Here is an 88,322-nt window from a genome sequence, read left to right as displayed (position 1 = left end):
GCACAGCAATGTGTGTAGCTGACGAATACTAATCGGTCGAGGGCTTATCCTAAAAGGCTTATATGGTCCATACAACCTATAGGCAACAGCTAAAGCATTCATTCAAAACGTTCATATTCAGTTTTCAAGGTGTAAGCATTCATGCTTACTAACAAAAACCTGAGCGCTTTATGCTTCAAGGTTTTTTTTGTGTTTTCAAACAAGCAGCGGTTGTATAATGAGTAGTGTATTTAAGCGCGGTTGTTTTTTTCGCTAAGCAGCCGTTTCAACAGCCTTGCCATGGCTGTTCTTCCATGACGAGTTGCGTAGTCTAGAGCGGTATCTCCGACGCGGTCAGGCAACTCGATCTCTGCGCCGCATTGGATGAGTACATATACGATTCGCATATTCTCATGAAGTGCGGCGGCAATGAGCGGCGTGATCCCCATCTCATTGGAATAGTTGACGTCAGCTCCTTGAAGCAATAACACTCTCACTCTGGAATAGTCATTATGAAGAACGGCTGTAAATAAAGCCTCGTCTACTTCTGCATCTCGTTGTTCGTTGCTTGCCCCTTGCATCATCATTGCCCTCTGTTCCTATGGATCTCGCTTACGAGTTGATCGACTTGCCGACACAGCTCGACAATCTCGTTATCCTGCCATAGCTCTTTATTAGCCGATAATAGAATTAGACGATTTCGGAGCTGCTCAAGCCGTTGTTCCAAAGGAATGTCCATTAAGCCACCTCATCCACTTATTGTTGCGATTAACGTAATAGTACCATTTTAGCGCAATGTAATATGCTCTGATAAATGCCATAAGTTCCATTTGCTAGAACTATTTTCGCTAGTCGAGAAGGGTTTGTGAAACTAGGCTATTCGTTGCTACAATAGAGCTAGACCTATTAACCGAAATCGATTGATAAATTGAGAGTCGGCGAAAGGCAGAAATAACGCAGGAGGACTAGCCTGATGGCAAAAAGCGAATTGGGACTTTATCTTAGAAGCGTTAGTCTGCTTCGTGATCTCATACCTGCCTTCGACAAGTATCCGTTCAATCTCAGCGCGATCCGAGAATTGGAACGACTCGACTTTCATCCAAAGGTGACTTACATCGTCGGCGAGAACGGGATGGGCAAGTCTACCTTGATGGAGGCGATCGCGATTGCACTCGGATTCAACCCGGAGGGCGGAACGATTAATTTCTCTTTCTCCACGGAAGCGACACATTCCGAGCTGCATGAATATATAAGACCGGTGAGAGGCGCATTGAGACCGAGAGACGGATTTTTCTTCCGGGCAGAGAGCTATTACAATCTGGCGACCAATATTGACGAGATGGACCGTCAGCCTGGATTTGGCGGCCGTGTCATTGACTCATATGGGGGCAAATCGCTCCATCAGCAGTCGCATGGCGAGTCGTTTTTTGCAGCGTTTCTTAACCGTTTCGGCGGGAACGGCCTTTATATCATGGACGAGCCGGAGGCTGCTTTATCGCCGCTTAGGCAGATGGCAATGCTCTCGCGCATGCATGAGCTTGTACAGCAGCGCTCCCAATTCATCATTTCGACCCACTCGCCGATTCTAATGGCCTATCCGGACTCCTATGTCTACAGCTTAAGTCCAGAGGGGATAAAGCTTACGACAATGGAGGAGACGGAGCACTACCTGATCATGAAGCAGTTTCTCAATCATAAAGAGAAGATGTTAAGAGAGTTGTTCGACGAAGAGGATTGAATTAGCAAAAGGAGAGAGACGAGATGGCATTGGAAATTGAACGTAAATTTTTACTGCAAGAAACGGTAGAAAGCTTGGTCCAGCAAGGTGAATTTCAAGTCGTTACCGAGCAGCGGATTGAACAAACCTATTTGGCGCTCGATGTGAATCAGGAGCTGCGCGTCCGTAAAATCACGGATGTGGTGACGGGAGAGCTTAGCTTCACGCATACGTTCAAGCAAGGCAACGGGCTTGCGCGCGAGGAGATTGAATACAGCATTACGGAATCGATCTATGAGCAAGTCGTTAACGCTTTTCAAGCTGTGCCGCTTACCAAAAACCGCGTTACCGCGGAATGGAACGGTATGATTGTTGAGATTGACATCTATGATCAGCTTAAGCTTACCGTGCTGGAGATCGAGTTCGAATCCGAGAGCGAAGCGCGTGCGTTCGAAGCGCCTCAGTGGTTCGGCAAGGACATCAGCGAGGAACGGCAATACAGCAATAAGACGGTATGGCGACAGTTGCAAAAGAAATAAATTCATTTAGGACACGGAGGAATCGTACCCTATGCTGCAATCGCTGTTAGCTATCCAAGCTTACCGCCACGGTGAAGCGGTCAGTCAGGATCAATATCCTTGGCTCTATTATCTCACGTCTGCGGAAGAAAGAATCGTTAATGTGGAGCGCATACGCTCGCTTGAGCAGTTAAAGAATGCTAATCCAGTGCTGGATTATGTGGAGAGAAGCTTGCGCATTCTCGATGCGAAGCCGTTATCGTATTGGATGAAGGACACGCTGGAGCAGGTGCTTGCATGGTCGGAGACGGCCAAAGGCGGCACAATCAAGGATCGTATTCTATGGCAGTCGGAAGGCATTCATATTTTTGTCCATAATAGCGGATCAGCCCAGTTGTATGAACGTTCCTTGAACGAAGGGGAGCCTAGCGGAAGTGCAGCGATTGTTGCCTCGCTTATCGAGGCGCATGGGCTGATCGGGCAACAAATTCGGGGCGAGATTCCGCAGTCCGAGGGATCTGTTCTGCTCGAGATCGTGAATAAGGGGCATCTGACGGCAGTGGAATTGGAGCAGATGCTGCTCCAGCTTAACCATTGTGTTATCGGTGCGGTAGCGCCCGAGCTATGGGATGCCGTGAGCGATGAAGTAGCCGAGCGAATTCATGAGCTGTTGATTGAGCGAACACCTAGGCTGGAGCAGATGGAAGAGAGATTGCGAAGAATGCGCACGGTGTCGATTAAGCGGGGCGAAGCGTTCAATGATCTATATGCTAAGCTCGATCAAGCTCATGGATTGCAGGAGCTTCTAGCGCCGCTAAACGAGAAGACGTTCTGGTACGCGGAGCCCGCGATGCAGGACTTCTCATTGGAGCACTTCCTGAAGGCGATCGCAATCGTCGGCCGTCATGAAGGACTCGGTGATGTGCGGCATATTAGCTTCGAGCGGCTGATGAATGTCATGTATTACGACTATCGCGGCGAGAAGAAAATTAACGTCTACAAGCAGAGAATTATCGAGAAGTATATGAATGAGCTCACGTGGAACGCGATTCGAGCGGGTCAGCTGACTCAGAGCAATCCGCATCTAAAGCATAAGCTGAATCAGAACGAAGAGCTTCTGGATACGTTGTTTGTCGAATTCGAATTTTCGGCTGCAGCGGAGAAGCTGATCGCCTTCTGTGTGGAGGCCGAGAAATCGCCGTTGTATGAGCGAGCGGTATTGCTGCTGTACGATCTGTTCGAGCTGCGCAGGGACAAGTACGACCGTTTCCACAACGAAGAGGTGTACTTAGCCGACATGAACCAAACGGCGGATTACAAAAAAATTATACTCGACTACGTCGTCGGCGATCGCGTCATTGATATCGGCCCAGGCGGAGGCGTGTTGCTTGATTTAATTGAGGAACGACTGCCTGACAAAAAAGCGATTGGCATTGATATTTCCACCAATGTTGTAGAAGCGCTGAACCGCAAGAAGCAGCTTGGAGGCCACCGCTGGGAAGTGATGCAGGGCGATGCGCTGAATCTGAAGGATTACGTAGAGCCGGGCAGCATAGATAGCGTTATTTTCTCATCTATCATTCATGAGCTGTACTCCTACGTCCCTTATAACGGTAGCAAGTTCAATTATGATACGATCGCGGCAGCACTGCGCAGCGCATATGATGTCCTCTCGGAAGGCGGCCGGATCATTATTCGCGACGGCATTATGACTGATCCTCCTGAGCTGACGAGAAGGCTCCGCTTTCTGCAACCAGATGCGGTGCCACGCCTGGAGCGTTACAGCAAAGACTTCGCAGGCCGCAAAATCGTATTTGAGAAACTCGGCGACAATGAGGTGCGCATGCCGGTTAACGATGCGATGGAGTTTCTATATACGTACACATGGGGCGAAGAAGCTTATGTGCATGAGGTACAGGAGCAGTTCGGCTATTTCACGCCGAACGGCTATCATGATTTCATTCGCCTGACGTTAGGTAGCAGCGCTAGAATAGTGACGAGCAGCCATTACTTGCAAGCGGGCTATACCGAGGCGCTGGCTGACAAGGTAGAGCTGTATGGCGAAGATGGCGCGCGTGTACCGCTGCCGGACAGTACCTGCTTCATCGTTATCGAGAAGCGAACGGGTAAGGAGTAGACAAGTGTGATGAGAAAACTCGTGTTTTTTGTAGGCGGTGCGGGGGCAGGCAAGACAACGTTGGCGAAGGGGCTGGCGTCGAGACGCGGTGCGGCTCTATTCGATATGGACACGATGCTGCGTCCCGCTGCGGTTGCTCTGATGACGCAGGCAGGATTAGACCCGGACGACCGGGATTCGGCGGCCTACAAGGCTCTCTGCCGTGATCTCGGCTATCGGATTACGATGGACGCAGCGCTGGAGAATGTAGCGATCGGGAACGATGCGCTCGTCATTGGTCCTTTTACGAAGGAGACGGACGATCCAAAGTGGATTGAGACGGAGCTCGCGAGGATCGGAGCAACGCTAAGCGATGTCGAGGTCTCGGTTGTGTTCGTCCAGCTTAAGGACGATCGACAGCATTATGAGCGAATCGCAAGGCGAGGCTTGCCGCTCGATCAATACAAGCTTATGCACTGGCAAACGTTCAGCCAAACGTCGCTCGCATCGCGGGAGCTGAAATGGAGCATTCCTGCAAGTTCCGTGCTTTATTTCGACAACTCGGGTGAGCTTAACGAGCAGACGATAGACCTGGTGGAGCAATTCGTCTATGGTGCGAAGTAGCCGTATTTGAAACAAACAAGGATGACCCTGAGGGTCATCCTTGTTTGCTTGCAGCAACGAGACTGGCGTAAAGCTCTCGCGTCTTGGCAGGGTCATTTTCGTTATAGATGATGTAGGTGTAAGGCAGTTTGATCATGATGTAAGGCGGTTTGTTTTTGTAAATGTACAGCTTAGTCTTGCCGAGAGAGTCTAACGTGAAGCTGCCTCTTGCATAAGCAGCGGTTGCCATGCCGTTCGTGCGAAAGCCCGAAGGAACGGTGTCTTCAAGCGTAATCGCGACCACATCATTCAGCGGGAAATCGAAATCGTAAGGCGAATAATCAATTGCAATACGTCCGCTATTCTCAATGCTCAGTACAGGTCCTGTATAGTCCGACTTAATGGCAAAAGCGCTAAGTGGGAGGATGATGGCCAAAGAAACGATAATCGTTCCGTATTGAATTCTTCTGCCTGTCCTAGTAGCCATATTGATTGTTGTTCCGATACCGACTCGTTTCGGCACCATGACCGACGGGTCGTTCGGATTATAATAGGTGGAGCCGTTCTGCCAATATTGATCGTCGTCGATAAGGACGCTTTGACCATCCGTATGGGCAATGTCATATGTAAGCATGGCGAGCTTGTTATGAACGAACAGAATTCCGGCCACTGGGACCAGGGAAACGAGCAAAACGCCGATGAGCCAAAATACAAAGGTCGAAGAGCTGCCCTCGGATAATATCAGGTAGCCCGTAATTGCGCAACCGCTCTCGAAGATCGCCATGGACAACCATAAAATAGACCAATACCGTCTGCCGGATGAATGGATTGCCTCGTTAACGATCTTGTTCTCGCTATACAATTTTGGCTTCATTCTCGTAAATGCGGCCGAGAGAGCGAATAAGATGGATGTTATGGCCAGAGACGCTACTCCCGTCATGCGCAGCAGCATGTCCGATTGTTGGAATGACAGGATGATGAACCCTAATGCGACAGCTATAGGTATGGCGAACCAGTAAGCAGATAATAGTGCCGCTTTTGTTAAACTGCTAATTTTTTCGTCGATCCGAACCGTACGCGGCTCGCCTATGAACCATTTGTTCTCCCTCTTCAGCATAGCGGCTCCGTGATGGACGCGGATAAAGGGCAGCCTCGATGTGTACAGAAAGACGGCTAGCCACATTAGCGTGTAAATAAGCGACAAGGAGAAGAAACTGGTAAGACCGAACAATGGAATTACTGCAAGCAAGGCAATCGTAAAGTATACAGTATACGATTGGTTGTACAAAGTTTTCAGATCGAGCAACTGCTTGTCGTCTAGTGCTTCCTGGGGAAGCGTAATCCCGAATAGGATGCTGCCATTCGGTTTATTTTGGCCAAAATAGATGAGGAGCACGATGATGTAAGTGATAAGGATCGGGATGAAAAGTATGTATTTATCCAAATATGCAAGCCTCCTGGTTATGGTTACGATGAGTTGTAGCATTTAAGCAGCCGCAAGCTTTACTCCTATTATACGAACATTTATACTTCTAGGTGCACGGTTTTTTAAGATTAAAAGTTTTTAACCACAATTAAAACGCAGTAAGGATGGGAATTAGATGGTTAGATTCGGAGTTATCGGAACGAATTGGATTACGGAACGGTTTATCGACGGAGCGCGCGAGGTTGATTCATTTCAATTAACGGCGGTTTATTCACGTACGGCGGAGCGTGCGGAGGAGTTCGCTGCCAAGCACGAAATTCCAAATACATATACAGATATAGCTGCCATGGCGGCAAGCGGAGAGATCGACGCGGTGTATATTGCGAGTCCGAACTCGTACCACGCACAGTATGCGATTGAATGTATGAAGCATGGCATTCATGTATTGTGCGAGAAGCCGATCGCTTCCAACGCGAAGGAGCTGGGCGCGATGATTACGGCGGCGAAAGAGAACGGCGTGCTGCTGATGGAGGCGCTGAAGTCAACATTCATGCCGGGTACGGCAGCGGTTAGGGAGCATTTGTCCAAAATCGGAACGGTGCGCCGTTTCTTTGCGAGCTATTGCCAGTACTCCTCCAGATACGATGCTTATAAGGCGGGCACGGTGCTTAATGCGTTTAATCCTGCATTTTCGAATGGCGCTATCATGGATATCGGCATCTATTGCATCTATCAAGTCGTAGCGCTGTTCGGCAAGCCTGATGAGGTGAAGGCGACAGGTGTTATGTTAGAATCGGGTGTTGATGGCGAGGGAAGCCTGCTCCTGAAGTATGCGGACATGGATGCGGTTATTATGTATTCGAAAATAACACAATCCTCGCTTCCTTCCGAGATTCAGGGAGAGAACGGCAGCATTCTTATCGATAAGATCAGCGAACCGGAGAAGGTCGTCATCCAGTACCGCGACGGCAGAGAGGAAGACCTGTCGCAGCCGACCTCCGGAAATTCGATGTATTACGAGGCGAAGGAATTTATCGAGTTGGTCGAAGCCGGTAAGACGGAATCGGCGATTAATTCGCTCGCAACTTCTATGCTGGCCATGGAAGTCATGGATGAGGCGAGAAAGCAGCTGGGGCTTGTGTTCCCGGCCGATTCAAAGGCTTAAATATAAGTCACTGCATGGTTGAGACTGCTCTTAGGAGCAGTCTTTTTTGCATCAATCGGTGAGCTCGGTCGATGGATGGCGTCCTGCGGAAAAAGAATAGTTTCGCGGTAACCTAACGTGTGCGAACAAGTTTATTTTAAAAATAGTTTGACAAAACCCAAATGTTGGCTTTATTATGATGAGAATCAAATGAAGGGAGGCCGACCATTATGTTCAGCTACAATCTACCTGTCGAAACACAGCATCAATTACAGCTTAATAGCTTGTCCATATCGTCGGCCTCATCGGGGCCCTCGACTGCTTTCTAATATTTCGCGCTTATTGAAATTTGTTGCGAAGTAGCAGAAGCATAGGCGTATTGAAGCCGTGGACGATGAGTATCGTCTGCGGCTTTTTTGCGTTCATTTCCGTCACAGAGAGGGTTAGAGAAGTTATGAAAGAAATGTATTATCAGCAGGTAAGCCTGCCAGCGGGACAGGTGCATGTGTATGCCGGACCCGAATTGTTCGCCGCGCTTGATTACAAAGTGTTCGAAATGGCGAACAACAATTTGCAAATTCCGAATCAATTTTATATGAGCTATACACCGGACGTTCACGTCGGAGTAGGAACGTGTATCGGAACGACTGCCGTATGGCAAGCGGAGAACGGGTATGTGTCGCCGTCTATTGTCGGCAGCGATATTGGCTGCGGCATGCGGGTGCATCTAACGAATATGCACAAGGATGAATTACGAGATATTAAGCTGCGGCGCAAGCTGGTGAAGGCGATTGATAAATATTTGCCTTCTGAAGAGCACGCAAGGGGCCACTTCTCCGATATTCGGCTGGAGCATGTGCTGAAGAAGGGATTGCATGGACTGCCGAAGAAATATGTCCCTGACGCATATACGCCGCGCAAAGCAAGCTCGCTCACCCATGTCGAGAGCAGCAAGTTCAGCTTCGATGAGGAAGCGCTGAATCGGTTTCCCGAGGTCGTGTGGCATCGCTCTCACCGTCAGTTAGGGACGCTTGGAGGAGGCAATCACTTCGCGGAGATTCAAGCGATTGAGATTGCGGAGGAGAACCGCGATATTGCGCAGAGCTGGGGCCTATTCGACGGCCAGGTTGCCGTCATGATCCATTCCGGCTCGAGGGCTTGGGGCGGATCGGTCAGCCAGTACTGCAGCAATGACATTGCGAAGATGATGCGGGCCGAAGGCATAGGCACGGCCGATCCGAATCTCGTATACGCCCCGCTGTCCCACCCGCTTGGCGAGATGTATGTGAATCTGCTTTATTCCTCGTTGAATTACGCCGTCGTCAATCGCCATCTCATAGCCTATGCCATTCGCGAGGCAGGCAAGGAAGTGTTCGGCTCGAAGTTCGAGATGAGCACGCTATACGATCTCATGCACAATTACGCATGGGAGGAGCAGCATGACGGAGCAAATTATTTCGTTCATCGCAAAGGCGCGACTCGAGCACTGCCGGCAGGACATCCTGACAATCCGCAGCCTTATGCGGCTACGGGCCATCCGGCGCTCATTCCAGGTTCGATGGGAACATCCTCGTATATTATGGTTGGCAGCGAGGGCGGCAAAAATAATTTTCATTCCATCTGCCACGGAGCGGGACGCATTCGGTCGCGCAGCGCGACAAAGCGGCTCATCACTGTAGATGAGTTCGCATCGGCCATGCGTGTCGGCGAGGAAGATGAGGTTGTCGTTAATCAGCGCTCGCTCGAGTCACTTATCGATGAGTCCCCTCAAGCTTATAAGGATGTCGATCAGATTATTGAGAGCGTCGTAGGCGCGGGGCTCGCCAGCGTAGTCGCGAAGTGCAAGCCGCTCGCAACGGTGAAGGGCGTATAGGATAGAACGAACGATTATTAATAGAAGAGAGAAGAGGAAGTGACCCTAATGACCGAAGTCCGTTATGAAATTTTGCAGCAGTTAGGCGACATAGAGCGGGAGGAAAATGTTCGAATCTTATATGCATGCGAATCGGGAAGCCGGGCTTGGGGCTTCCCTTCCAAAGACAGCGATTACGATGTGAGATTCATCTATGTAAGGCCGGTTGAATGGTATTTGTCTATATTCAGCGGCAGAGATGTCATCGAACGGCCGATCAGCGACATGCTGGACATTAGCGGTTGGGACTTGAAGAAGGCGCTTGGTTTATTCCGCAAGTCCAACCCGCCGCTGCTCGAGTGGCTTCAGTCGCCGATACCGTATTTCGAGAATAGCACGGTAGCGAATCGGATTCGAGAGATCTCGCCGTTATCTTTTTCGCCGAAATCCTGTATGCATCACTATCTGAATATGGCTAGAGGCAACTATCGAGAGTATTTGCAGGGTGAGCAGGTCAGAATCAAAAAGTATTTTTACGTGCTGAGGCCGCTCCTGGCTTGCGAATGGATCGATACCGAAGGAACGATGCCGCCGATGGAATTCGAACATCTCGTCAGGACGTATATGGCAGAGGGAAGCGAGCTTCGTACAGTCGTGGAGGAGATGCTTGCGCGCAAGAAGGCCGGAGACGAGCTCGATTACGAGCCGCAGCTCAAAGTGATCAACGCGTACATAGAGAGCAAGCTTGCCTACTTCGAGAAAACGGCTTCTGCTCATAAAGCGCCGGAGACGCTGCAAGGCGATAAGCTCGATGATCTGTTCCGACAGGTATTGAAGGAAGTATGGAACTAGAGCCAACAAGGATAGTGGATGATACACAGGAGGAGAAATAAGAGATGGCAATCGTACAACTGAGCTCGAGCAATCCTGATCTGTCGTTCGTGATTAAGAAAAATCCGAATGCGGGCATGATGCTTCGAGCTGTAAGGAAAGGAATCGCCTACGGCTGGTACAGCGAGCCATCGACGTTCCATGTTTACTTCAAGGATGCGGATAATGAGGTTTCGTTCAAAAAACACGCAAAGGACGACTTCGAATACTTGAACGTATCCCGTTACAATACACCGCTGTTCCCGCTTGCGGCGATCAATGAGTTTTTCTCGGCGCCGCTGAAGGCGCAGGATACGCGGGATGTAGAAGGTTATGAGCATACGCTTCATATTAATATGATTCATATTCATCTTGTGCGTTATATTGAGTTTTTCAATAAACATATGCAAGGCTTCAAGTTCGAAATGGAGCATCTTGCTCACAAGAGCTATTCACTTACGATCAAAACGGGGAAAAGCCTGCATCAGCTGATGCATGTCGCCAGCGTGCTTTGCTTGTTTCTAGCGTTGTTCGGCGAGGAGTATCTCGATCTTTCAGATGACTTGATCGTGAAGTATATGAAGAGCGTCCAGCTGATCGACGCGCCGTTCTACATTCGCAGCCTATTCGCCCGGAACTTCCTTTCGACAAGAGAGCGATTCAAGAAGTATAAAGCCGAGCTGGAGAAATCGGATCGTTATGCGATCAGCTTCGAATTCGGCGGTACGGCGCAGCAACGGCGAAGCTTCATCGGCGGCGTGCTGCCGTTCAATAAAGCGATCGTGGACGTCGGCTGCGGCGAAGGCTTCTACGCGATTCCATTCGCGGCGAAGATCGAAGACAGTTATTACGCGATCGATATTAACGAGCCATTGCTGGAAATCGTGCAGCGTAAGGCGCAAGCCAAAGACATTGACAATATCGCGACGTACCCGTCGATTGACCATTTTGTCGGACAATACAATGGGGAGCGAGTCGATGTCGTCATGACCGAGGTGATCGAGCATATGAGCGAAGAAGAAGCTGCCGCGCTCATTGTACAAATATGCGGGAGCGTGGACTTCGATCATTTTGTGCTGACGACGCCTAACGCGGATTTCAATACGTATTACGAGCTGGAGGACTTCCGGCATGACGATCATAAATGGGAAATGGGACGCACCCAGTTCGAGCAGTGGTTGCATCGTATTATAGCACCGCTAAGTGTAACCTGCGAGTTCGTTGCGATTGGCGACGGCGTGAATGGTGTGCGGACGACGCAAGGCGCGATTTTGAGGAAGAGGGGGGAATAGGAACAGTGGAAATAACGACGAAGGTTCATACGATATTTATGTTGATCGGATCGACGGAATGCGGTAAAACGACGTTTGCGAAGCATGTTCTTATTCCTCAGCTCGGCTTCGAGGATGCAGCGCGCGGCGTGAAGGCGAACGTTCAATATTTGTCCTCCGACGGCATTCGGCAGGAGTTGCTTGGCTATGAATACGATAAGTACGACCAAGTGATGCTTGAGGCAAGCGCTCAAGCGTTCCAGCTATTGTACGAGCGGCTGCGTATGGTGACTTCATTCCCGGTGAACGCGGACTTCGTTGTTGTCGATACGACTGGACTTGCTGAAGACTTTAGGGAAAAGGTTCGGGAAATCGCGAAAGCGAATCATTATAACCTAGAGGTTATCCTGTTCGACTACAAGAAGCGGGAAGATTATTACGCCTCAGAGCGTTCGAAGAAGCTGATTACAGCCCATATTAATCGGCTGCGCAAAGAAGTGCTCGGTTCGCTGGCAAGGGAGCAATACGGCAAGATTCATAAAGTGAGGGCGAATGACTTCTTGTCGCCGGTCGATGGCGGTGTTAATCCGGAGTATAAGGTTAACATCACGAATAAGGATGAATTGATTTCGTGCTCGTTACCGCAAGATGGCAAATACATCGTCGTTGGCGACGTGCATGAATGTGTCGATGAGTTGAAAGAACTGCTCGTTAGCTTTGGTTTCGAGCTGGATGGTAATAGGCTTATTCATACGGACAAGACTCGAAATACGAAAGTGCTGCTTGCAGGCGATTGGATTGATAAGGGCGGTCGAACGGGAGAGATTATCGAGTTTCTCTATGACAATCAAGACAACTTCCTGTTCGTGATGGGCAACCATGAGAATTTCGTCAGCAAGTATATGAAAGGCGATATCAAGGGAGTGGAGCAGGAGCTCTTGGATCACTTTTTCGATTCGACGAAGACGCTCTCGAAGGATAAGCCGCTGCTCGCCAAGTTCGACCATCTGGTCTCATTGTCGAAGTCGTTCTATCGACTGATCGGTACGCGTACGCCATCGTTTTATGTGACGCATGCGCCTTGCGAGAACAAGTATATTGGTAAGCTGGATAGCGATTCGGAGCGCCATCAACGCAACTTCCGCATTGACCGCGACAAGCCGCTCGAAGAGCAACTGCCATTCTTGAAGCGGGATGCGGTAGGCAACCATCCGTATCATCTGTTCGGCCATATTGCGGCGCAGCAGTCGTTCCGTATCAAAAATAAGATTCATATCGATACTGGCGTTGTGCAGGGCAACGCGCTAACAGGAGTCATATTGGCGCATAAACTTTTCTTCAAGACGCAGAAGGCCGGGGCGGTCATTTCGGATGAGCCATTGCCGCTTTTGTTCAAGGAGGAACGCAAAGTATCGCTGCAGGAGCTTAGCGACGAGGATTCGCGCAGGCTGCAATACATTTCGAACAATAAGATTAACTTTGTATCGGGAACAATGTCGCCTGCGGATAAGGACGAAGCTGCCGGAGAGCTGGAGTCTCTTGCGCGCGGACTGGATTATTTTGCGAATCGCGGCATTCATAAGGTCGTGCTGCAGCCGAAGTATATGGGCTCTAGATGCAATGTGTATTTGCACAGAGAGCTTGAGCAGTGCTTCGCTGTCAGCCGCAATGGATACAAGATTAATGCGGTCGATATGGCACCGGTGTATGAGGTTTTACTTGGCAAGCTCGGATCCTATATGGAGAAAAATGAGATCGAACTGCTGTTGCTTGACGGAGAGCTGCTTCCTTGGCTGGTGCTTGGCGACGGTCTCATTCAGCGTCAGTTCAAGCCGATAGGCAAGGCGCTTGAGACGGAGCTTGCTCATCTCGCCGGGAGCGGTTTCGACGAAGCATTGGGTAAGCTGCTTCAGGCTTATGAAGAAAGCGGCTTCGAGAAGGATCAGCATCATTTGGCGAAGAACGTGCTTAGCGAGAAGTATGGAGCAAACATCTACCAATCTTATAAGCATGTTGCCGATCTGAGAGGAAAGCATGTTCCGCTCCACGAGCATATTGACGCTTATGAAACGTACAAGAAGCAGCTTGAACTGTATGCCGAGGCGGGCGAGCTATCGTATAAACCGTTTGCGCTGCTTAAGGTCGTTTACCAGAACGGCGAAGAGCTGCTGCCGGATTGGCCGACTTCGGAGATGTACCGGTTCTTATCGGATGACGAATTCGTTGTGCTTGATTTGTCGGAGGCGGGGAGTTATGAGGCAGCAGAGCGCTACTTCTCCAAGCTGACGGTAGAGCAACATATGGAGGGGGTCGTCATCAAACCGGAGGAGCGGGAGGAGCGGACGCTGCCTTATATGAAGGTTCGGAATAAAGAGTACTTGTCGATCATTTACGGATACGATTATCGTTTTCCGCATAAGTACGGCAAGCTAATGAAGCAGAAGAACATTCAGCTTAAGGCGAGGACGTCGCTCAATGAGCATCGCCTCGGCAATCGGATGCTCGCGATACCGTTCGCCGATATTAACACGGCGAATGAGAGCTATAGAGCGGCGGCAGCTGAGCTGCTGTTCGAGACAGCCAAGGAGAAGGAAATCGATCCGAGGCTGTAACGATGAGAAAGCATAAAGCATTTTGCATCTCGGCTGGTCCGGGTGCAGGATGCTTTTTTTCTACGCCGGCACAATCAACCCTCGGTTGCTGATACTAACGGACACCAGAGACCCTTATGGGTTTGATTTGCGCTTTTAACTGTACTAACGGACAAATAAGCCTCTTACAGGTGTGTTTGGCAGCGGAATCGCTTCGATTGGCGCAATTAGCGTTTGTCGTGTCCGTTACGATGCAGCGGCGGTCGAATAATGGCAATTAGGGTCATTTATGTCCGTTAGCCGACTGCTCCTAATTGAGTCGCCGTAGTTTTTTTGCGTGTAACAAAGCAATATTCGCATCGCTCTCTAATTATTGGGTAATAGTAGTTAGGAAGGAAAAGGAGGGATCAAGGTGAAGCTAACGCATGAACAGCGAATACAGCTGCATGGCTTCAATAACCTGACGAAGTCGCTCAGCTTCAATATGTACGATATCTGTTATACGAGGTCGAAAGAGGAGCGAGAGTCTTACATCGCCTATATCGACGAGCAATACAATTCGGATCGGCTGACGAAAATATTGAATGACGTGTCCGATATTATCGGCGCTCATGTGCTCAATACCGCAAAGCAGGATTATGTGCCTCAGGGAGCAAGCGTAACGCTGCTTGTATCGGAAGGGCCGATTGTCGAGGTGCCGACGGAGTCGTTCGAGGAGTCGCCGGGTCCGCTTCCGAATTCGGTTGTCATGCAGCTCGATAAGAGCCATATTACGGTCCATACGTACCCTGAATACCATCCGGACGAAGGAATCAGCACGTTTCGAGCAGATATCGACGTATCGACCTGCGGTGAAATCTCGCCTCTCAAGGCGCTCAACTACTTGATCCATTCGTTCGATACGGACATTATGACGATCGATTACCGTGTGCGGGGATTCACGAGAGATATCTACGGAGATAAGCTGTTCATTGATCACGATATCAATTCGATCCAAAATTATATTCCGAAGGAAGAAGCCTCCCTGTACGATATGATCGACGTCAATATTTATCAGGAGAACGTATTTCATACGAAGTGCAAGCTGAAGCAATTCGATCTGAACAATTATTTGTTCGGCTACACGAAGGACGAGCTGACGCAAATGGAGCAAGAGGAGATTACGAGCCGCTTGAAGTCCGAGATGGACGAAATCTTTTATGGGAAAAATATAAGGAGCTGATCACAGATGACGAATGCATCCAATAATAAAACGCCTGTGTTTCCGCCGCAAAATCAAAATCGACAGCCGGGCATCGAATCGGAAATGAATCCGCTGCCGATCTATGAATGGGAAGGGTATAAGGCAGCGGGCAAACTGAAGGGGAAGGTCGCAATCATTACGGGCGGCGACAGCGGAATCGGCCGTGCGGTTTCGGTTGCCTACGCGAAGGAAGGCGCCGACGTCTGTATCGTGTATCTGAACGAGCATGACGATGCGAAGACGACGAAAGCAGCTGTTGAACGGGAGGGTGTGAAATGCCATCTGCTGGCTGGCGATGTTGGGGACGAATCGTTCTGTAAGAATGTCGTGAAGCAAACGATCGAGACGCTCGGCAGACTGGACATTGTCGTTAACAATGCAGCTGAGCAGCATGTCAGAAAGAAGCTGGAGGACATTACGGCCGAGCAGCTTCAAGCAACGTTCCGCACGAACGTGTTCAGCATGTTCTATCTGACGATCGCGGCGATGCCGCATCTGAAAGCGTCGGCCTCTATTATTAATACAGCTTCGATTACAGCATATAAAGGCAATCCGACGTTGATCGATTACTCCTCAACCAAAGGAGCAATTGTATCGTTCACCCGTGCGCTCGCCGCCAACCTCGCCGCTCAGGGCATCCGCGTCAACGGCGTTGCGCCGGGTCCGATCTGGACACCGCTTATTCCGGCTTCGTTCGACCCGCAGTCCGTGTCGACCTTCGGCTCGGACACGCCTATGGGACGCGCCGGCCAACCGTATGAGCTGGCAGCGGCGTACGTCTACCTGGCATGCGATGATTCCAGCTATGTGACCGGTCAGATGCTTCATATTAACGGCGGGGAGATTGTGAATGGTTAAATGATTATCTGAGGGAGCATGGCTTACAGAAAGCCATGCTCCTTGGCGTAATTACCCCAATGCGGCCGTCTGCCATCGACGTCGACGATGCCGAATTCATCGGACATGGTCCAGCTCGGGAATACAAGCCCGGAACGCGACATCAGATCGGTACTTGATGCCAGCGCAGCAATGCCCTTCCCGATATAATAAGGCGTCTCCGATTGGGCGAAATGGACGGCGTTAGGATCATCGCTATGGTGGAGGGCATCCTGCCAGTTGTCTTCGGTTACATTGAAGTGCTCAAGCATTTCCTCGGAACGAAGGAAGCCGGGCGTAATGGCTATTGCAGCGACACCGTGAGGCTTAAGCTCCTCTGCCATCGCTTCTGCAAGATGGATGGGCGAGATTTTCGCTAAGCTGTAGAACAGATTGCCGCGGTAACGGTAGTCAATACCATCGGTAACTTCAATAATGAGTCCTTGCCCGCGGGCAACCATGAGCGGCGCGCCGTAATAGCTCGTGATGAGATGGGACTTTACCGCACGCTCTTGCATGAGCAGCCCGTTCGCCAGCGACTGCTCCCAGAACGGCTTGCCCCATTCACTCAGCTTCTCGCCGCCCCAAATATTGTTGACGAGAATATCGAGCTGTCCCTCGCGCTCTTCCTTGATCCGTTCGAAAAGCGCTTGTACTTCCGAAGGATTCGTATGATCGACACGGACAGGAACGCCGATACCGCCGCCCGCAGTGACGAGCTCGGCCGTCTCCTCGATCGTCTCCGATCTGTTTAAATCCGATGGATTTCCTCGCATGCTTCTTCCTGTGCAATAAACCGTTGCCCCTGCTGCTCCAAGACCTGCGGCAATCCCGCGCCCGGCACCGCGCGTCGCGCCTGCAACGACTGCAATTTTTCCTTCTAGTGGCTTCATTCGGATGCTCCTCTATACATGTATTTGATCTACTGTTATTGTAGTTTAACAAACCATACATGACAGCATACTGTCATATATGTTGTTAAGCGCAAGCATGGCTTGAACGAGCAATGGTCATTTCGTTATGGTATGATTAATGGATAAAACTCGTCGTCTCTTCAGGAGACGATTGTATAAAGGAGAGATGCCAGCTATGGCTATAGCATTCGAACAGTACTTACAAAAATATGCGCAATTGATCGTCAAAACAGGCGTTAACGTGCAGCAAGGACAAGAGGTCTTCATTACCGGAGCTGTCGAGCAGGCATCCTTCGTTCGACTCGTAGCTGCCGCGGCCTACGAAGCGGGCGCGGGCAACGTACATGTGGAGTGGACGGACGACGCTTTGTCGAGACTCAAATACGAGAAAGCAGACGATAAAGTATTCACGGAGTATCCGCAATGGGAGACGGATAAACGTAATTCATTCGTCGAACGCGGAGCGGTGTTCGTCTCCATCGTGTCATCCAGTCCGGACCTGTTGAAAGGAATCGACCCAACAAGGATCGGCAATTTCCAAAAGGCTGCAGGGCAAGGCCTGCGCGAGTTCCGCAGAGCAACCCAAGCTGACAAAGTGAGTTGGACAGTTGTTGCTGCGGCGGGCAAGGAGTGGGCTGCGAAGGTGTTCCCCAACGCTGGCGGGCAAGAAGCGGTCGAGCTGCTGTGGAACGCGATATTCGACTCCGTTCGGCTGCATGCGGAGGATCCGGTGCAAGCATGGGAAGAGCATCATGAAACGTTGTCGGCGAAGAGCGACAAGCTGAATGATTATCGTTTCCACAAGCTTCACTATACGGCGCCAGGCACGGATCTTACGATCGAGCTGGCCGAAAAGCATATTTGGGTTGCTGCAGGCAGCACGAACGTGCAAGGCGTGCCGTTCATGGCGAACATGCCGACGGAAGAAGTGTTCACGGTACCTTTGAAAGAAGGCGTGAATGGTTATGTGTCGAGCACAAAGCCGCTTAGCTACGGAGGCAACATTATCGACCGTTTCAAAGTGACGTTCGAGAATGGGCGCATTGTCGGAACGGAAGCGGAAGAAGGCCAAGAATTTTTGGAAAAGCTTGTAGAAATCGACGAAGGCTCTCATTACTTGGGCGAAGTGGCACTTGTGCCGCATCAATCGCCGATCTCGGAATCGAATATATTGTTCTACAACACGTTATTCGACGAGAATGCATCGAATCACTTGGCGATTGGCAGCGGCTATGCCTTCAACATCGAAGGAGGCAAAACGATGTCTCCCGAGGAACTGATCGATAATGGCGTCAATAGCAGCATTACGCATAATGATTTCATGATCGGTTCTGCCGAAATGGATATCGACGGCATTCAGAAGGACGGCACGGTCGTCCCGATCTTCCGCAAAGGAAATTGGGCATTTTAATCAAGAACCAGGATTAGCCATATAGATGAGAGGCAGCTGCGCAACAGGCTTTGGCCGGTGCAACCGCTTCTCTTTTTTTATTTCGCATTCATGATTATTAAGAGGGGAAATGTGGAAAAACATACAAGAGTCGCACAAATGGGGGTCATTCTATATGACAAATGTCATATAGGTCTCTTGACGTTTATGACTACAGGTCATGACGATTTTTCTTTACAATGAATATTGAGGATGCCGGACGATTGAAAATACTTCATGTATCTTCCATGCGTTATATTGAGGAGTGAGTTTGCATGACAGAGCAGAAACAAGCGAACTTGAAAAAAGAAGTCGCACCTTACGAAAAAACCGAATTGAAATCGAGCATTAGACAGCTCATTAACACGATAGTGCCATTAGTATTACTTTGGTACGCTGCTTATTATAGTTTGTCCATCTCTATCCTTCTTACGCTTGCAATCGGAATCGTCGCTTCCGGCTTTGTTATAAGGACGTTCATCATATTCCATGACTGCTGTCATCAGTCGTTCTTCAAGAGCCGTCGAGCCAACGATATTATCGGTACGATAACAGGCGTCTTAACGCTCGTTCCTTATCAGCAATGGAAAAACTCGCATGCGATTCACCATGCGACGAGCAGCAATCTCGACAAACGCGGAGTGGGCGATCTGTGGATTCTGACCGTGGACGAATACGCTGCAGCGTCAAAATGGACGAAGCTGGCTTACCGTTTATACCGTCATCCGCTTGTCATGTTTGGATTAGGTCCGATTGGCGTGTTTATGGTGCAATACCGCTTCAACCGTAAAGGCGCCAAACGCAAGGAACGTTTGAATACGTATTTGACGAATATACTTATCGTAGCGCTATACGCGCTGTTAATCTGGGCTATTGGATGGAAAGCTTTCTTGCTGGTACAAGGTCCGATCTTCTACTTGTCCGGCGTACTCGGTATTTGGCTGTTCTACGTACAGCATCAATTCGAGGATTCTTACTTCGAGCATAATGATGAATGGAGTTACGTGAAAGCAGCTGTGGACGGAAGCTCTTACTACAAGCTGCCGAAGGTGCTGCAATGGATGACCGGCAATATTGGCTATCATCATGTGCATCATTTGAGCCCGAAAGTGCCTAACTATTACTTGGAGGAAGCGCATAACGCAACGCCTCCGCTGCATAAAGCAACGACGATTACGATCAAGGAAAGTCTCGAATCGCTGAAGTTCCGTCTATGGGATGAAACGGGGGGCAAGTTCGTCAGCTTCAGAGAGGTGAGAAGCCGTCTGAAACAGTCGAGCAGGGCTCAAAAAGCTGCCAAAAGAAGCTCGACAAGACCTAGCTTGCAAGGCAAGTAAGCAGTGATTGCCGATACGCCGGTATATGCTACAATACTAGCATGTAGACTACCCGGGGGCTGGCATGAGGAAAGCCTCTCTGGCTATAGGAGAATGAAGCATGATGCAGAAGTGGTATCAAATCTTTCATAAAAGCACAGGATTAAGCCCGTACGTCTGGGTCGTCCTGTGCATTCTTCCTTTTTACTTCATATTTCGTTCTTCGACGACGTACGAGATCGTCTATGGGATCTTGATGATCATCTTATTCTTCGTATGTTATGTGCTTTCCTTTGTATCAAAGGGATGGAAGCTTTACTTCTGGACGAGTATGCAGATTGTGATCTCGATTGCGATGACGCTGCTGTTCAGTTATGTGTACTTCTCGATTTTCCTGGCGCTCTTTATCGGTAACGTGCAGAACCGAATCGGATTCTTCACCTTGTATGCCGTACATTTGGTTACGACGTTTGCTACGATTAACTACGGTTTCGTATCGTCGAATCCGCTGTTCATCTCGCAGTTCCCGTTTGTATTGGTCTGCTTGATTGTCGTTATCCTGCTGCCTGTCAATACCTACAACCGGATCAAACAAGACCGCTTGCAAGGACAGCTAGAGGATGCCAATAAGCGGATATCCGATCTCATAACGTTGCAGGAGCGTCAGCGGATCGCTCGCGATCTGCATGATACGCTCGGACAGAAGCTGTCGCTGATTGGACTTAAGAGCGACTTGGCGGGTAAGCTGCTCACGAAAAATCCGGCTAAAGCGCAAGCGGAGATCAACGATGTGAGACAGACGGCCCGCACAGCGCTTAAGGAAGTCAGGGAGCTTGTGACGCAAATGCGCGGGACGAGAGTTGAGGATGAAATGTTCCGTGTGATGCAAATATTAAAGGCGGCAGAGATTGAGTTCCGCCTCGAAGGCGAAGTAAAGCTGACCGATGCGTCGCTGCTTATAGAGAACGTGCTGAGCATGTGCTTGAAAGAAGCGGTTACGAATGTGGTGAAGCACAGCAGGGCTACGGAATGTTTGGTTGCGATTGAGCCTAGGCGGGGAGAGCTGGTCATTCGTGTATATGATAACGGGATCGGGATTGCGAATACCGCGAATGCGATGAGGGGTAACGGCCTGCAAGGCATGAAGGAGAGACTGGAGTTCGTCAACGGGAGCCTGGAGATCCAATCCGTCGAAGGAGCTGGAACAACCTTGCTTATGAAGGTGCCTATCCCTATCATACAGCCTGCAAAGGAGGCGGAAGCGTGATTTCAATTGTTATTGCGGAGGATCAGCGGATGCTGCTAGGGGCGCTTGCTTCATTGCTTGATCTGGAGGATGATATGAAAGTCGTCGGTACGGCGGGCAATGGAGAGGAAGCGATAGCGCTAGTCCAGCGTCATAAACCGGATATCTGCATCATGGATATTGAAATGCCGGTGAAGAGTGGCCTGGAAGCCGCCGAAGAGCTGAAGGGTCTGGGCTGTAAAGTGATGATCTTAACGACGTTCGCGAGGGCGGGTTATTTCGAACGCGCGCTGAAGGCTGGCGTTAGCGCCTACATGCTCAAGGACAGCCCGAGCGAGGAGTTGGCTGGATCGATTCGCAGCGTCATGGCGGGCCGTCGCATCTATGCAACCGAGCTTGTAGACGAGGCTTACGGCGGCCAAGACAATAATCCGCTTACCGAGCGCGAGAAGGAAGTGCTAGGACTCGTCGCGGACGGCAAGAACACGAAGGAAATTGCGAGCGAGCTGTTCATCACGACAGGAACGGTCCGCAACTATATATCGGTTATCCTTGATAAGCTTGGGGTTAACAACCGGATTGAGGCGATCACCCGCTTCAAGGAGAAGGGCTGGTTTAAGTAAAAGCATAGGGTAAGTCGATGGCAGGACTGGAGCAAAAGCTCTGGTTCTGCTATTTTTTTATCATTCAGATACGTTTCTTACAAATTTATATAATTCTACTAATCGTTATAGTATAATTCTTGTAATTAATAATAGGTTGCCTAACTATAATCTAGCTTCAAAAGGATGGGATAATGGATGAGATTTTTTAAAGTTAGGCGTCAAATTGCTCTTATATTGAGCTTCTTGCTTGTATTCGGCAATGCGCTCCTGTATGTGCCTGCAATGAACAAGGCCAATGCGGCGGTTGTTGATCCCGATACAATGGAGCAATTTCAAGTTCTTGATGCGCCGGAAGAAGTCCCTAGTCAAGTCGTTGGTTTGCCGGGCGGCAAGACAGGGGTTGCTTATTATGTAGGAGACGCTTCCACGAGGCAAGATTATTATCGAGTCGTGGATGCAGAAGGTCAGGAAGTTTTTGATTTGAACATAACTGATATGTTGCCTGCAGACAGAAAAATTAGTGACACGAATCTATTAGCATTATCAAACGGTAATTCGGTTTTTACTTGGGATGGCATTGCAACGGGCTGCGGAGAACACTTCCAGTTTGTTATTATTGACTCTACCGGCGACGTCGTGAAAGAGCCAACCAATATCACTGAGGATCCTGATGCTTCCTATAACTGCACTACGACTGTGACGGAACTTACTAACGGAAACATCCTATTCACCTGGCAACATGAGTCGGATGATTATATGCTCCGTATTTTCACCTCTGATGGACAAGCGGTGACAAACGCTGTTTCAATCGATAAAACAGGTTCGAGACAAGATGTAGTCGGATACTCTGGATCTTTCTTCCATGGTGTAGCAGCGAACGGTAACGGCACGTTCATGATTACATATTATACGAATAGTAGCGAGTACTATTATGGCGTCATCTACAATGACGACGGCACGCAAAAAACAGTGAACGGATTCAATCACTTTAAAATCAGTGATAGTAAGAGAAATATGGGCATTTCGTTTTCTACAGTAGCGGCGTTAAAAAATAATAACTATGTCGTTCTATCCGAAACTGAGGATGGTGTTCATCTCAAAATATTCAATGACCAAGGAGCAGCGATTGGCAGCGAGTTGACGAGCGGAACTTCACTGAATACACCTCCAAATGTAGGAATTCACGGTTTGCTGTCCCTCAAAGAAGGCGGCTTTATTATCGCGGATGTTCCTGAAGTGGCAGCAGCTGGGAATAAAATTATTAAAGTGAAAGAGTTCGGGAATAATGGGGTTCAGGTTGCCGATTGGACATCTATAGATAATGTAAGCATGGAAGATTCCTATTGGATGTATGCGATAGATACGATAATGTTCAAAGGGTTCGAATCGGGTTTTGGCTTTTTGAATGACGTTACGGGAATGTTGACGCTGCACGGAATGCCGGAATCCAAGCCTGTATCGAACGCAGATACGTATACGACGTCCGAAGATACGGCGCTTACGGTATCCGCGCCTGGGGTGCTGAGCAACGATACGGATCCCGAAGGCGATCCGTTGACAGCGGTGCTGGCATCGAACACGTCTCACGGCACATTGGCGTTTAACACGAACGGCTCGTTCACGTATACACCGGAAGCTAACTATAGCGGTACCGACAGCTTTTCGTACCGGGCAAGCGATGGCAACGGCACATCCGACATCGCTGCTATAGTAAGCCTAATCGTAACGGCTGTGAATGATGCGCCGACAATCGGCACGAACGCCGGTCTAACGGTGGCCGAGGGTGGAACGGCCTTAATTGGCAATGAGCGACTGGAAGCGTTGGACGTGGATACAGCGGGGGGAAGTCTAACGTATACGCTCAAAACGGCGCCGTCTAACGGCGTGCTGAGGAAAAACGGGACCCCGCTTGCGGTGAACGGCATTTTCACTCAGGCGGACATTAACAGCGGTCTAATCAGTTATATGCATAGCGGCAGCGAAACGACGAGCGACGGCTTTACGGTCGATGTAAGCGACGGGCAATATGGGGTTACCAACATTGCATTCGCGATTACGATTACGGCGGTGAACGATGCGCCGATAGCGGTAGCAGATGCCCATACGCTCAACGAGGATCAAACGTTGACGGTGACAACAGCAAACAGCATTCTCCTTAACGATACGGATAATGAAGGAAATACGTTGACAGCCGTGCTGGTAAGCGGTGTATCACATGGCTCGCTGACACTTAATGCGGATGGTACGTTCACCTATACGGCGGTAGCGAATTACGTTGGAAGCGACAGCTTTACGTACATGGCTAATGACGGTACATCCAATTCCAACGTGGCAACGGTAACGTTGACAGTGTCGGCTGTGAACGATGCGCCGGCAATCGGAACGAACGCCGGTCTAACGGTAGCGGAGAATGGGACAGGCGTGATTGGTACGATGCAGTTGGAAGCGCTCGACGTTGATACAGCGGCGGCGAATCTAACGTATACGCTCAAAGCGGCGCCGTCTAACGGCGTACTGAGGAAGAACGGTATCGAGCTTGCGGTCAGCGGTACCTTCACTCAAGTGGACATTAACAGCGGTCTGATCGATTATGTGCATGACGGCAGCGAAACGACGAGCGACGGTTTTACGGTTGATGTAAGCGATGGACAGTATGGGGTTACCAACATTGCATTCGCGATTACGGTTACGGCAGTGAATGACGCGCCAGTAGCAGTGTCAGATGTCTATTCGCTTAATGAGGATCAGCCGTTAACTGTGACAGCGGCCAATAGCGTTCTTGCCAACGATTTGGATATTGATGGAGATTCATTGACGGCGGTACTGGTAAGCGACGTAACACATGGCACGCTGACATTTAATCAGGATGGGTCGTTTACGTATACGCCGGCTGCCAACTACGCAGGAGGCGACAGCTTTACGTACAGGGCTAGTGACGCTACAACAAATTCTAATGCGGTAACGGTATCGTTGACAGTGGCGGCCGTGAACGATGCGCCAACTATCGGCACGAATGCCGGTCTAACGGTAGAGGAGAGCGGAACAGTCGTAATTAATCCGGCGCAGTTAGAAGCGCTGGACGTTGATACAGCAGCGGCGAATCTAACGTATAGGCTGAGTGCGGCGCCGACTAATGGCGTTCTAAGGAAGAACGGTATCGCGCTTGCCTTGAACGGTACGTTCACCCAGGAGGATATGAATAGCGGTCTTATCAATTATGTGCATGACGGCAGCGAGACAACGAGCGACAGCGTTACGGTTGGATTAAGTGACGGCGAGTACATGGTGAACGGCATTGTCATTGCGATTGTCGTAACACCGGTTAACGACGCTCCGGTTGCGCAGAACAAAGCTTTTACGACGAAAAACAATAAACAGCTTACGATTGCTGCCGACAAAGGACTGCTCGTCGCGGCTACGGACGGCGAGCATTCAACGCTAACCGCTAGTAAAATAAGCGATCCTGCGAACGGAACAGTAACGGTGAATGCCGACGGATCGTTCAGGTATACGCCAGTCAAAGGGTATGTCGGAATCGACAGCTTTACTTATGTGTTAAATGATGGCGAGCTGAACTCTGATCCGGCAATAGTTACAATCACGGTCAAGAGAGAGACGCCGCCGCAACAACCGAAGAAAGAATGGATCAACATAAACGACGGCACGAAGACACCGCTGGACGATCCCTCGTTGATCGAGGTGACAATCGAACGCGAGACTGACGCGGACGGTGTCGTAAGAGATCAGGTTAATTTGAAGGAAGAAGAAGCCAAACAAGCCGTTACCAAAGGCGGCAAAAAAGTTATCCTCTATATTCCGGATCCGGAGGATAAAGTGAGCGAAACGAAGGTGAATATTGCGAAGAAAGTGCATCGCATAATAGCCGATGGCGGAGCGGAGCTCCAAATTTGGACGGAAAACGTTCGCCTGCACTTATCCGCGTTAACCATGCAGATGTTCGAGGGCGATATGTACTTCCACTTCGTTCCCGTGAAGGACGAGGCCGCGCGTGAAGCTGCCGAGCGGAATGTAAAGCAAAATAGCCTAATTCGAACCGCGTCGATGGGCAAGGACGTCCGAATCATCGGAAGGCCGATGGAGATTGATACGAATCTGGAGAACCGTCCCGTTATGCTCGTCCTTCCTCTTCGTGAAGGTGTTCCTGCAGATGCAGCCGAGCGCGAGCGATTCTTGGACAGTCTTGTCATCTTCATTGAACATGATGACGGTACGAAGGAATTGATACAAGGAAACATAGTAGAATACGATGATAATGGAACGATTGGAATCGCCTTTGCCATTGATCGATTCAGCACGTTCACGCTCGTGTCCATGGAAGGATGGAGCGCGTACTTGGCGGACCAAGAAGGCAAGACGTACCATGAGGCATACATGAAGGGCTATGGGGATGGAACGTTCAGGCCGAATGGAGATGTTACGCGTGCGGAAGTAGCAGCGCTGCTGTACAGGCTGATGAAGCTAGACTCTGGAGCGGGATCGGCTAACGTCTTTACGGATGTGCCAGCCACGCACTGGGCAGTGAAAGAGATTAATGCGGTAGCGGCAGCTGGCATTATGACCGGATACGAAGGCGGCACGTTCCATCCGGGCAGCGTTATGACGCGGGCGGAGATGGCTGCCGTCCTAGCGAAGTGGAAGCAGCTTGAGCTTGTCGAAGCGGGCGAGGGCGAGGCGAGCCTTACGGATATTAAAGGCCATTGGGCGCAAGCCTATATCGAGGCCGTTCAAGAAGAAGGCTGGATGAACGGTTATCCGGGCGGCGTCTTCAAGCCGAATAATGAGTTGACGAGAGCAGAAGCAACGGCCATTATGAATCGTGTAACTGGCAGAGGGCCTTTGGAAGGAATAGACCAATCGCCGTGGAAGGATGTCTCGTCCTCCCATTGGGCTTACGGACATATTTTGGAAGCAAGCGTTGATCATATGTTCGTCGTAACGAACGAGGGTGAAGTGTTCCGCAAAGTTGGTTTGGAGTTATAAGAGGGAAGTAAGTTAACAACAGTGAATAACGTTCACCTGTACATTTGGTATGGGTGGGCGTTTTTTTATTCATACCTTACCTGCGACGAATAGACCATTTCCCAATTGGAAAAAATACCTTGACACTGAATTCAAATATGTCATAATGATAATATCAAATCGAAATTATCGAATTCAATATCATTTGAAGCAGGTGAGTCCAATGTCCGAGCAAATTGAGAACGAATCAAACTATTCATCGAACCATTACCGTACGCCAGACGGCGCGCCTGCGGATATTGTAATATTCACCATTACATCGACCGAAAGAAATATTGGTAAGAAGACGCTGCCGCTTAGAGAACTGCAAGTGCTGTTGATTGAGAGGAAGCGCTGGCCGTTCGAAGGCCAGTGGGCTCTCCCGGGCGGGTTCGCCAAGGAGACGGAGACGATCGAGGCGTGCGCGGAGCGCGAGCTTGCGGAGGAAACGGGCGTATCGGGGCTTCATATCGAATATTTCAATGTATACAGCAAGCCGGGACGCGATCCCAGAGGCTGGATTATCTCGCACGCCTTCTTCGCGCTCGTCCATGAATCGCTGCTTGAAGAGCGCCGCGCAGCGGACGATGCCTCGGATGTCAGGCTGTTCACGGTGGAGGAGGCGCTAGCGATGGATCTGGCATTCGATCATAACGAAGTGCTTAGAGACGCGCTTGACCGAATCCGTCACAGCATGCTGACAACGACGATTGCGAAGCAATTTTTGCCGGAAGAGTTCACGATCAGCGAGTTGTACCAAGTGATTCAGACGGTCGTGCCGGAGTTCGAAGAGCAAAATTTTATCCGCAAAATAACGTCGACGCAGAGCCGCAAAGGGCTCATAGAAGAAGCGAGAGATCATGCGGGGCAGCAGAAGATGTCCAATCGCTACTCTCAGCGTTCAGCACAGCTTTACCGATTTACCGATTATGTGCCTCAGTTGTCTATTTACAGCTAGGCATTCTTTTTTAAAGGTTCATATTGTCGTTTTGAAACTATTAGAACAGGGACGGTGTTGTAGATGAAAGCATTGATCGTTATCGATTACACGATTGATTTTGTCGTAGGGAAGCTGCCTTGCGGCGAGCCGGGTATCGCGATTGAGGGGCGAATTGCAGAGCTGACGAAGCAATTTGCGGAGCAAGGGGAATACGTCGTTATGGCCGTTGATCTTCATGAGGAGAATGACAGCTGCCATCCCGAGCACAAGCTGTTTCCTCCTCATAATATTCGCGATACGGAAGGACGCCGTCTATACGGCAAGCTAGATGAAGTGTATGAACATCATAAAGCTAACATCTATTGGATGGACAAAACGCGGTACAGCGCTTTTGCCGGGACTGATCTGGAGCTTAAGCTGCGGGAGAGAGGCATTACGGAGCTGCATTTGGTTGGGGTCTGCACCGACATTTGCGTCCTGCATACCGCTGTCGACGCCTATAACAAAGGTTTCGAGATTTACGTCCATGAGGATGCGATGGCCAGCTTTAATGAAGCAGGACATGAGTGGGCGCTGGGGCATTTCCGCCATACACTTGGCGCTGCAGTAGAGAAAAAAGGAGAGTGAGCCAATATGAACGGACCTAACTTAACGCTTCATACCGATAAATATCAGATTAATATGATGTATGCGCACTGGCTGCACGGAACGGCGGATGAGAAGGCGGTTTTCGAGGCTTACTTCCGGAAGCTGCCCTTTGGCAACGGCTATGCGGTATTCGCCGGACTAGAGCGGATTGTCCGCTATATCGAGGATCTGCGCTTCGGCGACGAAGAAATCGATTATTTGCGCACGCAAGAGGAGAACTATCAGGAGGCGTTTCTGGAAGAACTGCGGAGCTTCCGGTTCACGGGCAATCTATACGCCGTCCCCGAAGGGACTGTTGTATTCGCAGGGGTGCCGCTCCTATGCGTAGAGGCGCGGATGTTCGAAGCACAGCTGATCGAGACGGCGATGCTGAATTTCTTAAACTATCAGACGCTTATTGCGACGAAAGCTGCGCGCGTGAAGCAAGCTGCTCAGGATGACGTGCTGCTGGAGTTCGGTACGCGCAGAGCGCAGGAAGCGGACGCAGCCGTATGGGGAGCGAGGGCGGCGTACATTGGAGGGTTCCATGCGACGTCGAATATGCGTGCGGGCATGATGTTCGGCATTCCGGCCAAAGGGACGCATGCCCATGCATGGGTGCAGGGCCATGATACGGAAGAGGAGGCGTTCCGTAAATATGCGGAGGCGCTGCCGGATCAAGTGACGCTGCTCGTCGACACATACAATACGCTCACAAGCGGCGTTCCGAACGCGATCAAAGTGGCGAAGCTTCTTGAGAGTCAGGGCAAGCGGATGCAGGCGATCCGATTGGACAGCGGAGATCTCGCTTACTTGTCGCAGACAGCCCGCAAGATGCTTGATGAGGCAGATCTTCCTTACGTGAAGATTGTCGCGTCGAACGATCTGGATGAAAATATTATTTTCAACCTGAAGGCGCAAGGCGCGCGGATCGACACTTGGGGTGTAGGCACGAAGCTTATCACGGCAGCCGATCAGCCGGCGCTCGGCGGCGTCTATAAGCTGGTCGCCAGGGAGAAAGACGGCGAATATGTTCCCGTTATCAAAATATCGGGCAACCCCGAGAAAGTAACGAATCCCGGTTACAAGGAAGTATATCGCATTGTGAACACCCGCACGGGTAAGGCGGAAGCGGACTACGTCACGCTTAAGGGAGAGAAGGCGGCGGCAGACGGCAAGCGGATCAAGTTGTTCGATCCGGTGCATCCGTACATTCACAAATATGTCGATGAGTATGAGGCGATCTCGTTGTTGAAGACGATATTTGCGGCAGGCGAGCTCGTATATGAGCTTCCGAAGCTTAATCATATACAGGAATATCATGCGGAGCAGCTTACGCTGTTCTGGCCGCAATATTTGCGCAAGCTTAATCCTGAAGCTTATCGAATCAGCTTAAGCGAGGCGGCCTACAAGCTGAAGATGGATTTGATCGAGCAGCATCACGGATAACGGACAACGGATAAGCATTGTGCAGCTAAGGAAACGGGGGAGAGGAAGATGAATAAGACGTGGACGATGGTCGCTGCGCTAATCATTATGCTTGGAATCGCTTATTTCACATCGACTACCACGCTTGAAGTTGTGGCGACGACAACAGGGCTGCTCAGCGTCTGGTTAACGGCTAGAGAGAAGATTTGGGCATGGCCAATCGGTCTAGTGAACGTCGCTTGCTTCTTCTATATGTTCTATGAAGTGAAGCTGTACGCGGATATGGCGCTGCAGGTGTTCTTCTTCATTTTAAGCATCTATGGCTGGGTCATTTGGCTGACGAAACGGAACGGTGCGAAGGTAAGGCCGACAAGGCGAATTACGCCGCGGCTGGCGGGGATCTTGTTAGTCGCGCTGTTCGCGGGAACAGGGATATGGGGGTATGCGCTCTCGACGTACACGGACGCATCGATTCCATATCCAGACGCCTTCATCGCGATGTTAAGTTTAATTGCCCAAATGCTGCTATCGTACAAAATATTGGAGAACTGGTACTGTTGGATCGTCGTTGACGTGCTGTCGGTAGGCATGTATTTGTATAAAGACTTGAATATGCTCGCCTTCCTATACGCGATCTTCTTATGCATCGCTATATCGGGACTTATCACTTGGAAAAAACAGCAGGGGGTGGCGACATGGGAGAACGAGAGCGCCGCATTGGATTGACGCTTGGCAAGTATGCGCCGTTTCACAAGGGCCATCAATATGTTGTTGAAACGGCGTTGCGCGAGATGGATGAAGTGATCGTCATCATCTACGACTGCCCGGAGACGATCGATATTTCGCTGCCGGTGCGGGCGGGATGGATCAGGACGTTATACCCGGCTGTTCGCGTGATCGAGGCGCGGGGCGGACCGAATGAAGTGGGCTACACGCCGGAAATCAAAGCGATGCACGAGCAATATGTGTTAGGGCTGCTGGAGGATCAGCGGATTACCCACTTCTACTCGAGCGAGCCGTATGGCGAGCATATGAGCGAGGCGTTGCAGGCGGCGGATCGGCGGGTTGATATGGGGCGGACGTCTTACGCGGTATCGGGCACGGCCGTACGTGAAGCGCCTTACGAGCAGCGAGCCTTCCTTGATCCGATCGTATACCGCGATATGATTAAGAAAATCGTATTGCTCGGCGCTCCGTCGACGGGGAAGACGACGCTAGCCAAGGTGCTGGCAGAGCGATACGCAACCGTATGGATGCCCGAATACGGGCGGGAATATTGGGAACAGCATCAGATGGATCGACGCTTAACGAAGGAACAGCTCGTCGAGATTGCCGAGGGGCATAGAGAGCACGAAGAAATACTGTTCAACGAAGCACGGCGTTACGCCTTCGTAGACACGAATGCAATCACGACGTACATGTTCAGCCTCTATTATCATGGCGAAGCGCATCCAAGGTTGGCCGAGTTAGCCCAGTTGGCCGTTACCCGATATGATCTCGTGTTTGTGTGCGACACGGATATCCCGTACGACGATACGTGGGATCGCTCGGGAGATGTGCAACGGATGGAATTTCATGCTGCGATAAGAGCGGATTTGGAGCAGCGCGATATCCCTTATACGCTGCTCCATGGAACGGTAGAGCAGCGTGTGCGGCAGGTGAAGGCTGTCTTATATACGGAATGACAGCCATCAATCACCTTTAGGAAGTATGCAAATAACAGGCTAATTGCAGCCGAAGCAGATGCTCCTGATCCTCGAAGGAAACGTTCAAGATATCCTCGATCTTCTTAATCCGTTGGTACAGCGTATTGATATGGATATGCAGCCGTTCCGCCGCCTGACCGGCCGAACGGTTGCTGGCCATATAAGCGATCAATGTCTCCTCTAGCCGGTTCGATTCTCCCTTATGCGAGCGGAGAGGCTCGAATATCTCCATCGTAAACCGTTCTACTTCCTCGTTGGAGTGATGAATGAATAAGCGGTTGATCCCGATATCGCTATAATGCAAGTAACCGGAGCGTCCCCGAGATTCCATATAATTCATCGCTTTATCGGCTTCGTTATAGCTTTTGGCCACGCCTGTTAGTCCTTCATGGCTAGCGCCGGAGCTGATCCGCAGCTTTGCCCCGCCGTTTCTTTCCCATTCCTGAACAAAAACATGAAGCGTATCCGCCGTGATAAGGGAGCTTCCGCCGGCTTTCTGTGAGCTTAGCAGCACGGTAACTTTGTTGCGAGAGCCGAAGACGATCGGCGCAGCGGCGCCAAGCCTGCGCTTGATGGCCGCGACGAGCCGGTGGACTTGAACGTTCACGGTCTGCATATCCGATAGAATGATTTCGAATAAGGCGACCTGCAGCCTGGCGGAATCGCCGATGCCGAGAGCCGCTCCTTTGCGTCGCAGCGTTCCCGAATCTTTTTGCAGCAGCAGCTCGTTGAATTCATCATTCGTTTTTTTGTAATAAAATTCGGATAATGACTGCTTGCGCACGAGCTCAAGCGCCAAAATCGAACTCCCCTGCTCCATGATGAGCTGATTCAACGGGGTAAGCTCTTGCAGCAGCTCAATCGCAATAAATCCAAGACAGGCGTTAGCCGCATAAATAGGATGAATATAGAGTAGCGCATTGCTTCCGGCTGCCGCATGGATAGGATGGACAATCGGCTGCTTGCTTCCCGAAGCCAGCCTCTCGAGCTCGTCCATGGAGAAACGGGAATCGAGGTTCTTGCGTATCGGGTAGCGGGTATCATCCAGCATATCGAAAAATAGGAGCGGCAGGGAGCTCATGCGTCCCAATTCGCGTACGATCGTTTCCGCGCCTTTGTTTTGGAGCGACAGCTGCATAAGCGTCCGATGGATTTCGTCCCGTTTCATCAGGAGTCTGTTTTGTTTACTTAAGCCGTCGTATAAACGGGCGTTAGTAAGCGCGATTGTCACTTGATCGGAGAAGCTCTGGAGCAGTCCCATGTCTTCTTCTGTTAGAAGGGGCTCGGCTCCATTTTGATAAACGATGAGTACGCATTCCCTTTTGCCCTCGACTTTGATCGGCACGCTGACTATCGACTTAAGCTCGGTAAATTGATTGGAGTGCATCAAATGCTCCATGTTGTCCGCGGACATCGTCATGGAGTCTTTAATAATGTCGTCCATATTTCGGTAAAGACGGGGAATTCCATCCTCGTAAGTCATGCCTATGATGCCTTCTCCGCACTTCATCCTCATATGTCGCACGCTTTCGTTGAACTGCCCGGCGAAGGCTCTCGCAGTGAGCACATCGAGCTCGTCATCGAACATCCAAAGCACACCCATGTCCGCAACGGGGATGACGGCCAGCGCATTGCTTAGTATTTGCGTAAGCAGCTCCTCAAGCTCAAGTACCGACGTCATCTGGCGGATGCTTTCCATCATTTTGTTCAAAATATGGTTTTGCCGGTCAAGCTGCCGCTCCGCATAATACGGGTATAGGCAGCGGGATAGCATGAAACATTCTTGCTCGGTCCATGCTATAGATTGGAAACAACGGACAACGATTTTGCAGTTGTGTTGGAAGGTAAACCAAACGTCGCTGCCGCTCCCGTTTGTTACGATAATGGCAGGCTGCTGAATAAGTGAAGGGGCTTCGGTTGGCGGCAGCAAAGGCTCATCGCCTTTGCTCTCAACGAACCGGAAAGGTTCACCTTTTACGCTTAACCAAATCTGATAGTTGCCCTTGTAGTCTATATATGTCATATAATCTAACATAAATTTTTCGGTCAAACTTTGTAACCCCTTTCTTTTTGAATGTCGATGTACATATATCTATATGTTTAATATAAATTATAGACCTTTATACATTGAAGGAGTAGTGCTATTTTAGGTATCTTTAATTCATGAAAGAATTCATCACATATAGACAGGTGAGAGGATGAGGCAGATGACAACGGGTACGACGGGCAAAACGAAATATGTCATATTGATTCTGTTATTCGCAGGCTGGCTGCTCGGTAATATTGATCGGTTCGTCATGAACTACGCGGTGCTCGATATCGTGAAGGACTTGGGCTTGAATCCGTCCCAGCAAGGGATGTTGCTCAGCAGTTTTTTCCTCGGCTATGCGATTATGCAAATGCCGGGCGGGGCGCTCGCCGATAAGTTCGGTTTTCGCAAAGTCATCTTGTTCTCTATTATTATTTGGTCCATCTTCACGGGCATGACTGGTCTCGCTTGGTCGCTCGCGTCGATGGTCGTCATTCGCTTCCTGTTCGGCATCGCCGAGGGCGGCTATTTTCCTTCCGGATCGAAGGCGATTGCCGCGACGTTCCCGCTGAACGAGCGCAGTCGCGCGATGTCGCTTATGTTGTCCTCTGCCACGATTGCCGGTATTTTCACGCCGATTCTTACGACGCAGGCGATGGGCACGATTGGCTGGCGTTCTTTGTTCTATATTATTGGAGGTGCCGGTCTTATTGTGGGTTTCTTATTTTATTTTTTCCTGAAGGAGCCAGCCAAAGCTTCGCCTGAAGAAGGGATGATCTCAGCTCGGCCCAAAGCGGCTAAAGCACCGCTTAAAGAGGTGCTAAAAACGCCGATGATTTGGAATTTGTTCATTGCCTACTTTAGCATTTACGCCATTAACTGGGGGCTTAGCGCTTGGATGCCGACCTATATGATGGAAGCGCGCGGACTTGACTTGAAGGCTATCGGCTTGTTATCGGCAATCCCGGCTTTCGTTGGCATTTTCGGCATGATATTCAGCGGCTATGTGCTTGATCGCCTGACGAAAGGAGCGGATAAAATAGTAGCTGCGCTATTAAGTATTGGTACGGGCATTCTCCTTTATTTGATGGCCAATGCGGCAACAACGACGTTGTTCATTGCGTATCAGAGCGTCGTTACGATATTTGCATCGTTTATCATTACGCTTATTGCCTCTCAATCACTCAAAACAATGCCTGCTTCAATCGTAGGATCGGCGAATGGCTTCATTAATACCGGAGCGCAGTTGGCGGGCTTCCTTACGCCGATGCTGATCGGATTTATGGTACAAGCTTTTGGGGGTTCTTATACGGCGGCATTCACGATGCTGATCGGCTTCGCGGTCTTGTGCGCCATTGCGTTAATTACAGCACGGGGCCGGAAGGAAGAGTCTCCCGATACAGCGCCTTCGCTCATTCAATCTTAAATTCATATATAAGAGGTGGATACAATGGAATTGACGAAACAAATCTCCGAGCTTATCGATAGCAAAAAGGACTTATTTATCCGCGTTAGCGATCAAATATGGGATAATCCCGAAACGAGCTTCCAAGAGACGCGGTCGTCGCAGATCGTGTGCGAGGCGCTGGAGGAAGAAGGATTCAAGGTACAGAAGGGCGTTGGCGGGTTGGATACGGGATTCGTCGCCGACTATGGATCAGGCAAGCCCGTTATCGCGATATTGGGAGAGTTCGATGCACTGGCGAATTTGAGTCAGAGAGCCGGTTCGGCGTCGTACGAGCCGCTCGTTCCCGGAGGCAACGGTCACGGCTGCGGACATAATCTGTTAGGAGCGGGTTCGCTTGCGGCAGCCGTCGCTGTTAAGGACTATATTAAGCTTCATGGCTTGACCGGAACCGTACGTTATTACGGTTGTCCTGCGGAGGAGACGGGCTCGGGCAAAGCGTTTATGGCGAAGGCCGGATTATTCGCCGATGTGGATAGCGCCTTTTGCTGGCATCCGGCATCTTCGAACGGGGTTATGCATATGTCGTCTCTCGCTAACGTACATGTTTATTTTCGTTTCAAAGGGCGGAGCGCTCATGCCGGAGCAACGCCGCATTTGGGCCGAAGCGCGCTGGACGCGGTAGAGCTGATGAATGTCGGCGTCAACTATTTACGCGAGCATATGATCGATCAAGCCCGTATTCATTATGCGATAACGAACAGCGGGGGCCATTCGCCGAACGTCGTGCAGGCGGAGGCAGAGGTCGTTTATTTAATCCGCGCTCCGAAGTCCGAACAGGTAAGCGAGCTCTTCGAGCGCGTGAAAAATATAGCGAAGGGCGCGGCCTTGATGACGGAAACGAGCACGGAATTCATCGTGGAAGGAGCGACATCGAATTTAATACCTAACGTGACGCTGGAGAAAGCGATGCATGGTCATTTGTCTGCGCTAGGCGTTCCCGTTTATACAGAGGAAGAAGAAAGCTTCGCTAAAGCGATTTACGCTTCGATTCCGCAAGAGGATATCAGTTTTGCCGCCAAGCAGGTTGGCAAATCGGCAGCGGCTTATTTGTCCGAGCATCCTTTATCCGCGACGATAATGCCTTACGCGGAGCATATGGTCGTAATGCCGGCATCGACGGATGTTGCCGACGTAAGCTGGAATGTACCGACGGCCCAGTGCGTTACGGCAACTTGGACGTACGGCACTCCGATCCATGCTTGGCAAACCGTGGCGCAGGGCAAAACTTCCTATGCGCACAAAGGGATGCTGCTCGCCGGCAAGACAATGGCGAGCACGGCGGTCGAAGCGCTTCTTCGTCCGGAGCTGATTACCGAGGCGAAGAAGGAGCTTGCGGCGCGACTCGACGGGGAGTCTTATGTAAGTCCGATACCTGCCGGCGTTGAGCCGCCTAAAGCCTATGCGGTTTAAAGACGTGTTCTCCATTATCGGTCCGGCGATGGTAGGTCCTTCAAGCTCGCATACGGCAGGCGCCGCTCGGATCGGCCGTTCGGCAAGGCAGTTGCTCGGAGAGCAGCCTGCCGAAGCGGAGGTTACGTTCTACGGCTCCTTCGCGGCTACTTATGCGGGACATGGGACAGATTGCGCCATCGTTGGCGGAATTCTAGACTACGCGACGGACGATCCGCGAATTCCGGACGCCATTGATTTGGCTGCAGAGGCTGGCGTGATTGTTCGGTTTGCGGAAGGGAAGGGGCTCTATCCCCATCCCAATACGGCAAGGATTAAGCTGCGTTCGGAAGCGGGCCGATCATTAGATATGGTCGGCACTTCCATCGGCGGAGGCAACATCGAGATCGTTGAAATTAACGGCTTCCATGTGAAAATGACGGGAATCTATCCGACGCTCGTCATCTTTCATTCCGATTGGCCCGGCGTGATTGCCGACATTACGCAGGCGTTGAAGCAGCAGCATTCCAATATTGGCTATATGTCGGTGGATCGCAAAAGCCGCAGCGGCGATGCGTTGACCGTATTGGAGCTCGATACGCCGATTACGACGACGATCATACGACAACTAGAGCAATGCGAAGCTGTGCATACCATTCACATTATCGACTTGAACGGTTGATTGAGGGAAGCGAGGGTCGCATAGCAGCAGAGAGGAGAGACGCGAATGAGATTTGCCCATTTGAATGAACTGGCTTTGCTTTGCGCGCAGGAGGACGTATCCATTGGAGAACTGATGCTGGCGGAGCAGGCCAAGGAATCGGGTCGAACTCCCGAAGCAGAGTTCGCTACGATGTTGGAGTATTATTCCGTCATGAAGGATGCTGTGCATCGGGGGCTGACGCAGAATACGACTTCCCGCAGCGGGTTGACCGGACTCGACGCACAGCGCGTTGCCGCTTACAACGAGCAGGCGGTGCCAAGCCTTGGAATAGCGGGGGACGCGATGGCTTATGCGCTTGCCGTCTCCGAGGTGAACGCTTCAATGGGCCGGATCATTGCGACGCCGACGGCTGGTTCTTGCGGTATTATTCCGGGCGTATTCGTAAGCTGTCAGGAACGATTCGGATGGACGGACGAGAAAATGACATACGGCTTGTTTGCTGCGGGAGCGATCGGTTACGTCATCGCGAACAATTCCTTCGTATCCGGAGCCGAGGGAGGCTGCCAGGCCGAGGTAGGCTCCGCGATAGGCATGGCTGCGGGCGCACTTGCAGAGCTCCGAGGGGGAAATGCCGCCCAGGCCGTCCATGCAGTCGGACTTGCGCTCAAAAACTCGTTAGGCCTTATTTGCGATCCGGTCGGCGGCCTCGTAGAGATTCCATGTATTGTACGCAATGGCTTCGGCGCAGTTACGGCGCTGGCTGCGGCCGATATGGCGCTGGCGGGCGTTCGCAGCGTCATTCCTTCCGACGAGGTGATCCAGGTTATGCTGGAAGTCGGATCATCCATGCCGGAGAAGCATCGTGAGACGGCGGGCGGCGGGCTAGCGCAAACACCGACAGGCAAAGATATTATGCATCGTTTGGGAAGAACCCGTAAGAAAGCGGAAAACACTTAACGGTATCATCATTGGAAGTACAGACCTCTCCTCAGCAAGCTATATTGGCTGAACAAGAGGTCTTTTTTTATTTCGCCTAATGAATATCGAATTCGGCTTCGTTTTCTTGCTGTGATATAGTATAGACATGAAAGCCAACAACTCGCTAAGGAGAATGGTTATGTCTGAAGCATTGGGAACGAAGGAACAGCCTTGGAAGCTGCAAACGCCGCCTCGCTCGTCTGATTATGAGATGTATAAGGATGAGAAGGACGGCAAGGCGATTCTCGTATGTACGGTTGGCAAGACTGTCTTGCATTATGACTATCGATGTATTGAAGACCTGCACGCGATGCTGAAACAGCATGGCGATTGGATAGAGCTGGGCAGCGCAGACGAACAGAAGCCGGCGAAGGAAGGAACTGTTGAAGCTTGGGCAAGGTCAATCGACAATCCGATAGGCGGATGGTATGGGATCAAAAAAGGCTTTCGCGGCCGGTTCGGCATGTACGTCCCGCCGTTAATGGAGCAGTTAGGACTTGCGGAAGTCGAGCATAATCCTAGAAACAATCGAATGCGAGCGATATAGGGTGTAAGAAGAGAGGAAAGCCTGGACGGTGTGCGCCGTGCGGGCTTTCCTCTCTTTTTTTAGTAAAGATTATTTTACCTTGGCCGTTGTTTGCGTAATTTTTCACGAAATTCGCCCTGCACTTCACGATTTTCGTCTTCTGCCTCGCTTGAAGAAAATGGTGAAGTCGCAAGCTCTTCTTTATTCCCTCTGGAAGCCCTCTTGATTTTGGAAAATCGATAATAACCCGAATATTTCCCGTTGAGCGAAGAATGAAAACCGATTATGGTCAGAGCAGTTAGAGAAATGTGTACGCAAGGAGGCTGCATATGGTCGTAATCAACGGTACAAAAAGTTATGTGTTTGAAGGAGACGCTCCATTCGGCAGTTGCCATGCTTCTACGGTGGTAAGGCTGGCTAGCGGCAGCTCCGTTGCTGCATGGTTCGGCGGCATCTGCGAGGGTGATCCGGATGTGAATATATGGATGTCGCGTTATATAGATGATCAATGGTCGCCGCCGGTGAAAGCAGCCGAGGAAGAGGGATTGCCTCATTGGAATCCGGTGTTGTTCGAGGCGGAGCCTGGGGAGCTAATCCTGTACTACAAAGTTGGGCATACGTTCTCGGAATGGTATACACGCTACATCGTGTCACAAGACGGAGGACTGACTTGGACGGCTCCTTCCGAGCTCGTTGCCGGCGATCGCGGGGGGCGGGGGCCTGTGCGCAATAAGCCGATCAAGCTCCAAAGCGGCGTTTGGCTCGCTCCGGCTTCGCTGGAGCAGGAGGCGTGGGAGGCGTTCGTGGACCGATCTGCGGATGGCGGGCAGACATGGAAGCCGAGCGAGACGATTGCGATGGACATTCCGCGCGAGCCGGGCAGAGGCGTCATCCAGCCTGCACTGTGGGAATCCGCGCCGGATCATGTGCATATGCTGCTTCGAAGTACGGAAGGCAGCATCTACCGCAGTGATTCAAACGATGGCGGCGTCACTTGGAGCGCCGCTTATCCGACAACCCTGCCTAACAATAACAGCGGCATTGATGTCGTACGGATGGCTGACGGCAAGCTGGCGCTTGCGCATAACCCGGTCGGCTCCAATTGGGGGCCGAGAACGCCGCTCGTCGTAAGCTTATCCGGCGACAACGGTGAGACATGGGAGCAGGCGCTCGTTATGGAAGAGGGAGAGGGCGAGTTCTCGTATCCATCCATCGCGGAAGCGGGAGCCAAGCTGTACGTTACCTATACTTGGAATCGCAAAAAGATCGCTTATTGGGAGCTGACCGTATAATGGGCATTTTCGAGGTAAGAGAAAACGTCTTTACTTATGACAATGAGCCCGTTCGACTCGTTTCGGGCGCTGTTCATTATTTCCGGATCGTGCCCGAGTATTGGCGCGACCGCTTGCTGAAGCTGAAGGCTTGCGGCTTCAATACGGTGGAAACGTACGTCCCATGGAACTTTCACGAGCCGAAGCCGGGTCAATATCGGTTCGACGGCATGGCCGACATCGAGCGTTTCCTGCGTGCAGCGGCTGAGCTGGAGTTATTCGTTATCGTCCGCCCAAGCCCTTATATTTGCGCGGAATGGGAGTTCGGCGGTCTGCCAGCCTGGCTGCTTGCAGACTCGGATATGCAGCTTCGCTGCTACTACAAGCCGTTCCTCGATCGAATCGATGCGTATTACGACGAATTGCTGCCAAGGCTTGCGAAGTATCAATGCACGCAGGGCGGCCCGATTATCGCGATGCAGATCGAGAACGAATATGGAAGCTACGGCAATGACAGCCGTTATTTGCACTATTTGAAGGAAGCGATGGTAAGCAGAGGCATCGATGTGCTGCTCTTTACGTCGGACGGACCGACTGACGCGTTACTGCAGGGCGGAAGTGTTCCCGGCGTACTGGCCACCGCGAATTTCGGTTCCAGTCCGGTGTCCTCCTTCGCGAAGCTGCGCGAATACGAAGCTGAAGGGCCGCTTATGTGCATGGAATATTGGAACGGCTGGTTCGATCATTGGGGCAAGCCGCATCATACGCGGGAGGCGGACGACGTTGCTTCCGTGTTCAGCGAGATGCTCGAGGCGGGAGCTTCTGTCAACTTCTATATGTTCCATGGAGGAACAAACTTCGGCTTTTACAACGGGGCGAATTGCCAGCTGTACAACCATTACGAGCCGACGGCGACAAGCTACGATTACGACGCGCCGCTCGATGAAACGGGGCAGCCCACGGCGAAATACGAGGCTGTGAGCGAGGTGCTTGCCCGTCATGCGGGTCAATCGTCAGATATTCTTCATGGCATGCTGCCTGCTCCGGCGGAGCGGGCTGCCTACGGGCGAGTCGAGATGCAGGAGCAGGCGAATCTGTTCGGGCAATTGAATGCTCTGTCCGAAGCGGTTCGCTCTCCGGTGCCGCTGCCGATGGAGAAGGTGGGGCAAAGCTATGGTTTCATCTGCTACACGACTCATATCACGGGGCCGAGGCCGATGGAGCAGCTTCACTTGCAGGAAGTAAGAGACCGCGCGCTTGTCTTCGTGAACGATGCTTTCATCGGCGTGATCGAGCGTGCGACGATGGAGCAGACCTTATCGATTGAAGTACCGGAAGGCGGAGCCGAGCTGCGTATTCTTGTCGAAAATATGGGCCGGGTCAATTATGGACCTTACTTGAAGGACCGCAAGGGCATTACCGAAGGGGTAAGGCTAGGCTTTCAGTTTCTGTTCGATTGGACGATACATCCGCTTCCGCTCGACGAGCTGTCACAGCTCGCTTATGGCGCGGTTGAAGAGCACAATCAGCCTTCCTTCTACCGAGCGAATCTTCCTATCGAGCAGCCTGCCGATACGTTCATTGATATGAGCGGCTGGACGAAAGGGGTCGTCTACGTGAACGGGTTCAACCTGGGACGTTATTGGAACAGAGGGCCGCAACAAACATTGTATGTACCTGCTCCGCTGCTTCGTAAGGGAGTTAATGAAATAATCGTATTCGAGCAACATGGGATGAAGGAGCCGTCTATTCGATTAACGGATAACCATGTATTGAACGGAACGAATGAGGGATAAGGGGAAATCAGGGCAATGCAAATGAAACAGTCAATTCTATTTTACGATGCATCGTTTCCATATGAAGGGGTAAGGCCGAGTGGACAGCAAGTGTCCGAACTGGCGAAGATCGGCAAGGTAATCGGTGCGGAAGGACTCGCCGAAGCGCTTGAGGAGGCGGATAGCCTCGTCTATTTGCACGGCAAATATGTGCCTAAGGAAGCTTGGTCGTCTATTCTATCTTTCTTGAAACGCGGCGGCGCGCTTGTTCATATCGGCGGAGAACCGCTGCGCATCCCTGTTTATCTAGACGGCGGACGTTGGCGTACAGAGCCCGTCCAGACGGCCTATCATCAGGCATTGAACATTCACGAGATGCTTGCGGTCGACGTTGCTAAGGTCGAGCGATATGCAGCTAACGAGGATATTCCGCTGTTCGCGGGCAAGGAGCGGCTCTTCGAAGTGCAACCGACCGTCGGCTTCGTGCTTCATGCGACGAAAGCGGACGATCAGCCTGGGCAGGGAGGCACAAGCGGCCCGATGGACGTACATATATACCCGATGCTCAAAGGGATGACGTCTGATAACCGGGAAGTATGCGCTCCAGTCGTTCTGATGGAAAACACGAAAGGTGATTTCGCGGGCGGCAGGTGGCTGTTCGTCAACCAGATCATCGAATTCGGTTTCTGGTCGCAAGGGGGCGCGGCCGCTATCCGTGATTGGAACAACTATTGTGCCAAAGGCGTTACCGAAATCTGGTTCAAAACGAATTACGGCTGCTACGAGCCGGGCGAGCGTCCGGCGTTCAAGTTGCAGCTGCAAGCGCTTGGAAGACACCCCGCACATTCGCAACCGCAATTGCAGACTCAAGCTGAGATACGGCAAACCGAACGGCAGCCTTCTGTTGTTTGGCAATTTCATATCGCTGTGGCCAAAGAAGCAGGCGGAACGATGCAGCGGGTATGGACGGGAGAAGCGGAGATTGAAGCGACGCGCGAGCCTGCGTCAATTCGGCTTCCGATTCCAATAACGGTAGAGCCCGGCTATTATGCGGCCGAATGCGTTGCCCTATCGAGCGAAGGCGAGAAACGAACTTTCCGCCAAGGGTTCTGGGGCTGGGATGCAGAGCTGCTGGAGCAAGGAGAACCGCTTGCCTGCGACCGCGATTATTTCCGCAAACAGGGCAAGCCGATGCCGATTGTAGGGATGACATACATGTCATCCGACGTTGCGCGCAAGTTTTTGTTCATGCCGAACGCGGCGGTCTGGGACAAAGACATGGCGCAGATGAAGAAGGCAGGCATCAACTATATAAGAACAGGCATATGGACAGCATGGCGGCAGGCGATGTTCGTGGACGGACATCCTTCGGAGGAGGTCATGCGGGCGATTGACGCCTTCCTGCTAACGGCCAAAAAACACGGCCTCGAGCTGACCTTTACGTTTTTTGCATTTACGCCGGAAGCATGGGAGGGCGTGAATCCTTATCTCGATCCGCGCAGCATCGAAGCGCAGAAGCGGTTCATCGCAGCAATCGTAGAGCGCCATGCCCGTTCGATGCATGTTCATTGGGATCTCATTAACGAGCCGTCGATGTTCCGGCCGGACAAGACGTTCAGCGGACCTCAAACGAGCGGCGACCGTTACGAGAAAGAGCAGTTCTCCCGCTGGTTGTCAGAGCGTCATGAAGGCGATATCCGGTTGTTGCAGGAGCGGTGGAACAGAACGCCGCTGGAGCTGCCCTCTTTTGAAGCTGCGGCTCCGCCGCGCAAGGAAGAAATCAACTTCTATACAACGCCGATTCATCCGAGCCGTAACCAAGCTTGGCTGGATTACTGCCTTTTCACAATGGAGATGCATAATAGATGGGCTCGCGAGCTTGGCGGCGTCATTAGGCGCATTCAGCCGAAGCAGCTCATTACGGTCGGTCAAGACGAAGCGCTTGCCGGCCAGCGCCCTTCTCCCTTCTTCTATGAGGCCGAGGTCGATTATACGAATATGCACTCCTGGTGGCAGATGGATGATTTGATCTGGGACGGCGTATTCGCCAAAAGCCCGAATAAGCCTTGCCTCGTGCAGGAAACCGGCCTGATGTACGTCGAGACGGCGGACGGAAAGGCGAAGCGAACCGAGACAGAATTGAGAAATATGCTGGAGCGCAAGTATGCCTATGCGTTCGCGACGGGCGCAGCAGGTGCTGTGCAATGGGTGTGGAATATCAATTTCTATATGAACAACGTCAACGAGTCGAATATCGGAGCCGTCAGAGCGGATGGCACGGAGAAGCCTGAAGCCGACATTTCATACGATTTCGGCCGCTTTATGGGGCAGATCGGCCACTTGTTCGAAGGTCGCCGCTTGGAGGAGACCGTTGTCGTCTATCCTTATTCGAACGACTTCTCCGCGCGCAGTCTTGCGCTTGAAGCGACTTCGAAGCTGACACGAACGATGGCTTATGAACTGAAGCAGCCGTTCAGGGCGATGGGCGAATATCAGCTGGAATCGCTGTCCGCCCAGCCGCCGAAGCTGATTATCGTACCAAGTCCGCATAATTTCAGCAGTGATGCCCTTAGCCTGCTTCTGAAGCATACGAAGGAGCATGGCGGAACGCTTCTATTCACGGGGCCGATGAGTCTCGACGAATATTGGCGGCCGACGGAAAGAATGATCGGGCTGCTAGGCGCAACGCAGGTTGGAAACGTGCTGCGCGAGGAGGCGCTGGAGCTGGAGGGAAGACTCATTCCCGTATCGTTCGGCCGGAACAGGCTCGCAGAGGTGTTCAAGGAAATCGGCATGATTGATGAAGGCGGGTTGTCGGCCACTGCCCTGACGACCAAGAAAGTGGGTAAAGGGACGCTGCTATGGTGTCCGCTGCCGATCGAGCTGAACGAACGTACCGAGTCGCTCGCGCAGGTGTACGATTACGCGATAGACCATGCCGGCGTGGAGGCTGAGATGCTTTGGCTGAAGGGAGGCGAGCTGCCCGGTGTGTATGGTCGCAAGCTTGCTTTCCAAGAAGGTGCGTTGTATATCTTCGTCTCGGAGTATGCGAACCGAGCGGAAGTGGAAATCACTGACCCCGTAACCTGCTGCTCGTATTCGTTCAGCTTGGAGGAGGAGAGGACCGTCATGTTCGCTGCGGATGCTAGCGGCAGGCTATTGGCCGTTTATAGACCGGAGGAAGTCCAAATCAACGTTAGCGGTGGTCATTAATTACCGAGAATGAACGGAGGAAAATCGATGGTAGAGATGGAGCGCGCGAAGCCGTCGCGGCAGCAAGCCGCATGGCAGGACTTGGAGCTCGGCATGTTTTGCCACTTTGGATTAAATACGTTTTGTGATCGTGAATGGGGAGCAGGGGATGACTCCCCTGCCGCCTTCAACCCGTCGGCATTGAATGCGCAGCAATGGGTTCGTAGTGCCAAGGATGCGGGTTTCCGTTATTTCATGCTGACGGCCAAGCATCATGACGGTTTCTGCTTATGGCCTACGAAGACGACCGATTATTCGGTCAAGTCCAGTCCGTGGCGTGACGGCAAAGGCGATGTCGTGCGGGAATGCGCGGATGCTTGCCTCGAGGCAGGCTTGCCCTTCGGCATTTATATATCGCCATGGGACCGCCACGATTCTAGATATGCGGATGTGGCTGCCTATGACGACGTTTATTGCGAGCAGTTGACAGAGCTGCTTACCGGCTATGGACCGCTCGTCGAAATATGGTTCGATGGCGCGGGCTCTGAGGGCAGAACGTATGATTGGCCCCGTATTATGGGTCTCGTGAGAAAGTACCAACCGGATGCAATGGTATTCAACATGGGAGCGCCAACGGTGCGATGGGTCGGCAACGAAGACGGCTTCGCGCCATATCCGTGCTGGAACGCGGCGGAAGCGGCGAGGGTCAGCATGTTCACGAATGATATGACAGCGTGGCTGCCGGAGACGCCGGCATGGGTGCCTGCCGAATGTCCCGTGCCGATTCGCGGCAACCATTGGTTCTGGCATCCGAACGACGAGACGCCGCTGCGCAGCCTTGAGGAGCTGGTCGATCTGTATGAGCGATCAGTCGGACATGGCGCCACACTGCTGCTAAACGTCGCACCTGATAATAGGGGACTGTTCCTGGAAGAGGAAGCGGAACGCTTGGCGGAATTCGGCAGCGAGCTGAGGCGGCGTTTCGGCAATCCGCTAGGGCAGAGTAACGGAGAGGGTCGTTCCACGGTCGTTCAGCTTCCTCCCGGCAAAGCGGTTAAGCGACTTGTCCTTATGGAAGATATCACGCAAGGCGAGCGCGTTCGAAGTTATATAGCAGAAGCATGGATTGACGGTCAATGGATACGGATTGCAAGCGGAAGCGCCATCGGTCATAAAAAAATCGATACGCTCGCCGTACCGATTCATTCGGAGAGCTATCGACTTACCGTACTGGAAAGCGAAGGCGAGCCCTTCATTAGGTCGTTCGCCGTCTACGGAGAATGAAAGGAGTTATACAGAGATGTTGGAAGTAATTGCAGAAACAGTCGCTGACGCAGTCGCGGCCGAAGCGGGCGGCGCCGATCGGATTGAGCTGGTCGCCGCGTTGTCCGAAGGCGGGCTGACGCCGAGTGTCGGTATGGCGGCAATCATTATTGAAGCCGTTCGAATCCCCGTGCATGTCATGATTCGCCCGCATAGCCGTTCATTTTGTTACGACCAAGGCGATCTGCTGGCGATGGTCAGCGATATGGATGCACTGCGCCGGGTCGGTGCCCACGGTTTTGTCCTTGGCGCTCTTGAGGCAAGCAAAGACATCGATAAGGCAGCGATGCGTCTTCTTATGAAAGCCGCCGATGGCTTACCGGTCACCTTCCATCGAGCGATCGATGATACGCCGGACCTCGAGGCAAGCTTGAAGGAGTTAACCGAGTTCAAGGAGGTTAACCGAGTTCTCTCCTCCGGCGGCAAGCCCGATGTACGGACTGCAATGAAAGAGGTCGTACAGTTGCGCGAAGCTGCTAAGCGGTACGGAATCGTATTTATGCCGGGCAGCGGCCTCGCGATCGAATCGATTATCCCGTTCGTGCGAGCGACCGGAGTTGACGAAATCCATATGGGAACCGGCGTACGGGAACGGGACGAGCAGGGACGCAGCTTTGTTTCAGCGTCCAAAGTAGCTGTCGCCAAAGCGAATCTGATTGCCGCCAAGGCGGAATAAACATAGAGGAGACCCACATCATGAGCTTACCGCAATCCGTTAGGAGCTGCCTGGAGCAGGCAGAACAGGAGCTGTCGGGCAATCCGAAGCTGCTAAAGCTGTTTAAACAATGTTTTCCGAATACGCTGGAGACGACAACACGATTGCTCGAGGACGCTACGACGTTCGTATTTACCGGCGATATTCCGGCTATGTGGCTGCGCGATTCAAGCGCACAGGTCAGACATTACTTACCGCTGGCCGGGGGAGATCAGGAATTGCAGCGTATGATCGAAGGACTCGTGCGGCGGCAAATCCTTTGCATCGGAATCGATCCGTATGCGAACGCCTTCAACGAAGAGGACAACGACAATCGATACGAGGATGACCTGACCGAGCTTAATCCATGGGTGTGGGAGCGCAAATACGAAATCGATTCCTTATGTTATCCGATCCAGCTTAGCTATTTGTATTGGAAGGAGACGGGCATTACCTCCTTGTTCGATTCAGCCTACAAGAAGACGATGAAGACGATCATCGATCTGTGGCGCACGGAGCAGCGGCATTTCGAGCAATCGCCGTACCGCTTCGCGCGTACGACGGGTCCGAAGAGCGATACGCTGCGCAACGACAGAATGGGGATGCCCGTTAACTATACGGGCATGACGTGGTCGGGCTTTAGGCCAAGCGACGATGCGTGCACGTTCGGGTATTTGATACCAGCCAATATGTTCGCTAGCGTCGTGCTCGGCTATATGGAAGAGATTGCGGAGACCGTCTATGGCGATGAGCAGTTGAAGCTCGAAGCATCGACGCTCCGCGAGGAAATCGATTTCGGCATCCAAACCTACGGGATTTACCGCCATCCGGTATTCGGCGACATCTATGCGTATGAGACCGACGGCTTCGGCAACTACAACCTGATGGACGACGCGAACGTGCCAAGCCTGCTGGCTATGCCGTATCTCGGTTATACGGACAAGGACGACCCGATTTATTTAAATACAAGAGCATTTATTCTTAGCAAGTATAATCGCTATTACTATGAAGGCGTGCATGCCAGAGGAATCGGCAGTCCTCATACGCCTGCCCGCTACATTTGGCCGATAGGCCTTTCCATGCAGGCGCTCACGTCGACCGACGATGCAGAGATTGCGGAGCTGCTGCGTATGCTTATGGATACGGATGCGGGTACGGGCTATATGCACGAAGGCTTCCATGTGGACGATCCGGAACAATTTACTCGGCCATGGTTCGCTTGGGCCAACAGCTTGTTCGCCGAGCTCGTGTATAAGCTGATGCAAGAGAACAAGTTGAAGTCGCTGTTATCCATGTAACGGGAGGGAGTTGGAGCAAGGTGGAAACCGCAGTTCGATTAGCAGAGCAGTACCGCGGGGGACATATCGAAAATATTCATTTCGGACATGTATGCGGCGTGGACGAGCATGGCAATATCGTCTATAGCGCAGGCGATCCGGAATGGATGGCTTATTTGCGCTCCGCGGCCAAGCCGTTCCAAGCGATTCCGGCTTTCGTTCATGGAACGCCTGAAGCGTTCGGGTTGACCGATAAGGAGTGTACAATCATGACGGCATCCCATCGCGCGGAGCCGTATCATGTCGAGGCGCTGGAATCGATGATGGCCAAGCTTGGCCTCGGCGAGGAGCAGTTAATCTGCTCTCCCTCGCATCCGCTTAGCCCGGCTGCGAGGGATGAGATGCTATTGGCCAGCAAGCCGAAGCGCCGTCTCTATCATAACTGCTCGGGCAAGCATATGGGCATTCTGGCTTACAGCAAGCAGAAAGGCTATCCTCTCGAAGGCTACGGCGAATCGCAGCATCCGGCGCAGGTCGATGTGCTGGACACGATAGCCGATATGGCCGATTATCCGAAGGAAAGCATCCGCGTCGGCATCGACGGCTGCGGCTTTCCCGTTCATGCGCTGCCGCTCAACCATATTGCCCGGATGTTTCTGAAGCTTGCTTGCCCGGATCTCATTGCGGATGAGGGGGCGAGCCGGGCAGCCGGGCATATCGGGAGGCTCATGAATGAGCATGCTGAGATGGTCTCGGCTCCTTGGTTTATCTGTTCGATTCTGCTGAAGGATCCGAATATCGCAGCTAAGGGCGGAGCGAAGGGCATATACGGGTTCGCCTTGCGCGACGAACGGATCGCTTTTGCCTTGAAGGTGCTCGACGGCTCAGAGGATGCCTGGCCAACGATCATCGCATCAATTCTAGAGCAGATCGGCTATCGTAATCAGGAGACGATCGATCGTTTATACGCACTCGCCCCTAAAGCTTTTCGCAATGATGGCGGTGTCATCGTAGGGGAGAATAAAGCGGTGTTTCGGCTGAACCGTAACGAATAGCAGTATTTCGGCCAACTACGAAATGGTAAACGTATAGACCGCTTCATTGCGTTCGATTCCGGGACGCTAATGAGGCGGTTTTTGGTTATTCTCGAAATATAAGAAAGTATAAAATGGGATGCTTATACTATGCTTATATTTCTCCGGAATGAAACGCGCCACGCCGCCAAAGGACGGCCTTAGCCGTTTCAACTTGAAAAAAGCAACCTAGTGGAAAATAGGTAACTTTAATAAAACCGCCTGTCTTTACAAAGCGTTAACGAAAAACGGCAATTGCAGCGAAACATGCGAATTGCGGGTATCTTCATATATGTACTATACCTAATGGTAGCAAGGCGGCAGCATGATACCGCGAGCCGAGTGAATCGCGACCATTAGGGAGGAACGGACGAATATGAGCAATGAGGAAATACTTCAAGCGGAGCAAGTTGGACAGACAGAGGAAGCTGCCGACGAGGTGCACAACGGCGTACACAATTACAGCAGCGAGGAAGAATGGGTGAAACCAAGCGATCCGCTTCTTCTCGAGAGATTGGAGTGGTTCAAGGACCAAAAGCTCGGCATTATGATGCATTGGGGCCCCTACTCGCAGCTTGGCGTTGTAGAATCATGGGCGCTTAGCGACGAGGACGGCGACTGGTCGAGAGACGGCATCGATTGGGGAGTTGACAGCGAAGAGCTGAAGCGCCAATACTTCGGCTTGAACAAAACGTTCAACCCGGTCCGTCTGCAGCCGGAGCTATGGGCTGACCTCGCGGCCGAGGGCGGCTTCAAATATTTTATACTAACGACAAAACATCATGACGGCTTCTGCATGTGGGACACGGCGACGACTGATTATAAGATAACGGGACCGGATACGCCGTTTCATACGCATAAATATGCCGATATATGCAAAAATCTTTTTGATGCTTTCCGCGACAAAGGACTAGCCATCGCCGCTTATTTCTCAAAAGCCGATTGGCATACGCCAACTTATTGGGCGCCGGACATGGAGCGGGGCAATGATATGTGGCGCGGACCGTCCTACGATCCGAAGCAGCACCCAGAGCTGTGGGAACAATTCGTTCAATTCACGCATGAGCAAATGATGGAGCTGCTATCGAAGTACGGTCGTATCGACGTGCTGTGGCTGGATGCAGGCTGGGTGCGCGACGGCGGCAGAGTGCCGCAGGATATTAGACTAGGCGAGCTTGTTGATCGCGCGCGCCAAACGCAGCCTTGGCTGCTGTCGGCGGACCGAACGGTAGGGGGTCCTTACGAAAACTATGTAACGCCGGAGCAATCCATTCCGCATAAGCCGCTCAGCGTACCTTGGGAGAGCTGCATTACGCTTGGCACTTCGTTCTCCTTCCGCTACGAGGATAAGTATAAGACGCTCAGACAGGTTGTTCGCATACTGCTCGAGGTCGTCTCCAAGGGCGGCAATCTGGCGCTCAACGTCGGACCGCAGCCGGACGGAAGGCTTCCGGAAGGCGCGATTGCGACGATTAAGGAGCTTGGCGCTTGGATGAACGTATATGGCGATTCGGTATACGGCACGAGAATATGCGCGCCTTATTACACAAGCGAATTCGCTTTTACTCAAAAAGAAGGAATCGTATACGCTTTCCGTCTTTACGAGGAAGACCGGATGGCGGTGCCTAGTGAAATCACCATTCCATATATGGAACAAGTATCGGCCATTGAGCTTATCCATACGGGAGAGAAGCTGCGCTTCGAGAGGACGGACGACGGACTTCGCGTAGCGATGCCATTGTCCGAGCAGGCGGAACAGGCTCCTGCCGCGCATGTATTCCGATTGCTTCCATAACGATAGCAGACAGAAACTGACGCCTCCACAAAAGGTGTCAGTTTTTTGAAGTATTAGGCGTATCTGCTAGCTTGTGATGGCAGATATTAATACGATCAGTCCGAATGCTTGTCCTTCCAGTACGGGATAGGGTATAACAGATAGACAAGCAAAAGGGGAAGGGGTACCCGAATTGAACAAAATGTGGTTTCGCCGTTTGTTGTTGTCGTATTTGCCGGTCTTTACGATTGTTACGATGATTTTATTCGTCGTCTTCTTCCAAACGCTGAACGAACAAAATCGCAGGGAAGCGGTCAAAGCGAATGAATTTTTGGCAGAGCAGGTCATTCACTTTACGGATAAGTCGCTTAAGGACATTGATTACCGTGTAGTCCGGGAAATTCTGAGCAATACGGACGTTAACCGTTACTTCACGAGCGGCGGCACGGATGTGTTCGCGAATATACAGGCGCTTAAGGTCATGGACGACCTGAAGTTCAACTATCCAATTATCGACTCGGTATATTTCATCCGCTTCAGCGACGGGGCCGTTCTCGGCGACGCGCCGCGATCGATCGAGGAATTGCGGGATGCGGATTTCATCAAAAACTTTTCGATGAAAAAAAGCGCCGACCAAAAATGGACGGCCAAGCGAGAGTTCCGCGCGTTCGATACGAGCGAAATCAAGCAAGTCATTACGCTCGTGAAGGAAGCGCCGTATAACAGTAGAAAAGGGTATTTTGTCGTGAACGTCAGCTTGTCGAAGTTCCAAGAGCTGATTGGCCGCATGTACAATTCGGATATCAGCTTCGTCAGCATGATCGATAGCGCGGGAAACGACGTGTTGGCCGAAGAGTCTGAGACGCGGTCCGCAAACGCAAAATCTGCCTCTAGAGACGGTTCGCAGGCGATCATGTCTACTTTCACTTCCCCTTACACCGGTTGGCAAATTAATAGCGGTATTCAAGAAACGAAAGGTTTGAAGCTTGCGCTTACGTTCTATAACATCTGGTTTGTGCTTGCTATTGCCGTTGTGGTAATCGGCATTATTTGGGTAATCTATGTAACGAAACGCAATTATAAACCTATTCAGCAGCTCGTTACGCTCATTCATACGTATTCGCTCAAGCCTCCGGGAACACATAAAGAGACTGCCGGCGAATTCGGCTTTATCCAAACGACGCTCGAAAGTCTCGTTAGCGAGACGAAGCACTTCCAGGAACAATATCGGGAAAAGCTGATCATGCAAAAGAAGTATCATTTTCGCAATGTGCTCGAAGGTACTGTGAAAATGAGCGACAAAAATTGGGATACTGAGCTTCGCAGCTATGATATTGACACACAGGACAAAACCGCCGTCGTCTATGTGATGGAAATCGACTCGTACCTTGCGTTCACCGAGATGTATAACGAACGAGACCAGTCGCTGCTGAAATTCACGTTATACAGCGTCATTCATGAAACGGCCAAAAACAACAAAGCCTCGGTTTGGGCGGAATGGACGGCTGACGATCGCATATCCCTTATTTTGTGGATACCTTCGGACCAGGAACCAATCGCGGGCAGCAAGGAAATCGTCGACGCTTGCCGCGGGTGGATCGAGGAAAATGTGAGCTTCAATATTACGATCGGGCAAGGAGAACCATCGGCGACGGTCGAGCAAATCCATCTGTCGTACGAGAAAGCTAGCTATTGCTTGCAGTTCAAGGCGGTACTTGGCGCTAATCGGCTCATAACGGCAGAGGATACCGTTAGGCCGCAGCAGGAAATTCAGGAGTATTTCAAAACCATCTATTTGCTCTCACAGTCTCTTCGTCTTGCCGAGGCTGATTGGAGGAAGCACCTAGGCGTGTTTTACGCTCAAATCAGAGAGTCGCTGCTGCCGCGCAAAGAAATCGAAAGCTTGATGCAGTTCTGCCTCCACCATCTGGAGGGCGAGCTGATGGAGCTGTCCAAGGATTATCGGAGCATCTGGCGCAACATTCACAATGAGCTGATGCGGTTAATTAAGCGATGGGATACGGTGGACGAGCTGCAGAATGAAAGTGAACGAATCTTCGAGATGCTGGTCGAGAAAGTCAATGCGCAGCGTGATTCTCACAGCAATAAAGGACTTATTATCGAAATTCGTTCCTATATCGAGCATAACTACGCGAATTCGGAGCTGTCGCTTGATTATTTGAGCAGCAAGTTCCAACTGAACGCCAAATATTTGAGCAAAATGTTCAAAGAGGAGTTCGGCGAAAATTTCGTCGACTTCCTGATCGGCTTACGGATCGATTATGCGAAGAAGATGCTGCTTGAAACGCAGAAAACGATGCAATCGATCAGCGGCGAGGTTGGTTACTATAATTACAATTCGTTCAACCGAGCGTTCAAAAACGTCGTCGGTCTCTCTCCGAGAGACTTCCGCAAGCAGCTGGGAGAAAGAAACGAAGCGAATAATGCATAATCCAATGAAGAGCCTTAATCATGCGGACACCGTGTGCTTAAGCTCTTTTTTTGCTTGCGCAGCGCGGGATGACGGGTATTCGGCGAATTATTAAGGATATGTGAAAAACGCAAAAAAGGCAGCAAGTTCGCTAAATTATTGTCATTTCCAGCCTATTATCGAAAATGGGGATGTGCGAGAAACTTACGAATTGATGGATGTTTTGTAAAGGGGATAGAATCGGAGTGTGAGCCAGGACACAAGCAACAACACATCAAGCTAAGCTTTCGTAAAATCGCTGCAAAGGAGAATGCCAAATGGAACATACACAGGCGAATGCGGTCAATAAGGCAGCATTACGGAAAAGTACACAGCACGGCAACAAGCAAACGGTGTCCAGCAAAATAATGAGACATTGGGAACTCTACTTTCTGGTTCTCTTACCGGTCGCTTACTTAATTATTTTCAAATACATCCCGATGGTCGGCGTGCAGATCGCCTTCAAGGATTTTAATGTCGTGCAAGGCATATGGGGCAGCCAGTGGGTAGGAATGAAACATTTTACGGCGTTCTTCGAATCTCCGAACTTTTGGCTAATTATTAAAAACACGCTTGGCGTCAGCTTCTACTCTCTCCTTGCAGGCTTCCCGATACCGATCTTGCTGGCGCTCGCGCTTAACGAGATCAGAACGGGGATGTTCAAGAAAACGGTGCAAATGGTCACTTACGCGCCGCATTTCATCTCGACGGTTGTCATGGTATCGATCGTCATGCTTATGCTTACGCCGCATGTCGGCGTCGTCGATCGGGTGTTTACGATGCTCGGCAAAGAAATGACGAATTTCATGGGCGTCCCGGAATATTTCAAGTCGATTTATGTATGGTCGGGCGTTTGGCAGGAAATGGGGTATGCGTCGATTATTTATATCGCGGCTTTAGCCAGCGTTGATCCTTCATTATACGAAGCGGCAAAAATGGACGGCGCCTCCAGATGGAAAAAAATTATCCATATCGATCTTCCTTCCCTTATTCCCATTACGATTACCATGCTCATTCTTAGTCTTGGCAATGTGATGGGCGTAGGCTTCGAAAAAATTTATTTGATGCAAAACCCGCTTAACTTAAGCTCTTCCGAAGTGATATCCACTTACGTGTACAAGGTCGGACTTGTCGGCGCGAACTTCAGCTTCTCTTCCGCCGTCGGCCTGTTCAACTCCATCATCAACTTGATTTTATTGATTACCGTGAACTTCGTTGCGAAACGAATTTCCGAGACAAGCCTATGGTAAGGGGAGGGGAATAATCGATGAAAAAAACAACAAAAATCAAAGAGCCGCTGGGCGATCGGCTGTTCCTGCTGGTCATCTACATCTTCCTCGGGCTTCTGACGCTTGCGGTGCTTTATCCGATGCTCTATATTATCAGCTCGTCGTTCAGTTCGCCGCGTGCGGTCGTTTCCGGTCAAGTGTGGCTGTTTCCGGTTGAATTCAGCGTTCGGGCGTACAAATCGATTTTTAACAGCTCGCAGTTGATGTATGGCTATTACAATACGATTATTTATACGGTATTCGGTACGATGATCAATTTGTTGTTTACCGTACTGCTTGCCTATCCGCTATCTGTCAAAAAGTTTTATGGACGCAACGCCATAATGATTTTACTTATGATTACGATGTTTTTCAGTGGCGGTCTCATACCGACCTACCTGCTCGTGAAGGATCTCGATATGCTCGACACGAGATGGGCGATGTGGCTCCCTGGCGCTTTGTCGATATTCCAAGTCATCGTTGCCAGAACGTTCTTTCAATCGTCCATCCCGCAGGAATTATCCGAAGCCGCGCAGATCGACGGCTGCCGCGATATAAGATTTCTTCTCAGCATCGTGCTGCCGTTATCCAAGCCGATTCTTGCCGTTATGACGCTCATGTATGCCGTGGGACATTGGAACGCTTATTTCGACGCTCTCATTTACTTAAGGTCGGAGAAGCTGTTCCCGCTGCAATATGTGCTTCGCAACCTGCTTATTCTGAATGCCGCGGATCCGGAGATGCTTGCGGGCACCGCCGCCAAAATGCGCGTGCAAGGCTTAGAGCAGGTGCTGAAATACGCGCTCATCGTCGTCGCTTCCGTTCCGGTGCTCATTATGTACCCATTCGTCCAGAGGCATTTTGTCAAAGGGGTCATGATCGGTTCATTGAAGGGCTAGGCGAATAGCACGGCTGGGCTAAGGAAATGAATGGAGAGGGGTGATGCCGTTTCAGTTGGTGCTAAGTATGAATCAAGCATTCAAGCATTCAAACAATCAAACATCCAAAAAAGCAATCATTCCGGGAGGGGTAACATTGAAAAAAACGGTATTCTCCATGCTAGCGCTCGTATTAAGTGTCTCATTGATTTTGTCGGCCTGCGGTAAGGGCAGCGACAATAAGGCAACGAATAACGCCGGAACAACAAATACAGAATCGGGTCCGGTTGAGATGACGTTTTTTGCGCCGCAGGGCAAGGCAGCTTGGGAAGATAACACTTATACGAAACATGTTGAGGAAAAATTCAATGTCAAGATCAAGTGGGATGTTGCGCCGGCAGATGCTCTTATCGACCGCCGTCAACTGCTGCTCGCGAGCGGCGATTATCCAGAAGTTTTCCTAGAAGGTAAATTCACGCACACCGACTTGCTCACATACGGCAAGCAGGGCGTATTCTTGCCGCTGAACGATTTGATCGAGAAGTATGCACCGAACATTACAGCGATGATGGAGAAGAAGCCGTACTTCAAAGAAGCGATCACCGCGACGGACGGCAACATTTATGCGCTTCCGCGTCTTAACGAATGTTACCACTGTACGTTCTCCCAGAAATTCTGGATGAACAAGGAGTGGCTCGACAAGGTTGGACTTGGCGTTCCTACGACGACAGATGAGCTGTATACCGTTCTGAAGGCATTCAAGGAGCAAGATCCGAACGGCAACGGCAAAGCCGACGAAATTCCTTTGACAGGCGCGCCGAACAAAAATGTGTGGAACGGCAACGTTGACGCCTTTTTGATGAACTCTTTCATTTATAACGATAATAGCAAGTATTTGATTCAGAACGACGGCAAAGTTGAATTCGCCGCTAATCAGGAAGCTTGGAAGCAAGGGCTTATTTATATGAACAAGCTTTATAAGGACGGTTTGATCGATCCGGCATCGTTCACGCAGAACGATCAAGCGATCGGACAGCTGGGCAACCGCGAGGGCGATGAGCTGGTTGGTTCCATCACAACGGCGCTAGTCAGCTATCTGGTTAATCCTTATGACAGCAAAGTAACGAGACACCAGCACTGGGTCATCGTTCCTCCGCTCAAAGGGCCGGACGGCGTGCAGCTTGCAGGCGCTTCGCAAGGCATCAGCGAGTTCCAATTCGCGCTTACGAACAAAGCGAGCGAAGCACAGCAAATCGCAGCAATCAAAATCATGGACTATGCCTTCAGCGAAGAAGGAGCCTTGTTGGGCGAAAATGGTACAGAAGAAGGCTTCGCATGGAAGAAAGCAGAAGCCGACGAGAAAAATATCGACGGTAAACCGGCAAAATACAGCTTCTACGGCATTCCGGAAGCCGATCCGGATCTGATCCGCAACGACAGCTGGTCATTGATGGGTCCAAGGGACTTGTCCAAAGAATTCCGCGATCTGTTCGCCGTTGGCCAGGATCCGCTTGCAGCGGAAGGTTATGAGACTCGTTTGGCGCAAGCGACGAATGAGTATGCTCCTTATTCGCCGGCCGAAATTTATCCGTCGGGCGTATTCATCCGCCCGGATGATATGGATGCGGCATCGCAATTGACGACTGCCATTCAAGATTATGTAACGTCCAATATGGCACAGTTCATTATCGGCAGCAAAAACATCGATAAAGATTGGGATTCGTACGTAAAAGGCTTCGAAGGCTTGAACTTGGCGAAATACCTTGAGATTTACGGCAATGCAATTAAGAAGGACTAGCATTTAGCAACGAAGCTGGAGCAATCAAATTCAATAGCTTTATTTTTGGCAGGAAGTGTAACCCCCTGGGTTCGCTTCCTGCTTCTATCTAAGGACATCAGAGAGGGGAAATCATAGATGGGCTATAAGGATTCATCGCTGCCGGCCGCGGATCGCGCGGCGTTGCTGCTTGCGGAAATGACATTGGATGAGAAAATTGGCCAGCTGCTGCAACCGTTCGGCTGGAAAACATATACGAAGGAAAATGGCGAGGCGGTACTGACGGAGGAATTCAGCCGTCAGGTGAGAGACGGGGGGATCGGCTCGCTGTACGGCGTGCTTCGCGCGGATCCTTGGACCGAGGTGACGCTTGAGAACGGTTTGTCTCCGGAAGAGGGAGCACGAGCAGTTAACGCCATTCAGCGTTATGTCATCGAGAACTCCAGGCTTGGCATTCCGATCTTGTTTGGCGAGGAATGCTCGCACGGCCATATGGCGATCGGAGCGACCGTCTTTCCGGTACCGCTGAATGTAGGCAGCACTTGGAACGTAGAGCTTTATCGCGAGATGTGCAAGGCGATCGCTCTGGAGACGCGAAGCCAAGGAGGGGCGGCAACTTATTCGCCCGTTCTCGACGTCGTGCGCGATCCGCGCTGGGGACGCACGGAGGAATGTTTCGCCGAGGATCCTTATTTGATTGGCGAGCTGGCCGTTGCGGCCGTGGAAGGACTGCAGGGTGAACGCTTGGATGCGCAGGACAGCGTCATTGCGACGCTTAAGCATTTCGTAGCATACGGAAGCTCCGAAGGAGGACGGAATGCGGGGCCTGTCCATATGGGAATGCGCGAGTTGCATGAATCGGATCTGCTGCCGTTCCGCAAGGCAATCGAAGCCGGCGCGCAGTCGGTAATGACTGCGTACAACGAGATAGATGGCGTGCCGTGCACCTCCAGCCCGTATTTGCTGCAAGATTTACTGCGCGAGCAGTGGGGCTTCGACGGCTTTGTCATTACCGATTGCGGAGCGATCAATATGCTCGCTTGGGGCCATGACGTCGCCGAGGACGGGGAAGCAGCAGCGGTGCTGGCGCTGAAGGCCGGCATCGATATGGAGATGTCGGGCGAGATGTTCGGCAAGCATCTGCATGCTGCTATCGATAAGGGAGCGCTGGATACGGCGGTACTGGATACGGCTGTTAAGCGCGTGCTGGAAATGAAGTTTAAGTTAGGTTTGTTCGAGAATCCGTATGTGGATCCAGCGCTAGCGGCTGAAGTGATCGGATGCGAGGCGCATGTGCAGCTGGCAAGGCAAGTGGCTGAGGAAAGCATCATTCTTTTGAAGAACGAGGCGCAGACGCTTCCGCTTAGCAAGGGGACACGGAAAATAGCGGTCATCGGTCCTAACGCGAATCATATGTACAACCAATTGGGCGATTACACGTCGCCGCAGCAGCGAAGTCAGGTCGTAACGCTGTTGGACGGCATTCGCGCCAAGCTCGGAGAGAGCGCGGACGAGCAGTTGCTGTATGCGCTCGGCAGCCGAATCAAGGGCGACTCGCGCGAAGGGTTCGAGCACGCTCTCGCATGCGCGGAGCAGGCCGATGTTATTATTATGGCGGTCGGCGGCTCCAGCGCGCGAGACTTCGGCGAAGGCACGATCGATCTGCGCACGGGAGCGTCAGTCGTAACGGAGCATGCTTGGAGCGACATGGAGTGCGGCGAAGGCATCGATCGCGCCGGCTTGTCGCTGATGGGCGTCCAGCTGGAGCTTATCCAAGAGGTGCATAAGCTGGGCAAGCCGGTTGTTGTCGTCTACATGAACGGACGGCCGATTACCGAGCCGTGGATCGACGAGCATGTCCATGCAATCGTCGAGGCATGGTATCCGGGGCAGGAAGGCGGCAACGCGCTTGCCGATATTTTATTCGGCGACGCCAATCCGTCGGGCCGTCTGACGGTATCGGTACCGAAGGACGTCGGACAGCTTCCGGTATATTACAACGCGAAGCGAAGCCGCGGCAAGCGGTACTTGGAGATGGACAACAAGGCACAATATCCGTTCGGCTACGGACTCAGCTATACAGACTTCCGCTATGACGGATTGCGCTTGTCGGAGGCTGTTATTCGGCCGGACGGCGAGACCGTTGTGTCGGTCGACGTAACGAATACCGGGCGCATGGCAGGCGCAGAGGTCGTGCAGCTGTATGTGACGGACAAAGTAAGCTCCGTAACACGCCCCGGCAAGGAACTGAAGGGCTTCCGCAAAGTGCTCCTGCAGCCGGGAGAGACGCAGACGGTAAGCTTCAAGCTGACGAGCGAGCATCTGCAGCTCATCGGAACGGATCTCCAGCCTGTTGTAGAGGACGGAGAGTTTATCGTAATGGTTGGAGCGAACAGCGAGGATTATATCAGCACTCATCTTAACGTACGAAGCGAGGTACCGGCATGTATCGAATAAATCGTTTTTTGAAGAAACTCGCAAGCCTGCAATGGCAAGAGGTCGTCGAGCTCCCGGAATGGGAGCTTCGCAAGGCTCGTTACGTATTGCCCGGCGTCTATGAGTACGATACGGAGGATTATGTCCTCCAGCCGCTCGAGCCGCTGAACAGCAAGCAAGGCATTACGTATTTTCTGCGGAAGCAGCTCGCAATTCCTGCGGCTTGGAGAGGATCTCCATTCGGTCTTATCGTAGATGGAGGCGGAGGGGGCGAAGGCATGCTCCGTCTGGACGGCGTTCCTTACCATGGCCTCGACCGAAATCATACGTTCGTCCCGCTTCATCTAGATGGTGTAGGTGAGTCTCCGCTCGTTGAGATCGAGCTGTTCGACCCGATTCCCGAGCCAGTTGACCCGCTTAATGCACAGGCGACGATCAATCCGCCGATGCCTTATTTGCGGCTTAAGCTCGCACTTGTCAACAAGCCTGTCCAAAGCTTGCTGTATAGCGCGCAGGCGTTGTTCGAATCGATCTCGTTGCTTCCCGAGAATGATCGGAAGCGGCTAAAGCTGCTGGACGCTCTGCATGAGGTTATGGATGAAGCCGAGCGGCAGTTGGATGCCGGACATGGCGGTGCGGAGTGGGCAGGCGGGCTGGAATTGAAGCTCGCCGCAGCCGCAGCCGTATTCGCATCTTCGCCGGAAACGAACGGTACGATGCATATGGTTGGCCAGTCTCATATCGATATCGCCTGGCTGTGGCCTGTTCGGGAAACCGTACGCAAAGTGAGCCGTACGTTCTCAACGATGAATACGCTTATGAAAGAATATCCGGACTTCGTCTATACGCAAAGTCAGCCGCTGCTTTATGCCTTCGCCAAAGAGCATTATCCGGAGCTGTACGAGCAGGTGAAGCAGCGGGTAGCGGAAGAGCGCTGGGAGCTCGTCGGCGGGATGTGGGTAGAGCCGGATCTGAACATTCCGAGCGGCGAATCGCTCGTTCGGCAGATTCTTCACGGACAGCTATTCTATAAGGAAGAGTTCGGACGGACATCGAACATCGAGTGGCTGCCGGATACGTTCGGCTACTGCGCTTCGCTGCCTCAATTATTGAAGCTGGCTGGCGTCGACTACTTCATGACGACAAAGCTGAAGTGGAACGATACGAACGCCTTCCCGTACGATCTGTTCCACTGGGTTGGCATCGACGGCACCTCGGTCGTCTCTTACTTGAGTCACAGTCTGAATGATCATACGAAGCCGAAGAACATCAACGACTATTGGCAATCGTTCCGTCACAAGGATAAGATGGACGAGCTCATGCTGCCGTATGGACATGGCGACGGAGGAGGCGGCGTGACGCGCGAGATGGTGGAGCTCGTCGAGCGTTCCTCGATGATGGTGGATCTGCCGGTCAGCATCTTCAGCACGGCGGCGGATTTCTTCGCCGGGGTTGAGGAACGCAAGCAATCGCTGCCGGACTGGCATGGCGATCTATATCTGGAGCTGCACCGGGGAACGTATACGACGCATGCGCGCAATAAGCGGAATAACCGCAAAGCCGAAGTACTGTATCGCGACGCGGAAATATGGGGCAGACTGGCTGAACAATCGGCTGGAATCGGCGAGGAAGAGACCGCCGCTGCCTTGGAGAAGCTGGAGCAGGGCTGGAAGCTGATCTTGCTGAACCAGTTCCATGACATTATTCCGGGCACGGCGATTCCGGAGACGTACGAGACTTCGACTTCCGAATACGGGGAAGTATTCCGACTTGGCGAAGAGGGGCTGGAGCATTCGCTTCGCTCGCTCGCTTCGGCAGTTGCATTGCAAGGCGAGGGACTGCCTTATGTGCTGTTCAACAGCTTAGGGTGGGAGCGAAATGAGGTCGTATCCGTCCAAGTCAATGAGCAATACCGCCACTATGCGGCATACGATGCGGATGGCGAGCCGCTCGTATTCGATGTTGCAGAGTCTACGGAAGAGACAGGCAAGGTCGCATTCAGCATCCAAGCGAAGATCCCTGCTTTCGGTTATACAACTGTATGGCTTCGCGAGCCTGAAACTTTGTTATCCGCGGTTGCTGACACGGCGGACCTGACATTCGGAGACACATGGGAGACCGATTATTACCGCATCGTATTCAACGAAGCGGGCGAGATTGTACGCTGGCTCGACAAGAAGGCTGGACGCGAGCTAATCGCGGCTGGGGCGAAAGCTAATGAGTTGCAATTGTTCTTCGACAAGCCGCTGAATTGGGATGCATGGGACATCGATCCACGCTTCGATTCGCAGCGCTCATCGTCGGCTCGTCTGATCGCCAGGGAAGTCGTATTGCAAGGGAAGACGCATGACGTGCTTCGCTTTAAATGGGAGCTGGGAAGCTCCACAGTGGAGCAGGATATGATCTTGTATCACGACTCGAAGCGAGTCGATTTCCGGACGAAGGTGGATTGGAAAGAGGAGCATAGGCTGCTGAAAGTCGCTTTTCCAGTCGATATTGTCGCCAGCAAGGCTACCTATGAAATTCCGTTCGGCGCGCTTGAGCGGCCGACGCATACGAATACGAGCTGGGAGCAGGCGCAATACGAGGTGTGCGGCCATCGCTGGGCCGACTTGTCCGAGGGCGGATATGGCATCAGCCTGCTGAACGATTGCAAATACGGGTACGACATCAAAGGAACGACGATGCGACTATCGCTGCTGAGATCGCCGCGCTGGCCTGATGTTACAGCCGATATTGGGGAGCATGAATTTACGTATTCGCTGCTGCCTCATGAACAAGATTGGCGATTTGCCGGGGTCGTACGCCGTGCGGCTGAGCTTAACCATCCGGTGCGCATTGCTGAGGTTGGCAATGCGGTTGCAGACAATGGTCTATTGCCGGCGAGCCGGTCAATCGTTCGCTTCGAAAGCGAGCATGTGCTGCTAGATACGATTAAGAAGGCGGAACGGGCCGACGGAACGGTATACCGTCTGTATGAATCAGCTGGCGCACGCGAGCGGGTTACGCTCGGCTTGCCGCAAGGAACGACCGAAGCGTTCGTTATTAATCTGCTCGAAGAGAAGCTGTATAAGCTGGACATTCAAGAAGGCGCCGTTCAATTGGACTTTAAGCCATTCGAGATTCTAAGCATATACGCGGAATAAGCGGGAAAGGGGAGTCCGCGAACGGTGCATTGGCGACCGTTCGCGACTCCCCTTTGTTTTATCGTCTTCGGAATGACCAGCCGAAGAGCTTCACATGAACAAGCAGCTTCGTTGACCAATGTATCAAAACATAGAGTACGAGAAATACGATGACGAGCGGGCGGAACAACAGCCAAGCAACCATCCACGTCACGAGAATCTGCCATGGCTTCATTCGCTTGATCAGCTTAAATGGCGCAAGCAGGATGCGGTACAGCCGGTAGCTCTTCTGCAGTCCCGCAATATATTCCTCGCGGATTTGCTTATCGTCGGGATCGAGATGGATCGCTTGCTTCAGCATATGCAGGTAATCCTCATGATCACCGCGCCTGTCGGCTGCCCACGCCAGCATTAAGTAGTTCATTTGCGATTCCACTTCGAGCCGCAATGAAGACCTAGCCAGTGACCTCGACACATCGTGCCTGCCAAGAAGCGCCTCCACATAGCTTAACATGGCGATATAGAGCGGATTTTCCGGAGACAGCTCCAAAGCTCCCTCGACGTGCTCCTTCGCTTCGGGAAAGCTGCCTTTCTTCAGGCTCAGGTTGGCAGAAATGAAATAATAGTGCGGCTGGTAGGGATCGATCCGCTGCGCCTCCTGAAGCGCCTCTGCCGTCGCCTTGAAGTTGCTGGAATCATAGTAGGCGTTCACGCGGACGAACCAGGCGAGCTCATTCTCGGGCTCGCGCCTAATCGCTTCGGCGGACCAATGAAGCGCCTGCGGGTAATCCTCGGCATGCGTATGGATCAGTCCGAGCAACGCGAATGCGTACGCATCCTCCGGCTCCTCGCGAATCAGTTCATGCGCCTCGTTGATGGCTTCCTTGTACCGTTTCCACTCTAGCAGCTGTTGTACTTTTCGGTATCGCAGCTCGGTTGTTTCCTTGTATATCATAACCTTAGTCCCTCGCTAAATAGAGAAGTCGTATATTACTTCAATCCCGTTGCCTTCATGTAGTCGAGCACAATCTGATAGTCTCCGTTCACATCGCTAAAGGTGGCATAGTTTTTGGCGGTGGCGAACCAATCGAGCGTCGTCGCTTTGCGCCCCTTGGCGGACTTCTTCATATCGTCCTGTGTAATAGGCTCCAGCTCGCCGGATTGCAGCATACGCTCCATAGCGGCCTCGACGGCATCCTTCACGATCTGCTCCAGATCGGCCCCGGAGAAATGTTTCGTCTCGCGGGCAATCTTGGACAGTTCCAGCGCGGATAACGGCTTGCCTGCCAGCTTCAGCTTCAAGATAGCCTCGCGCTCTTGTTCCTCGGGCGGTGGTACGAAGATAAGATGGTTGAACCTGCCCGGCCTGCGCAGCGCCGAGTCCAAATACCACGGCGTATTCGTTGCTCCGATTACGAATACTTGATCATTGAATGTGCGGAGCCCGTCGAGCTCTAGCAGCAGTTGATTGACGAGCATCCGGTCATGATGCTGGCGCATCTGGTTGCGGCTGCCGCCAAGCGCATCGAGCTCATCGATGAAAATAACGCAAGGTTTGCTCTCTCTAGCCTTCTCGAACAGGTCATGCAGGTTGTTCTCGCTTTGACCGACGTACATGCCCAATATCGCTTGCAGCTCAATATGAAGGAAATTCGCATCGATCTCCCCTGCAACCGCTCTTGCCAGAAAGGTTTTGCCGCAGCCCGGTGGTCCGTACAGCAGGAGGCTCCCACCCGCTTCACGGCCATATGCGGCGAACAGCTCCGGCTGCTTGAGCGGCAGAATAAAGTTCATCCGAATCTTCTTCTTGACCTCGTCCAATCCGGCGACATCCTCGAATGATTCATTCGGTTTCTCTGATTCTATCAAATCTTTGCCGTTCTTATCGAAATGGATTACTTTCAGCTTATTGCGCCTGCGGCCCGCAAGCTCGTCGCGATCATCATGATCTGACATAAGGCAGTCCTCCTTAACGGTACTGAGTATTGCTTCTATCATACCAAAAAAAGCTAGTAAAAGGGCAGTGCCCCCGTAGTAGGACATCAGCAACATTTTCCCTATCGGGCTCGTCAACTGTTAAAATAAGGATTATAGAATAAAGGTATTCAGCTAAGGGGGCGGTTATCATGAAATGGACTAGAAAAAGAGCATTTCGTATTACGATTATTGCTAGTGTGCAAGCGTTGATATGAGCCAATAATTAAACGGAGAAGGGAGGGCAGTCGGTGAAGATAATTATGAAAATTGGTGTGTATCTAGTTGCAGCGTATCTCATGTTTCTGCTTACCTATCAACTCTTAATTCGTATCGAGGTGGCCAATGCGGAAAGATCGGCTAAGCAGTTCTTCGATCAGCTTGTGGCAGGGGAGTTTGTCGAGGCTTCCAAACAGCTGTCCATCGTCGCATCTTCCGATCAGATAGCTTCTACGGCACAGGAAGGATGGCGGAGCCAAATACAGGATTTGAAGGATGAGGGCTTCTACGCCGTCTCATACAATGGACTTGAGGTTGATTATGATGACGGATGCGCATGCAGCGGAAGAGTCGATGTCACTTACTTGATTGATGGGAAGGAGCAGATCCACAGAGTCATATTTTCGTTAGGAGAGCATGATCGGATTAATCAGACATGCTTGTTTCTAAGGAATAGTGAGCGGGGGGAGGCCTGGGATAAGGCAAGCTGTCAAAGCTAGCGCAGAAATCCAATATAGCTCCTATTAAAAAGGCCGGAACCGCTGCAAGCGCGATTCCGGCCTTCTCTTATTCGACAGCCATCGGCATCGGCAATGTCTCCGGGCCGCCCGGATAAGCCGTATCCGGATAGGCTGACTTCGGATAGGTTAAGCTTCCGCGCTCCTTCAAGCTGTCAAGGTTGTTCGCCTTCAGCATGCTGTCCGACAACGTGTAAAGGGTGTCGCCTGCATAAAGGATGCGTTTGACCGCTTTGCTATAATCGAAGCCGTATTGACCGCTCTTGAGCAAATCCTCATCGGACAGATGCGTGATCGTTCCGCGAAGGGTGAACCCTTGCTTCAAGTCAACCTTATACACGTACGCGCCTTGATAAGTGAACTCGCCATAAGCCGGGAACTGGCCTGGCGCAAGATTTTCTTTGTTCTTAATCTCATGAAGCTGTACCGGGAAAGCCATAAGCCCTTTATCCTTGGCAAATAGCAACGCCTTATGGTCGCTCAGCAGCTCGGAGTCTGTACCGCGATCGCCAATGATTTCCTTGAACTGCTCGATAGGCTTATTGACGTTGGTAACGTCGAACATGGCGATCTTCATCCCTTGGTAGAAGGCGGTCGCTGAATCCGGACTCATACCTTCGCCGGTTGATACGAGAACGGTCTCCTTGCCGAAGCCGATCAGATGATTCTCGTCGTACGGGTGCAAATAATTGCTGTAGCCCGGTATTTTCAACTGGCCGAGCACGACAGGTTTAGCTGGATTGCGCAGGTCGATAGCGAAGAGCGGATCGACGTTGCGGAACGTCACCATATAGGCGCGATTGCCCATGAAGCGAACGGAATAGATACGCTCTCCGGGAGCGAGTCCTTCCAGCTTGCCGGCTATCGTCAAATTCTCATCCAGCACATACAGATTGTTCGTTGCCGTGTCAGCGCCGCTAGACCACATATTTCCTTTCGTGACGGCGACTCGGAAATAACCGTTATGCTCATCCATGGAATACTGGTTAAGCAAGGTGCCAGGTACTGAACCGTTACCGATATAGACAATATGGCCTTGATCCAAGCGGAACTTATAAATTTGCGTCTGCTCCGTGCCCGAATTGCCAGATTGTTGTACATACTTCGTAGTCGTGACATAGAGATGCTTCTCCGAAGCGTATACCGTCTGGCCAGCCCCAAGATAAGCCGATAGCTGCAGCTTCTGCTCGGGTTGATCCAAATCGAGCGAGCCGATGAGAAGCATGCTGCTGTCCTGCGAACCAGGGAAATAACGAATGTCTGATAACGGCAGCGACAGCTGCTTATCGGAAATCGCGGAGTCTCCGTATACAGGCTCGAAGGATTGAACGGCCTCAGGACTGACGGTATTGCCGTCATCGAGTACCGGGTAATAATAACTGAATTTATTGCTTACGACATATAGCGAGCTGCCGACTTTGCGAGAGTCGACATAGCTGCCTTCTTGTTCAATCCTTCTCACTTGCTTTGGCATGCCGGAATCATTCATCTCGTAAACGAATGTTTTGACGAGGCTGCGAGTAGGAATAGAAGGCATAATCGCTCTCTTGTCGACTAACGAAGATGAATCTGTGGTATCAATAGCCTCATTGCTCGCTTGGGCCACGGGTTCAGCTGTGTCGACAAGACCTTTATCATACAAATAGTATCCATACGTACTCTGCCCGCCTATGACGACGAGTCTCTTACCGTCCGCATATAGTTCCTGCGGAACAAAGCCATTTTCGGAAGTATAGTCAAGCTGTGTAACCAGCTTAGGCTTAGCCGGGTCGGCGATGGATATGACAAGCACCTGCGAGCCGCTGATCTGATAAATGTACCGTCCGTCAGTCTTGGCATAATCGGCCTCATCGACGCCTGCGACTTGCACGTTCGTCTGCGAATAGTCGCCGCTTCCACTTCCCTCTGCCTGAGGGGCGGCCGAGCCTCCGTCCGCCTGCGCTGAATCCTTGGAATCTTCTAGTGCTCCACCTTCCAAGTAATAAATGTTGTCGTTCGGGGAGACGGACTGCATAATCTCCTTCAGCTTCGCCGCTGTTCCGATAACCGGAAGCTCTTCGGGCTCGTTAATCGTAACGAGCTTGTTCCGAGCGTCCCACGCAACGACAGTTCCGAGCGCTTCCGATAGCGCGCGAAGCGGTACGATCGTTACCTTGCCCAGCAGACGGGGGGCAACGGCAAGCTTAACCGATTTGCCATTCGCAACCATCGTTGTCGAGCCAATCGTTAATGCTGCCGACCGTTCACCCCGCTTAAGCGTTGCTTCCTTTGCTCCGTTCTCGCTCGTCCCGTAACCAACCTTAGCTCCTAGCGACTCGGCGATCTCCCGAAGCGGGACGAGCACGCTGCCGTTCTCAATGAATGCAGCCGTCGACAAGCTTAGAGGGACTCCGTTCACTTTAATGGCAATCTCCGCCTGTGCTGCAGCTTTGCCGCTCCATAATCCTGCGCCTCCCGGCGAGATCAGTAGCAGAATGGCGAGCAACGCAGCTATTAAGCCTTTTCTTCGCATCTTTATGACCCTCCTCTTATATAGCAACCAATAGCAGCAATCAAGTAAGTCCAGTTACTTCCATAAACGAGTCAAGAGGCGCATTGGTTGCGCCTCTTGAAGCGAGTTAAGGAAATAATTTCTTATTCTTCGACTAGCAATTGGAGGTCTTGTACGGCGAGCAGAGCTTGTGTTCTTGAGGATATGCCAAGCTTGCCGTAAATACGGGAGAGGTACACCTTAACCGTTCCCTCGGAGAGAGTGAGAGCGGCGGCAATCTGCTTATTGGAGGCCCCTCTCCGAAGCAGCAGCAGAAGCTGAAGCTCGCCGCGGCTTAGCGGCTCGGACAGAGCGGATGCAGCATCCTGCTCCTGAGACTTCGCTGAGAAAGCTTCCAACAACGCGGCCATATACTCGTCCGATACCCCGGTTATGAGCGCAGGCTCCAGCTTATTCGCCGCCCGCTGCTTCGCGTAGGCGCGGATCAAGGAGGCGAGCTTGTCGCCTTCATCGAGATAGCTGCGCATATATCCGAACGGCGCTGTCATAACAAGCGCCGCATGGAGCGAGTGGAGCGCTTTGGCCCGTTGTCCGCGCTGCTCTTCGATGCACGCTGTCAGTATGGATATTTCGACAAGGCTGACTAAACAAGCCTCTCGTTCTGCCTGCGGTCTCAGCAAGCGAAGCAATCGCAGCGCGTCTAGCTCCTTGCGCTGGGCAGCAAGCACGCGGACGTAGGTCATATATTTGTAAAAGCTGCTGAATAGCGGACGATCGTTAGGCGCGACACCTAGCCCCGGCAATTCCTTCTTCGCCGATGCAAGCTTGCCTTCACTCAAGTACAGGCGGATTTTGCAAGCGATTAAGGTATGGCGCCAGTGCATATCGAAGCCCGTCCAGTTGCTGGATAACTGCAACGCTTCGTCGATCGTGTGGTGAGCGAGCTCCGGATCTTCTTCAGCCATATGGATATACGACTGCGTAATTCGATTAGGAATGAACAGGCCGAGCGTTCTCTTGGCGCGGGCTGCGCGGTCGATGGCGGGGATAAGCGCTGTTGCACGATCAAGTCGATTCCATTCGTAATAACCTTCGCATAACGACTGCATGACATAAAGGTTAATAAGCGATTCGTTCCAGTTGTGGGCTGCGAGCAGGCCGGTGAATATGTGGGCGATACTTTCCGTATCAGCGGTAAGGACGCCTTTCATGCCGAAGGAGGTGCGTCTGACGAGCGGCTCCGATAAATTGTAATTGAAATTGTAGTAGATCGAGTCCTGCGGCAGCATCAGCATCGAATCTGTCTTGGCGAAGGATAGCCACTGCTCGAACAATCCGCTCGTGAAGAGCAGATTGGACTTTACGAACAGCAAGCCGCTATGCAGCTGGCCACGGCGTTCACCAGCTTCTACGTTAGCGAATTGGCTCTCAATGCGGCCCATCATCGCTTCAGCGCGCAGTGCTTGTCCTGTTACGATCAGTATGAAAGCATTCAGCAAACCCATCTCGGGCGTACGACGCTCGGATTCGGCTGGAAAGCTGTCGAACCACCTAGCCAGCGTAGCGAACTCGCCTTTCTGCAGCATAATCGGCGCTTGCTTCTCCAGCAGTTGTTCCGTCAGCAGGAAATCGCCTGAAGCTATTGCATAATCGATTGCTTCCTCCATGAAACCTCGCGCTGCGAAGCTTGCGCTTGCATTACGGTTATGGGCGAGCCAATTGTCCATGTTAAGTTTCTTCGATTGGTTCTGAAGAAATTCCGCGAACAAGTGATGATAACGGAACCAAACGTTATTCTCATCGAGCGGAACGACAAACAGGTTGCGGGCTTTCAGCTCTTCGAGCATCTTCCTGCCGCCGAACGCTCCAGCTAAAGCGTCGCATAGCTCGGCATCCATTCGAGTCAGCATTGACGTCCTGTATAGAAACTGAGCAACGGGTTCGGGAAGACGAGCAAGCACCTCTTGGAACAAATAATTGCCAATCATACGATGCTCGCCTGAGAAGCTGTCGATAATCGATTCGATAACTGAGGCACCTTCAAGCGAGATCGATATGAGCTGCAAGGCGGTAATCCAACCTTCCGTTCGCTGATGCAGCGATTCCACATGCAGTCTTGTCAACGCTACAGCGGTGCTCGTTGCATAATAGGACTCGGACTCATCCAGCGAAAATTGCAATTGACGGGCATCGACCTCGGTATGCTCACCGCGCGACGCCCACTTGGCGACTGGGAACGGCAGTTCGCTGCGGCTGGCGAGAAGCACATGGACATGCTTAGGCAGCCGGTCGATGAAGTAGACGACGCTCGTATGTATATCCTCAAGGTGAATGAACTGGTAGTCATCCCAGACGAGCGCAAGCGGCTCATGGGCAAGGAACAGCTCATTGACAAGCACATCGATAAACATCGTTATAGACAGATTCGGCAGATGAAGCAGCAGCTGTGTTAGCCGTTCCGCTTGGTCGGCATCTGCCGCTTCAATTAATGACTGAGTCACATATCGCCAAAAACGTATCGTATCGTTGTCGTATTCATCCAGCGCGACCCAAGCTATGGAATAATCGCATTGGCTAATCCACTGGCTCAGCAGCGTCGTCTTGCCGTATCCGGCAGGGGCGCATACCGCCGTTAGCCGGTCTTGCATGCTGCGGTTCATGCCGGTAATCAGCCGTTCACGCGAGATAAGCCCGCTTTTGAGGACGGGCGGCGTTGTTTTCGTTTTTAACAGGATGTATCCAGCTGTTGGAATCATAGCTCCTCCGCAACATTCGACAGACTTCTAATTTCTTTCTATTATAAAGGACTTTTTATTTGAAAATCGATAGATGATTAACTTTTGTTAATCGTTTTTCGACTTTTTTCGAGGTATTCTTATACCCACCTAATAGAGTTGTAACGAAAGGGAAGTGGTTATTGTGAGATCATACGTAAGCAAAACAATGGTACAAAGTCTTGGGAAGCTTATGCTTGCCGCAGCAGTGGTCGGCTCAACCGTGTTAGCGGGGACGTCTGGAACGGTAAACGCCGCCGGCGGGAACAATGATTACGTATTTGAGCGGAGGGCGCCGGAGTCCAATAATTACTTTAATGGGGCGACTGACGTTGCCGTGGACGAAGAAGGTACGGTATTCGTTGCCGATTCCGGCAACGAGCAGATTCGTGTGTTTGATCCAGCGGGGCAGGAGCTTGCGCAATGGGATTGGGTTGGGGATGCGAATCCCAAGTTAGTTACGATCAGCACAGACGGGTATTTGTATGTCGTGTACGACAACAAAGTGGTGCAGAAAGTTTCTGTCGACGAGGATTACAATTTCACTATAGAGAATGAATGGGACGGCGCGGCAGAGTTCGACAGCATAAGCGGGATTGCCGTGCATGATGAAAGCGGCGACGTTCTGCTGACGGATGCTTCATTGAACCGTATTTGGGTGCTCCTTGATGAAGAGGCGGATGAGCCTAATCGAATTCAATTCACAAGCAGTTATTTCGGCTCGGATGGGGCGCAAAGCTTTGAATCGCCGAAGGATATCGTCTTTGGCAATGAGGGACAATTATACATAGCAGAGAGCAACTGCCGTATTCTCGTCATCAATATGGACGGTATGTTAGTCGACGAGTGGGAGAACGGGCAGGAAGGCAGTACAGTCGAGATCGATTCTATCAAAAATATAGCGATCGATGGAGATGCTCATCTGTATGTGACCGACGAGGATGGGGATCAGCTTATTCGTTTCGGTGAGGATTGGGAAAGCATTGCGGTCGGTTCGGAAGGAATAGCGAGCGGCCAATTTGACAGCCCAAGGGGAGTTGCCGTATCGAGCGATGGACTTGTATATGTCGTCGACAGCTATAATGCCCGTATTCAACAATTCAATGCCGAGCTAGAGTCCCTCGATAGCTGGGGAAACTTCGGCGACGAGCTTGGCAAGTTCTATTATCCAGACCATGTCGCTATCGACAAGGACGGCTTTGTTTATGTAGCCGACATTGGCAATCGGCGGGTGCAGAAGTTTGATTCCGCCCTGAACTTTGTTCAAGCCCAGGGCGGGGGGAACAATTTCTATCCTACGGGAGTTGCCGTGGATTCCGATAGCAACGTATATATCTCGGATTATAGCTATATTTATAAATACGACGCTTCTAGCGGTGAATTGCTTCCATTCTATAATTCGCTTAACGATCCAAGAGATATCGAAATAGACAGCAATAACAACGTATACGTTGCGGACAATGTAGGTCATAGAGTTCTCGTGCTGGATCCAAGCGGGAATGAGCTTCGCGAATTCGAGGGGATTGCAGTAGATTCCTATTATTTCAACCCGACTTCTATTGCCGTAGACAATGAAAGAGAGCTTGTGTATGCGTCTACCTCCAATGTTATTCAAATTTTTTCATTCGAAGGGGAACAGGTGTCGGCGGATTGGCTTGAGGGTGAATTGGGTATAGGCTCTATTGATGATATTGACGTGGACGAAGCGGGAAATGTGTATGTGGCGGATTCAAGCGTTGAATCCATACTCAAATTCAGTCCCGAAGGGTCGTTGGTGGATGTGATCTGGGAGACGGACGAAGGACCCTTCTATGGTTTGGGCAAAGTTGGCGTAGACGGCAACGGTGACGTCTACGCAACCGACTTTTATGGCAGCACGCTGAACAAGTTTGCTTTTACGGCTAACCGTCTAGTTGGATTAACATCTTCGAAAGGGTCATGGAATACGCCATTCGAATCGGGTACGCAGGCGTATTCGATTACGCTTGGCGCGGGCGACAGCAAGTTCACGTTAACGCCGCAGGCCTTTGATGAGGATGCTCAGATTACCGTTAACGGCGTTGTTGTCGATAGCGGTGAGGCCTCGGCTGCCATCTCCATCGCGGCTGGCACATCAAAAAAGATCTTGGTTGAGGTAACGTCCGAGGATGGGGTGAAGCGGGAATATAAGTTGTCCGTAAGCCGTTCAGGCTCAAGCGGCAATATTAGCGGACCTGAAGAGGCAGTGACGGAACCGGAAGCTGCTCCACCGATTAACGTTGCAGTTGACGGTCAGGAGGATGAAGCGGCGCAAGGTCTTCTGAAGGATGCTATAGTTACAGCTGGCGAAGGCGGAGTTAAAGTTGACATTAGCGAGGCGGGCGTGGAGCAACTGCTAGGCAGCGAAGACGCTCCGGATTCCATCGTATTGCGTTTCGACGCGAACAGCAATTGGATCGACCTCGGTCTTCCGCAGTCGCTGATCCAGCTGGCATTAACGAATCCCAATTCCGTTATTGAGCTGCGGACGGGCTTCGGCACAATGAAGTTTAAGCTTGCTGATCTATTGCGAGAATTGGACGGAGATGTTGCTTCGATCCGGATTCGTTTGTCCAAGGAAACCCTCGTTCCGTCAGGCACAGGTGAAAATGTACAGCCAATCGAAGCTCCAACTGTACAATTCGGACTAACGGCTATAACGAAATCAGGCCATAGTAAGCCGGTCGTGTTCAAGCGTGGTTATGTGCAACTTTTGTTGCCTGTATCGAATGCTTCCGGAAATCTAATCGGTCGTGAACATATGGGCGTAGCGCTTGATTCGAGCGGTGCGGTATCGTATCCGTTGCCAACGTTGTTCGGCGTCAATCAGACTGCTGTTATCCATCTGAAGGGCGATGCCGTGTTTACGGTGATTCATCATACCAATACATTCACGGACGCAACGGCAGCTCCTTATGCAGCGAATGCGATCGGAGCTCTTAGCAACAAATTTATCGTAAACGGTATGACGGAAGAGCTGTTCCAGCCATTGGGAGAGCTGAACCGGGCACAGTTCGCGACATTGATCTTAAGAGCGCTGGGCATACAGGAAGCTTCCTCTGCATCCAGCCAGTCGCCAAGCTTCACCGACGTAACGGCAGAGCAGTGGTATGGCAAAGCGATTGCGACGGCAAACAACCTCGGCATCATAAGCGGATTCACCGACGGTTCGTTCAGACCAAACCAAAAGGTGAACCGTCAGGAGCTCATAACCATTGTCTATAATGCGCTGAAGCTTACAGGTGCGGCAGTTGAGCTGTCGGATGAGGAAACGACGCAGCTGTTGGCCTCATTCACAGACAAGGACAACATTGCACCGTGGGCGAAAAAGGCAATAGGTTATGCGGTCAAGCACGGTATCGTGCAAGGACAGCCGAACGGCAACTTTGCTCCGACGGCAGCGGCTAACCGGGCGCAAGGCACAGTCGTGATATACAATATGCTGCAAGCAGCAGGCTTGTTGGATAAATAACAGAAGAGACAGGCAAGGACTCTAGCAGTAGATGTCCTTGCCTGCCTCTATTTTTTATTTATTGAACGAAATAACTGGAATTTCTCCTGTTATTGCGGCTCTCTCGGTCAACTTTTATCAAATAGAGGGAATTTCTTCCTATTCGAACCACTCCGAATAATGCTCTCGAACGAACGCCAGCTTTTTCTCCAAATGACCTGAACCGCCGCCCTCGTGACCGTTAAAAGGATATAGGACGATTTCTTTCTCGCTAGTAATTCGGTTATAAGTGGCAAAGTACATTAGTGCAGGACATATTTCGTCCTTCAGTGCTGCCGAGGCGAAGACGCGGCATTTAATCCGGTCCGCCATATTCATCGTGTCAAAATAGCTCAGGTTATCGAATACGAGATCGGTTTGCTCCGGGTGTCTCTTCAAATAATCGGTAACGCTCGCGAATGCGCCGTGATTGCCTTCGACGCGGCTTACGATATTGCTGTTGCTTGGCACGTCGACGAGCGCCAGAACCGGTCTATCGTCCAGCGCGCATACCGCCATGCCGAGCGCGCCGCCTTGGCTGCCGCCTTCGATGACGATCCGAGCCGGATCCACTTCCGGTTGCTGACAAGCAAAGTCGATCGCCTTCAAGCAGTCCATGTAGGCGTGACGGAAATAATATTCGTCTTTGTTATGTACGCCTTTGCAGATCACGTTCGTCATATGTCCGCTCGTATAGACGGCGCTGTCGCCCGTGCTGCCGCCTTGGTCGCGGACATCGATCGAGAGAACGGCGAAGCCCATCGTTATCCAGTGCATAAAGTTTGATGGCGTGCCGCGGCTGCCGGTGAAGCCATGATAATGAATGATGCATGGATAGTTGTCCTTACCCAAGAACGAAGGCACGATAAACCAACCGTTAATCCTCGTCTCGTCCATCCCGCAATAGGAAATATCGTACACGCTGACAAGCGGGCTCGGATAATCGATCTGCTGTTTTGCGGCTTGAAGCGGTACCGATTTTGCCTGACGGAGGGTGTCCGACCAAAATTGGTCGAAATCTTCTTTTTTCGTTAAAGCGGGAGAATAGTCGTACAATTGCCTCGATACCTCGGAAACATACCCCATACCCTATAATCCTCCTAATCACTTTCTAGTCGTTATTATAAATCGATTTACAAACTTTTCATAGAACGTTAACGCCTCTCATACATAAGGTCTGTAAAATGCTCTACTGAGCCTACGTGCGAACTAACCTAGAAAAAGAATGGAAGAGGTGCTTTACGTTTTGAACAAGTTTAGAAAAAGAATGGCAATGCTGCTGCTGGGCAGCATGACGTTTGGTTTGATCCCTGCTCCGGCAGGCGCGGTATCCGTACCGTACGATTCAATACCGAAGCTGTTGATTACAGAGGTAGTGCCTGATAGCGAAAACATATCTCCTACCATTGCAACAGACGCCTATGAATTCATTGAAGTTTATAACAATACCGATGAGAACATTGATTTTGACGGCAATTATTCCATCGTCTATCGCAATGGCGGAACAGATACACCTTGGAATGCTACGGATGCCGATGGCGATATCGTCATTCCGGCACGTCAATCAGTGGCGTTCTGGATTATGAATGCCGCGAACCCCTCGTTAACTGAGGCTAATTTTAACACTAACTATGGGACAAGCTTAGTTGAAGGAGTGTCCTTGTTCCGCTTGAACGGCGGCGGAGGGCTCCACAATTCCTCGCCTCGCGACATCTTAATCAAGGACGCAGGTGGCGCAATCATCTCGATGGCATCCTACGAGAATGATGCACAGACAGTGAAGAACAAAGGCATTCTGTACAAATATCCGATCGATGGATCGGTTCAGATGCGAATGATGAAGAATCCGGGTTCAAGAGATGCAACTCCTGGTCTCGCCGAAGCGGAGCAAGTGCCTGCCGAGCCTTCGGGGACATTCGAATCGACACTATCCATCTCTCATACACCTGCCGAAGAGACGGGGCTTGGCGACTATGCAATCACGGCTGAGCTGTCCGAATATATCGGAACCGTAACGGCATCGGTGTACTATAAGACGGACGAGCAGTCGGACTACGCGAAGCTGAACGAAACCGTAGTGAAGAAGGTTAGCGGCACAGACTACGCCTTGACAGGAAGCATTCCTCATGACGTATTCGCTGATAGCAGCGTTCTTTCCTACTATATCGAAGGACAGGACCAATCAGGCGATCCATCTGTTATTTCTGAAGTATACGAAGTAGCCGTCACTACGGAGATCGTCAATATGCCGCCGGTTATTACGCATACGCCTTCGGCAGGCGCTCAACTTGGCAGCGACTCAGCGGTATCGGTCTCGATTGCCAATCCGGAGACGGACCAAGGCCAGCAGGACGATGCAGTAACGGCTACGCTGTTCTACAAGTCGGAATCGCAGCAATATTATACGGCTGCCTCAATGACGACAGCTGGCGGCGGCGTATACAAGGCTTCTATTCCTAGGGCGGCACAAGTCGAATCCAAGCTCGTCTATTACGTGCAAGCAAAGGACAGCCTCAACACGGTTGAATCGGAGCATTACGAGCTGCCGGTCACCGGCTTCCCTGCATTTAACGCGAACAAAGTACCTCCGCTTCTCATAACGGAGCTGCTGCCGAACAGTGTGAACGTAGGAAGCGCGGACGGCTACGAGTTTATCGAGATTTACAACAATACGACGGAAGATATCAACTTCCAAGATTATAAGCTTTACTACCGGTACACCGACTCCGGCCCTTCGGCGGACGTCATCTGGCCAACGGATCGCGAGGATATTATGATTCCGGCAGAGAACTCCGTCGTGTTCTGGGTCATTAACAGCGCCAATACCGCGTTAACGGAAGCGGACTTCAACAGTCAGTTCGGCGTAAACCTTGTGGAAGGCGAGTCGCTCTTTAAAGTGAAATCCGACGGGATGGCGAACGGGTCCAGACGTGGCGTTGTCATTGGGACGAATACGCATAAGGAGGTATCGGCGGTCTATTATGACGGGGCGCTGCCTGGCGAAACGACGGACAGCAAAGGCATTTATTACGCTTACCCGAGGAACGGATCGGTCGAATCGTTCAAATATAGCGTAGGCACGAAGGCGGCTACGCCAGGTTCACTAGAAGAGCTGCAGAAGCCTGCCGAACCGATCCAATTGGGTGCGGATACGAGCGAGCCGAATATCGAAGATGTGACAGGATTAACGGAAATCGCAGAGTCCGAGTCGCTTAAGCTCGTCGCCGACGTGCAAGACGACCGTGAAGTTCGGACAGTGGCGGTGTATGTGAAAACGAACGCCGATGCAGGTTATACGAAGCATTACTTGTACGAGGATTACGATGATAAAATGTTCCACTTCACCGTAGCTTCGCCGGAAATGGTAGGCAAAGCCTACGTCGAATATTACTTCGAGGCTTCCGATGGTACCCATACGGAACAATCTGCTCCTGTGCGCGTCAGCATTACGGGCGGATCCGATCGTTCGGAGCTGCGCTTGAATGCAAAGGACGGCAAGCTCGTTTCCGGCATATTCGAGCTGAAAGCGACTTCCGAGAGCGAGGATGCGGACGCGCTGACGCTTACCGTGGACGAAGCCATCCAAGGCGACACGTACCGTGCGCTTGAGCATGACGCGTACTTTGCCTTCGAAGCGGCCGAGGTCAATTATTATTTTAAAAACGCGGTTACGATGGGTGAGGAGATCCTCTATACGTTCATGGATCCGATCAACACCTATACGACGCTTAATTATCTAATCGCCAGCGACAGGCTGAAGCTAGGCGACAATAAGATCGCTATCCGAGCTGGAACGAAGACCGGACCATTCGATAACCGTCCGGAGGAGAACAAGGACGACTTCAAGGTGCGCAATGTGCGGCTGGTTCTGTCGGACGGCACAGTCATCTATGATTCGTTGTATGCCGATAAGTCCAAGGATATCAAGATGGGCGACAGCGCGGGCAAATTCCCGGCGATCGAGTTCAACTTGACGCTTGAAGAAGACATGCTTCGCTCCAAAGCGCTCGCTTGGGATACGGCAAAGTTAACCGACGGTAAACATACGGTAGCGGTATCCGCCGGCGGGGCAAGCAGCGTATCTGCTGAAGTAACGGTCGACAACACGGCTCCTACGATTACGCCTTCGCTGCAAGACGGCGAGACGTACCGCGGCCGACTGACTATTGATGCTGTTGTGAGCGATGCACTGGCTGGCGTCAAGTCTGTAACGGCTGCTCTTGACGGAGAAGCGATCGAGCTTCCGTACGAGACATCTTCCGGCAATCTGACGAGCGGAGGGCATACGCTAACCGTCAAAGCGACAGATCAAGCAGGCAACACCAGCGAGCGTACGATTACGTTCAACGTGCCGAATGAAAATCCGGATAAGCCGGAGCTTATCGCGCCGCTGAACGGTTCCAGCCTGACGGCGAATCGCGTTAACCTGACGGTAAGGGCAACCGATCCGATGGGCGATATGCTTAAGCTGACGTTCTATAAAGGTTTTAACTTTGATGCACTGAGCAAACAGGGCTTCACGGCTTATTCTGGCGCTTCCGATACAGAGCCGCCGAAGCAGCTACAACCAGGCGGGGAGCAGCTGTTCTCAACGGAAGATTATGCGAAGATTGCGAAAGCCGATGGCGAGTATCTCGTCAACGATTCCGTTAACCAGTTCCCGTATCATCGCTTCGACATGAAGCTGGATTCGTCGGTGAAGGCGAGCGATCGCGTCGATATCGAGTGGAGCGGCAAGTCGCTGGAGGGGCGCAAAGTCAGCCTTTATGCATGGGATCAGAAGGCAGGCAAATGGGCGCTGCTGGATTATAAAATAGCTGGCGAAGAAGACTTTACGCTTAGCGCGCAAGTGAAGGCCGGCGATTACAACGCTGGCGGCGTCATTCACGCGATGGTGCAGGATGAGCTGCCGGTTACGCAGGACGAATATGATTTCTCGTTCGTATGGATGTCGGATACGCAATATTATTCCGAGAGCTATCCGGAGATTTATGAGGGCAACGTTAATTGGATCGTCGACAACCAAGACGAGATGAACATCAAATATGTCATTCATACGGGCGACATTGTTGACGATGCCGATCAGGCTTATCAATGGACGGAAGCGAACAAAAGCATGAAAGTGCTCGAGGATGCGAACATGCCTTACGGCGTTCTTGCCGGTAACCATGACGTGTCGCATCAAACCGGGGATTACAGCTACTATTGGAAGCATTACGGGGAAGACCGCTTTAAGGATGAACCGCACTACGGCGGCTCGTATCAAAATAACCGCGGCCATTACGACCTGATTTCCGCTGGCGGCGTCGATTTCATCATCGTGTATATGGGCTGGAATATCGGCGACGACGAGATTCAATGGGTCAACGATGCTGTCGCTGCGTATCCGGATCGGAAGGCGATCTTGGCCTTCCATGAATACATGCTCGTATCGAACAACCGCGCACCGATTGCGGATAAAATCTACGAGCGCGTCGTCGTACCGAATCCGAATGTCATCGCTACGCTCTCCGGCCATTACCATGACGCCGAGACGCTCGTAGACGAGATCGACGATAACGGGGACGGAACGCCGGACCGCAAAGTGTATCAAATGTTGGCCGACTATCAAGGCGCAGAGATGGGCGGTCTCGGATATATCCGCTTGATGCAGTTCGATCTAAAGAACAACCAAATCCATATGAAGACGTATTCGCCTTACTTGGACGACTATAACTACTATGATCCGACTGAGTATCCAGGCAAGGATGAGTTCGATATGGACCTTGATCTCAGAGAGATGAACAAACGGGTAGCGACGGACTATTTTGGCGTCAAAGTGTATACGGATCAGAAGATCGGTACTGTTCAAAATGCAGCAAGCGGCTCTGAAGCCGCCGTTACATGGAGCGGCTTGAAAGAGAATCGCTACTATGAATGGTATGTAGCTGCCGAAGACGCGAACAGCGGTTATACGCTTTCGGATATTTGGGGCTTCGCCGTAGGCGATCTCCCGAATAGCGGCAATGGGGAGACGGAAATACCGTCAGAACCCGAAGAGCCGACAGAGCCGGAAATTCCGGTAGATCCGACGGATCCTACTGAACCGTCGCAACCGCAAACACCATTCACGGATACAAAAAATCATTGGGCCAGTGAAGCAATTGATAAGCTGTCCGGACAAAAGATATTAAGCGGTTATCCGGATGGCAGCTTCAAGCCGGATGCGCGCATGACCCGTGCCGAATATGCGGCGGTCATGTTCCGTTTACTTGGTTTGGCAGCACCAACAAGCCCATCGTTATCGTTCACCGATACGGTTGCCAATGCTTGGTACGGCTCATATGTACAAGCTTTGACAGAAGCGGGTATCGTGAACGGCTTCGAGGATGGCAGCTTCAGGCCAAGGCAGCAAATGACGAGAGAGGAAGCATTCGTCATTCTATATCGCGCAGTGAAGGATCGTCTTCCTGCACCATCAACCGATGGTACGAAGATTGCCGACTTGGAAGGCGTCTCGCCTTGGGCGAGAGAAGCGTTGACTGCTCTCGTTGAAGCAGGTATTATCAAAGGCTATGAAGACGGTACACTACGACCTAAGAATGCGATCACAAGAGCGGAAATCGCGACGATAATCGCGTATTTCGTTCAATAAATAGGATGAATGGCGAATGAGGGGCACCTCGTTCGCCATTTTCTTTTTAGGGCAGACTGTCGAGAATTAGCGAATGAACAAACGTTTGCACGCAGGTGGAGATGAGTTTTGCTAGAAGAGAATAAAAATCGAAACAATTTGAGCTATATGAAAATGATAATTAAAGGAAAACGAAGATAACAAGTGATTGGTTGAAAATGTAAACGGTTACTTTGTGAATTTGGCAGATTTCGATAGAATATCATCATTTAATAACAATCAATCTTGTTGTACACTAGCTTCAGGAAATAAAAGCGCTTACTTTATCTTTAGATGGATGAGGTTGGCGTTATTTTTAAGAAGTTGCACAAACGTTTGCACAACTATGGGGGAACATAGGAGTTATCACATGAGGAGGTAAGAGCAGGATGAAACGAATGCTTAAGAAAAGTGCTGCCAGGTTTATGGTGCTGGTCATGTTTGTAAGCGCTATCGCAGGGGCGGCGCCGGCGGTCTACGCGCAAGATCCGCCGGAAGCGCAGACGCTGCAAAGCCCGGTGATCGGCACGGCGTCGGATACGGGGGCGGAGGTTACCTTTTATTTTGATGGATCAGCGAGCGGGATTCCAGGCAAAGAACGCATTATTGTGAAAGGGGAGTTCAGCGGCTGGAACGAGCGGGAGCTGATTAAGGGCGAGGAAGATATTTGGTCTTATACCTCTGAGCTTCCGGCGGGATGGTATGCCTATGGACTTGCGTCGTATCCAGGAAATACATGGCATGGCGATCCGCTTAATACAACGATTATTAAGGGTGGCAATCCGGGCGTTGCCGTCCCTGGCATTGTGTTCGATGCACCGTTTGAGGTGCTGACAGGCAGTACGACAACGTTAACCGGGGTCTATTTTACAGGCAATGAGGATGATACGGAGGAGCTTGACTATTCGCTGGCAGCACCAAAGGATGGCGTAACGATTAGCGATGACTCTCTAATCGTTGATGAAACGGCGACTGCGGGAACGGTGGATGTGATTGGCGAATCGGGCGGCGGCAAGTCGGTCACGCGTACGATTCGAATCGTTGACGATCTGCTGTCGAGTCCGGTCATTAACGGAGACGGCACGGTAACGTTCAATGTCGTGTTCGACGGCCCGACCCTTCATTTAGTAGGCGCAATGAACGGATGGGATATTGACCATGCGATTCCGCTGACGAAGACGGATGGCGTATTCAGTGTAACGATACCACTTGCTGCCGGTGTGTATGAATACAAATTCGTGCCGAATAATGGCAGTTGGACAGGAGATGTGCTGGATGCGCTTAACCCGCTTACGAGCGGAGGCAATTCCAAAGCTGTCGTTCCCGGTCTTATCCTAAATAATCCTAGCGCCATTGAACAAGGAGCAGAGCTTCCTCTTACGGCTAAACTGCAGAACATCAACGATACGCCAGCAACGGCCGTAACGCCTGTCTGGAGCTTAGAGCAGCCCGTTGATGGAATATCTATCGTAGGCAATAGCCTAGTTGCAGCTGCAGATGCCGAGGCAGGCGGTACGGTCACCGTTGTAGCGGCGTATGATGGCTATATGGAGAAACAAGTTATTTCGATTGTCGAGAAGATGAACACATTCACGATTCATTATTATCGGTTCGATGGCACGGCTAATGAATGGAATCTATGGCTGTGGCCCCAAGGGGTGAACGGCCAAGGGTATTCGTTTACGGATTCGACAGATGAAGGATATGCAACAGGAACGTACAAGTTTCAACAATCGGAGATTAATGTGATTCCGAGGTTGTCCGTGCAAGACAATGATTGGTCCCAGCAAGACTCGACCCGTAAAGTAGCGGTCCAAAGCGGCAATTCCGTAGAGGCATGGATCGTTGAAGGGATATCGACCGTTTTTTACGAAAAGCCGGTTATTGATGATTTAATCCCGCTTCAGCGGAAAGTACGGTTCCAATATATTCGTGAGGATGCGGACTACACCGATTGGAACATTTGGACATGGGATACAGGCAAGAGGAACGGGACTGTATTGTTCACGAAGTTCGAGAATGGCAAGGCAGTTGCCGATATTGCGATTGGCGAGCAGACGAAGCAAATGGGCTTCAAGTTGCGCAAAGGCTTTGATTGGAAGACCGCTGTCATCGATCAAAATTTTGACCGAGTAATCGTTACCGGGACGGAGCCGCTGACGAAGGTCATCGTAACCGGCGGACAAGGTGCATTCCGGACACTGCCGGCAAGCTCTGCGCCTGTATTTGCGGATGGCGGGGCTACCTTCTACTACAGGGACGATGCGTTGTTCGAGGCTGAAGAGATGCATTTGATCGATGGCGTGAAGCTGAAGATTGGCGATAGCGAATACCCGATGGTCTATGATGCGGAAGATGAGAGATTCAGCTATAGGTTAAATGCCCTTACTGAAGGGACGCTAATCTATACTTATCTTGTTACGAAGGATGATGTTACGACAGAAGTAACTGATCCTCGCAACACGGTAGATGGCGTATCGACGTTGACGTATAAGCGGCCAGCTGTAAGCATGACGTCGGAAGTAGGCCCATCTACGATTTCGTACAATGAAAATGCGGTATTGAAGATAGCGTTGACCGCCGAAGAGGATACCCCTATGACGGGTCTCTATGCAGATCTAAGAGCGATTGGCGGCAATGCGGTGACCTTCATCGATCCGCAGCTTAATGAGCTGACGATTGCGGTGAAGGACACGGTAACGACCGGTCTGAAGAGCATTCCGATTACGGCCATTGATATCTATGGCAACAAGCATGTGCATACTGCCAAAGTACGTGTGGCAACAAGAAAAACGGTTGGCGGAGCAAACGACTTCGATTGGGATGAGGCGCGCATTTATTTCATGCTGACGGATCGTTTCTTCAATGGAGATCCAACAAACGATGATCCGAACGGCGAGAACTATAATACGTCGCATCTTGAAACCTATCATGGCGGGGACTTCAAAGGCATTACCGAGAAGCTCGGCTATCTGGATGAGCTCGGTATCAATACGATCTGGATTACGCCGATTGTAGATAATATCGACTTTAACAAGGGCGTCGATTTCGACGGTCAACAGTATGGCTACCATGGCTATTGGGCGAAGGATTTTACTTCGATTGACGAGCATCTGGGCGAGCTGGAAGATTTCAAGGAACTGATCGACGCGGCTCATGAGCGCGGCATCAAGATTATGGTAGACGTTGTGCTTAACCATACCGGCTACGGACTGGACGCATTAGCAAGCGGATGGTCTGGATTAACGAACTTGCCGACAGCTGAGGAGCAGCAGGTGTTCGCAGGCATGTTGCGCGATGAGGATGAGGATCCTGTCGTTCGCTACTCGTTAGCTGAGCTCCCAGATTTGAAGACCGAGCTTGCTGAAGTGCGCGAGCAGATCATAGCATGGCAGACGGATTGGATTGAAAAGTCGATGACGGCGAAGGGCAATACGATTGACTACTTCCGCGTCGATACGGTGAAGCATGTCGAGAATACGACGTGGATGGCCTTCAAAAACGCGCTGACGAAGATCAAGCCGGACTTCAAGCTTATTGGCGAAAATTTCGGCGCAAGCGTGAACAACGATGGCGGATATTTGCGAAGCGGCATGCTCGATTCCGAGCTTGATTTCCAATTCAAGGTCATTGCGCGAGATTTCGTCGATGGACGAATAAACAGCGTAGAGCAGGAGCTCGCGCAACGCGACGAATTGATTGACAACACGGCGACCTTCGGCCAATTCCTTAGCAGCCACGACGAGGAGGGATTCCTCATCAGCTTGCTTAGCGATGAGGACAGGCAGAAGTTCCGCGAGGAAACGCTTGAGCCTTCGACGCTCGCGGCTGTGCAGGCTAAGCAGAAGATTGCAGCCTCGCTGCAAATTACGGCCAAGGGGCAACCGGTCATTTATTACGGCGAAGAGCTAGGGCAATCCGGCGTGAAGGCTGAAGATATGGGTGCGGGCGACGTGAACGAGAACCGTTACGATCTGAATTGGGACGGTTTGGACGACCCGGCTTACAATCATATTTTCGACCATTACAAGAAAATGCTGAATATCCGCGCGCAATACTCGAAGGTGTTCTCCAAGGGAACGAGAACGCAGGTAGCGGGAAACGATGAGACTGGCTTCACCTTGTTCGAGCGGGCGTATAAGGGCCAAAGCGTATACGTGGGCATATCGACGAAGACAGATGAGCAGCAGGTGACGTTCTCCGTACCTTACAAGGCAGGGTCAACGATTCAGGAGTTATACAGCGGACAGCCGCTTGTGGTTGCGGGCGACAAGACGGTTACTGTGACGCTACCAAGTATATTAGATGGCGGAACATTCGTTATAGCCGGCCCGGCTAAAGTGTCGGGAGATAATAGCGGTGTTGTGCCGGAAGCGCCGGTTGGTTCGTCGGTTGAGGTAATCGCTGAGGTAAGCGGAGATGCAGGCTTGCGGACGGCAACGGTGGCAGCCGATCAGCTTGGAGCTGCGATTGACGCGGCCGCGCGCGGCGAAGGCAAGGTGCAGGTGCATATACCTGCGGTCGCTGCTGGCGAAGCAGCGGATGTGCGCATTCCGGCAGCGATGCTTGAGAAGGCGCGTGCGGCTGGCGTGGATTTGCAGCTCGTATATGAGGGCATGACGATTACGATAGCCGCAGGAACTCTAAGCGCGGCCGAGTTAAACGGGGCTGAATATGCGGTTATATCGCGCAGCTTGTTGGAAGAGACAGCGGAAGCGCGCTTGAAATCGGCTATTGCGGCCAAGGATAGCGGTTATGCGGCAATTAGCGAAATCTATAGCTTTGGCGTCAAGCTCGTCAATAAAGCTGGCGAGACAGCTTACGTGAACGGCTTCGGTACAGATGTGCAGATCAGCATAACGCTGAGCGAAGAGGAGCTGGCGCTCATTACGAATAAGCTGAAGACAGGCGTTTACTACGTGAAGGAAGACGGCGCATTGGAGTTTAAAGGCGGAACGCTAACGGGCAGTATCCTTACGTTTAGCACCGATCATTTCAGCGAGTATGTCATTATGCAATATAATAAGAGCTTCTCGGACGTGAAGGAAGGGTGGGCGAAAGCTTATATCGAGCTGTTGGCTGCCCGCCATATTACGAGCGGAGTCGATGGAGATCGCTTTGATCCGAAGGGAACGGTAACTCGCGGCCAATTCGCTGCTTTGTTAGGGCGAGCGCTCGGCTTGAAATCGGCGGCTGCTGGTGGAGGCAAGTTCAGCGACATGTCTGACGATACTTACTATGCCGGTTATGTGGAGGAGCTTAACAAGCTTGGTATTATTGAAGGATACGAGGACGGCAGCTTCAAGCCAGATGCGGTCATTTCTCGTGAGCAATTGGCAGCAATGATCATTCGGGCTTACAACTTTGTAGTTGGATCGGCTTCGCCCGCGGTTTCTGCAGGTGCAGCTGGATTCAAGTTCAAGGACATAAACGAAGCATCGCCTTACGCAGTCGCAAGCATTGAAGCAGCTTATAAGCTCGGTATCATTAACGGTGTAGGCGATGAACGCTTCGCTCCGAATGCTGCCGCTACCCGCGAGCAAGTCGCGAAAATGCTGATCGAGCTGTTGAACAAGTCAGGCAAGCTCTCGTAATACGTAAAGCCCCGAACCAAGCTCGCAGGAGCTGGGTTCGGGGCTTTTAACTAGTTAAGAATGGTACAACTGATCCAGTTCAGTCTGCTTATTGGAGACTGTCTATTCAATATTGGCCACTCAAACCCCAATGCCTATGCATAGCGTATGATAGTAGGTTTTGCCTGTATTTCATACAGTCTAACCTGTTCTAATCGCTTCATTAGGAAAGTTTGAGTGGATATCATACAGTCAAAGCCGTCATAGTAGTCCTCAGTAGCCTTAATCCGTCCATTTGACTGCACAAAATCCAATCAAAATATTCGTAATGAAACACCTTATTATGCTGCTGCGTGCAGGCTGTTTTTACACATTTTACTCCATATGCGAACCTTTACACCGCCTCAAACTTCTCCAAATAATCAATCGCCTCATCCAGCGTATGAACGGGCACGATCGTTATATCATAGCCTCGCTTCTTGGCTTCGTCCAAAATATCTTTTTCGTTGCTATCGGTCGGATTCACGTCCGCCGGACTGAAGAATAGATCCACGCCAGCTCGCTCGGCTGCGATGATTTTATCGCGAATGCCCCCGATCTGACCGACATGACCAGCTGTATCGATTGTACCGGTGCCGGCAATCGTTAGGCCATGTGTTAGTTCAGCCGGGTCTAGTTGATCCGCAATTTCGAGAGCGAACATCAATCCTGCGGAAGGTCCGCCAATGTTCGCTACAGTGAATTCGACCTCGATAGGCGGAGTGATCTTGAACTGATCCTCGGTTACAAGTCCTATTCGCGGATACGCCTTGCTTGATGTCACATCGCTTCCAGGGAGGCCGTAAAGTTCAACATCGAGCTTGAGCTGCTGATCTCCGCGCAGTACGCCTAGCTTGATCGTATCGCCAGGGTTCTTGCCGGCATCCAATAACGCAAGCATGTCGTCTAGCTTCGTAATAGGCTTGCTGTCTGCCTCGTTAATAATATCTCCCGGGAACAGAATTCCCTTCGCCTTGGAGCCGGCATAGATCGATTGTACGAATATGCCCGTATACTTCAGAGGAACTTGCTTACCCGAAGCTTCGAGCGCCGCTACAACGGCGCTATTTTGCGATTGCGTCATCATATGCTCGAGCAGCGCTTTGTATTGTGCAGTCGTGAGGTTTCCTCGAACCTGGCTTGCCTTGCGGACTTCCGTATCGGGGGCGAGCAGCCCATACAGCAGCGTGAAGGCGTTGCTAACCTTGGAGCTGAAGACGGTCGTCAGATTGAAGCTGCCTTCCTTCGAAGACGTGCCATTCTCAACCTTGACGTAATCCGCAATGCTCTCAACCGACCCCGGCTGATACAAGTAATAAGGTAGCGGTATGAACAGCATGCAGGCAAGGAGCAACAGCACGATGGCGTATATAATTCCGGATCGGGCTTGCTTGTTATTTGTTTTGTAAACCATTGTTTGCTCCTTCCTTCTTCGATAGGTGTCTATACTCTTATTATCACACAACAGAGAAACGTTTTACAGCGGCCATATGAGTGACGGATTCAGCGTACGCGACGCACTGATTGCATACGTATCGATGGTCGCTTGGCATCTACTGGCTTATTTTCATATGCATATATGTAATCATTGGTATTGTTATTAATGCCCCGGCGCTTGCCGGCAACGATATTGATGCACGGGGCATGTGGGAGGGTGCATCCACCTCGCCTCGCATATTTCTGCTCGTCATTGGCATCATGTTGACGCCCTTGTCGATTGCGGGTTTTGTCGCGAATGGCGTGACGAGAAA

General features: G+C 51.5%; 56 protein-coding genes (1 of these 56 running past the window's edge). 45 read left to right on the top strand and 11 right to left on the bottom strand.

Annotated elements, in window-relative coordinates:
- Positions 1 to 230: 230 nt before the first annotated feature.
- The gene (locus tag V8F51_RS14935; protein WP_337101072.1) at positions 231 to 566 is read right to left on the bottom strand and encodes an ankyrin repeat domain-containing protein; all 336 of its coding nucleotides are present in this window, start codon (positions 564 to 566) and stop codon (positions 231 to 233) included.
- Positions 563 to 718, bottom strand: coding sequence for a Spo0E family sporulation regulatory protein-aspartic acid phosphatase (locus V8F51_RS14930; RefSeq protein ID WP_337101071.1), 156 nt, complete (start codon positions 716 to 718; stop codon positions 563 to 565). The genes V8F51_RS14935 and V8F51_RS14930 overlap by 4 nt, the downstream gene beginning before the upstream one ends.
- Positions 719 to 952: 234 nt before the next feature.
- Between V8F51_RS14930 and V8F51_RS14925 the strand changes: the two genes are divergently transcribed.
- The 4 genes from V8F51_RS14925 to V8F51_RS14910 are packed head-to-tail and all read left to right on the top strand — an operon-like array spanning position 953 to position 4,954.
- Entirely contained in the window at positions 953 to 1,717 is a 765-nt protein-coding gene (locus V8F51_RS14925; RefSeq protein WP_337101070.1) for an AAA family ATPase, read from the top strand.
- Positions 1,718 to 1,740: 23 nt separating this feature from the next.
- Positions 1,741 to 2,235, top strand: a complete 495-nt coding sequence (locus V8F51_RS14920) for a CYTH domain-containing protein (protein ID WP_337101069.1) — start codon at positions 1,741 to 1,743, stop codon at positions 2,233 to 2,235.
- 31 nt (positions 2,236 to 2,266) lie between these two features.
- Positions 2,267 to 4,351, top strand: coding sequence for a class I SAM-dependent methyltransferase (locus V8F51_RS14915; RefSeq protein ID WP_337101068.1), 2,085 nt, complete (start codon positions 2,267 to 2,269; stop codon positions 4,349 to 4,351).
- A gap of 9 nt (positions 4,352 to 4,360) precedes the next feature.
- Positions 4,361 to 4,954 carry an AAA family ATPase gene (locus V8F51_RS14910; protein ID WP_337101083.1) on the top strand — a complete coding sequence of 198 codons (594 nt, stop codon included), beginning with the start codon at positions 4,361 to 4,363 and terminating at the stop codon, positions 4,952 to 4,954.
- A 34-nt stretch (positions 4,955 to 4,988) separates the two neighbouring features.
- On the opposite strand, the gene V8F51_RS14905 is transcribed toward V8F51_RS14910, so the two are convergent.
- Positions 4,989 to 6,377, bottom strand: coding sequence for a DUF5808 domain-containing protein (locus tag V8F51_RS14905; protein WP_337101067.1), 1,389 nt, complete (start codon positions 6,375 to 6,377; stop codon positions 4,989 to 4,991).
- 157 nt (positions 6,378 to 6,534) lie between these two features.
- Between V8F51_RS14905 and V8F51_RS14900 the strand changes: the two genes are divergently transcribed.
- The 7 genes from V8F51_RS14900 (at position 6,535) to V8F51_RS14870 (ending at position 16,188) form a co-directional block, all read left to right on the top strand.
- The gene (locus V8F51_RS14900; protein WP_337101066.1) at positions 6,535 to 7,524 is read left to right on the top strand and encodes a Gfo/Idh/MocA family protein; all 990 of its coding nucleotides are present in this window, start codon (positions 6,535 to 6,537) and stop codon (positions 7,522 to 7,524) included.
- A 433-nt stretch (positions 7,525 to 7,957) separates the two neighbouring features.
- Positions 7,958 to 9,376 carry an RtcB family protein gene (locus V8F51_RS14895; RefSeq protein ID WP_337101065.1) on the top strand — a complete coding sequence of 473 codons (1,419 nt, stop codon included), beginning with the start codon at positions 7,958 to 7,960 and terminating at the stop codon, positions 9,374 to 9,376.
- Between the two features lie 48 nt (positions 9,377 to 9,424).
- Positions 9,425 to 10,207, top strand: coding sequence for a nucleotidyltransferase domain-containing protein (locus V8F51_RS14890; RefSeq protein ID WP_337101064.1), 783 nt, complete (start codon positions 9,425 to 9,427; stop codon positions 10,205 to 10,207).
- Positions 10,208 to 10,251: 44 nt separating this feature from the next.
- Complete coding sequence (locus V8F51_RS14885; RefSeq protein WP_337101063.1) at positions 10,252 to 11,517, top strand: class I SAM-dependent methyltransferase; 1,266 nt, start codon at positions 10,252 to 10,254, stop codon at positions 11,515 to 11,517.
- Between the two features lie 5 nt (positions 11,518 to 11,522).
- Positions 11,523 to 14,108 (top strand): metallophosphoesterase, encoded by a 2,586-nt coding sequence (locus V8F51_RS14880; RefSeq protein ID WP_337101062.1) that lies wholly within the window; start codon positions 11,523 to 11,525, stop codon positions 14,106 to 14,108.
- A gap of 391 nt (positions 14,109 to 14,499) precedes the next feature.
- Positions 14,500 to 15,309 (top strand): adenosylmethionine decarboxylase, encoded by an 810-nt coding sequence (gene speD / locus V8F51_RS14875; protein ID WP_337101061.1) that lies wholly within the window; start codon positions 14,500 to 14,502, stop codon positions 15,307 to 15,309.
- A gap of 6 nt (positions 15,310 to 15,315) precedes the next feature.
- On the top strand, positions 15,316 to 16,188 hold the full coding sequence (locus tag V8F51_RS14870) for an SDR family oxidoreductase (RefSeq protein ID WP_337101060.1): 873 nt from the start codon (positions 15,316 to 15,318) through the stop codon (positions 16,186 to 16,188).
- 23 nt (positions 16,189 to 16,211) lie between these two features.
- On the opposite strand, the gene V8F51_RS14865 is transcribed toward V8F51_RS14870, so the two are convergent.
- The gene (locus V8F51_RS14865; protein WP_337101059.1) at positions 16,212 to 17,099 is read right to left on the bottom strand and encodes an SDR family oxidoreductase; all 888 of its coding nucleotides are present in this window, start codon (positions 17,097 to 17,099) and stop codon (positions 16,212 to 16,214) included.
- A gap of 196 nt (positions 17,100 to 17,295) precedes the next feature.
- Here V8F51_RS14865 and V8F51_RS14860 point away from each other — a divergent pair, with 196 nt between their 5' ends.
- From V8F51_RS14860 to V8F51_RS14815, 10 genes are all read left to right on the top strand, one after another.
- Positions 17,296 to 18,531, top strand: coding sequence for an aminopeptidase (locus tag V8F51_RS14860; protein ID WP_337101058.1), 1,236 nt, complete (start codon positions 17,296 to 17,298; stop codon positions 18,529 to 18,531).
- Between the two features lie 293 nt (positions 18,532 to 18,824).
- Positions 18,825 to 19,886, top strand: a complete 1,062-nt coding sequence (locus tag V8F51_RS14855; protein WP_337101057.1) for a fatty acid desaturase — start codon at positions 18,825 to 18,827, stop codon at positions 19,884 to 19,886.
- Between the two features lie 103 nt (positions 19,887 to 19,989).
- Positions 19,990 to 21,132: a sensor histidine kinase gene (locus tag V8F51_RS14850; protein WP_337101082.1), complete on the top strand. Its 1,143-nt coding sequence runs from the start codon at positions 19,990 to 19,992 to the stop codon at positions 21,130 to 21,132.
- Positions 21,129 to 21,734, top strand: coding sequence for a response regulator transcription factor (locus tag V8F51_RS14845; RefSeq protein WP_337101056.1), 606 nt, complete (start codon positions 21,129 to 21,131; stop codon positions 21,732 to 21,734). Before V8F51_RS14850 ends, V8F51_RS14845 begins: the two co-directional genes overlap by 4 nt.
- Before the next feature lie 177 nt (positions 21,735 to 21,911).
- Positions 21,912 to 26,717, top strand: coding sequence for a tandem-95 repeat protein (locus V8F51_RS14840; RefSeq protein WP_337101055.1), 4,806 nt, complete (start codon positions 21,912 to 21,914; stop codon positions 26,715 to 26,717).
- A 202-nt stretch (positions 26,718 to 26,919) separates the two neighbouring features.
- On the top strand, positions 26,920 to 27,693 hold the full coding sequence (locus V8F51_RS14835; protein WP_337101054.1) for an NUDIX domain-containing protein: 774 nt from the start codon (positions 26,920 to 26,922) through the stop codon (positions 27,691 to 27,693).
- 63 nt (positions 27,694 to 27,756) lie between these two features.
- A complete protein-coding gene (locus tag V8F51_RS14830) occupies positions 27,757 to 28,302 on the top strand; it encodes a cysteine hydrolase family protein (RefSeq protein WP_337101053.1) in 546 nt (181 codons plus the stop codon).
- Between the two features lie 6 nt (positions 28,303 to 28,308).
- Positions 28,309 to 29,751, top strand: a complete 1,443-nt coding sequence (locus V8F51_RS14825; protein ID WP_337101052.1) for a nicotinate phosphoribosyltransferase — start codon at positions 28,309 to 28,311, stop codon at positions 29,749 to 29,751.
- A 48-nt stretch (positions 29,752 to 29,799) separates the two neighbouring features.
- Positions 29,800 to 30,456 carry a nicotinamide riboside transporter PnuC gene (pnuC, locus tag V8F51_RS14820; RefSeq protein ID WP_337101051.1) on the top strand — a complete coding sequence of 219 codons (657 nt, stop codon included), beginning with the start codon at positions 29,800 to 29,802 and terminating at the stop codon, positions 30,454 to 30,456.
- Positions 30,426 to 31,415 (top strand): AAA family ATPase, encoded by a 990-nt coding sequence (locus tag V8F51_RS14815; protein WP_337101050.1) that lies wholly within the window; start codon positions 30,426 to 30,428, stop codon positions 31,413 to 31,415. The genes pnuC and V8F51_RS14815 overlap by 31 nt, the downstream gene beginning before the upstream one ends.
- A 16-nt stretch (positions 31,416 to 31,431) precedes the next feature.
- Here the strand turns inward: V8F51_RS14815 and V8F51_RS14810 are convergent, their stop codons facing one another.
- Entirely contained in the window at positions 31,432 to 33,459 is a 2,028-nt protein-coding gene (locus V8F51_RS14810; protein WP_337101049.1) for a helix-turn-helix domain-containing protein, read from the bottom strand.
- A 184-nt stretch (positions 33,460 to 33,643) separates the two neighbouring features.
- Here V8F51_RS14810 and V8F51_RS14805 point away from each other — a divergent pair, with 184 nt between their 5' ends.
- From V8F51_RS14805 to V8F51_RS14715, 19 genes are all read left to right on the top strand, one after another.
- The gene (locus tag V8F51_RS14805; RefSeq protein WP_337101081.1) at positions 33,644 to 34,891 is read left to right on the top strand and encodes an MFS transporter; all 1,248 of its coding nucleotides are present in this window, start codon (positions 33,644 to 33,646) and stop codon (positions 34,889 to 34,891) included.
- A 24-nt stretch (positions 34,892 to 34,915) separates the two neighbouring features.
- Positions 34,916 to 36,343 (top strand): M20 family metallopeptidase, encoded by a 1,428-nt coding sequence (locus tag V8F51_RS14800; protein WP_337101048.1) that lies wholly within the window; start codon positions 34,916 to 34,918, stop codon positions 36,341 to 36,343.
- Complete coding sequence (gene sdaAB, locus V8F51_RS14795; RefSeq protein ID WP_337101047.1) at positions 36,333 to 37,004, top strand: L-serine ammonia-lyase, iron-sulfur-dependent subunit beta; 672 nt, start codon at positions 36,333 to 36,335, stop codon at positions 37,002 to 37,004. Before V8F51_RS14800 ends, sdaAB begins: the two co-directional genes overlap by 11 nt.
- Before the next feature lie 45 nt (positions 37,005 to 37,049).
- Positions 37,050 to 37,943 (top strand): L-serine ammonia-lyase, iron-sulfur-dependent, subunit alpha, encoded by an 894-nt coding sequence (gene sdaAA, locus V8F51_RS14790; protein WP_337101046.1) that lies wholly within the window; start codon positions 37,050 to 37,052, stop codon positions 37,941 to 37,943.
- 160 nt (positions 37,944 to 38,103) lie between these two features.
- Positions 38,104 to 38,511, top strand: coding sequence for a DUF6855 family protein (locus V8F51_RS14785; protein ID WP_337101045.1), 408 nt, complete (start codon positions 38,104 to 38,106; stop codon positions 38,509 to 38,511).
- Between the two features lie 308 nt (positions 38,512 to 38,819).
- Positions 38,820 to 39,782, top strand: coding sequence for a sialidase family protein (locus V8F51_RS14780; RefSeq protein WP_337101044.1), 963 nt, complete (start codon positions 38,820 to 38,822; stop codon positions 39,780 to 39,782).
- Positions 39,782 to 41,557, top strand: coding sequence for a glycoside hydrolase family 35 protein (locus V8F51_RS14775; protein WP_337101043.1), 1,776 nt, complete (start codon positions 39,782 to 39,784; stop codon positions 41,555 to 41,557). Before V8F51_RS14780 ends, V8F51_RS14775 begins: the two co-directional genes overlap by 1 nt.
- Before the next feature lie 15 nt (positions 41,558 to 41,572).
- Positions 41,573 to 44,749, top strand: a complete 3,177-nt coding sequence (locus tag V8F51_RS14770) for a beta-galactosidase (protein WP_337101042.1) — start codon at positions 41,573 to 41,575, stop codon at positions 44,747 to 44,749.
- 9 nt (positions 44,750 to 44,758) lie between these two features.
- Complete coding sequence (locus tag V8F51_RS14765) at positions 44,759 to 46,012, top strand: alpha-L-fucosidase (protein ID WP_337101041.1); 1,254 nt, start codon at positions 44,759 to 44,761, stop codon at positions 46,010 to 46,012.
- 16 nt (positions 46,013 to 46,028) lie between these two features.
- The gene (locus tag V8F51_RS14760; RefSeq protein ID WP_337101040.1) at positions 46,029 to 46,727 is read left to right on the top strand and encodes a copper homeostasis protein CutC; all 699 of its coding nucleotides are present in this window, start codon (positions 46,029 to 46,031) and stop codon (positions 46,725 to 46,727) included.
- Between the two features lie 20 nt (positions 46,728 to 46,747).
- Positions 46,748 to 48,043 carry a glycoside hydrolase family 125 protein gene (locus V8F51_RS14755; protein ID WP_337101039.1) on the top strand — a complete coding sequence of 432 codons (1,296 nt, stop codon included), beginning with the start codon at positions 46,748 to 46,750 and terminating at the stop codon, positions 48,041 to 48,043.
- Positions 48,044 to 48,063: 20 nt separating this feature from the next.
- Positions 48,064 to 49,077 carry an asparaginase gene (locus V8F51_RS14750; protein WP_337101038.1) on the top strand — a complete coding sequence of 338 codons (1,014 nt, stop codon included), beginning with the start codon at positions 48,064 to 48,066 and terminating at the stop codon, positions 49,075 to 49,077.
- Positions 49,078 to 49,471: 394 nt separating this feature from the next.
- Positions 49,472 to 50,890: an alpha-L-fucosidase gene (locus V8F51_RS14745; protein ID WP_337101037.1), complete on the top strand. Its 1,419-nt coding sequence runs from the start codon at positions 49,472 to 49,474 to the stop codon at positions 50,888 to 50,890.
- A 181-nt stretch (positions 50,891 to 51,071) separates the two neighbouring features.
- Complete coding sequence (locus V8F51_RS14740; RefSeq protein ID WP_337101080.1) at positions 51,072 to 53,321, top strand: helix-turn-helix domain-containing protein; 2,250 nt, start codon at positions 51,072 to 51,074, stop codon at positions 53,319 to 53,321.
- A gap of 296 nt (positions 53,322 to 53,617) precedes the next feature.
- Positions 53,618 to 54,589 carry an ABC transporter permease gene (locus V8F51_RS14735; RefSeq protein ID WP_442956430.1) on the top strand — a complete coding sequence of 324 codons (972 nt, stop codon included), beginning with the start codon at positions 53,618 to 53,620 and terminating at the stop codon, positions 54,587 to 54,589.
- A 17-nt stretch (positions 54,590 to 54,606) separates the two neighbouring features.
- Positions 54,607 to 55,506 (top strand): carbohydrate ABC transporter permease, encoded by a 900-nt coding sequence (locus V8F51_RS14730; protein ID WP_337101036.1) that lies wholly within the window; start codon positions 54,607 to 54,609, stop codon positions 55,504 to 55,506.
- A 67-nt stretch (positions 55,507 to 55,573) separates the two neighbouring features.
- A complete protein-coding gene (locus V8F51_RS14725; RefSeq protein ID WP_337101035.1) occupies positions 55,574 to 57,283 on the top strand; it encodes an ABC transporter substrate-binding protein in 1,710 nt (569 codons plus the stop codon).
- 117 nt (positions 57,284 to 57,400) lie between these two features.
- Positions 57,401 to 59,719: a glycoside hydrolase family 3 N-terminal domain-containing protein gene (locus tag V8F51_RS14720; RefSeq protein WP_337101034.1), complete on the top strand. Its 2,319-nt coding sequence runs from the start codon at positions 57,401 to 57,403 to the stop codon at positions 59,717 to 59,719.
- Positions 59,707 to 62,844 carry an alpha-mannosidase gene (locus V8F51_RS14715; protein ID WP_337101033.1) on the top strand — a complete coding sequence of 1,046 codons (3,138 nt, stop codon included), beginning with the start codon at positions 59,707 to 59,709 and terminating at the stop codon, positions 62,842 to 62,844. The genes V8F51_RS14720 and V8F51_RS14715 overlap by 13 nt, the downstream gene beginning before the upstream one ends.
- 58 nt (positions 62,845 to 62,902) lie before the next feature.
- On the opposite strand, the gene V8F51_RS14710 is transcribed toward V8F51_RS14715, so the two are convergent.
- Entirely contained in the window at positions 62,903 to 63,778 is an 876-nt protein-coding gene (locus V8F51_RS14710) for a tetratricopeptide repeat protein (protein WP_337101032.1), read from the bottom strand.
- Positions 63,779 to 63,813: 35 nt separating this feature from the next.
- On the bottom strand, positions 63,814 to 64,779 hold the full coding sequence (locus tag V8F51_RS14705; protein ID WP_337101031.1) for an ATP-binding protein: 966 nt from the start codon (positions 64,777 to 64,779) through the stop codon (positions 63,814 to 63,816).
- A gap of 269 nt (positions 64,780 to 65,048) precedes the next feature.
- Here V8F51_RS14705 and V8F51_RS14700 point away from each other — a divergent pair, with 269 nt between their 5' ends.
- Positions 65,049 to 65,516 (top strand): hypothetical protein, encoded by a 468-nt coding sequence (locus V8F51_RS14700; protein WP_337101030.1) that lies wholly within the window; start codon positions 65,049 to 65,051, stop codon positions 65,514 to 65,516.
- A gap of 67 nt (positions 65,517 to 65,583) precedes the next feature.
- Here V8F51_RS14700 and V8F51_RS14695 read toward each other — a convergent pair whose 3' ends face one another.
- Both V8F51_RS14695 and V8F51_RS14690 read right to left on the bottom strand, forming a co-directional pair.
- Complete coding sequence (locus V8F51_RS14695) at positions 65,584 to 68,046, bottom strand: beta-propeller domain-containing protein (RefSeq protein WP_337101029.1); 2,463 nt, start codon at positions 68,044 to 68,046, stop codon at positions 65,584 to 65,586.
- A gap of 122 nt (positions 68,047 to 68,168) precedes the next feature.
- Positions 68,169 to 70,781: a LuxR C-terminal-related transcriptional regulator gene (locus V8F51_RS14690; RefSeq protein WP_337101028.1), complete on the bottom strand. Its 2,613-nt coding sequence runs from the start codon at positions 70,779 to 70,781 to the stop codon at positions 68,169 to 68,171.
- Between the two features lie 163 nt (positions 70,782 to 70,944).
- Between V8F51_RS14690 and V8F51_RS14685 the strand changes: the two genes are divergently transcribed.
- On the top strand, positions 70,945 to 74,289 hold the full coding sequence (locus tag V8F51_RS14685) for an S-layer homology domain-containing protein (RefSeq protein ID WP_337101027.1): 3,345 nt from the start codon (positions 70,945 to 70,947) through the stop codon (positions 74,287 to 74,289).
- Between the two features lie 138 nt (positions 74,290 to 74,427).
- On the opposite strand, the gene V8F51_RS14680 is transcribed toward V8F51_RS14685, so the two are convergent.
- Positions 74,428 to 75,393, bottom strand: a complete 966-nt coding sequence (locus V8F51_RS14680; protein WP_337101026.1) for an acetylxylan esterase — start codon at positions 75,391 to 75,393, stop codon at positions 74,428 to 74,430.
- Between the two features lie 181 nt (positions 75,394 to 75,574).
- Between V8F51_RS14680 and V8F51_RS14675 the strand changes: the two genes are divergently transcribed.
- Positions 75,575 to 80,941: an S-layer homology domain-containing protein gene (locus V8F51_RS14675; protein WP_337101025.1), complete on the top strand. Its 5,367-nt coding sequence runs from the start codon at positions 75,575 to 75,577 to the stop codon at positions 80,939 to 80,941.
- Positions 80,942 to 81,348: 407 nt separating this feature from the next.
- A complete protein-coding gene (locus V8F51_RS14670; protein WP_337101024.1) occupies positions 81,349 to 86,553 on the top strand; it encodes an alpha-amylase family glycosyl hydrolase in 5,205 nt (1,734 codons plus the stop codon).
- A 373-nt stretch (positions 86,554 to 86,926) separates the two neighbouring features.
- Here V8F51_RS14670 and V8F51_RS14665 read toward each other — a convergent pair whose 3' ends face one another.
- Positions 86,927 to 87,985: a SepM family pheromone-processing serine protease gene (locus V8F51_RS14665; protein ID WP_337101023.1), complete on the bottom strand. Its 1,059-nt coding sequence runs from the start codon at positions 87,983 to 87,985 to the stop codon at positions 86,927 to 86,929.
- A 110-nt stretch (positions 87,986 to 88,095) separates the two neighbouring features.
- Between V8F51_RS14665 and V8F51_RS14660 the strand changes: the two genes are divergently transcribed.
- Positions 88,096 to 88,322, top strand: partial view of a hypothetical protein gene (locus tag V8F51_RS14660; protein ID WP_337101022.1) — the 5' portion only. The gene runs 157 nt beyond the window's last position; the window shows 227 of its 384 coding nt (coding positions 1-227); the start codon lies at positions 88,096 to 88,098; its stop codon lies off the right edge, out of view.

This window comes from Paenibacillus sp. YIM B09110 (assembly GCF_037167145.1).
Taxonomy (GTDB): Bacteria; Bacillota; Bacilli; order Paenibacillales; family Paenibacillaceae; genus Pristimantibacillus.
Note: the sequence above shows the minus strand (reverse complement) of the source record. Positions and strands in the feature narration are given on the sequence as shown.

What these genes read in the sequence shown, in the direction of transcription:
- V8F51_RS14935 (WP_337101072.1), bottom strand. Translation starts at nt 566, where the DNA reads ATGATGATGCAAGGGGCAAGCAACGAACAACGAGATGCAGAAGTAGAC.
- V8F51_RS14930 (WP_337101071.1), bottom strand. Translation starts at nt 718, where the DNA reads ATGGACATTCCTTTGGAACAACGGCTTGAGCAGCTCCGAAATCGTCTA.
- V8F51_RS14925 (WP_337101070.1), top strand. Translation starts at nt 953, where the DNA reads ATGGCAAAAAGCGAATTGGGACTTTATCTTAGAAGCGTTAGTCTGCTT.
- V8F51_RS14920 (WP_337101069.1), top strand. Translation starts at nt 1,741, where the DNA reads ATGGCATTGGAAATTGAACGTAAATTTTTACTGCAAGAAACGGTAGAA.
- V8F51_RS14915 (WP_337101068.1), top strand. Translation starts at nt 2,267, where the DNA reads ATGCTGCAATCGCTGTTAGCTATCCAAGCTTACCGCCACGGTGAAGCG.
- V8F51_RS14910 (WP_337101083.1), top strand. Translation starts at nt 4,361, where the DNA reads ATGAGAAAACTCGTGTTTTTTGTAGGCGGTGCGGGGGCAGGCAAGACA.
- V8F51_RS14900 (WP_337101066.1), top strand. Translation starts at nt 6,535, where the DNA reads ATGGTTAGATTCGGAGTTATCGGAACGAATTGGATTACGGAACGGTTT.
- V8F51_RS14895 (WP_337101065.1), top strand. Translation starts at nt 7,958, where the DNA reads ATGAAAGAAATGTATTATCAGCAGGTAAGCCTGCCAGCGGGACAGGTG.
- V8F51_RS14890 (WP_337101064.1), top strand. Translation starts at nt 9,425, where the DNA reads ATGACCGAAGTCCGTTATGAAATTTTGCAGCAGTTAGGCGACATAGAG.
- V8F51_RS14885 (WP_337101063.1), top strand. Translation starts at nt 10,252, where the DNA reads ATGGCAATCGTACAACTGAGCTCGAGCAATCCTGATCTGTCGTTCGTG.
- V8F51_RS14870 (WP_337101060.1), top strand. Translation starts at nt 15,316, where the DNA reads ATGACGAATGCATCCAATAATAAAACGCCTGTGTTTCCGCCGCAAAAT.
- V8F51_RS14865 (WP_337101059.1), bottom strand. Translation starts at nt 17,099, where the DNA reads ATGAAGCCACTAGAAGGAAAAATTGCAGTCGTTGCAGGCGCGACGCGC.
- V8F51_RS14860 (WP_337101058.1), top strand. Translation starts at nt 17,296, where the DNA reads ATGGCTATAGCATTCGAACAGTACTTACAAAAATATGCGCAATTGATC.
- V8F51_RS14855 (WP_337101057.1), top strand. Translation starts at nt 18,825, where the DNA reads ATGACAGAGCAGAAACAAGCGAACTTGAAAAAAGAAGTCGCACCTTAC.
- V8F51_RS14850 (WP_337101082.1), top strand. Translation starts at nt 19,990, where the DNA reads ATGCAGAAGTGGTATCAAATCTTTCATAAAAGCACAGGATTAAGCCCG.
- V8F51_RS14840 (WP_337101055.1), top strand. Translation starts at nt 21,912, where the DNA reads ATGAGATTTTTTAAAGTTAGGCGTCAAATTGCTCTTATATTGAGCTTC.
- V8F51_RS14835 (WP_337101054.1), top strand. Translation starts at nt 26,920, where the DNA reads ATGTCCGAGCAAATTGAGAACGAATCAAACTATTCATCGAACCATTAC.
- V8F51_RS14830 (WP_337101053.1), top strand. Translation starts at nt 27,757, where the DNA reads ATGAAAGCATTGATCGTTATCGATTACACGATTGATTTTGTCGTAGGG.
- V8F51_RS14825 (WP_337101052.1), top strand. Translation starts at nt 28,309, where the DNA reads ATGAACGGACCTAACTTAACGCTTCATACCGATAAATATCAGATTAAT.
- pnuC (WP_337101051.1), top strand. Translation starts at nt 29,800, where the DNA reads ATGAATAAGACGTGGACGATGGTCGCTGCGCTAATCATTATGCTTGGA.
- V8F51_RS14815 (WP_337101050.1), top strand. Translation starts at nt 30,426, where the DNA reads ATGGGAGAACGAGAGCGCCGCATTGGATTGACGCTTGGCAAGTATGCG.
- V8F51_RS14810 (WP_337101049.1), bottom strand. Translation starts at nt 33,459, where the DNA reads ATGACATATATAGACTACAAGGGCAACTATCAGATTTGGTTAAGCGTA.
- V8F51_RS14805 (WP_337101081.1), top strand. Translation starts at nt 33,644, where the DNA reads ATGACAACGGGTACGACGGGCAAAACGAAATATGTCATATTGATTCTG.
- V8F51_RS14800 (WP_337101048.1), top strand. Translation starts at nt 34,916, where the DNA reads ATGGAATTGACGAAACAAATCTCCGAGCTTATCGATAGCAAAAAGGAC.
- sdaAB (WP_337101047.1), top strand. Translation starts at nt 36,333, where the DNA reads ATGCGGTTTAAAGACGTGTTCTCCATTATCGGTCCGGCGATGGTAGGT.
- sdaAA (WP_337101046.1), top strand. Translation starts at nt 37,050, where the DNA reads ATGAGATTTGCCCATTTGAATGAACTGGCTTTGCTTTGCGCGCAGGAG.
- V8F51_RS14785 (WP_337101045.1), top strand. Translation starts at nt 38,104, where the DNA reads ATGTCTGAAGCATTGGGAACGAAGGAACAGCCTTGGAAGCTGCAAACG.
- V8F51_RS14780 (WP_337101044.1), top strand. Translation starts at nt 38,820, where the DNA reads ATGGTCGTAATCAACGGTACAAAAAGTTATGTGTTTGAAGGAGACGCT.
- V8F51_RS14775 (WP_337101043.1), top strand. Translation starts at nt 39,782, where the DNA reads ATGGGCATTTTCGAGGTAAGAGAAAACGTCTTTACTTATGACAATGAG.
- V8F51_RS14770 (WP_337101042.1), top strand. Translation starts at nt 41,573, where the DNA reads ATGCAAATGAAACAGTCAATTCTATTTTACGATGCATCGTTTCCATAT.
- V8F51_RS14765 (WP_337101041.1), top strand. Translation starts at nt 44,759, where the DNA reads ATGAACGGAGGAAAATCGATGGTAGAGATGGAGCGCGCGAAGCCGTCG.
- V8F51_RS14760 (WP_337101040.1), top strand. Translation starts at nt 46,029, where the DNA reads ATGTTGGAAGTAATTGCAGAAACAGTCGCTGACGCAGTCGCGGCCGAA.
- V8F51_RS14755 (WP_337101039.1), top strand. Translation starts at nt 46,748, where the DNA reads ATGAGCTTACCGCAATCCGTTAGGAGCTGCCTGGAGCAGGCAGAACAG.
- V8F51_RS14745 (WP_337101037.1), top strand. Translation starts at nt 49,472, where the DNA reads ATGAGCAATGAGGAAATACTTCAAGCGGAGCAAGTTGGACAGACAGAG.
- V8F51_RS14740 (WP_337101080.1), top strand. Translation starts at nt 51,072, where the DNA reads ATGTGGTTTCGCCGTTTGTTGTTGTCGTATTTGCCGGTCTTTACGATT.
- V8F51_RS14735 (WP_442956430.1), top strand. Translation starts at nt 53,618, where the DNA reads ATGGAACATACACAGGCGAATGCGGTCAATAAGGCAGCATTACGGAAA.
- V8F51_RS14730 (WP_337101036.1), top strand. Translation starts at nt 54,607, where the DNA reads ATGAAAAAAACAACAAAAATCAAAGAGCCGCTGGGCGATCGGCTGTTC.
- V8F51_RS14725 (WP_337101035.1), top strand. Translation starts at nt 55,574, where the DNA reads ATGAATCAAGCATTCAAGCATTCAAACAATCAAACATCCAAAAAAGCA.
- V8F51_RS14720 (WP_337101034.1), top strand. Translation starts at nt 57,401, where the DNA reads ATGGGCTATAAGGATTCATCGCTGCCGGCCGCGGATCGCGCGGCGTTG.
- V8F51_RS14715 (WP_337101033.1), top strand. Translation starts at nt 59,707, where the DNA reads ATGTATCGAATAAATCGTTTTTTGAAGAAACTCGCAAGCCTGCAATGG.
- V8F51_RS14710 (WP_337101032.1), bottom strand. Translation starts at nt 63,778, where the DNA reads ATGATATACAAGGAAACAACCGAGCTGCGATACCGAAAAGTACAACAG.
- V8F51_RS14705 (WP_337101031.1), bottom strand. Translation starts at nt 64,779, where the DNA reads ATGTCAGATCATGATGATCGCGACGAGCTTGCGGGCCGCAGGCGCAAT.
- V8F51_RS14695 (WP_337101029.1), bottom strand. Translation starts at nt 68,046, where the DNA reads ATGCGAAGAAAAGGCTTAATAGCTGCGTTGCTCGCCATTCTGCTACTG.
- V8F51_RS14690 (WP_337101028.1), bottom strand. Translation starts at nt 70,781, where the DNA reads ATGATTCCAACAGCTGGATACATCCTGTTAAAAACGAAAACAACGCCG.
- V8F51_RS14680 (WP_337101026.1), bottom strand. Translation starts at nt 75,393, where the DNA reads ATGGGGTATGTTTCCGAGGTATCGAGGCAATTGTACGACTATTCTCCC.
- V8F51_RS14675 (WP_337101025.1), top strand. Translation starts at nt 75,575, where the DNA reads ATGGCAATGCTGCTGCTGGGCAGCATGACGTTTGGTTTGATCCCTGCT.
- V8F51_RS14670 (WP_337101024.1), top strand. Translation starts at nt 81,349, where the DNA reads ATGAAACGAATGCTTAAGAAAAGTGCTGCCAGGTTTATGGTGCTGGTC.
- V8F51_RS14665 (WP_337101023.1), bottom strand. Translation starts at nt 87,985, where the DNA reads ATGGTTTACAAAACAAATAACAAGCAAGCCCGATCCGGAATTATATAC.